Raw genomic sequence first — 115,343 nt, forward strand, 5'->3', positions numbered from 1 at the left:
TGCTTCGTCAAATTGTTACTGCAACAGGCGACGGAAGCATTGCTGCACAAGCTGCGCAACACTATATTGAAAAATTGAAAGACAAAACAATCTCAAACGCTTAATTTAACTTTATTTTAATCTGATTGTAAACGTCTTGAAATATACAAAGTGTATAGTAAAGAATATAAATTGACCCCCCTTTTTATATAGAAACATTTGACGGGCTGTTTCGCGATATTAATCGTGAAGCAGCCTCTTTTTATGAAAATTAATGTATAATATAGTTTATTAACACATGATAGATGTGGAGTGAAGATTTGTGCAAAGAATAGCAAACCTGCTCGTATGTAAAGATGATAAAGTACTACTATTAAAAAAACCAAGAAGAAATTGGTATGTGGCACCAGGCGGTAAGATGGAAATAGGAGAATCTATTCTAGTTTCTGCCGTAAGAGAATTTACAGAAGAAACTAATACTGTTCCTATACAGCCACACTTAAAAGGAATTTACACAATGGTTATCGAAGAAGAAGGTAAGCGTGTAGATGAATGGATGTTATTTACCTTCGTCGCTAGAGATATAGAAGGTATACCTTATGAAGTAACAACCGAGGGTATATTAGAATGGCATTCAGTCGAAAGCTTACACCATCTTCCTATGGCCGAAGGTGATCGAACAAATCTATTATTTGCTGCGCAAGAAAAAGGTATGCAATATGGAACTTTTGTATATACACCTAATTTTGCCTTAATAAAGGAAACAATTCAGCAGTCAACGGAGGGAGAATAAACAATGGATAGTCTTCAAAAGCACGAAACAGAAGTTGTCATTATTACAGGAATGTCAGGTGCTGGAAAGACTGTAGCTATCCAAAGTTTTGAAGACCTTGGCTATTATTGTATTGATAACTTACCACCAGAACTATTAAGTACGTTTATCAAACTTATGATAGAGTCCAACAAACAACCACGGAATATCGCAGTGGTAATGGATTTGCGTGGTGGAGATATGTTCAATTCATTAGCAGATTCTGTTAATGAATTAGAAGAGGCAACAAAGGTGACACCGAAATTACTATTTTTGGATGCCGGAGATGAAGTACTAGTTAGACGATACAAGGAAACACGTCGATCGCATCCACTCGCTAACTCCGGATTACCATTAGAAGGTATTAAAAAAGAACGACAATTACTTTCTGATTTAAAGGGAAGAGCACAATACATTTACAACACTTCTAAGATGAAACCACGGGAACTAAGAGAGAAAATACAAGAAGAGTTTTCCTCCAAAAGCAGTCAAGTGTTCACTGTGAACGTCATGTCTTTTGGATTCAAGCATGGTATTCCGATAGATGCTGACTTAGTGTTTGACGTACGCTTTTTACCTAATCCCTACTATATAGAAGAGCTACGCTTAAAATCTGGGCTTGACGAAGAGGTGTCTAGTTACGTATTAAAGTGGATCGATACTAAAACCTTAATCGAAAAGTTAACAGATCTGTTCCAATTCATGATTCCTCAATATAAAAGAGAAGGTAAAACCCAACTAGTTATTGCTTTTGGATGCACCGGAGGGCAACATCGCTCTGTTACACTAGCCGAATACTTTGGAAAGTCATTGAAAGCAGACGACAAAACCCTTGTAACGCACCGCGATGTTGTCATTAGAAAGGATTGAAGGAATGAGATCTACAAAACATCGTAAAAAATTGGTGATACTTGGTGGAGGTACGGGTCTGTCTACGTTACTTCGTGGCTTAAAGAAATTTCCACTGGATATTACAGCAATTGTAACGGTTGCCGATGACGGTGGTAGCTCTGGGCGACTACGTGATGAATATGATATACCGCCTCCAGGGGATGTTCGAAATGTGTTAGCAGCCCTTTCCGATGTGGAGCCTTTAGTAGAAGAAATGTTTCAGTATAGATTTTCTCAGTCCGAGGAGTTAAAAGGTCATTCACTAGGCAATTTAATGTTAGCTGCCCTAACCTCTATAACAGGGGATTTTGCGCATGCCATAACGGAAATGAGTCGAGTGCTAAATATTCGCGGAAAAGTTCTACCTGCAGCCAATCAAATAGTAACTTTACATGCATTGTTTGAAGATCAAACAACCGTTGCGGGAGAATCTAAAATCCCTAAGTATGGTAAAAAAATTGAAAAAGTATTTATTACTCCTACGGACGTGAAACCGCTGCCAGAAACGATTAATGTCATTCGTCAGGCAGATGTTATTGTTATTGGTCCAGGAAGTCTATATACTAGTATTTTGCCTAATCTATTAGTGCAAGATATTCAACAAGCAATTAGGGAATCTAACGCAAAGAAAGTGTATATATGTAATTTAATGACACAGGCAGGGGAGACAGGGAATTATTCTGCATATGATCATGTAAATGCCCTGATCGAACATGTCGGAGAGAATTTCTTAGATGCTGTGTTGATAAGTAAGGAAGAAATTCCCGAAAATGTTCAGTATATGTATAAACAAGAGCAAGCATCTCCTGTTAAAATAGATATTGACCAATTAAAAAAGTTGAATATAGATATAGTAAAAAAAGACATTTCAGTCGTTCATGGCGGTGCAGTCCGTCATGATGCAACCGAAGTGGCAAAATGGCTTGTAGAATACGCAGACGGTTTAAAAACTTAACCCGTCCAGGAGAAAGGGGGAAACGGAAATGTCGTTTGCTTCTGAAACAAAAAAAGAGATGACCCAGGAAGAATCAGAACCTTGCTGTGCACGGGCAGAGCTATCAGCGCTTATACGCATGAATGGATCTCTCTCTTTTAGCAACAAAATGTTAAGCTTAGATGTACAAACAGAAAATGCAGCTATTGCTAGAAGACTATATACGTTGATAAAATCGTTATATCCATATCAAGTAGAATTGCTCGTTCGAAAAAAAATGAGGTTGAAAAAGAATAATATTTATATTTGTCGTATTAGAGATGGGGCAAAAAGTCTGCTAGAAGATCTTCAAATTCTAAAAGACGGCTTTCAATTTGAATATTCTATCTCCAAAGATCTTGTCTCAAAAAATTGCTGTAAGCGTGCTTATCTTAGAGGTGCCTTTTTAGCAGGAGGATCAGTAAATAATCCGGAAACTTCTTCTTATCATTTAGAGATTTATTCTTCCTATAAAACACATAGTGATGCACTAGTAGATTTGATGAACGGATATGAACTAAATGCGAAAACAATTGAACGAAAAAAAGGGTTTGTCGCCTATTTAAAAGAAGCAGAAAAGATATCCGATTTTTTAAGTATTGCGGGTGCTCATAGAGCATTACTAAAATTTGAAGACGTTCGAATAATTCGAGATATGCGAAATAGTGTTAACCGACTAGTAAATTGCGAAACGGCCAATCTGAATAAAACAATTAGTGCAGCCATTCGCCAAGTGGACAATATACGTTTTATCGAAAATTCTATCGGATTAGATCGGTTACCTGAAAAACTTCGTGAAATAGCTAGGTTACGTGTAGAGTATCAAGATGTTACACTTAAAGAACTAGGTGAGATGGTTTCCTCAGGCGATGTGAGTAAATCAGGTGTTAATCACCGATTGCGAAAAATAGATGAAATAGCAAATGCGCTTCGTAATGGAGAGACAATTTAAGAAATGGGGAGTAGACTATGGCAGAACAGCAGGTGGAAGTAAAATTATCTTCAGGACTTCAAGCAAGGCAGGCTGCACTTTTTGTACAAGAAGCAAATCGTTATATTGCAGATGTCTATTTAGAAAAAGATACTAAAAAAGTGAATGCAAAAAGTATTATGGGAATTATGAGTTTAGCGATCAGCAAAGGAACAAAAGTAGGCTTAAGTGCAGACGGTTCCGATGCAGAGGAAGCAGTAGAAGCTTTAGCTAACTTCATCTCGAGTGAATCATAAAAACGAACGGCCTCATTAGTCATTTAGACGAAAGGGCTATTTTTTTTGAGGAAAATAAGGCATTATAAAACTCAAGAAGTTAGGAAAGTAGTTGCTCCATAACTATTTAACGGTATCTTAGTAAATAAGATAGGTGGTGACTGTATGAAAAAGAATTTCATCTTAGGATTCTTTTTATGCTTAATCGTTTTAGCAAGTATTCAATTATCCAAAAGTACCCTAATAGAAAATGCATTAACGGATGAGTTTTTTAGTAGTGATACTATTTTAAGGATAGAGGAAATAAATAAGACGAATTTTACAGAAACCAATACATCATTAGAAAAGCAGCAAGAAATGAAAGAATTACTAAAAGGGCAGAAACTATCAATACTGGAGAAATCGTTTGATCCGCTTAAGGCAGAATATAGGATAGTGTCAACATCAAATCCGAATGACCAAATTTATATATTTGTTGAGGAAAATGTAATTGTATTTCCTCACAAAAGTAGTAGAGGATATAGCATAAAAAATAATCATGAGCTGATAAGAGAAGTTGATTTTTTATTGAAGTGAGGAAATTTCCTTTGAAAAAATCCCAAAGGAATAAATTCCTTTGGGATTTTAGTGGATAGATTATGCTTTTTTCATTTCGCTACGATCGATAATATGATCGATTAAGCCATATTCTTTAGCACGTTCAGCAGTCATGAAATTATCACGATCTGTGTCTTTTGCAATGACTTCGATTGGTTGACCAGTACGTTCAGAAATAATTTTGTTCAACTTATCGCGTAAATGTAAAATGCGTTTTGCAGCAATTTCGATTTCAGTTGCTTGCCCTTGTGCTCCACCAAGTGGTTGGTGAATCATTACTTCTGCGTTAGGAAGCGCATAACGTTTCCCTTTTGTTCCAGCAGTAAGTAGGAATGCTCCCATAGAAGCAGCCATACCGATACAAATTGTTTGTACATCAGGTTTGATGAACTGCATTGTATCATAAATTGCCATACCAGCTGTAATACTTCCGCCTGGGCTATTGATGTAGATAGAGATATCTTTTTCTGGATCTTCTGCTTCTAGGAATAATAATTGTGCAACGATTGAGTTTGAAACGTTGTCATCAATAGCACTTCCAAGCATAATGATACGGTCTTTTAATAATCGAGAGTAGATGTCATATGCACGCTCTCCACGATTAGTTTGTTCAATAACAGTAGGAATTAAATTCATCCTGATTTCCTCCTTCAAAGGTGGGTTAAATTATTTAGTTACTGAGAAAAGTTCCCTCAGTTGTAACTTTATCATACACATAATGGTCAAGGAAGGTCAAATGTTAAGCTTTGAAATGTTTGCTTGAATTATATGCCTTCTATTTGTATAATAGATAAGTCGCTTGCCCTTGTAGTGTAATGGATAACACACAAGCCTCCGAAGCTTGTAATGTGAGTTCGATCCTCGCCGAGGGCATATTATTTCAACATAGTTATACATAAGATATTTCAATCCTCCGTTTATTTTCTATATAAACGGAGGGTTTTTATTAGTTTAAAAATACTTGGGTTTGTATTGTTTAGGGTGTTTTTTCGTCCTCTTTATTTCTTCTATCAAAGGAAACTGCATAAGCATCATGTCTAAAATGAAGAATCGGATCTTCGGAAAGGTCGATACCTTCTCCCACTATTGTAGGGTCAAACAATAGACTTTCAGTAGGTAGTACCTTTTTATTTATTGTTAAACGCCCTACTAATATCTTTTGTCTATCAGATGGCCATTTATCGGTAGGGTCATCGGTAGGATCTGTATCTTCCCCTATTCGAATATAGAGCTCAAATCCGACAGAGCCTTTTTCGACTCGCTTCTCTAAGTCCTCGTGTAAATAATTCTTCGATAAATGAATGTTGTCCAAGATAGAAGGGGATTTTTCATCTTTTAAAGGATGCCATTCGTATTTTATAGATTGTCTTTTACCTTCAGCATTAACTAAAAAGAATGCATGAATAGGGTAGTAGTTTAAAGCCGCATAGCTAATAGGAGGTTGCTTTAGCTGTTCCTTAAGAGTGAGCAATGTATTCTTATGCTCTGGAAAGGTTGTCAGAAGCTTAGCCACTCCTAAACCTAAATCTACGGAGTGAATACCCGTTTTATGAGAGCCTAAAATTTTCAGCATATCTATAAAGGTTTTAGGGTCTTTTGTGACGAACATTGGAACTGTGGTACACACTTGATGACTAATAGAACCATCTGGCTGATGGAAATGGATAGCCATTCCTTTAGCTGGAGATAAAAAATCTGCTGCAGAGGGGTCTGGTGGACTATTGGAAAAACGAACGGTAGCAGCTACTGGTTCTTGTTGAAGATGGGGTGCCGTCGTATATGGAATCGCATTTCCGTTTGGAATAAAAGTGGCTTCATAAAATTCGCCTTTTGCATGGGCACGTCGATAACCAGGAAATTTACCTTGAAGTTGTTCTAATGTATTAACGGCATTTTGCGGTAGTGAATTACTCAAACAATCACCTCGTTTTTTTGAATGAAAAGAAAGATTTCATTTATTAATCATTACCACTGAATAAATTACCTAAACAATGAAGTACTAAAAATATGTAAATATAGTATGAAATGGTTAGCTAAGCTGATTTATATCTAAAATATGTTTACTGGCGAAACGGAAAAGTCATCCAATCTAGTTACTTCTATATAAGGATAAGATGAAACTTATATATATTTGGTCCGTAAACGATAATAGGTTTTGTATTTTCGAATTAAAGGTACAATAATACTATAATTATTGAAGAGGTGAGCGAGTTGAAAAAATTATTAGTGCCCATTATTATAGTCGTTGTAATTATTGCGATAATCGCAGGGATATTTATGGGAAGTTATAACGGATTTGTAGACAAAGAAGAAAACGTAAATAATGCGTATGCGCAAGTTGAAAACCAACTGCAACGTAGAATGGATTTAATACCGAACTTAGTTAGTACCGTTAAAGGTTTTGCAGCACATGAGGAAGAAGTGCTTGGAAATATCGCAGATGCACGATCAAGATTGGCAGGAGCGGGTTCACCTGAGGAACAAGCAGAGGCAAATGATGAATTATCGGGAGCTTTGAGCCGATTATTAGTTGTTGTGGAGAATTATCCAGAACTAAAGGCTGATGCAAATTTTAGACAATTAATGGATGAACTTTCCGGTACAGAAAACAGACTTTCTGTAGCAAGACAAGATTATAATACAGTTGTTTCGGATTACAATAAAAAAGTAAAACGAATGCCTGGAAGTATCGTAGCGTCTATGTTTGGCTTCGATGAGAAAGAATACTTTAAATCAGCTGAGGGAGCGGAAGAAGCGCCCGTAGTCGATTTTGAAGGAGATGGAGAGTGATGAAGAAAAGTGCATATGCTATCACATTTGCACTTCTCCTTACATTCCTCTTCCCATTATTAACTTTTGCAGAATCTAATTATCCGAAGCCTTTACCAGGTGAATTATATGTGCAAGACTTCTATGACGTTCTAACAGAAGAGCAAGAACAAGAAATTGAAAGGCTTGGACAAAACCTAGAAAATGCTACTGGTTCGCAAATCGTTGTAATGACAGTAGAGTCTTTAGAAGGTCAGGATGTTGCGACATATGCTGTAGATGTAATGCGTGGCTATGGTATAGGGGATGAAGAGAAGGATAATGGTGTACTTTTTATCTTGGAGATGGATCCTGATAAAGTAGAAGGCCGTGATGTATACATTGGGGTCGGCTACGGTTTAGAGGGAGCTTTACCGGATGGTAAGATTGGTAGAATTTTAGATGATTACACCTTTCCTTACTTAGAGAGTGGGGATGTACCTGGTGCTATTCTTTCGACTTATCAGCTATTATATAATCAGGTAGCTACTGAATACGGTTGGGACGGGGAGTTAACAAGTCCCAAAGGTCCTTCTCCTCTTGTAGGCTCTACAGATGGCGGTGGATCCACGATTAGAACAATTATTGTAGGTGTGATTGTCATATATATAATTGTTAGTTTAATGTCTGGAGGCGGAGGTAGTTCCGGTTCTGGTAGAAGACGAGGTATTAGTGGTAGAAGCTTCGGAGGCTTCGGCGGAGGCGGTAGAAGTTCCGGTGGTGGCTTTGGAGGTTTTGGCGGCGGTAGCTCAGGTGGTGGAGGAGCAGGTCGTAAGTGGTAAATATTAAAGCAAATTTCTTAAATAAGATATAAACTAGAAAAAACCAACAAATTGTTGGTTTTTTTATTCGTTTTCAGCGAATTCCTCTAACATCCGCCTGACTTTTTCATACATCTCAACATGAGATTCTATAGTGATATCGCCAAGGTTTCCAAAGTCAGCACCTGTTGCGAACATTAGCACCCCATCATCGAATATGGTAATTGTATACAACGTATTTCCTTTATCTGCAGCATTTGTTAAGTAAATTTGATAATTATCGATTTGAGGAAGAACTACCGATCTCTCCGTACTTTCTTGTTCAGTTGCCGCTTTTATAGGAAGGTCATCAAAGTTTTCCATAATATTATTTATCTTACTCTTGTCCGAAGTACAACCCGATTCAAATTCTACTTTCTCACCTTGGACATTCTTACGAGTATTAAAGCAAAGCGTATCGAAGGAAATATCAATAAGAGGTGTTCTAACATTCTGATAATCTTCAACATATGCAGGGAAGTTTTCAATTTTCTCTTGAAGTTCGATGCCTCCACCATCCCTCACGCCATTATAACTCCCTATTTTTCCAGGCTCAGATGTAGAAAAGATAAATTCTTCTTTCAATGTATGGAAAACTTTCTGACCTTCGTTATTAGTTAGGGAGACTTCGATAATGGGACGATAGATATTTGGATGCTCTTTTTCCTGTACTACTTTGACATTTTCTAAATGCACTTCGATGCTATTCTCTATAAGACTATAGTTATATTTGAAAATCAAATTCGACGCAATTGCATTTTTTAACATGTTTTCAGTAAAATATTCACCATGAGTAGTTGAATAATAATCCATTAAATCTGTGTATTTCTTTGATTGTAGAAGTTGGTCGTACTCTTCTTGGTTCTTCGTTTCCGTTACACTTTGGAGGTCCCACCATTCGTCTTGTAAGCGAGCAAGCTCCATATCTGGTCCATTATATTCTCTCTCTAACACCGCTCGTATAATTTTTTCGTTATCGATAGCTTGAGATGATTGCTCTGTTTCGGAGGAGTTTATATAAGTGAAAATTAGAAAAGAAGCGATTGCGATTATAGCCAATGAAATAAAAGCGGGAATAATAGGGCGTTTTCTTTTTGTTTCCACTTTTGCTTTTAATGCTAGCCAGGTATTTCTTTTTGCTTCTTCTGACCGCTCTACATGTTTCATTTCTGCCAACAGCTTATCGAATTCTTTTGATGGATCCATTTGGGTGACCTCCTTCCTGATGAAACTCCTTTTTCAGTGCCTCAAGTGCTCGTGTCATTTTCATCTTTACTTTAGCTTCTGTCCAACCAAGTATATAAGCGGTCTCTTGAATGGAACACTCTTGTATTTTGCGTAAGAGTAAGACTTCTTGGTAGTCTTTTTTTAGGGTATACAGGGAGTTATACATTCTAGCAAGCTGTTCTTTTTTTTCATAACTACATTCGGGCGATAATTCCTTATTTTCTATATCATGTTCTTTCTCGAAGGAGAAAAATTGTACGACCCTTTTCCTTCGAAAATAGTCATATGTAACATTACGGGCAATCTTTAATAGCCAAGTAGAAGTGGAAGCTTCTTGGTTAAAGGTGCCAAGTCCTTTATATGCTTTATAAAATGTCTCTTGGGTGAGATCTTCCGCACATTCCTTGTGGCGAACAAGAAAGTATATAAAGCTATAAACCTTGTCGCTGTATTCTTTATATAGCTGTTCTATTTCCATCCTCTGACCTCCCTTATAGCTATAGACGAACGGTGAGTTTAAAAGTATCGCTATTATTTTTCCTTTAAACTGTTATGAGCGATTTTATTTATTAAAAAGATTATAATAAAATGAATGAAATGATTATTAAAAGGGATGATATAAATGATTGTACATTTTTACACAAGACCAGGCTGTCATTTATGTGATGATGCTAGGCTTATGTTGAAGCTAGTAAGAGAAGACGTAGCTTTTGACATAAAAGAAGTAAATATTGAAGAAGATGATACACTGCATGAAAAATATATGCTGATGATTCCTGTGATCGAGTTGGAAGGTAAAATAATTCAATATGGACAAGTAGATTACGCAACTATATTGGAAGCGTTGCTTAGATAATTTTCTAGGCAATCGCAACAACCAACTTCTGAATCGCAACATAGCGAGGCATAATCGCAACAACCAACTTCTAAATCGCAATATAGTAATCCGTAATCGCAACCGATGAACACCCAATCGCAATATAAAGTAGTAGTAGAAGTACTTGAAAGCAGCTATAAGTATGTTTTGGAAAAATTTCTGGATAAATTTGTGTAGAAATAGGTTTCAAATTCTTGCTATTGGGAATATAGTATTGTAAGCTTAATTTAGAAATTAAATTTTTTTAAGTGCATGGGACAAAAATAGTAACCGTGGGACAAAAACGTCACATGTGGTTGGGATGTGAAAAATGGATTCATTATTACAGGCTCAGTTAAAGTTAATGCCTGAGATGAGCATCTTGCTACAAAAAAGATATCAAATACTTCAAACGATTCAATTGTCTCCTGGTTATGGTCGTAGAGTGATCGGTGACATTCTAGGATTGTCTGAACGAGAAACTAGAAAAGAATTGGACTTTTTGCGCAATAAAGGATTCATAGAAATATCAAGAGATGGCGCTAGTATAACTTCTAGCGGAAATGATTTATTGATAGAGCTGAAAGAAGTTGTTCGAGAATGGTCAGGTAGATTACAACTCGAAAAATCGCTTGCAAGTTATTTAAATATAAAAGAAGTGATAATTGTTCCGGGAAATGTAGATACTAATACAAATACTGCTTTGCTTCAGTCTCAAGAAGCAGCTAAATATTTGGAAAGTATTCTATCGGATGAGTTCATCATTGCTGTTACTGGTGGTACAACGATTGCTTCCATTTCAAATTATGTTCATCAAACGGACAAGTGGAAGCGACTATTATTTATAGCCGCAAGAGGTGGAGTTGGTAAGGATGTTAGGCTCCAAGCCAATACAATTGCTTCCCTATTTGCAAATAAAATGAATGGTTCATACCGAACATTATATATGCCAGATAGCTTGAGTGAGGAAGCATACTCTACGATGAAAAAAGAGCCATTTATAAAAGAAATGGTGGATTTATATGAACGCACGAACATCATTATTCATGGTATTGGGGATGCACTTGAGATGGCCCGCCGAAGAAATTCAAGTTTAGAGGAAATACAACGCTTAGAAGAAATTGGCGCGGTGAGTGAGGCTTTTGGTTATTACTTTAATAGCCAAGGGGAAGCAGTACACAGAATTCGCACGATTGGCGTTCAACTTAAGCAATTAGAAAATATGGAGCATCTTCTAGCAGTAGCTGGAGGAACTAAAAAAGCAAATGCTCTACTTTCATATTTTAAACAAGCACCAGCTCAAACGGTTCTAGTAACCGATGAAGGTGCAGCACAAGAAATGATGAGAATAATGGAACAAAACAACTAGGAGGAATTTAAAATGACAGTAAAATTAGCGATTAATGGTTTTGGACGTATCGGACGTAAAGTATTCAGAGAAGCTTTGGAACAAAAAGACTTAGAAGTAGTAGCAATCAATGACTTAACGGATGCTGCAATGCTTGCTCATTTATTGAAATATGATTCTGTTCACGGTATTTTCAATGCAGACGTATCTTCTGAAGGAGATTACCTTGTAGTAAATGGCAAAAACATTCGCGTGTTCGCAGAAAAAGATCCTTCAGCACTACCTTGGAAAGAAGAACAAGTAGATATCGTAATTGAGTGTACTGGTATTTTCAGCACAACAGAAAAAGCTAGCAAGCATATTGAAGCTGGAGCTAAAAAAGTAATTTTATCACAACCAGCTAAAGATGATATGCCTACATTCGTTATGGGTGTAAATGCTGATCAATACAATCCAGCTACTGATCATGTTATTTCAAATGCATCTTGTACTACTAACTGTTTATCACCAATTGCTAAAGTATTACAAGATCAATTTGGTATCAAACGTGGAATGATGACAACAATACATTCTTATACAAACGATCAACGTATTTTAGACTTACCGCATAGCGATTACCGTCGTGCTCGTGCAGCAGCAGAATCAATGATTCCTACAACAACAGGAGCAGCAGCAGCAGTAGCTAAAGTACTTCCTGAGTTGAAAGGGAAATTAGATGGTATGGCAGTTCGTGTACCAACACCAAACGTTTCAATCGTAGACTTTGTTGCAGAATTAGATAAAAATGTTACAGCAGAAGAGTTAAATGCAGCACTTAAATCAGCTTCTGAAAGTGATTTAAAAGGAATTATGGATTATAACGAGCTTCCTTTAGTTTCAAGAGACTATAACGGAAATACAGCTTCCTCTACAGTAGATGGTCTTTCTACAATGGTACTTGGAGATAACTTAGTAAAAGTATTAGCTTGGTATGACAACGAATCAGGATATTCTGCACGTTGTATCGACCTTGCATTACTTATGGCTAAAAAAGGACTATAAGATTTTCGTTTTGACAAGGAAATACACATAATATGAATGTGATTTTACGTGGCGAATCGATAAAATAACCTCTATAATGAAAGAGGGTAAAGGAGCCAGGGATTACCCCTAGCTCCTTTTTTTAACATAATAGATGAATGAGGTGCTTTTATCGGCGCCTGTGCTTTTCATAACATAGAAGGAGGCTTATCTCATGAAGGTAAAACAAACAATGAGCGATGTAGCTTTACAAGGAAAACGTGTATTTTGTCGTGTAGACTTCAACGTACCAATGGAAGATGGAATTATCACGGATGATACTAGAATTCGTGCAGCATTACCAACGATCAATTATTTAATCGAACAGGGTGCGAAAGTAATTCTAGCAAGCCATATGGGACGACCTAAAGGTGAAGTGAAGGAAGATTTACGTTTAACCAAAGTTGGAGAACATTTAGCAAAACTTTTGGATAAGCCAGTGAACAAATTAGAAGAATCTATCGGCGAATCAGTAGAGAAAACAGTTTTAGAAATGAATGACGGAGATGTTGTTCTATTAGAAAATGTCCGTTTCCATGCAGGTGAAGAAAAGAACGATGCAGAGCTAGCTAAATCTTTTGCCAAGCTTGCAGAGATTTTTGTCAATGATGCTTTTGGTGCTGCTCATCGTGCACATGCTACAACGGAAGGTATTGCAAAACTACTACCAGCTGTGTCAGGTCTTTTAATGCAAAAAGAGTTAGATGTATTAGGCAAAGCTTTAGCAGAGCCTGAGCGTCCATTTACTGCCATCATTGGTGGGGCAAAAGTAAAAGATAAAATTGGCGTTATCGATCATTTATTGGACAAAGTAGATAATATCCTAATAGGTGGAGGCTTATCGTATACATTTACGAAAGCACAAGGCCATGAGATTGGAACTTCTTTACTGGAAGAAGATAAAATGGAGCTTGCGAGAGGCTTCCTAGAAAAAGCAAAAGAAAAAGGCGTTTCCTTCCATTTGCCGGTAGACGTAGTAGTTGCAGATGAATTCTCGAAAGATGCAAACACTAAAGTAGTGGACATTGATGCAATTCCTTCCGACTGGATGGGATTAGATATTGGACCAAAAACAAGAGAATTATATGCGGATGTTATTAAGAATAGTAAGCTCATTATTTGGAATGGACCGATGGGTGTATTCGAAATGGATGCATTTGCAGAAGGTACAAAAGCAGTAGCAAATGCAATGGCTGAAACAGCTGGTTATACAATCATCGGAGGCGGCGATTCAGCAGCAGCTGTAGAAAAATTTAATGTTGGCGAGAAGATGGACCATATTTCCACTGGTGGCGGAGCTTCCTTGGAGTTTATGGAAGGTAAGGATTTACCGGGAGTTTCTGCTTTAAACGATAAGTAATGGAGGAGATGTCATATGCGTAAACCAGTAATAGCAGGGAATTGGAAGATGTATAAAACACTTGCGGAGGCAAAGGAATTTGCACTTCAGTTAAAAGAACAACAAGTGGATGGCACAAAAGTTGATGCAGTAATCTGCGCTCCACCGCTATTTTTAGATCAGCTTGTTGAAGCGACAAAGGGTTCTTTCGTTTCTATCGGAGCACAAACAATGCACGAGGAAAAAGAGGGCGCTTATACTGGTGAAGTTAGTGGACATCAGCTACAAGACCTAGGAGTAGAATATGTAGTACTCGGTCACTCGGAACGTCGTCAATATTTCAATGAAACAGACGAATCGGTGAATAAAAAAGCGAAAGCTGCTTTTGAAAATAACCTGACACCAATCATTTGTGTAGGCGAAACTTTAGAGCAACGTGAGCAGAACGAAACAGAAACGATCGTATCTAACCAAGTAATGGCAGCAATTGAAGGGTTAACAGAGGAACAACTAATCCAGTCTATTATTGCATATGAACCTATTTGGGCGATTGGTACTGGGAAAACAGCTACTGCTGACGATGCAAATGATGTCTGCCAAGCAATTCGTGAAACGATACTAGATGGCTACGGTGAAGAAGTGGCAAATAGTGTTCGTATCCAGTACGGTGGTAGTGTGAAACCTGAAAATATTGTAGAGCTTTTATCTAAAGAGCATATTGATGGTGCACTTGTAGGAGGAGCAAGCTTACAAGTAGATTCTTTTGTAAAACTGTTGGAGGCCGGTGCAAATGTCTAAAAGTCCAGTAGCATTAATCATTCTAGATGGTTTTGGCTTGCGTCATGAAACCTTTGGAAATGCAGTCGCTCAAGCCAACAAACCAAATTTTGATCGATATTGGAAAGGTTTTCCAAACGCAACCTTAACGGCGTCTGGAGAAGCAGTTGGCTTACCAGAAGGCCAAATGGGTAACTCGGAAGTTGGTCATTTAAATATTGGTGCTGGGAGAGTTGTATACCAAAATCTAACTCGTATTCACAAATCAATTCGTGAAGAGGAATTTTTCTTGGAGCCTAAACTTTTAGCTGCCATAGACCATGTAAAGCAAACAGGTGGAAAATTACACTTAATGGGATTACTTTCGGATGGTGGCGTTCATAGTCACTATACGCATTTATTTGCATTATTGAAGCTAGCTAAAGAACAAGGATTAGAAGACGTTTTTGTCCATGGCTTTTTAGATGGACGCGATGTAGGTCCTCGTACAGCCATTGGTTATGTAACGGAAACAGAAGAGAAAATGAAGGAAATCGGCATAGGGAAGTTTGCCTCTATTAGTGGTAGATACTATGCGATGGATCGCGATCGTAGATGGGAAAGAGTTTTACTGGCATATAAAGCTATTGTTGACGGTTTAGGAAGAACAGCAGAATCAGCGACAGCTGGTATTTTAGCATCCTATGAAGAAGATATTGTGGATGAATTTGTTGTTCCTTTCGTTATCGAAGAAGATGCAAAGCCTGCTGTAACGATTGATACAAACGATGCCGTTATTTTCTTTAACTTCCGTCCTGACCGTGCTATTCAATTATCGATGGCTCTTAACACACCATCATTTGATAGTATTCCTTTAAGCGACAAGCATCCAACGAATTTAAAATTTGTTACATTTACTCATTATAGTGATGATGTTGTGGCAGATGTGGTTTTCGAGAAAGCAGATCTTTACAACACAGTAGGGGAAGTTCTTGCGAAGCATGGCAAAACCCAATTACGTATTGCAGAGACAGAGAAATACCCACATGTAACATTCTTCATGAGTGGTGGGAGAGAAGCAACTTTCCCAGGTGAAGAACGTATCCTGATTAACTCGCCAAAGGTTGCTACATATGATTTGCAGCCCGAGATGAGCGCCTATGAAGTTACAGATGCTCTATTGGATGCAATTGCACATGATAAATTTGATGCGATTATTTTAAACTTTGCTAACCCCGATATGGTTGGACATAGTGGAATGCTAGAGCCGACGATTAAAGCTATAGAAGCAGTAGACGATTGTTTAGGTAAAGTGGTCGATGCAATTTTAGCTAAAGGCGGTCATGCAATTATCACTGCCGACCATGGTAATTCAGATGAAGTAACAACGGTGGAAGGGCAACCGATGACAGCCCATACAACCAATCCGGTACCGGTGGTTGTTACAGAGAAGAATGCAACACTAAGAAGTGACGGAATTTTAGCCGATTTGGCTCCAACCATGTTACACTTATTAGGGATAGAAACACCGCCTGAAATGACAGGTAAAACACTAATCGAAACGGAGAATTAAAAATGCCAATTATTACACAAATTCAAGCACGTGAAGTATTAGATTCACGCGGAAACCCAACAGTAGAAGTAGAAGTATTTACAGAAAGCGGTGGATTTGGACGCGCAATCGTTCCGTCTGGTGCATCTACTGGTGAATATGAAGCAGTAGAACTTCGTGATGGTGACAAGTCAAGATACCAAGGCAAAGGTGTTTTAAAAGCAGTTGAAAATGTGAACAACATTATTGCAGCTGAACTAGAAGAAAACTTCTCCGTATTGGATCAAGTAGAAATTGACCATGCAATGATCGAATTAGACGGAACTGAAAATAAAGGGAACTTAGGCGCAAACGCTATCCTTGGCGTATCAATTGCTGTTGCACATGCAGCTGCAGATTATCTAGACATTCCACTTTATCAATACTTAGGTGGATTCAATGCGAAGCAACTACCAGTACCAATGATGAATATTGTAAATGGTGGAGAGCATGCGGATAATAACGTAGATATCCAAGAATTTATGGTAATGCCAGTAGGAGCAGAATCATTCCGCCACGCATTACGTATGGGTGCTGAAATTTTCCATAGCTTAAAATCAGTATTAAAAGAAGCAGGATTAAACACAGCAGTTGGAGACGAGGGTGGATTTGCACCTAACTTAAAATCTAACGAAGAAGCTCTTTCTACAATTATGACAGCAATTGAAAAAGCTGGATATAAACCAGGCGAAGAAGTACTTCTTGCAATGGACGTTGCAGCTTCTGAGTTATTTAACAAAGAAGATGGCAAATACCACTTATCTGGTGAAGGCGTTGTAAAAACTTCAGAAGAAATGGTTGCTTGGTATGAAGAGCTTTGCGAAAAATACCCAATCATCTCCATCGAAGACGGCTTAGATGAAAATGACTGGGCTGGTCACAAATTATTAACAGAACGTTTAGGTAAAAAAATACAATTAGTTGGCGATGATCTTTTCGTAACAAACACGAAAAAATTAGCGCAAGGTATTGAACAAGGTGTAGGTAACTCTATTCTTGTTAAAGTAAACCAAATCGGTACACTTACAGAAACATTTGATGCTATTGAAATGGCTAAACGTGCTGGATATACAGCAGTAATCTCTCACCGTTCTGGTGAATCAGAGGATGTTACAATTGCAGATATCGCAGTTGCAACAAACGCTGGCCAAATCAAAACTGGTGCACCATCTCGTTCAGACCGTGTAGCAAAATACAACCAATTACTTCGTATTGAAGATCAGTTATATGAAACTGCGCAATACTTAGGCAGAGAAACATTCTATAACTTAAAAAAATAATGAAAAAAAGCAGTTAGCGAAAGTTGCTAACTGCTTTTTTACTGCTAATATGCTACTGATTTTCGTTTCAGGTGGACGCTTTCTGTGGGGTGAGCGATGAGCTATCACCGTCGCTTACGCGTCGATGTGATATCTCATCTGTCTCACTCTTCCCACTAGAGTCGCCACCTTTCACTCCAATCAGTTAAGTGAGTAGTACTCCACGAGAAGATGGACCATCGCCTCTAGCTTAGATGATAAGAGTAGTCAAAGTTAATAGAGAGAGAGAATAACTGTCCACGGGGTTAGACTCGGTTTTTTTAAAATAGAAAGTAAAAATTCTACGTTCTATAAAAGCCAGGGATATCAAAACCTAAAGTTTCGCGAGGGCGTACTACGTTTAAATTGATAAATAAGAAACACCACTTATTCCTTATAAAAAGGAGGAAGTGGTGTTTTGTTGCTTATACAAATATCAACCAAAGGAGCATAGTGACAATAATTGTTGTAACACCTTGTAGTAAGGTAGCCATTGTTTGTGCCTTGTATGCATCTGTTACTTTCATTCCACTAAACTGTGTAACTACCCAGAAATAGCTGTCATTTACGTGGCTGACTGTCATTGCACCCGCTCCTATAGCCATAACCACTAATGCTAATGGCATCGCTCCTTCAATACCTAATGTAGGCAGCATTGGAGCTATGAGCGAAGATGTTATAACAAGTGCAGCTGTAGAAGACCCTTGCGCCGTTTTAAGTGCCGCTGCTATTAAAAACGGTACTAATAGGAATAATGCTCCTGTTGATAGAGCACCTAAATCCATCTTTTGTAAAATATCGGCAACACCAGAATTCTTGATGACTGTACCGAATGATCCACCAGCACCTGTGATTAGTAGAATGGGAGCTGCTTCTTTTAACGCATCACCAATCCATCCAGACAATGTTTTTTCACTAATTTCGGGTAACAATAAGAAGGCTGAAAATACGCCCAATATTAACGCGACAGTTGGTGCACCTAAGAATTGCAAGAAATGTGTAAAGCCTGATTCGCTACCTGTTAAAGCCGCCACTGAACCAATACCGATCAGCGCTATAGGTAAAACGATTGGAAGAAATGATTTGAATGTAGATGGCATTTTACCAAATGATTTGATAATTTCATCATAATCAAGTGCCTCTTCCTGATCCGCTTCTACATTAATTTTTGTTCCTACTTTTACCGCCCAAATATAACCTACTATAACTGCAGGGATTGCCACTAATAGACCAACTAAAATGATTGTTCCTAGATAGTCCGAAGCCCCGATATTACCAGCTGCCGCTATTGGGCCAGGAGTTGGTGGAACTAATGTATGTGTCGCATATAACCCAGTGGATAAAGCGACAGCCATTGAAGCAACTTTTACTTTGGAACGCTTAGCTAAAGACTTCATCAAACTCGATAGAATAATAAATCCAGAATCACAAAATACAGGAATTGACACGATATATCCGATAATTGACATGGCAAGTTGTGGACGCTTTTCCCCTAAAACTCGAAGTACAACCTCTGCCATACGATAAGCAGCCCCGGATTTTTCTAAAATAACGCCTATGATAGTACCAGCAACAATGACAATACCGATACTCGTCATCAGTCCACCGAAACCAGTATTTACATTTTCGACTACTGTTAGTAATGGCATCCCTGAAGCAATACCTACGAAAAAGGCACTAATCAGTAATGCTAAAAATGGGTGAAGCTTGAACACCGCCGTTAAGACTACAACTAAGATGACTCCAATTAATATGACCAAAAGTAACACATGACACACCCCTTTTTATTTTTGTAATAACTTAAACATAGTCTCTTTTGTTCGAATCCCTAAATAATGTTCCGCATTTTCAATAGACTCCTGTTGCGAAACAGAATCATTTGTAACACTCACTAATAAATCGAAGTGAGTAGATAATGGCAAGATACTATCCGGCGCTATAAACCCGGAGATTAAAACGACTGGGATATTCTTTGCTTTCGCCACACTCGCAATGCCAATTGGCGCTTTTCCAGAAAGGGTTTGAAGATCTGATTTCCCCTCGCCTGTAATAATAAAATCTGCGTGCTCAATTTGTTGATGAAAATTAACAGCTTCCAAGACAACTTCAATACCAGGTTTTAATGTGACTGGGAAGAATGCTAAAAATGCACCTCCAAGTCCGCCTGCTGCCCCTGCCCCTGGACGATCATGAAGGGCTATTCCTGTTAAACTCTCTATCTTATTTGCTAGATTTGCTAGATTTTTATCAATTGATTCAACTTGTTCAGGTGTAACGCCTTTTTGAGGTCCGAAAATAGCTGTAGCCCCATTTGGCCCTATGAAAGGATTATCTACATCGCATGCAATAACGAAGTGAGAATCTGCTATACGTAAGTCGAATTCAGTTGCATCAATTTCATGAAGGGACTGCAGTGATTCAGCACCCTGAGAAATTTCATCTCCAACTTCATTAAGAAATTTCATACCTAGAGCACGCAGCATTCCAGTGCCACCATCATTCGTAGCACTTCCTCCAATACCAATAACAAATTTTCGATATCCTTCGTCTAATGCATGTCGGATTAACTCACCTGTCCCAAAAGTAGATGCGATAAGCGGATTTCTTTCATGGTCTAATAGAAGAGTTAACCCTGAGGCTTTAGCCATCTCAATGACGCATGTTTCGCCGTCCCCAAGAATTCCATACTCTACTCGAATAGGACGACCTATTGGATCATTTACCTCCAGGAAAACTAGTTTTCCTTCTGTTGCAGAGATAAGTGGCTTTAAAGTTCCTTCCCCTCCATCTGCAACAGGTAGTAGTACAGTTTCAATTGTTGAATCGAATTCCTTTATACTTCTAACTATTACTTGCCCAGCCTCTGTTGCGGTTAGTGATCCTTTAAAAGAATCAGGACTGACAACGATTTTCACTATAATACCTCCAATTAATAAAGCGCTTACATAGAATTATAATGATAGTTTAAAAGAAATACGTTATACTTAATGTATAAATTTTACTGTATTATAACAGCACGTTTTTATACTTCGTGGAGGTTCTACTATGATTACAAAACAGCTTGCTGAACAAATTGTTGACCAAACAATGTTGCGACTTCAACGTAATATTAACGTTATGGAAACAAACGGCATGATCTTAGCTTCAGGTGACCTATTGCGTATCGAAAGTATTCATGAAGGAGCTTTAATAGTTGCTCAAACGAAAAAGCCTTTATGGATTACGGAACAGAACAAACATTTATATCCAAAGACAAAGCCGGGAATAAATTTACCTATATTCTATCAAAATGATTTGGTAGGGGTTATAGGCATTACAGGAGATCCTGAACAAATAGAAGAAATTGCAACACTTGTACAACTCACAACAGAAATGATGGTGCATCAAGCGCTAATTGTATCGGAACGAGAGTGGAAACGAAAAATGCAAGAGATGATTTTTCTGGAGCTAATGAATAACCACGGCATACAAAAGGTTATGTTCGAAAGGATGACAAAGTTAGGTTTTTCACTTAAACCTCCCTTTTACGCATGGGCAATTGAACTGAATCCAGAATCATCGGCCTATCAAACTATTGTCCAAGACCTGGAATATTTTTTTCAAAACGACTCAATTATCCTAGGACACTATCAGCTGCACGAACATTTTATCCTTATTTCCGAGATGGAAGAAAAAGAAATGAAAAAGAAATTAACGATGCTCAGTCCTAAGTTGAAAAAGTATAAAGCTCTTCGACTAGGTGTCGGACAAGTAGTAGAGACACTGGATAGTATTCACTACGCCTATGAAACTGCGAAGGTAGCTTTACAATACGGCAACCCGAAAAACGTTATTGCGTATTTTGAAGACGTAGAACTCTATTCTTTATTCAAAAAAAGAGAGTCATCTGAAGCGCAGCACTTTACGAATCGTATGTTAAAAGGATTAAATGATAAACTACTTTATACATTACAAGAGTATTTCAACTGCAACCAACAGCTTGCAATATGTGCGGAGACATTAGAGATTCATAGACATACCTTGACCTATCGTTTAAACAAGATATGCGAAATAACCGGTTATAATCCATCCGTTCTTCAGGATGCTATTACCTTGCAAATTGCATTATGGTTAAAAAAGGATTGAATATTTCACTTAGTAAAGTCGGGCAACAAGAAGGGCAGCCCTATGTAAGTCCTTTATATAACTTCTATCAATTGATCAATCTCTTTTTATGAGTTTCTTAACCTAGATTATATCCAAGCTTTAAGGGTGATGGAGGATGCTAGTAAATTCTATGCGAGTGCGAGTAAACAAATTTCAAACTAATATACAGAGGAGTCAGATTTTTTTAACTAAATATTTTTCCGATAGGTTGTCAATGTTCGTGTTTTTTGGTAAAATTAGATATGTTGTGAACGTTCTTATCAGGAGGTGGAATAAATGCACGCATTATTAATGACTTTACTAGTCATCGTTGCGATCGCATTGATCGTTGTTGTATTGTTACAATCAGGGAAAAGTGCTGGTCTCTCAGGAGCCATCTCTGGTGGAGCTGAACAACTTTTTGGAAAACAGAAAGCTCGCGGTATGGACTTAGTCTTACATAGAGTAACGATTGTACTTGCAGTTCTATTTTTCATATTGACTATTGCCGTAACTAAATTTTAATCCTAATCTATTGATAGGATGATTTTTTCTGGCGAGTGTATTATACACCTAAGCCTTTTTGATAATAAAACAGATGCGAACCGCCTGACCGACTTCTGATTGGTTAGGCGTTTTCTTTTAAGTAAAATTATTCATACATATATCAATTTAATTTTAAAGCAGGTATTAATAATCTCTGAACAGTGTTGATTTCCGCTTCAGGCGGACGCTTTCCGCGGGCACGGCTTCAATCTCCTCGGGTCTACAGGATGTAGATCACGAAGGCGTTGCCACAGGATGTGGCGTACTTAGCCTTTGTCCCTTGTGTACGTTCCTGCGGGGCTTTCAGCTCGCGCTATTCCCGCTGGAGTCGCCGCCTTACGCTTCAATCAACGAGATCCGCTTAATATTTGTGTTTTATTCTTAAAATACGTATTAGTTACATTACATATGAAATATAAGGCATTATTCGGGCATATTACATTAATTAATGAAATAATTAGTATTGGCGAATAATGTATATAGCTTAATATTGATGGAGGTTTTACATATGCGAATTTCAACTCCTAAGCCATTTTTCTTTGAAGCTGGAAAACGTGCAGTATTGCTACTTCATGGTTTTACAGGGAATTCCTCAGATGTTCGTATGCTTGGACGGTTTTTAGAAAAAAACGGGTATACATCCTTAGCTCCACACTACAAAGGGCATGGCGTTCCACCAGAAGAGTTACTGGAAACTGGACCACAGGATTGGTGGAAGGATGTCATGCAAGGATATGACCGACTAAAATCAGAAGGTTATGAAGAAATTGCTGTTGCTGGGTTATCCCTTGGAGGAGTATTCTCCCTGAAGTTAGGGTATACAGTACCTGTAAAAGGTATTGTTACGATGTGCTCCCCGATGACGATGAGAACAACTGATATTATGTTTGAAGGTGTATTAAAATACGCAAAAGAATATAAAAAGTATGAAGGAAAATCCGAACAGCAAATAGAAGAAGAAGTAGAGGCTATACGACAAACACCAATGGAGACATTGGCTGAGCTAAGAGAGTTTGTTTACAATGTCCGTGAGCATGTAGATCATGTGTATACTCCGTTACTCGTAACTCAAGGGAAAAAAGATAAGGTAATAGATATTACCTCTGCAGATCATATATATGAACAGGCAGAATCGTTTGAGAAAAAACTAAATTGGTATGAGAATTCAGGACATGTAATTACACTTGGCTCGGAAAAGGAACAATTACACGAAGATATATTAAACTTTTTAGAGTCGCTTGATTGGAATGTGTAAAACAGTCCAAAAGTGCACACGCTGAAAAAGGAGGGATGTTTGATGGAAAATATGAAAGAACAATTACTTGAACTTATGAACACAGAAGAATATAAACCATTAACAACAAAAGAGTTGGAAGAACATTTTAATCTGGTAGATGCAGATGATTTTAAAGAATTAGTAAAAACACTTGTCCAAATGGAGGAACAAGGTGCAGTCGTTCGCTCTAGATCGAATAGATATGGAATTCCTACACGTATGAATCTAATAGCTGGGAAATTCATTGGACATGCAAAAGGATTCGGTTTCGTTACTCCAGAAGAGAGCGGAAATGATGATATTTTCATACCACCTACAGAAGTAAATGGAGCAGTCAACGGAGACAAAGTACTTGTACGAGTTTCCAAAGATTCATCTGGAGATCGCCAAGAAGGTGCGATTATTAAAATAACCCAACGCGGCATGACGCAGGTTGTCGGAACCTTCCAGGACAATAAAGGCTTTGGCTTTGTTATTCCAGACGATAAAAAGGTCCCTATGGATGTGTTTATCGCTAAAGGCGATACATTAGGCGCTATTGAAGGGCATAAAGTAGTCGTAGAAATTACCGAATGGCCAAATGAAAGAAAGTCCGCTACCGGGATGGTAACACAAATTTTAGGGCATAAAAATGATCCAGGTGTCGATATACTTTCTATTATTTATAAGCATGGTATTACGATTGACTTCCCAGAAGAAGTGATTAACCAAGCAGAAGCTGTTCCAGACCAAATTGACGAAAAAGATTTAGAGAATCGCCGTGATCTTCGTGACGAAGTAATCGTTACAATTGACGGAGCAGATGCTAAAGACTTAGATGATGCGGTAACCGTAACGAAAAATTCGGATGGTACATATAAACTTGGCGTTCATATCGCTGACGTTAGTCATTATGTAACGGATGGATCACCATTAGACCGTGAAGCCTATGACCGTGGAACAAGTGTCTATTTAGCAGACCGCGTTATTCCAATGATTCCGCACCGTCTATCAAACGGAATTTGTTCGTTAAACCCTCAAGTAGATCGTTTAACATTATCTTGTGAAATGATTATCGACGGTTCAGGAATGGTAACTTCTCATGAAATTTTCCAAAGTGTTATTCGTACTACGGAAAGAATGACGTATGCAGATGTATACAAAATTCTTGAAGAAAAAGACGAAGCATTAATGGAACGCTATAAAGACTTAGTTCCTATGTTTGAACTAATGGGAGAGCTTGCGGAAGTTCTTCGTACGAAACGTGAAAGACGCGGAGCAATTGACTTCGATTTCCCAGAAGCAAAAATTCTTGTAGATGAAAATGGCTGGCCAACAGATATCGCTATAAGAGAACGTACTGTTGCAGAGCGTCTGATTGAAGAGTTTATGCTTGCTGCCAATGAAACAGTTGCCGAGCATTTTAAATGGATGGACGTACCGTTTATCTATCGTATTCATGAAGATCCAAAGCCTGAAAAACTAGAACGATTCTTTAATTTCTTAACGAATTTTGGGATTGTCGTTAAAGGTACTGGTAACGAAATTCATCCAAAAGCGTTACAGGAAATTATTGAAAACATTGAAGGAATGCCTGAAGAACCGGTTATTTCTACAATGCTTCTACGTTCATTACAACAAGCAAAATACTATTCTGAATGTCTAGGACATTTTGGTTTATCAACCGAGTTTTATACGCACTTCACATCACCAATTCGTCGTTATCCAGATCTAATCGTACATCGTTTGATACGCACATATTTGGTAAATGAAGATGTGTCCCAAGCTACCGTAAATCATTGGGGAGCTATCATGGACGATATTGCAGAGCATACGTCTAAACGAGAACGTCGCGCTGTAGATGCAGAGCGCGATACGGATGCACTTAAAAAAGCACAGTTTATGGCTGACAAGATTGGCGAAGAATTTGAAGGTATTGTTAGTTCTGTAACAAACTTTGGTCTGTTTATCGAACTTCCTAATACCATTGAAGGCCTAGTACATGTTACGAATATGACGGATGATTATTATCGTTTTGACGATCGTCAATTGGCGATGATTGGAGAACGTGGTGGTAAGCAGTTCCGCATTGGTGATGAGGTAACGGTTCGAGTATCTGCCGTAAAACCAGAAGAAGCTTCCATTGACTTCGAAATTGTAGGGATGAAAAAAGCATTCCAACGTACAAGAAGAGAAGCACCAAAAGTGATAAATGCCTCTAAAAGAGCAAGCAGTGGATCAGGCAGTCGAGAAAAATCGCAGCCAGGACCAGCAAAAGGACCAAAACAGAAACAGAAGTTTTACGAGTCTGTTGCGAAAAAATCACAACGTCGTAAACGTCCGAAGAAAAAATAAGAGAGCGATCACTAAGTCGCTCTCTCTCAGTTTTTGAGGGGTGAATGAAATGGCTAAAAAGAATGAAGACAGAATTCTTGCACAGAACAAAAAAGCAAATCATGATTATTATATTGAAGAAACGATTGAAGCTGGAATTGTCTTGCAAGGAACTGAGATTAAATCTATACGTAATGCTAAAGTACAGTTGAAGGACTCCTTCGTACGTATTAGGAATAACGAAGCATGGATTTCGAATATGCATATCAGTCCGTATGAGCAAGGGAACCGATTTAACCATGATCCATTGCGTGCAAGAAAGCTATTGCTACACAAGAAACAAATAAGTGAATTAATCGGTGATACAAAAAGAGATGGTTATTCTATCGTTCCTTTGAAGATGTATATGAAAAACGGCTTCGCCAAAGTATTAATAGGCGTTGGAAAAGGGAAAAAAGATTATGATAAACGCGATGTTTTGAAGAAAAAAGAAGCAAAACGCGATATGGATCGAGCATTTAAAGAGAGCAATAGATAAGAGGGTAACCATAACTGGTAGAATGTCTCTCTTGAATTTTGACTATATTTGATGTATAGTTAGGTATGTAACAAAGCTTACATTATTCCATAAACGGGGACGTTATGGATTCGACAGGGATAGTCTGAGCTTGAGTTGCGCGTCGGAGGCTCGGCTCCGTAAAAACGGAACTTATAACAACAGGCAAAACAAACAACAACTTAGCATTCGCAGCGTAAGCTCGGATCTGCTTTATCTACCCATCGCCCATGTGGCTAGGTAAAGCTCAACTTTAGTGGGATACGGTAGCCAGTGCAACTTGAGCTGTCTGCAAGAGATTTCCAAGTTAGCGTACACAACGCCCGCTTGTCGGCATAGTGCTACGCGAAACCTAAATAGGCAAGATACACGCGTAGAAGCTTAAGTGTTAGAGTTTCTGGACGCGGGTTCAAATCCCGCCGTCTCCATATACCGAAATCATATGATTTCATACAGTGTCAAAACCCTTGGTATTCAAGGGTTTTTTCTTTTTGACTATATCATTTAGTTTCAATGAGTATCAATCGAACGTAGTCAAAAACGTAGTCAAAAACACTACATGTTCAAATAGCTTGAGTACTTTAAAATTGCTTCATCTTTTGCTTTCTGTGTAACATGTGTGTAAATGTCCATAGTTGTTTTTACATCAGTGTGACCTAAACGAACTTGAACTTCTTTTAAACTTGCACCCGCTTCAAACAATAAGGAACAGTGTGTATGTCTTAATCCATGTGTTGTAATTGTAGCTAGATTATACTTTGTTTGAACATGTATAATCCATTTTCGAAGTTTAGTAGGCTGTAAGAATTCATTTTTTTCATTGCTGAATACGAGTTGTTTAGGTTTCATCGTGTTAATGCCTACCAGCAGATAATCTTGATTCTGCTTTTTCTTCCACTCTTTTAAAATAGCCATTGTCTTGTCATCCATCTTAATAGTTCGAGCAACACCTGTTTTCGTAGATTTAACATATAGTCGATTATCTTTACCTAGTGAAAGTGCCTTGTTAATACGTAGTTCGTTTGTTGTGAAGTTAAGATCGTTCCAGGTAAGTGCTAAAGCTTCGCCCCTCCGCATACCACTGAATGCAAGTAAGCGGAATAGAAAATAAGCTTTGTGGTTACTTTCACGTTCTAAACATGATAGGAACTCAATCAGTTGCTCACGCGTGTAGAAGTTCTCTGTTTCTTCTTCATCTGCTCTCATAACTTTCTTAGAAATGTTAGTGGGCAAATCTACATATGCAAAAGGATTTGTTTGTATATAGTCACGTTTAATTGCAAAGTTTAGCACTTTTGCAGCATAAGCTTTAACCATCCGGAACTTCTTTAACTTCGACGCCCATTCATCCACATGCCTTTGGCATACATCGACATGAATCTTTTCAATTTTATAAGCACCCATTGAAGGTAAAATATGGTTTTTAAAGATGCTTATTGTTTTTACGTAAGTGCTTTCTTCTACAGTATTCTCATATTGCTTTACCCACAGCTCGTAAATTTCTTGGTACGTTTCTGCACGTGTTTGTTGATACGTACCGTTGGCTACAGCTATCTTAATATGAGCTAATGCTAATTCAGCATCCTTACGCGTTTTAAAGCCCCGCTTCAAAGTACGCTTTTGTATACCAGTAAGCGGATCAACACCTAAATAAGCTGGGAACTCATATCGTGTCTCACCATTTTTCAGCTTGTAGCTTTTAATTGATGATAATTTTTTCTTTGCCATACTAATTCCTCCTATATGTTGTGGGGACAAAATATAAAAGGAGAGGAGATACCTCTAAAGTTATTATAATATTTACTTAAGATAAATACTCTAAAATTGTCTCAATATTTGAAAAATTCTCTCGCACAGAAAGAACGAATAGAAATCTTAGATGTACTCGAAACATTAATATCAGGTGTAGAATAATCCGCTCCCTTGATAAAACTATTGGTTTAAATCGAAAGAGATTCATGCCAGATAGTGAAGTCCATCCTCAATGTGCCTGTCCTAGCTTGAGTAATCTAATCTAGGGCATAATCATGAGGTTATGTCAAAAAGGAGATCGCCTTCAAAAGATGCAAAATGCGTGGAATGTTCACACTAGAAACATTTAGTAACATAATGGTAAGTCGAATGCCTAAATAGGGCACGTGCAGTTTAATAAGGGAGGCTGTCCCGATAGGGGTATTTTAGCTGATATTCAGAAAAAAATAAAACGCAAGAATGTTGTTAAATCAACATTCTTGCGTTTTTGGATTGACAGTTTTGATTCGAAATCGACTTCTGAGACAGTCCCATCATTATCTTTTTTCCTAAGTTTCAAAGAGTATTAATCGAACATAGTCACCTTACTCCATATTAATGTAGTTGGAGAACTTTAAAATTGCTTCTTTTTTAGCTTTTTTCGTAGCATGTGCATAAATGTTCATAGTCGTATTTACATCTGTATGACCTAAACGATCTTGTACTTCCGTCACATTTGCACTGGCTTCCAAAAGCAATGAACAATGTGTATGACGTAGACCATGCGTGGTAATCGTGGCTAACTTATACTTTTTTTGAATGTATATAAGCCATTTACGAAGCTTTGTTGGTTGTATGAACTCATTTTTTTCATTGCTAAAAACTAGTTGCTTAGGTTTATCGGTATTAATGCCTAACTTTAGATAATCTTGCTGCTGTTTTTTCTTCCACTCTTTTAAAACAGCCATTGTATTGTCATCCATCTCAATTGTGCGAGATAAACCTGTTTTAGGAGGTTTTATATAAAGTTTGTTATTCTTACCAATGGAAAGAGCCTTGTTGATGCGTATTTCATTCGTTGTGAAATCCAAGTCATTCCAGGTAAGAGCCAATGCTTCGCCTCTACGCATTCCAGTGAAAGCAAGTAAGAGGAAGAGAGCAAAAACTTTGAAATTATTTTCAAGTCTTAAACATGCTAGGAACTCTTTAAGCTGCTCACGTGTGTAGAAGTTCCTTACTTTATCTTCAACTACTTCTATATACTTCTTAGAAATGTTTGTAGGCAAATCTACATGTGTAAACGGATTTGTTTGTATATAGCCACGCTTAATTGCAAAGTCCAAGACCTTAGCAGCATAAGATTTTACGATGCGAAACTTTTTTAATTTGGACGCCCATTCATCCACATGTTTCTGACATATATCGACATGAATCTTATCAATTTTATAAGTACCCATTGCAGGTAAAATATGATTTTTAAAGATGCTAATTGTTTTTACATAAGTGCTTTCCTCTACTCTCTTCTCATACTGTTTTACCCATAATTCGTATATTTCTAGATATGTTTCTGCACGTTTTTGGTGGTACGAACCGTTTGCAACAGCTAACTTAATACGAGCTAATGCTAATTCCGCTTGCTTACGTGTTTTAAAGCCACGTTTCGTTGTACGCTTTTGTTTACCTGTTAGTTGATCAATACCTAAATAAGCTGGAAACTCATATCGTAATTCCCCGTTGCTTTTAAGGGTGTAGCTTTTGATAGGTGTTACTTTTTTCTTTGCCATAATAATTCCTCCTATTTTCATTGTGGGTATAGAATATAAAAGGAAAGGATCATTCGACTAGTATCATAATAATCGACACGCAATAAATCCTCTCCATTTCGTTTATTAAAAACTATAACTCTCTAAAAAGCTGTCAATTTCTTTACGCGATACCCTCTTAATGCCTTCTATCTCTGAAACTTTCAATCCCATCAATCGGAATTTTGAAAAAGTGTTATAAGATACGCCAGCATACTTGGCACCGTTGGCGAGTGTCATCCATTCGCTAATTGGAACAGAATGTTTCGGTGAATGAGATTCTTGGTTTCCAGAACTCATGATCAATTCTTCCATTTTGTTTATACTTTCGGTTAGCCTTTCATAGTCTTTGTTCATTAAAACTTGTCCTATTTGTCGGGTTAATTGTTCGTAAACCCATACGATTTCGTTTTGCCAATCTGTCTTGTCAATAGCAGGTGTGGAAAAAGTTGTCATTATTATCACTCTCTTTCGTAATGTTTTAACAATGCATCATAGTAGAATAAGGAATGCTTTAATCGGAAAAGTAAGTCGTATGATGTTGAACCGATCAATTTGTTCTTTCTGTTCGTAAATCCATATGATTCTTTTTGCTAATCTTTCATTCCTATAACATGTGTGGAAACGTTCATGGTTGTTGTCACTCTCTTTCAAAATGTTTTAACAATGCAGCATAGTAGAAGAATGATTACTTTAATCGGAAAAGCAAGTCGTATGATGTTGAACTGATCATTTTGTTTTTTTTGTTCGTAAACCCATATGATTTCTTTTTGTGAATCTATCATTTCTATAACATGTGTGGAAACGTTCATGGTTGTTGTCACTCTCTTTCAAATTGTTTTAACAATGCATCATAGTAGAAGAATGATTACTTCAATCGGAAATGCTAGTCGTATGATGTTGAACAGATCATTTTGTCCTTTCTGTTCGTAAACCCATACGATTTCTTTTTGCAAATCTGTCTTTCTAATAACATGTGTGTAAACACCTGACATTGTTATCACTCACTTTCATAATGCTTTAACAATGCATCATAGTTAAAGAGTTATTACTTTATTCGTAAAAGGTAGGTCGGATGCTGTCGAATAAATCATTATTTCCTTTATTGAAGGGAAGTATCTACAAATGTAAATTAAAGGTTCGGCTAATTTAGACCATAAATTAAATGTTTAAGAATAGAATGAAGGTATATAGAAAAATAGTGGTTTAGATACATAATCAGTAAGCAATTTTAAAGAGTTACAAATAGTAGGGTGATTCGCGTAACTTTATCAACAAAAACCTATATCAGACGTGGCTTAGCATAGGATTCTGATTGCCTTACGGTTAGAAGCTAATGGGCATTTATGTTCTCACTCATCACTCAATTTCAACCTCATCTATTTCTCAGAACCAATTACAATTGCTAATAGATTCACCCATTTCATCTATTCTCCTCTTAACATGACAAGGTCGGTTCTCTTCACAAGAATTCTAGAGAAATTTCATTCTCAAGTCTTAGACATGTAGAAAGGAATTAACTATGCCTGAGTGACATATAACGAAGCAAGCCATAAGATTTGGAGGAGAAATGGATGATTGATACATTTGAATTATCTTGGAAGCTGAGATATGAACAGCGAGAATATTTGGAGGAACACATGGGAATAAAATTAAAGGAGTTAGCGGTAGCAACACGAGTTAGAAACGATGGCATAACATACAAAGCATTCGATTCAAAATATGGAGCTTACGTCAAGATTACAATAAGTCTTCCTCGACTACTGTCCAAGGGAGTAGTTACGGACGAAGATTACACGAAGGTAGAGAGACAAATTATTAACGAACTAACCTTTTATTTTGGTGATCAAAACATGTTTCAAGAACACAGTTTAACTCGGTTAGACTATCGTATTGATTGCCGAAATATACCAAAAATCCTTCGAAGACTGTATATTAACATATTTGATAAAGCAAAGGATCGATATTATAGGATGGTGAAAATCGGTATAATAACTAAAGGAAGAGTGAAATCAAAATACGATACCGGAAGCGTGCATAAGTGTAAATCAATAGAAATTGCCCTTTACGACAAGGAGGCAGAGAGAGAAGAGAAAAAGGAAGAAATAAAACCGTGGGAAGAAGGAGTTATAAGGTTTGAAGTACGATTGAAGAGAGATCATCTCAAGAATAAGAAAAGAACAGGAGTTGACAATAAACTCATAGATTATTGGTCATCAAAGAGGTGCAAGGAATATGTAGAGAAATATTTGCTGAGTGTATACTACAGCGAGGATTACTATACCCTGGATGCAGCAAAAAAAATAATCTATGGGTCTGTAAAGACAAATGTGAAAAAAGAAAAGCTAGTAGCATTTATTAGTTTGCTTTCAAAAGGTAACTATAATTCTCTTTTGAAGAAACATAGTATTTCAACAGTTCGCTCTCGCCTAAAAGAACTTTCTGAGTTAGGGATAAACCCGGTTATCATACCCGAGAAATATGCGAGAGGATTTAGTTCACTTCCGAACATAATAGAGAAAGAGCTACAAGCAATGTAATATATAGAAAAGTTCACATTCCAAAAAATGTTTAGGATGTGAATTACATAGTTTATCAATCTATTGACAAACTTATTTTGTAACAATTAATATATAAATAAGTACCCAAATATTGGAGAGAGGAGGATTTAGTATGATGAGGCGTAGGCGAACACCTTATAAATTTTTAAGAAAAAAAACCGACACACCCATTTGCATAGGGATAGTGTTGGTTTTTTTGTTGCCTACAGTCAACATAAATTAAGGTATGTTGACAATAGATAATGACAAACAAAGTGTAATTCCATAGTTAGGAAAGATGCTGATGAAAGGAGTCCTTGATAAATGTCAATTGGTGTGAAAGTAATTGTTACACAGAATGATAATTCTGCTTTTGATACAGATGAGTATGTAGTTGATATCAACAGGAAGTTCGGAGGCCATGAGAAGGGAGATATTGTAATAATAGGATCACCTTTAAGTCATTCGCACGATGTTCCACTAGAACTTGAATTAGCTATAAGAATTGATGGAACTATAATATTTCGTGGTTGGAGATTTGTTGATCCCCAATTAGCCTCCAGATATTTCAGATATTTTAACTTTAAAGAACTTATTGGCATCCAGGATGGACCAGAAATTACTCCTACACCAGCACAATGTGAGACTGTAGCAGGATTGTTTAGTAAACGGATTAGATTTGAAGGTTTAAGATTATATCTCGGACGGAGAATTTGTAAAATCTGCCCATTTGATATTGATGTGGAAAGTAAAAAGGTTGGAAGACAATTATATTATTGAACTTTTGCTAAATTAGATGAAAAACAGAAGAAATGTGTTGGGATAACGGGCTACGAAAAAAATATAGCTAAGGAAAGTAGGGATATATATGAAAAAAACAGCAGCTAATGTAACAAGACCAAAAAGTTGGAGGACCCCCTTAAAAACAACCCAATTTAAGGGTGAAATGAAGATGGAAAGAGAAAATGCTAAATTATTGGAAATAACACTAGCTCGAAAAGAAAATAAATGATAATGTATTTCGATTTTAACATAATAAAGACCCTTTTATAGGGTCTCTATACCTTTTTTATATATAATGCCATCCATGGTTCCCATAAATCTTGCTTTGGGAGATCAGGTATTAAGTTTTGATGATAAGTACTCATGAGATAGTGAAGTATTTTACTAGCCTCCACTTCAAGTATTCTATCTTTATCGGATGAGAATATCGTATTCTTGTTTGGACAGTAATTATGAATTGCAGTATTAGACTCACTTGCATACGTCCAAATGAATTTGATTTTTGATATAGATGCATAATTTATCCACTTTAGGTTGCGGTAACCGTATTCTAAGTTAAGTTCGGAAACGCTACTAGTACCAGAAAAACGCAAGTGGTGAAATGGAGATAAATGTCGATTGGTTGCAATCTTTAATAAAAAATATATTTGAGCAATCATATAACCTATTTTATCCGCTATCCCTTCAATAAAACGCAATTTTTCATACTCTGTTGCTTTACTAGCAGGGTTTCCCTTACTGTTAGGGGCAAAAGTTATTAAACAGACAGCTGCAGCCCAAATATCAAACCGTGTAAGTTTGTGTTGAAGTTCTTTTAAAGATACTTCGTCTTCTGCATCAAAATGAATATTTTGTTGTAAGTAAGATGCAATATTTCTTTCTATCGATTTTTCAAGGTTTGTCTTTGTCATATACGAGTACTCCTTTAGTTTTGATATAGCATCGTATACAAAAGAAAAAATTATATTCATCTACTCAATCTTTATGAAGTCTTACCTACAGAAAAACTATGGTAAACGTGTCGAACGACAAAGAAAAATGGAATAGTTATCATAGATTTGAATATGATAAAGCAACAAACCTAAAGGAGATAGTTATATGAAACAGCAAGAATTTTTGAAGATGGAGGAAGAGGAAAGAGTAAGTTTTATTAACCAGTTGTTAGTAGATACAAATGCTTCCAAGCTGGCAGATATTTCAAAGGAAGTCGGAATGAGTCCTTCATCTTTTAGTAAAAAAATGTCCGAGGGAGCTTACATGTACTCAAGATCTATGAAGCAATACGTCCCAAAAGGTAAAAGTAACAATTCAGTATCTACAGAAGAAGTTATTAATTTCATCAAGGAGAACTTTCAAGATCTAAAAGGACTAATCGAGCGAGGGAAAAATATTGAGGAAGATGTATTAGTATTATCCCCAGAGGTAATTGTAAAAGGAGACAACATAGTTAAGAACATTCGAATTCCTAAGTATGTAAATGATCAATTCGCAAAACTTTGTGAAGACAAATTTTCTTATTTGAAACTTCAGGATATACAAGCCCAAGCCCTGTGGGATTTCGTCAAGCGTTTTAAATAGCAAAACAGAAACCCCTCTAATTAGGGGTTTTATTAATATATGTGCTTGGTAATCTCTTGCTTCTGTTTACTTCCTAACTAGATTAGAATAATAAATCTCCAACAGAATAGAATAACTGAATAATAAAACAGGAGGGGTTACATGAATCTAAATCAAATGGAGCGTTTCTTTGAAGCAAAAGGCAGTATGACGGCAATTGAGTTCGTTAGCATCGAATACTACTGTATTAGTGCAACTTTAGAACTGGCATTAGAGGCATTTCAGGACTTGAAGTATAAGTTTTACCAAGAAAATTATGCGGAAGAGACTGCTTATAATGAGTGGTGGCATAGAAATATCAATCAGATAGCTATCTGTTTAGCGTACAATATGGTGTTAAATCTAAAGGAGGAAAATGGCGACATCTTAAAGCATTTCTATGGAAGTAACAAGTCGAACGAAATTACTTGTGCAAAGTTTGGTTTATCAGCAGAAGAACTATTTGAAATACGCTATGCTTTTTGTAGCAATTTAGCTAGTAAACTTTGGTATGGGAATAAGTCCATTCCTGAATCTTGTGAAATAGGTTTTCCTTACTTTCACCCTGAGCCATGGTAATAGAATACTCCTCACCTGACTTCCCAGTTTATGTGGAGTCAGGTTTTTTTGATGCTATTCAATAGAACTGTTTCTAGTTAAAGGTTGTGTTCGGAAGTAAACCGTACCTTTCTATATAATAGGTTTTCATGTGGATATTAACATCAGAATTAAAGGCTAGATTGATATCGTGTGGAAATGTCAAAAATTAAAAGAAAAGATTTCCACCAATGACTCTTTAATGTTGTCTCCAAACCGGTCTCGCCTATGGTAATATTAAGGGGAAGAACTATATCTTAGAGCATCATATGGAGGAAAAACACATGGCACAACTAAGCCTACAAGAACTAGAATCTCATTTATGGAAATCTGCAGACATTTTACGTGGTTCTGTGGATTCTAGTGACTATAAAAGCTACATTTTTGGATTACTTTTCTTAAAAAGACTAAGTGACGTATTTGAGGAACATAGACATGAAATATTAAAAGAACACGGAGATGAAATTGGACAAATACTTGCGACTGATCAAGATCAATATCAATTCTTCGTACCAGAAGCTGCTCGTTGGGAAGCAATACGAAAACATGCTGAAAATATTGGTTCTGCAATCAATGTTGCTTTCGAATCATTAGAAAATGAAAATGTGACGCTAGAAGGAGTTCTTACCCCAATTGATTTCAACCGTAAAGAAGTATTAACAGACAGTGTTTTACAGCGATTGCTACAACACTTTGCTTTATTGGATTTAAGCAATGCAAACCTTTCAGAACCTGATATGTTAGGTCGAGCTTACGAGTACCTGATTAAGATGTTTGCAGACGATGCAGGTAAAAAAGGTGGAGAATTCTACACACCTACTAAAGTGGTTGAGCTAATTGTTAAATTAATCAAACCTCAAGAAGGAATGCGAGTATACGATCCAACTTGTGGGTCGGGGGGAATGTTAATTCAATCCGTCGATTATGTAAAATCACAAGGTGGAAAACCACAATCACTCTCTTTATTTGGGCAAGAGAAAAACTTAGGTACATGGTCCATTGCTAAAATGAACCTGCTTTTACACAATCTTCCTGACCATCGTATCGAAAAAGGAGATACGATACGTCAACCAAAACTAGTAGAAGACGGAGAAATCATGCTTTTTGACCGAGTAATTGCCAATCCACCATTTTCATTAAAGGAATGGGGCCGAGAGGAAGCAGAGCATGATCCATATGGTCGTTTTCAATTTGGTATTCCACCAAAAAACGCTGGAGACTACGCTTTTGTACAGCATATGATTGCATCCTTAAAAGCCGATGGAGTAGCAGGAGTTGTGATGCCTCATGGCATTCTATTCCGTGGTGGAGCAGAAGGTAAAATTCGTCAAGGATTATTAGAGAGTGATTTTATAGAAGCTGTTGTAGGACTACCTTCGAACCTTTTCTATGGTACAGGAATTCCAGCGTGTATTTTAGTATTCAATCGAAATAAAGAACTAAAACGCAAGGGCAATGTTCTATTCATCGCCGCAGAAACAGAGTTTCAAGAAGGTAAAAATCAAAACACCCTTCGTGATGAGGATGTAATAAAAATAGTTTCTGCTTTGAGTGCATATGTAGAAATTGAAAAATACGCAAGAGTAGTTTCAATAGAAGAAATACGGAACAATGATTACAACTTGAGTATTACGAGATATATTGATAAATCAGAGGAAGAAAAACAAGTAGATTTACAAGTAGTTATACAAGATATTTCAAACATAGAAAAAAAACACGAAAAAATCAAAATAAAGTTGAATGACTACCTACGTGAACTAGGATTAGGTGAGATATGATGGTGGAAGAGCGTGAAGGTTATAAAATAACTGAACTCGGTGAAATACCGGTTGAGTGGGAGATAAAAAGGTTAGAGGATGTTGTTTTGATATTAGATGGGAAGAGAAAACCCATTAAGAAAAATGATAGAAAACAAGGTGAAATCCCATATTATGGTGCAACAGGGATAATCGACTGGGTTAAGGATTATATTTTTAATGAGCCTCTCATTTTAGTTGGGGAAGATGGTGAAAATCTAAGATCACGAGTACTTCCAATGGCTTTTAAAGTTTCGGGAAAGACATGGGTGAATAATCATGCACATGTATTAAAACCTTCAGACGAAGCAAATATTGACTATCTTACATACCACTTAGAATCACTTAATTATGAAGACTACATTACTGGGAGTGCACAGCCAAAGTTAAATCAAGCACAACTAAGGAAAATAATAATCTTACTCCCTTCCATAGAAGAACAACAAAAAATAGCTAAGGTTCTTTCAACAGTCGATGAGCAAGTAGATAATACACAGCATCTAATTGAAAAAGCAAAAGAGCTGAAAAAGGGTTTAATGCAGCAATTGCTAACAAAAGGTATCGGCCATACAAAATATAAACAAACAGAGCTTGGAGAAATTCCAGCAGAATGGAAACTAGTTTCCTTAGAAAGTATTTCGGAGAAAATTACTTACGGCTTTACTAACCCTATGCCTACAACAGTAGAAGGACCATTTATGATAACTGCTAAGGATATTAAAAAAGGAAGAATTAATTATGATACAGCTCGCAAGACGGATCTTATAAAATTTAATTCAGAATTAACGGAAAAAAGTAAACCGAGGTTAAATGATATATTAATTACAAAAGACGGAACTCTCGGTAGAATGGCTATAGTAGATACTGAAGATATTTGTATCAATCAATCGGTAGCATCAATAAGCTTAAAAAATAATGAAGTTGATGTAAAATATTTATTTTATCTTTTATCATCACCTAAAATTCAAAGTAGAATTCTACTTGACGCTGGTGGATCAACAATAAAACATATTTATATTAGCAAACTAGCAAAAATGGAAATTTTCATAGCTAACTCAATTGAAGAACAACAAAAAATTGCTTTAATACTTTCAACAGTTGACGAACAAATTGAAAGCTATGTACAAGAAAAAGCTAAATATAAAGAGCTTAAGAAAGGTTTAATGAAACAATTATTTACAGGTCAATTACGAGTGAAGCTGTAAGCCTTCGCTCTCTATGTAGGAGGTGAGTTGAAATGAATCCTTTAGAATATTTAGAAGTGGAGCTGCCTTTTATTGAGCAGTTGAAAAGTTATGGATATATGCATATGGAAGGACCTCGGTTGGAACAGGATCGTTCTTCGAGAGCAAGTATAGTGTTGGAGAAGCGTTTTGCGGATATAATCCGTAAGTTCAATCCTTGGATGGATGAACACAATGTAGAGAAAGTCGTAAAGCAATTTGTTTCTCCTCAAGTAGAGGGTGTTTGGCACGCAAATAAACTGATCTTTGATTGGTTATTTGGACAAGGTATTTCTGTTTTGCAAGATGTTGGTACTGGGAAGAAAAATCAGACAGTGAAATTGTTTGATTTTGACCAAGTGGAAGAAAATGAGTTCCTTGTCGTTAATCAGTTGAGTATAGAAAATGCTGCTGGTACGATACGTCCTGATATTCTTTTGTACATAAATGGGCTCCCTCTTGTATTGATTGAATGTAAAAGCCCAAAGCTACAAGTGGATAAACAGTTACCCGAAGGTGTTCGTCAATTTGAACGCTATATGGACACAAATGGAAAGCTCTTTTGGTATAACCAAATACTAATTGTCACGAGCCGAGATCGGGCTCGAGTTGGAACTGTATTCGGTAAAGCACAGCATTACGGACTATGGAAAGATCCATATCCATTAACTTTGGAGGATGTTGGAACTACTCGCTCGCAAGATGTATTAGTCGCAGGGATGCTTCGCAAAGAAGCGATATTAGATTTAATGAGAAACTTCATTGTTTTTGATGGAAAAGTGAAAAAGTTAGCCCGTTACCAACAATATCGTGCGGTAAACAAAGCAATTGAACGTATTATAAATGAAAGTAAACCTGTACTTCGTGGTGGGGTTGTTTGGCATACACAAGGCTCTGGAAAGTCATTAACAATGGTCTATTTAGCTATGAAATTACGCCGCCAAACTAAATTAGAAAATCCCATGATTGTCATCGTAACAGACCGTCAAGATTTAGATGAACAAATAACAACTACCTTCTCACAGTCAGGTTTTCCAAACCCAACCCAAGCTAGTTCGGTTGCGGACTTAAAACAGCAATTGGCAAAAGGTTCTGGAAGCACTGTCATGACGCTCATCCAAAAGTTCCAAGGAGACGATGAGAAAGCTTTTCCTATCATTTCAGTGTCAGAGAATATTATTGTGATGACAGATGAATCACATCGTTCGCAGTATAAAGGTCTTGCTCTGAATATGAGGAAAGCTATGCCGAATGCGACGTTTATCGGATTTACAGGTACGCCAATTGATAAGGAAAAGCGATCCACTACAGGGAAGTTTGGTTCATATATTGATAAATATACAATTGAACAAGCGGTAGAAGACGGTGCTACTGTGGCAATCTATTATGAGTCACGTTTACCGAATCTTCATGTCAAAGGTGATTCCTTGGATGAATTATTTGCACGTTCCTTCCACGAGTACGATGAAGATGCGAGAGAAAAAATCAAACAAAAATATGTTAATGATCAGTTGCTATTGACTGCACCAGAACGAATGCGAGAGATTGCGTTAGATATTGTACGTCATTTTGAAAGTAAAATATTAATTAATGGATATAAAGCTCAAGTGGTTGCAGTATCTCGTTATGCAGCAGTTCAATATAAGAAGTTAATTGATGAGTATGCAGCAGGACAGTTTGAAACAGCCGTTATCTTCTCTGCTGGCCAAAATGATTCAGAAGAAATGCGTGTGCATCATGTTTCGAAAGAAGAAGAAAAGCTTCTTATTGCACGCTTTAAAAAGCCCTTAGCTGAAGATAAACTTGCCATGCTCATTGTTTGTGATAAATTGCTGACTGGCTTCGATGCTCCTATTGAACAAGCGATGTACTTAGACAAACCCTTAAGAGAGCATAATTTATTGCAAGCAATTGCTAGAACGAACCGTAAGTATGACGCAAATAAGTCATATGGATTGATTGTTGATTATTTTGGTGTCTCACGCTTTCTAGATCAAGCACTAGAGATTTTTAGTGCAAATGATATTCAAGGTGCACTAAAATCAGTTGATGATGAGCTACCTAGATTAGAACAACGCCACCGCACGGCAATGCGTTATTTCGATGGGTTAAAGGCGACTCAGTTAGAAGAAAGTATATTAAGACTTATCGATGAAGATATTCGTGCAGACTTTGATGTATCCTATAAACGATTTGCGGAGAGTATGGATAAAGTATTACCTAGCCCTAAGGCAGAGAAGTTTGTTGGAGACTTGAAACGTCTTGGTGCAATTAGACAATTGGCTAAATCACGTTTTTCTATTGATGATGGAATGGACATATCCGATTGCGGCGAAAAAGTTAGACAATTAGTTCACAATTATCTCCATTCTGAAGGCATTGATGCAAGAGATCCTGTTTCGATTTTAGATGTTTCCTTTAAAGAAGAAATAGAGAAAAATACAAAGCCTGAAACAAAAGCTGCACAGATGGAACATGCGATTAATAAAGAGATTTCTGTGCGAATTGATGAAGATAAAGTATTTTACACCTCATTAAAACAAAAAGTAGAAGAATTGTTAGAACGTTATAAAGAACGTCAAATGACTATTTTTGAACTGTTAGAAAAGCTGGAAGAAATGCGTGAAGAACTAGTAGGAAAAGTGAATGGGCAAACTAAAAGCGGTTTATCCTACATGCAAGAACCCTATTATAACAAGTTACAAGAAGTATACGAGGATCGTGCTGAGTATGAATTAAAAGAAGTAGCAGTAAAGGTGCAACAATTTATCGAAGAAACGGTTACTCCAATCAGTGACTGGGCATCCAAAACAGACTTCAAACGAAAACTAACCGCTGACTTAAAGATTAAGTTGCTAAAAGAAAAGATGTCTATGGGAGATGCCTCTATGCTTACAGGCTATTTCGTAGCACTTGCAGAAAATCAATACGGGAAGAAATAACCCCGAAACTAATAACGGCAAGTATCATCAATTAACTGATGTTACATGCCGTTTTGTTATATGTAAAGTGTTCTTCCATTTATTCTTAGCCATTCTTTCTTTTCTTCATAATTGGCCATTAGCATACTCAGAGTCTCCCAAAATTCATTTGAATGGTTCAGATGCTTTAAATGCACGAGCTCATGTGCTAATACATAATCGATTACTGATACAGGTGCTAGTAATAGTCGCCAGTTTATTAATACTTGCCCACCAGGCGTACAACTACCCCATCTTTGTTGTTGCTCCTTTATTTTCACTTCCACTGGTTGTTTGTTTAACTTAATGGTAAAACGCTCAATACGTGATTTTATAAAGTCTTCACCCTTTTCTCTAATCCATTGCTCATACAATGGAAATAAAGTATCTCTGTAGCTTTCTAAAGGCGTTCCGCAGGGTACTTGTCCAATAAATATTCCATGATGGAATCTAATAGAAGGAGTCAGTGTAGCTTCCACTATCTCTATTTTCAATCTATATTGTCTGCCTAAGTATGGTAACTTTTCTCCAGACAAAAATGAACGTTTGTAAATACCTTCATCCATTTCGCTAAAATGTTTTATTTGAGTACGAATCCATGGAGCTTTTTGGTACACCGTCGAATCTATTTTTTCTTGTGGTGTATTAGTTGGTGCTGTCACACTTACCCCGTTAGAATCTACCGCTATTGCAATTGTTTTCCTACGGTTACTATGCTTTAAATTATAAGGGATTCTATTCATACCGAATTGAATATAATTCATTCATAACCCCTCCTTAATCTCTTCTATACCAAGGATTAGTTTATATTCTATCATGAAGCCATTTTTATATAGGATACCTTAGTCTATCAATAGTTTGGAATAGGGCGGTTTAAGTAGGGGGCTATCCATAACTAATAATCAGGTAAAATTCCATCGTTAAATTATTTTAACTTCCCCTGGTACGCCTTTATTCTCTTTAAAGCTTCACTATTTTCTTTTTCCATATGTGTTTAGCCTTTGAAATGAGCTATTTAATATGATTCAATCCGTTAATTGCACTTATATGATTCCGTACTAAACCTACATTTTCTATGTACTTTCTGAGTTGGTAACTGTATGTATTTTAACATTTATTAACGCTTTTATCGACCACTTAAGGTTAAATAGTTCACGTGAGTAAAATATCCGAACTATTAGTACAGACGTTAATGGGGAACTTTTAGACACCGACTTGAAGAATAATTGTATGGGTTGGGTTATCACAGTACTCATATAAAGAAATAATATACTAAATTGCATAATACTGTTCAACAGGAATTAAAAAAGGACGATTTCCACAAAAATGGTGAACGTCCTTATTCAACTATAGAGTGCTTTACTTCAAGGAGAGCTAATGCCACTTTTTTTATATTAATTTATTTTTGGATATATATGTTAAAATGAAATAGAATATATTTCTCACTTTACGTGTATTTATAACTTTAAGGAGGTTGACAGATGAATCTTAGCTTTTTAAAACAAGATATAGTTAAAATTTGCAAAGAGTTGAACGAATTAGGAGAAGTAAGTTTTAAACATTCAATTCAATATGATGGTGTTTATATCCCTAAAGTATTTTTTAATAATGCAACTTATCAAAGTACCCTTGAAAAACTTATGAAAAATGAAGAACTTAGTAAACTATTATCTAATGCTATGATTGTAGGAACTTTTAATAAGCTAATAAAAAACCAGCTAAGTAACAGCAGCATACCTTTAACTGAAATTGTAAAAGAATTTGACAAGCTGGTAGAGAATATTATAATTTATAAAGTTTATGTACCTTTAAAGGGAATAGAGTTGTTTTCTGATAATGTAAACATTTCAGAAAAAGTGAAAATTATAAAACTTGATAGCCAAAATATTAACGAATACCTCCCCTATGTTGGTCAGGATGATGATATTAATTTATTATTACCTACAGCTTTAGAGGTGGAAATTTCTACAGCGGATTTTGAAAAAGCTATGGAACAATCTATTGATATTGGTAAGTACGTTGTTAATTTTTTAAGATTGGTAGATTACAATGGTTGGGATGAAGAAAACCTTTCTGTTAGGCTACCAGGATATGGATCAATTAAAGAGGGGCTGCGTGTTTTTACGGTAGATAGTGAAAAAAGAAATGGAACTCTATCTATGCAAACTAAAAATGACGATACTGAATTTCTTGAACTAGATGAAACGACTTTAGAGGATATGGGTAGACTTGGAAGTAATATGTTTGGAAAACTTATTGACAAATACTTAGAATTTCAATTATTGGACTTAGAGCAATCCATATTACGTTCTATTATTTGGTTTGGTGAATCTAAGGTTGAAGTAGATAATGTCGCTAGATTTATTAAATTAATGCTTTCAATTGAGTGCCTATTTAATACAAATAATTCTGATCCAATAACAGCTACCTTAAGAGATCGTATGGCATTTACATTGGCGAATACAAAGGAAGAAAGAATGGTTATTGCCAAAAAAATGAATGATTTGTACAATTTACGTTCAAAAATTGTACACCACGGTAATTCAAGGATAAAGTTATTAGATTTATTAAATTTAGAAAACTTAGCTGCTGATGCAATTGTTCAATTTCTAACGAATGAAAAATTATTAGAAATAAAAACCAAAAAAGAATTACAACAATACTTCGAGGAATTAAAATATACTTAATTCCATAGGTAACTTGAGTGTTATTAGGATGTAATGATTTTTTACTAACGGGTGCTTATTGAAATTGAGAGCTGATAATACAGCTCTTTTTCTTTCATCTAAAGCTACAGGTTAGGTAGGTAATCAAATAAAGAGTGGATAAGCCAAAAAAGTCTATATGACTCTTATGCATTATAGAAATGGAGATGATTTTATGTATTATCAAGATTCACTAGAATATAAATCTGAAAGAATCTATCATCATAAGACTAAAGAATATTTTAATGAAGTATTGAGTTCCTACCATAACGGAAACTATCGCTCAGCAGTAGTAATGCTATATTCTGTAGTAATTTGTGATCTTATTTATAAACTCCAAGAATTATCGGATCGCTATTCTGATACAACCGCTGTATCAATATTAACAAAAATTAAAGAGGAAAAAGAACAAGGTCCGACTAATCCTAAATGGGAAAAAACTCTGATTGATGAAGTTATAACAAGAACAAATTTACTGGAACCTCAAGATAAACTTAATTTAGCATATCTTAGAGATAATCGTCACCTTTCTGCACATCCTGTTCTAGACGAGTTAGATATGTTGGTAAAACCAAATAAGGAGACAGTTCGTGCAAATATAGCTAATATGTTAGACGGGCTGCTTTGCAAGTCACCTTTACTTTCCAATAAAATCATAAGTACTTTTCTAGCAGATTTGGTCTCAATTGACGGTCAATTAGTAAAGCAAATTGATTTGGAGAGATATTTAATCAGCAAGTATTTACATAAAATTAACAAGCCTACCGAACAGAAGCTTTTTAGAGATCTCTGGAAATTTGCCTTCAAATTAGATGATGCTCAAACTAATGAACACAGAACTATTATTTATAAAGCCTTGTTAGTTTTGTTCAATAAAGAACGAACATTCTTTGTGTCATTAATCCAGAGTGAAAAAAATTATTATAGCGATATTAATTTAGATAACCCTCAAATTCTCGATATAATGCTCAATTTTTGGTCACAATACCCAGCTACATATATACATATGGATGAAACGGTTAAAGTGATCATAGATAATAAAGTAAGAGAAAACTTTATATTATTTGCCAAAAGTGTTTTCTTATCAGACTCCTTACTAGAACATTTAGGCAAAATAAAAACTAGACTAGTAAGTGCAAGTTTTACAATACGTTTGAGAGATCCTGAAACAGAACTATTGTTTAATCTCTCCGAAGAACAAGGAGTAACAAAGGAATTTTTAGATCTCCTTATAATAAGTTTTAAAGAGAGTTCTAGTTTTATCGATGGAGATCTTAACTTCCGAGATTATATAATTCCTTATGGAAAAATATTTACTAAGGAACAATTTAAAGAAATTCTCACAGCAATTAATGAAAACAACCAACTTTATAGTAGACGGGATGCTAGAAAAGATAATCCCTTTTTAAAAGAAATGATTGATATGCATCCATTTAAAGATGAAATTGATTACTCTGAATACCCAAACTTTAGATTATAAGAAAAATAGGTGAGTAATAAATGGATGATCTAACCTACTCACTTATTGATTTAGAACTACCAGACGAGTTAAATAAATTAAGCAAATTAATCTGGTATAGTCATTCTGTTTTAAGGAAACTAACAGAAATGGAACCTATACACTTTGAAGAAATCACATAAGAAAGGAAGATTCAGTTAGTTGTGCAAGAAGAAACTTTATTATCCGTTAGCTGTAGAATTTATCTGTAATAAATAAAAGATATTGTTAGAGGGGTTCTTATGAGTAGTATTAGAGATCAAGTTATTATTGAAAGAATTAAAAGAATAAAAGAAGGAACAGATATTTACGGAGGTCCTACTCCATTTCAAGATTTACGAATAGTAGATAAGTATAAAGATGTACTAGATAGGAATGGTCTTTTAGAAGAGTTTAAAGGATTATTTGATGAAATAGAAAGTCATGGAAGTATGAAATCAACATTTGATAAGGAATATAGAGCCTCTAGAGGCAATGGTAATTATAAAGGTTTAACACCACCTAGAGCTACTATACTTTCAAGTGAATCTAAGGCTTCAAGACCACCTAGAGCGACTATACTTTCAAGTGAATCTAAGGCTTCAAGACCACCTAGAGCGACTATACTTTCAAGTGAATCTAAGGCTTCAAGACCACCTAGAGCGACTATACTTTCAAGTGAATCTAAGGCTTCAAGACCACCTAGAGCGACTATACTTTCAAGTGAATCTAAGGCTTCAAGACCACCTAGAGCGACTATACTTTCAAGTGAATCTAAGGCTTCAAGACCACCTAGTACTACTATACTTTCAAGTGAATCTAAAGCTATAAGTCCACCTAGAGTCACTATACTTTCTGCTGATCCAAGTGTAAGAAATACATTTACTAATTATACAACATATGTAAATTCTCACATAAGAAGAAATAAAAATGGCACCATATCTATAGTAAGGGGACATACAAGAAGAACTTAATCTCAAATTAAAGAGTAGCAACCATTTATTATTCTTTTGCAATTTCAAGACTATACTATACTCTTATTTATTCCACAGTTACGACATTCACTAAGAATAACCTTGGGGAACTCATTTGACGGTTCCTTCATTGCCTATAAGTTATTTATGTTAAGTTTGTGAAGAATTGTACTTAAACTAATAGATGTTTTAGTTCAATAAGAACAGAATAAAAGTATTGAATTGTTGTTTGGAAGTGAACAGGAGTGTAATGATTAAGTAAAAAAACATATAAGCTTATTTCGAAACCAATTGAAGAAATGAAAGGGGAGTGCTTGATGAATAAGAAAAAAAGTGATGAACAGATGAATACAATTATGGCAGCTAAAAAAGCTACAAGGAAAGAAAAAATTCAATCGAGTATTAAGAAAGCAGTGCACGCTAACGGGAAAGCTTTAGAGAAACTTAGTAAGAATTAATTAATAAAACCAACAGAAACAGAAATAGGGTATCTCTCACAATTTGAATAACTTTTATGACATTGTTCTAATGTCTGTGTCCTTATAGAGGAATTTGTTTCATTCTACGTTTTCTTTGTTCTGAAAGGGTGTTCCGCTCAATTTAAGCTATTAATATGTATGCAGTCTAAACGTATAAATAGAGCTCAAATTTCGCAATAAATGAGCTCTTGTATATTTGTTAATTAATTATTTTTGCCTCTTAAATTACTATGGTGAACCGTACTAAAGGGATTTTATTATCTCTTTTTATCGCTAATAATGTAAAGTAAAAAATAAAAAAGAACTTTGCCCCCACAACGTAATTTTTATCGAACGTAGTCAAACACGTAGTCAAACAATTTTAATAATAGCTTTAACCCCTTGTAAACACTGCTATTACAGCACTTTTAGGTGATGGTGGTTCGACTCCCGCCGTCTCCATTTTTAGAAATCATTGGATTACAATAGATGTCAAAACCCTTGATATGATAGGGTTTTGACATTTTTAATCCATTAATTCAAAAAGGTGTAGTCTTCTCATAAGGAGAAGACTACACCTTTTTAGTTAACTCTATAAACAAAAAAACATTTGCCTAGCCTTCCATATAACAAGAAAAAGGCAGGCATTTACCAAAACCTAATTGTAATACAGGTTTTCAGTCGGATATACCGGATCATTGGTAATGTCGATTCCAAGCTTTTTAAAGGTCTGTTCATTTTCTCTATTCATTATAACCGTAGAATGAGCTTGTGTGTCTTTTAAATTTGGCATCTGCTTATAAGCCAACTCAGAAGTAGGGTTGGTGACCGCACTGATTGCCAGTGCAATCAGCACTTCATTGGCGCTTAGTGTCGGGACTCGACTGTTCAAATCATCGGTTTTTAACCGTTGAATCGTCTGCAAAATCATCGGTGACAACAAATCAATTTCATCGGCAATATTGGCCAATTTCTTCAACCCATTCAGAATCGCGGCTGCCGAAGCATCCATCAAAGTTGTCGTTCGACCGGTAATCATCGCGCCATTTGGTAGTTCTATCGCAATTATGGCTTGCAGATTCGTGCTGTCAATTCTCTCTTGGATTGCTTTCGCATAATTACGGGCCGGCAATACAGGTACCCGATCCTCTTTCTTTAAGTCAGTCTCTTCCAAAATCACTTGCATATGGCGTACACTATCTTCATCGGCAAGCCCTTTTTTATAGTCGTTCTCTACGCTGAAACTTCGCCGAATGATTTCCTGCCTGGCAGCTTCCTGCACGACCATATCGTCGGTGATACCCGATTTCAGACGATTAACACCCATATCGGTTGGTGAGCGGTAAACAGACTCTTTACCAGTAATCCTTTCAATAATCCGTTTGATGACAGGAAACGTCTCCATATCACGATTGTAATTGATCGCTACTGTCCCGTATGCTTCATAGTGATAATTGTCAATCATATTCACGTCTTTCAAATCGACGGTAGCCGCTTCATAAGCGATGTTTACCGGGTGCTTTAACGGCAAGTTCCAAACGGGAAAAGTTTCAAACTTGGCATAGCCGACTTTATTTCCCAGTTTATTCTCGTGGTACATTTGGTTAAGGCATGTTGCAAGCTTACCGCTGGCCGGCCCAGGTGCCGTTACTACCACGATTGGCTTTGTCGTTTTAATATAGGGATTCATCGCAAATCCCTCCTCGCCAATGACCGCGTCCACATTTGTGGGATAACCTTTGATTTCACTGTGGGTGTAGACGCTAATTCCGCTTCTCTCAAGCTTGCTCATAAATACTTTGGCAGTTGGCTGTCCTTGATAACGAGTGAGCAACACACTGTTGACAGAAATGCCATATGCCCGATATTCATCGATTAAGCGCAAGACATCTTGGTCATAAGTGATACCGTAATCTTCACGGACTTTGTTCCGCTCGATGTCTCCAGCGTACACACAGATGATGATTTCCGCATTTTCTTTCAGTGTATTCAATAATTTGATCTTCGCATCTTCATCAAATCCAGGCAAGACACGCTTGGCATGTTTGTCACCAATCAATTTTCCGCCAAATTCCAAGTAAAGTTTATCATACTGTTGCACCCGTTCTAGGATGTAGGCAGATTGTTCTTGCAAATATTTCTCCGAATCAAATCCGACTTTTTTCATTTAATTTCCGCCCGCCTTCTATACTCTAAGCATTCTCATAAACGATAGATTATAACACATTAAGAGAGAATACTAACTAAATTACATCTTTTATCATTATAAAGCTTTTAAAAAAATAGACAAAGGAAAACTGGTCAAACCGTTTTAGTGATTGGTTATTCTAATAGGTACATTGACCTTAATATGAATGTATCCAACCAAAATAACGGAATTTGGGCATGAGGAGTTGCCCTGCTTAACCTTTTTATAGTTCAGCATTCCGAAACTCAAAAAGTTAATCAATTCTTTAACCCTCCTAAATGGATTAGCCTTTGTGAATTGGTTACCATCTAAAGAATGAAGAAACATAGTTAGAAAGTAGAAAAAGTATTGCCAGTAATAAGATTGGACACCGATAAGTTATGGAATGGAAGTAGTTTTTAAACAAATGCCAAATGTAGCTTGTTGGTAATAGACCACGTACTTTACAAAAGCTATAAATATATATTTAAGCAATTTGTTCAATACAATGGGTTGGTATTTATAGAAGAAATCAATTCAGATAGTATTTTTAATTACTTGGAAAATCTCGATGTTTCACTGCAAACAAAAAAATCCGTACTAGGAAAGCTTTTATAACAATTGGATATAAGGAAATTTGGAAGAGCATACATATCAAAATTGAGAAGGAAGTAAAATCATCCGCTAAACAATGTGATAATCAAGAGGTGTTTCATTTGATAGAAAAATCTACCCAATAGTAATAGGAAGAGAATTTGATTATGAGATGAATCGCGTGTATGTATATTTGGAGCATCTATCAATTGATTCATCTGATGAATACGATTTAAAAGCTTATGTAGATAGTTACTTAAGTCATGATTGGGGTTGTTCTTATTATGGCTTTGAGAAATAGTAAAGATTATTCTACTTCCAGCACTCTCATAAGTTTGGGGTGTTTTTATTTTAGCCAAATTTCACACCATAGGAGCTGTTGTAACCGTCAAGTGAAAACACATACAGTTTTGCTCGTTTGAAATGAACTTCATGTATCCTTTAAGTTAAAACATTTTGTTGCACTAACTAGCTCTGTGATCTGTTACGCATCACCTCAAAAAAATAAGCCATGCTTACACGTAGGTAAGCATGGCTTATTTAATGGTTAGATACTTATGCCAAGTGAAACCAGTAAGTAGTTTAGTGATACGATTGCAACAGAGATGTGTAACAACACGGTTAACCAATTCTTATGTGTCCCTTGAAAGTCTTGCACTAGCATAGCTACTGACCATATGAAAATAAATAGGTAAGCAAGCTGTAATAGTATAGCTGGTAACATTAAAAAACCTCCCTTTCCATATTATATGAAATAAACAAGAGAAGGATGCCAGTGGAAAACGAGTGAAGAGGCTGTTGAAAAGAACTTAGAGAAGATGAAGGAAGAATTAGGGGATAAATACTATACATCAAAAATTAACTAAAAATGATGAGAAGTATCCTGTGGAGAAGTCATTCGGGACTCTAGGGGTTCTTCTTCAATGTAGTGGCTTTACCTAGTTTCACTGAGCATCAATCAAACGTAAATGTTGTAATTTCCACGTTAGTTCTAAATAGGGAACAATTGACTTTGTATATACATATTTTATACAATTATAACTCGACTGAAATTTTAGAAAGTTTAGGGGGGAGTATCATAATGAGCACTATATATGAAGAGGAATTAAAGAGTTTGCAAGAAGTTTTATCTACACTGGATGACCGAATACACAAGCTAGAAAGTATTCCAGTTTATCATGGAGATAACTATACCGAACAAGTTCTTGAAAGTATGAGGGAGTTAAATCGGCAAAACTTACGAATTGGTGTACAGGAGCCATACTTTGGTCGGTTAGATTTTAGGGAGGATGGCCATTTAGAGCCAAATCCATTATACATTGGGAAAGTTGGTGTTTCGGATGAGGCAGCCAAGAAACCAATAGTTATTGATTGGCGTGCACCAGTTGCGAGTATGTTTTATTCCTTCAATGGTGGGGAAGAACTGGCTTTTTATCAATCTCCTGATGGATTGGTAGAAGGAGAAGTCTATTTAAAAAGAAACATAGCCATTCGTAAAAGAGAACTAGAGCGTGTGGTGGATACGTATATAAAAGGTAGTGAAGATGTATCCCTGACAGACGAATTTCTCTTATACCGATTAGGTGAAAACAAAGATAATAAATTAAAAGATATCGTTTCAACGATACAATCTGAGCAAAATGAAATTATCCGAGCTGAGAAAAATATACCGTTATTGATCCAAGGGGTTGCAGGGAGCGGAAAAACAACTGTCGCTTTACATCGCCTTGCTTTTTTAATCTATGAATATCGTGAACAGCTACAAGCAGATAGAATGATCATTTTCGCACCAAACAGTTTGTTTTTAGACTATATTTCTGGTGTACTTCCTGAACTAGGAGTAGGTAATATTAAACAAACTACTTTTCCAGAGTGGGCGTTACGTCTCTTAGATAATGCGGTGAAATTAAAACAACCAGAAGAAAAGTTGAAAGAAGCTTTTTCAATTAATCGTGACAATAATAAAGTGATGCTCGATAAATTGAAGGGGTCAATCAAGTTTAAGTCATTTATTGAAACAAGTCTCATTCAATTTGAAGAAAATCTAGTACCAACAACGAATCTCGAACTTTGGGATCAAGCTGAGATAACAGTAGAGGAAATTAAGAAGTGGTTATTGGTTGAATATAAGCATTATCCATTAACAAAGCGCAGGGAACGATTAGTTGCACGAATCAAGCGTTGGATAGAGATAGAACTTAAAAAGGTCGAAGGAACCAATGAGAAAAAGCTACTGAAAAAAGAGGCTAATATAAGATTAAATGCATATATGAAGTTTTGGCCGAAAATAAGCGCTTTATCGTTTTATACATCCTTGATGAAACGAAAAGAAATAGTAGAACTATTGCCAGAAGGGCTTGTACGAGAAACAGAAAAGAATTGCCAAAAGAAAGAAGTAAATGTAGAAGATTTAGCACCACTCCTCTATATTCATCACCAATTAATAGGAATAGAGGGCAAACAAAAATTTCATCATGTTGTCATCGATGAAGCACAAGACTTTTCACCATTTCAAATTTATCTTTTAAAAGAGATTACACTGGGAAATTCTTTTACCATTTTGGGCGATTTGTCTCAGGCAATTTATAATTATCAAGGTATTGAGGACTGGAATGACTTTAAAGAATTGTTTCAAGAAACGGGTTATTATGAACTGACGAGAAGCTATCGTTCGACAAAGGAAATTATCGAATTTGCAAATGAGGTCATAAAGCATGCTGAAGTTCCAGTAGGTCTTGCAACACCAGTTTTTCGTAGTGGTGAGAAAGTGAAAGTGATTGCTACGGATGATCAAATTCACGAAATCGTGAAGGTATTACAAGATTTAGGAAAAGGAAATCTCAAGACGATTGCGATAATAGGTAGAACAGACGCTGAATGCCGTTCGATACATGAAAAGTTACTAACTGCAGGGATTAATGCGAACGTCATTGAAGCAAATCAAAGTAAATACGCTGGTGGTATTTCAGTAGTTCCTGTGTATTTAGCTAAAGGATTGGAATTTGATGCAGTGCTACTTATCGATGTGGATGCAAGTCACTATAAAGATTCAAAGTATGATGCCAAATTATTATATGTAGGCTGCACGAGGTCTCTCCACGATTTGCGTATTTTCTATTCTGGTGAAGCATCACCATTAATTCAAGGAATTCCAGAAGAATTTTATGAAAGTAAATAATAGATGTTGGAAGAGGATTACTCTATGAGATGTTAGAGGACCTCTTTTTTGCGTTATTTTAGCGTGAGTAGTTGGTCTTCTTGGAGAAACTGTAACTTTTTAAAACCATGTCCACCTGTTACAAATTTTTGATCTAAGAATGATTTAATCTGATCCATTGTCACGTCATCAATATTTTCTGTAAATACTTTTGCAGTATCAAACATACCTTTAATTATTTTCATCATTTCAAACTTCCTCCTTTTTAACACCTATGTAACCATTCGAGTAAGGAGCAATAATCCCTTTTTCTTTAACGTAAATTTTATCAATCTTTGTCTCACATTTTTATGGCAACGAAAAACCTTCTAATTCAAAGGATGAATTAGAAGGTTTTTCTATCAAATCATAGTTACTATTAAATAAGAACGGTATTTCCAACAAGAATAACTATTCAGACTGTTTAATAGTTTGCTTAAATAGTCGGAATAATAATCCTTAAATGCTGTTCATTTAAAGAAACACTATTTCATCTTACTTTTTGTTTTCTCATCCATTGGGTTGCGACCCACTTTTCACCTGTTATAACTGGCGCACCACCATGTAAAGTTAAATCGTTTATATTTTGGTCATTATAAAAATACTCGAAGTAAACGGCCATCCCTTTTTTGGGTGTTACTGAAAAATTTAGTTTAGGGAAGTAAGTTTCTCCACCTTCTTCTACATCATTTAAGTACATAACAAGTGTACTGATTCTATTATTGTTTGCTGCTTTACTAGTGGATGAAAAGAAATCATTATGAGCTCTATACTCTTGACCGGGTGTATATTGGAGTATTTGAAGGCCTTCTCCGTGTTCTATAGGTATGTTCATGATAGAGGAGACTCTTTTTTCAACTCTCGCAACAATTTCATTTTCACTTTCTTCGAAAAACATACTACTACTTGTTCTCAGTTCATTTACTTCTCGTGACGCTCCAATTTTGGAACGGTTCAATTTGTCCTTAGACAACCTGATTAGTTCCTCGCACTCTTCATTACTTAACACATTACCCAATAGCACTATTAGTGGTTCCTCTAATCGAGTGACTATGTCAATCTCTCTATCTGTCATTATTTTGTTGCCAACGTGATCGAATATAGTTTGCTCTTTGTTGTCCGTTATCAAGTGCAAATCTCCTCTTAGACTATTAAATTTTCAAAGCTAGTAAGTTATTATGTGAGAATATAATGCTAACGGTTAACTTTTCCTTTAAATATTTGAATTAAAAGGAATTAACTTATGCTCCTTTCTGGAATTAATTTCAATATATTTTATCATACTATTTTTATATATCGCAAATATGAGAATAATCTAACGAGTGATTTTTTAAATATTGAGGGAAACGTGAAAATCAGGCGAAGTGGATGGAAGAGAAGGCTTTAGTGAATAAATCTAATAGGTATGAATGATATAATTTAATAATAATATTCAGGTTTCTTATGATGCGTTTGGATACTGATTTACTGGGACAGTTGTAGTCCCTAGGCGATGTGTAGTAATTAGAAAACCAATGATGTGCTAAATAAATTAACAAAAGTAGAGTATATAAGGGGGGATACCCATGAAATGCGGTGCAAAGTGTTTTATAGTGGAGGCCGAAATAAATGGCAAAATGCAAACTATACCGGTGACAGCAAGAACTTCTATTCAAGCTAGAAAAACTGTATCTCTAGAGTATGGCAATGAATTAAAGATAATTGCAGTGAAGGCTGATACCGATTCACTGTAATTTACATAAAGAATTTTTCGAATAAAAAGCACCTGTTTCCTGATCTATTTGCAGGGAAATGGTGCTTAAATTGTATTAAAGTCTAACTAACGATTCTCTATCCTATTATCATATTCTAACAGTAATAGTGAACACCCATTAGGTCTGCCTTAACGTAAGATAAATTATATGTGAGGAGGAAATATAAATTGGAGACTGGCAAATTAATCATTTGGGAACCACTGAAGGAAAATCCATTTGATCGTTTTAAAGTACAAATGAACTTAGTCTCTTTGCAATATGACGGGGAAGACTTTGTGTTAATCTTTACAGCGTTCAATAGTGAAGAGAAATTCAAATTCATCTACAAGCAATATGATTTTAGTTTTTATGCCATTCGTCATTTCCGTATTCTTAAGGAATGGACTCGAGGTGATATTGAATTCCTTATTGGTAAATTACGAGAAGAAAGGGATTCCGCGGGATTGCAAAAGTTCCCATACGATCCCACCTTTTACAAAATAGAAAATTCGAGTTTCAAATCTTGGTATAAGAATATTGACCTTTCTTTACCAACATCGGAAGATTCCCAGCTGGAACATCACTTGTACATAGCCTCCGATTATTTTATTGATGTACTAAGTGAAAATCAACCTATAATATGCATTGACCATACGAATCGTTGACCATTAAAAATCCTTTCGAAGATGGTACACTAAATCCAATACTTACATTCGGAGGTAACGGACATGAGCGAAAGATCAGAAGATAGAATGGTAAAGGAAATAATTTTAGATAATAGGTTAATAAAAGTAAATCATTATGAACAAGAAAAAATAAATGGTTTACACCAAATTTCAATAGTGTTTGACGTAACAAGTGAAGATTATCATGATATTGCGACTTTACTGTATAAGGGTACTTTTGAAGTTACTGTTCCAGACGCAGTATTATTTTTCCGGGCAACTATTATTAATTACTCAACTTCCATTACTAACTTATATGAGCAAGGGCAAGTGGGAGAATATAAATTGACTTTGCTGGAGACGGAGATATAAGAAGGGGGCTTAAAGATGAAGTTAAGTATTTTGGATCAATCGCCGATTTCTTCCAATCAAACAGCTCAAGAGGCTTTAAAGGATTCGTTGAAGTTAGCACAAGTTGGAGAGGCGTTAGGGTATTCTCGCTATTGGGTTACGGAACATCATGATTTACCTGGCTTAGCAAGTTCGGTTCCAGAAGTGATTTTAAGTTATATTGGAGCAAATACTAGTACAATTCGAATCGGCTCGGGAGCTGTGTTATTGCCTCATTATAAACCGTTCAAAGTGGCAGAAATTTATAATACACTTGCTACATTATTTCCTAATCGTATCGATGTAGGTATAGGGCGTGCACCGGGAGGATCAGCTGAAGCAACCAATGCTTTATCGGATAATTATTTGCAAAATGTTTATAAGATGCCTAGTTTAGTGAAGGATTTACTGCATTTCCTAGATGATGATTTTCCTGCTGACCACGAGTACTCGAAAATTTCTGCGTCTCCCATTCCGTTAGTAGCACCAGTTCCATGGCTTCTAGGGACTAGTAAAAAAAGTGCTTTGCTCGCTGCAGAAAATGGGATGGCCTATACATTTGGGCAATTTATGAGTGACAATGATGGACCGTCCATTATTCAGGAATATCTAGAAGCTTTTACTCCTCGGAAACAAGGACAAACAGCGCAAGTGATGATAACTGTTTCTGTTATTTGTGCAGAAACAACGGAAAAAGCGAATGAGTTATTGTTAAGTTCGCTTATATGGGAATTGCAGAAAGCTAAAGGGGAAGGACACAAAGGAATTCCATCTATTGAAGAGGCACAGCAATATAAATGGGATAACCGAGAAAAAGTTACGCTTGATAATATGAAAAAGAATATAATCATCGGTAATCCACAGGAAGTAAAAGAGAAATTAATCGACTTGCAAGCTTCCTATAAAGCAGATGAAATTATGCTAAGTACCATTATATATTCTGCTGAAGCGAGAAGAAACTCCTATAGACTAATAGGAAATGAATTACTTATTAATGATTAAACATGGGACAGCCCACACCCTAGGTCAAGTTAAACACATGAAGAGGAATTACTAAATAATGATGAAAATGCCCGTGAAGTATATAAACTTCACGGGCATTTTTTCGTTAGTTGAGTTAGTGTATTGCTGTAAATTAAATAATAGTGTATGATACCCAGTATAAGATAGTGTACGACACATAGTATACAGTAGTGAGGTGAAACATGGAAAAATTGTTAAGTTCATTAATAACTGAGTTACGTAGAGGAACATTGACACTTGCTGTATTGAGCCAGCTAAGAACACCTCAATATGGATACTCTTTGGTGCAATTACTAGAAAAGTCGAGTGTTTCTATTGAGCAAAGCACTTTATATCCTTTGCTACGGCGCTTAGAAAAACAGGAATTAGTCGAGAGCAGCTGGGATACAACGGAAAGTAGACCGAGAAAGTATTATGTATTAAGCGAATATGGAATTGAAATTTTGGAGCAGTTAAAAGCCGAATGGGAAAAATCTACGAAGGAACTTCAAAACTTATTAAAAGGAGATGTTGAAAATGAACCTGATTGATATATATATACAGGAAGTGACACGCAGGCTTCCTGAAAAAAGTCGTGATGATATTGCACTTGAATTAAGGTCAACTATTGAAGATATGCTCCCAGAAAATTACGCAGAGAAAGAAGTAAAAGAGGTTCTAGGAAATCTAGGAAACCCAGCATCACTTGCTAGTGAATACTCAGATAGACCGATGTATTTAATAGGGCCCAGATACTTTGATACGTACATGACTCTTTTGAAAATCGTGATACCAATCGTGGCGATACTCGCATTTTTAGTCATTGTTGTGGAAAATGTCATTTCTTATAGTGGGGAAGAAGACATTGTTAACGGAATTATTAACGTAATCATTTTGATCCTAGGTCATGGTATTTGGGGTATGTTCAGTGCAGCAATGGAGACATTCTTTTGGATTACGCTCGTTTTTGCCATTTTGGAACGCAAGGATACTTCAAAAAGCAAATCACCACTCACACAGGGTTGGACAGAATGGACACCTGATGATTTAAAAAGCATATCGCTTATTTCGAAAGAGAAGAAAATTTCCACTGGAGATATATTTGGTCACCTGTTGTGGATTGCTATTTTTATTTCAGTTTACTTTAATGCTGGTCACTTACTAGGTGTTTATGAAAAAGTACAAGGCAAAATAGAGTTAATCACCCCTACATTTAATCAGGAAGTATTACATTCGTATTGGCTAATTGTAATAGTTGCGTTAATAATAGAAATTGCTTTTGTATTTTATAAACTCATCCTTCGTCAATGGACATCTAAATTGGCAATTATGAATACGGTAAGAAATATAGTTTCTACCATAGTATTTATCATCGTTATTAGTAATGATCAACTTATAAATGAAGAATTCTATATGTATTTAGAGGATTTGTGGCAGTTATCATTTGAGCTTAAAAACTTATTTATCATCATTTTAATTGTATTTTGGTCATTTTTAAGCATTCTAGATATCGTACAAGGATTTAGAAAAGCAAATACGAAATAACAGGAATGTGGTTATTTGTAGTAACGCTCACATAAGTAGGAACATTCACGTAGGGACACTAGCTACAGGTATCCATCTATAAGGATGCTTTTTTTCTTTGTCCTACATGGATTACTGCTTACTTTTTTGTGAAGAACAAGGAAAATTAAAAAAAGGTGTGCGTTATTACAGTTAAAAATAGCATCTAAGACCCCGCGTTTCAAACCTTCAATTATTATATTTGGAGGTTTTTTTGCTGGAACGTTATTTAAGGGGAAATACATTTCATAAAGATAATATTGGTAAAGGTTAAAAAGCAACTGTAGATATTTATTATTAAAAATTATCTAAAAATATATATTGACAGGAGGTTAAAATAACATTAAATTTAAATGAGAATGATAATCAGTCTTATTTCATTGCATATAATTATATTTACGTATTAATAGAAATTATACTTTTTAATAAGAGTTGAAAATTTTATAGAAGAGGAAGGGTTACATATGCAAAACAAAAAATCTTTATTACTAATGCTTGCAATGGCTTTTTTTGCAGTTTTAGTATTAGTAGGATGTTCAGATGATTCAACAACTGAAGAAGTAGATAAAAAGGATACAGATACTTCAACTGAAACAGCAGCAGAAACAGAAACACAATATCCAGTTACGATTAAACATGCTTTAGGAGAGGCAGTACTTGAAAGCAAACCTGAGCGTATTGTAACTATACAATGGGCAAACCATGATATCGCTTTAGCGCTTGGTGTTGTGCCAGTTGGTTTTTCAGCAGCAAACTTTGGCGTTCAAGATGATAGTGGTTTACTACCATGGACAAAAGAAAAATTAGATGAACTTGGAGCAACAGATCCAAACGTATTTCAAGATACAGATGGGTTAGATTTTGAAGCGATTTCAGATGCAAATCCAGACGTTATCCTTGCTGCATACTCAGGTATTACAGAAGAAGAATATGAAACATTAACACAAATTGCACCAGTTGTAGCATATCCAACATCAGCATGGACTACTACATGGCGCGAGCAGGTTGAATTGAATGCGGCAGGTATGGGGATGAAAGAAGAAGGCGAACAACTGATTAAAGATACGGAAAATTTAATCGCTGAAAAATTAAGCGCTTATCCACAAATCGAAGGTAAAAAAGTTGTTTGGGTAAATTTCTCTGCGCAGGATTTATCGCAATTACACATTTATACACCAGTGGATTCACGTGTAGCATTTTTAGAAGAATTAGGGCTAACGGCTCCTGAAAGTATTTCATCATTAATCACAGATCCAAAAAGTTATTCATTAAACTTAAGTACGGAAAATGTAGAAGCGTTGTTTGATGCAGATATTATCGTAGGATATGGTGATGAGGAATTATACAATACTATCAAAGCAGATCCTTTACTTGGTAAAATTCCGGCTGTTGAAAGAGGTTCTGTAGCATTTATCACAAGTGATACACCATTAGTAGCGGCAGGAACTCCAAACCCACTTTCAATTGCGTATACGATTGACGAGTATTTAGAACTAATCGGAGGAGCTATAGACAAGATCAATGAATAGCACCACTGATTCCAAAAAGAAGCAATTAGATTTACATTTGCCAAAGCATTTTACGCTCATTTTGGTGATTGCAATCATCTTGTTGATTGTTAGCATCGTCTCCTCGCTTATGTTAGGGGCAAGGGTTGTAAGTTATCAAGAGCTGATGGACGGCTTATTTTATACAAACCAAGATTCTTATGGAGCCAACGTAGTGCGCAAACGAATTTCCCGCACGGTCTTTAGTTTGTGCTGTGGTGTTGCTTTAGGAATTGCAGGAGTGTTAATGCAAGCCGTAACACGTAATCCATTAGCAGACCCTAGTATTTTAGGGGTAAACACAGGTGCCACGTTATTTGTTGTAATAGGTATTACACTTTTTAACATTACAACTGCAGGGGAATATATTTGGTTAGCTTTAATCGGAGCGAGCATTACTGCAGTTTTCGTGTTTGGAATTGGTTCCATGGGGCGTGGTGGTGCTACGCCTATTAAGTTACTCCTAGCAGGAGCTGCAACTAGTGCAGCTCTTTCTTCGCTTGTCACCGCAATTATTATTCCAAGCGCTTATGCTCAGGATCAGTTTAGATTTTGGCAAGTGGGAAGCGTTGGATCAGGAAATTGGGATTCTATCAAGATTTTCCTCCCGTTTCTTATCGTTGGGCTTTTAATAGCGTTTATTTCCGCACCTGCTTTAAATGCATTAGCCTTAGGGGATGATGTTGCGACTAGTCTAGGAGTACGCCCTGGTATATTACGTGCTTTTGCCATCATTGCCGGGGTTGTTTTGTGTGGAGCTGCTACTGCTTTAGCAGGTCCAATTGGATTTATCGGTCTGTTGGCAACACACGCTATGCGTTTTGTTATTGGACCAGATTTACGCTTTTTAATACCGATGTCGGCATTAGCAGGAGCCATCATTTTGACGTTTTCAGATGTTGTTGGTCGACTGATTGCTAGTCCAGGAGAGCTTGAAGTTGGTATTCTAACTGCGTTTATTGGTGCACCTATACTTATCATATTAGCTAAGAAATCGAAAGTGCGGTCATTATGAAAAATCAATCTGTTGAAGTTAATTTTATTATGCAAGGGATGCGTCAGAGAAGACGGCGATGGCTTTTTGTTACGACGCTCCTCGTCATTTTAGCTGTAGTACTTAGTTCTGCTATGTTGCTGCTCGGCAATACAATTTATCCAGTACATATTGTTGTGCGGACCCTATTGGGCGAAGAGATTTCTGGAGCCAATTTTGCGGTGAATACAATTCGACTTCCACGAATGCTCGCAGGGGTATTTGCAGGATTTGCTTTTGGTGTTGGAGGCTATGTCTTCCAAACGATGCTGCGAAATCCATTAGCAAATCCAAATATTTTGGGGATTACATCGGGCTCAAGTGTAGCAGCAGTATTTTGTATAACTGTATTGCATACGAGCAACTCGACTATATCTATTGCAGCCGTCATTGGTGGTTTAGCAACGGTAATTGTTATGTATTTATTAGCTCGCGGGGGAACATTTTCCATCGGTCGCATAATCATTATCGGTATTGCGATTCAAGCTATGTTAGATGCTGTCATTTCTTTTTTACTCCTGAAGAGTGCTCAACAAGATATAGCTGGAGCAATCAGATGGCTTGGAGGCAGTTTGAATGGCTCCAAGATGAGTGAGTTGCCTCCATTAATAATCGTTGTATTACTTTTCACGCCAATAATTATTATATTTGGGAAGCAATTAGGCATTTTAGAGCTTGGTGAGCAAATGGCTTCTTCCCTAGGTGTTTCAACCGATAGACTACGGATTATTCTAATAGTCAGTTCTGTCTTTATGATTGCAATTGCTACAGCAACAACGGGACCAATTGCTTTTGTATCATTTTTAGCAGGGCCAATCGCAAATCGACTAGTTGGTGTTAGCTCATCTAATATTCTTCCAGCAGGGTTAGTAGGGGTCAATCTTGTTCTAATTGCCGATCTTATTGGACAATTTGCATTTGAATATAGATTTCCTGTAGGTGTTATCACAGGATTACTAGGGGCACCATACTTAATATATTTACTAATCCGTATGAACCGAAAAGGAGAATTGTAATGGGGAACACACACAGTTTTCGAGCCGATAAATTGTTTTCCGGCTATGACAATAAAACAATTATTCAAGGAATTGACCTTGAAATACCTAAAAATAAAATAAGTGTAATTATTGGCGCCAATGGTTGTGGAAAATCTACACTTCTTAAAACGATAGCTAAGCTCATAAAGCCATCAGAAGGTGATGTAACGCTTGACGGAAAAGCGATAAACAAATACCCACCTAAGCAATTAGCACGGATATTAGGTGTTCTTCCGCAATCACCTGTAGTACCGGAAGGAATTACAGTTGCTGATTTAGTTGGAAGAGGAAGGTTTCCACATCAATCCTTGTTTAGTGGATGGTCTAAGAAGGACTATGAGGCAGTTGAGGAAGCAATGGATTTTATGAACATTACGGAGTTTGCTAATCTTGATATTGACGAGCTATCTGGTGGTCAAAGGCAGCGAGTATGGATAGCCATGGCTCTTGCACAGCAAACGGATATTTTACTATTAGATGAACCAACAACATTTCTAGATATCACCTATCAAGTAGAAATTTTAGATTTACTAACGAGCCTTAATGAAAAGTATGGGACTACCATCGTTATGGTGCTACATGATATCAACTTATCTGCTCGTTATGCAGATTATATTTTTGCGCTCCATAAAGGTGAGCTTGTCGCAGAAGGAAAACCTTCGGACATCATAACAAGTGACTTAGTAAAATCTATTTTTGACTTGAATTGTGTTGTGATCCAAGATCCAATTTCCGATACACCTTTAGTTATACCTAAAGGCCGCTACCATGTGAAAAGTTAAATTTTACGAGTGAACAGTCCTTATGACGATGTTTTGTTCATCCTCATTTTCGAAATGATGTAATTTAAATATAAGGTAGAAGACCAGAAGAACTAACTTCTGGTCTTTTTTGTTTTCTTAATGATTAATCAATTTTAAAGGTTATCTACTAAATGAATTGACGAGGTCAATATTCATCCTATACAATAGTAAATGAAAGTGATTCTCATTATCATTTAATTTCTACTTTAAGATAATACAGAGAACCGTATTGTATGAACAAGGTCTTTCAGCGCAAACCAATAACGAGGGAGGAACATCTTATGAATGAAAATTTTATAATACTAGAAATGTTTCAGCATGAAGTAAGCTGTTGCTGTCCAGGACAAAAGCATAAACATATGATTGAGTTCCATCCAAGTGATGTATGGACGATAATAGATGAGCAAAAGTACGATGATTCTCTTGGGTGGCATTTTTTGGTGACTGTTAATGGAGAGTTTCAATTTCTTATTCAAGTGGATGATATTGAAGAGCTGAGTAACGAAGGCAGAATTAGCTCCCTTATGGATTTAGAGTTAAAAATGATGCATTTGAATTTTAAAGTGAATGAATCACTCGATCAACATGATGAGGAGGCATTTACTTTGTTTGCAAATGAACTAAGCAATGTGCAGAAGATCATGGAAAATGGATATTCCTCTTTAGGTATAGAAGCTTAACCAATCCTCCCGTGAAGGAAAATATTTTATTCATTGTTACATATTATTACCGGAACATGAAAGAGAATGTATTGTTAATGTAAATTAGCATATCCAATATTTGCTAATAATAATTACCTCCGTTATGGCAATCATAATTTTTGGAGGTGAAGAACAATGGCAAACAACAATAACAATAACGTTCCGAATGCAGCTCAAACAAATGCAGAAGAAGTTAGAAAGCAAAATGCTCAAGCAAATCAAAAAGCGCAACAAAATGGACAAGGTGCTTCACAAAACAAGTTTGAATTTGGATCAGAATTTGGGGTATCCTCAGAACGTCAAACAAATGCCCAAGAAGTGAGACAACAAAATGCTCAAGCAAATCAAAAAGCAGGACAAGCTGGATCTCAAAACATGTCTAGCGAATTTGGATCGGAATTTGGCGTATCAAAAGAGCGTCAAACAAATGTGCAAGAAGTGAAACAACAAAATGCTCAAGCTAACAGTAAAGCACAACAAAACGCCAATAATTTTAAGAAATAATATATAACTAAAATTATGATGGGAGCTTAAACACTCCCGTCATTTTTATTGGTTTAAAATACCTGGTTTACAAAAAAAACTCAAAAAGTTGTAACAAAAAATAACAATGCAAGATTCTAAAAATTTGTGCTAAAATAAAATATCAGTCTACTTAAAGTTAAAATAAGTACATATTATTTTAATGGGGAAATTGAATTTTGTATTTCTTTCTAAAGGGAGAAAACTATGGGGGATAGTATGATGAAGAATTTATTAGCTAAATGGAATCAAATGAGTTTAGTAAAAAGGATTGTTATCGGTATTATTGTCGGTGTTATCTTAGCTTTAGCCGTTCCAACTGGCGCAAGCTGGATTTCTATTTTGGGATCTTTATTTGTCGGAGCATTAAAAGCAGTTGCGCCGATATTAGTATTATTTATAGTAATGCACGCAATTGCTGTACATAAGAGTGGTAAAAAGACGAATATGAAATCAATTCTTGGCCTTTATGCTATTGGTACATTACTTGCCGGAGCAGTGGCTGTAGTAGCAAGTTTTCTATTCCCAGTTACACTAACGCTTACAACAGGAGTAGAAGAACTAACTCCCCCTGAAGGTATTGCTGAAGTTATTGAGACCTTACTATTTAATCTAGTTGCTAATCCAATTGATGCAGTAGTAAATGCTAACTATTTAGGGATATTAATGTGGGCGATTGTTCTTGGCTTTGCACTAAAAAATGCAAATCAACATACAAAAGATATGTTAGGTAATTTTTCGGATGCTATCACTAAAATAGTACAATGGGTGATCAATTTAGCACCACTTGGTATTATGGGGCTTGTATTTGATGCAATTGTAACAAGTGGTCTTTCGGCTTTAGCTGATTATGGTAGATTACTATTAATATTAGTTGGGTGTATGGTGTTTATCGCACTTGTAGTGAATCCAATAATTGTGTATATCTATACGAGAAAAAATCCTTATCCAATTGTTCTAATGGTTTTAAGAGAAAGTGGTATTACGGCGTTCTTTACACGTAGTTCCGCAGCAAATATACCAGTAAATATGAAACTATGTGAAAAACTTGGATTAGATGAGGATACTTATGCAGTATCAATTCCTCTAGGTGCTACTATTAACATGGCTGGCGCAGCAGTGACTATTGCTGTTCTAACTCTAGCAACTGTAAATACATTAGGTGTTGAAGTAGATTTTGTGACTGCTCTTATGCTTGTTGTCGTTGCCGCTGTCTCTGCAGCAGGTGCATCAGGTGTTGCAGGGGGATCATTGCTACTTATCCCATTAGCATGTAATTTATTTGGTATTCCTAATGACATTGCTATGCAAGTAGTTGGGGTTGGGTTTATCATTGGTGTTATACAAGATTCTTGCGAAACTGCTTTGAATTCTTCATCTGATGTATTGTTCACGGCTACAGCTCAGCATGCGAAAGAGCGTAGAGAAGGTAAAACTAAAGTAGTTAGTGTGAATTCTTAAAACGATATAATAAAATTTTAAAAGCCACGATTACCGAGAATAATTCGGTAATCGTGGCTTTTAAATATTTATACATTTATTTTACTTCTTTAAATCCTTGACTTTCTAATATTTCAAGAGACTTTTTCATACTCACGCCTTTATCTTTAGGATCTTCGGTAAACTCCATCCCCGGTAAGCTCTTTATGTCATCGTATTCTGCAACCTCATAATCTATAGTTAACGTTTCAATAGCTTTAGTATCCTCATATTCTAGGTTATGTGTTATTCCATCAATGTCTTGAAATTGTTCCACAAGGGGAGCAAAAAGCTCTTGTGCTTCTTCTTTGGAAGGAATACCCGCTAAGTCATATTGGATAATGTTTTCAGTTGATTGTTTGGTAACTTTATCTCCTTTAGTTGTGTATACCATCGTGGTAATAACACCATTTTGTTCTAATTCAAATGTTCTAGTAGACTCACTTCCACATGCTGTTAAAAATAGAGCTAAAACCATAATAATTATAAATCCAGTTAATTTTTTCATTGTTACACTCCTCGTGTATGTATAATTTAGTATAAAATTTTAAATACCATTATTAACCATAATATGATGCCAAAAAGAAAGCAGAACTGATTTTTTAAAATAGCATTTCTAGAAAAATGAAGATGATATAAATTAATAATGTTTTATTTCCCTGCAGTTAACATCCCCTTTTTTCTTAGTTTCTCTTAAATTGGTTTTAATGCCCTTCTATTCACCTAAACTTTTTTTAGTTTATAAGAAAAAATACCCTATAAATAGGTATGTTAAACTTTTTTTGCTGTATTTTTGTAAAAAATAAAAAAATCTTGAAATTATTATTCTACGCCTTTTTCCGAGACGACATAAATAATTTTTTCAGAGGTGAATTCTAATGATTGCGTATATAGTGTTACAAAATAGTGAACGCTTACATAAAATATACTTTTACTTTCTCCACTTGCAAACATTGTATTTGGACATCAGGAATAATGAAGGTATACTTAATAAGTAAGTGAGAAGGTTGTCAGACGTTCAACCTTATAAGAATACATCTTTGTGGAGGCATACAATGAATTATATAATCTCAATCGTGGGCTTAATTGTTGTTCTGGGACTTGCTTGGATTGCAAGTAGCAATCGTAAAGAAATTAAAGTCAGACCAATTATCCAGATGCTTATTTTGCAATTAATTTTGTCCTTTTTATTACTGAATACTAAGTTTGGGTTAATTATTATTGAGGGGATTGCAGCCGTATTTACAAAATTGCTAGATTTTGCGAATGAAGGAATCAGCTTTGTATTTGGTGGCATTGCGAATGAAGGACAAGCTCCTTTCTTCTTAAATGTTTTACTTCCAATCGTCTTCATATCAGCGCTAATTGGTATTCTACAGTATATTAAAGTTCTTCCTTTCATTATGAAGTGGTTGGGCTGGGGAATAAGTAAAGTAAACGGACTGGGTAAATTAGAGTCATACAATGGGGTAGCATCTGCTATTGTTGGTCAATCGGAAGTATTTATCACGGTGAAAAAGCAGCTTGGACAATTATCGTCTCAACGTCTGTATACACTATGTGCATCAGCGATGTCTACCGTATCGATGTCTATTGTTGGGGCTTATATGACAATGGTGGAACCGAGATATGTCGTGACGGCTATCGTGGTTAATCTATTTGGTGGATTCATCATTGCTTCTATTATTAATCCATACAATGTTACTGAAGAAGAAGATATACTCGTTGTTCAAGAAGAAAAACAGAGCTTCTTTGAAATGTTGGGCGAATATATTATGGATGGATTTAAGGTTGCAATCGTAGTAGCAGCGATGTTAATCGGATTCGTTGCACTTATGGCAGGAGTAAATACCTTATTTGATATGGTATTAGGAATCTCATTCCAAGAAATTATTGGGTATATCTTTGCTCCATTTGCAATTTTAATGGGTATTCCTGTATCAGAGTCAGTAACAGCTGGTGGTATTATGGCAACCAAACTAGTTACGAATGAATTTGTAGCAATGCTTTCATTAAATGATTTAGCATCAAATCTAAGTGAGCGATCAATCGGAATTATTTCCGTGTTCCTTGTTTCGTTTGCAAACTTCTCTTCCATTGGGATTATCTCTGGGGCTGTAAAAGGTCTTCATGAAAAACAAGGGAATGTTGTAGCACGAATGGGCTTGAAACTGTTATACGGAGCAACATTAGTAAGTGTATTAACAGCGATTATTGTAAGTTTTATCTTATAAATAAAAATTTCATACCAGATTTAAGAAATTAGTCTTATAAAGAATGAGCAAAAAATCTCCTAATCAATTGTGATTAGGAGATTTTTTGTATTAATTATTAGTCAACTTGACTAATATACTTGTCAATTTGACGTGTTTTTGTTACGCTATTATGAAGAAAGGGGATTCCTTATGAAAACTCGAATGAGGGAACTAAGGGCACGTGATGGGTTGAACCAAACACAACTTGCAAAGCTTACTAAAGTTTCCAGACAAACAATTAGTTTAATAGAACGAGAAGAACTAATACCATCTTTATTAATTGCTGCTCGAATTGCACGTGTGTTCAATGAACCGGTGGAAAGTATATTTCTAATCGAGGAGGATGAATTATAATGAAAACAGTGATACAAGTACTGCTTTGTGCAGTAATAGGGTTTGTTGTCGCTATACTTATGCTCAATAATTTCACTATAGATATTATGGAGTATGCCGAAGTTATAGTGATAACTTTAATCGGTATCATTATTATATTGTTAGGTGTTAGCTTAAAATTATATTGGGAAGTAAAAAAACTGTATAACACGGATGCTAAATGGGATGAAGAAGATGAAGTAGATTTATTGATCTATAAAAAATTTGCAGATTACTCATTTCTAGTGCAGTCTAGTATTGTACTTTCCGTGTTGGTCTTGTGTACAACAGTAATTACATTACAGAGTATAGTTTTAACAATCATTGCCATCGCTACTATGATTGTAAGTTATTTGTTCACAATATTCATGACCAACTTAATCCAATTAGTATACCCAGAACGAAATATCCCCAATTTATCTGATTCCAAGTATGCAGAAAAACTGTTAAAAATTTCGGATGAAGGTGAAAAACATGTCATGTTAATTGGGTTTTATAAATCCTATAATTTACTGAATGTTGGTCTACTCATTGGTATTGTGCTTTCTACTTTCTATTCCATTTCGACAGATCAATCTCAATTATTCTCTATTATTGTAATGGGTTTAGTATTAGTCATTGTAAATGGGAAGTATTGTTTTTCCATTCGAAATAAATGATTTTAATGTTTAATTCCCTTTAGGAAAAAAGTTTATAATTCCTTCAAAAGAAATACATTAATCTAGGCAATAAAAAAAGCACTACCTCCAAGGAGATAATGCTTTTTTTCTAAAGAATTCTTTGTTCCTAAAGAACTCCTGCGGGTTTGGCACCCATTAATGTCGACTAAAATAATAATCGATAGTATCGATGTCAAACTTATTTCTTACTAGAAGATTAGTATAGCACATAAGTATATTAAAAACAACATTTTATTGAAATATTGTACAAGGAGCCTATAAGTGATGGTATAATAACTCATTGAGGTAGATTTAGGATTCATGAATCTTGTTGAACAGAAGGTTGACGATGCTTCTTCTTATACTTAAATAATATCGCAATCGGAGGTGTCAATATGAATAAAAAATGGACGATAGATGAAATAAGAAATTATGTTAGTAAAAATTCAGAAAGTACATTACTTTCAAAAGAATACGTAGGTTACTCACAAAAACTACTATTCAAATGTTCATGTGGAACGAACTTTGAAAAAACATTTACAAAGTTTAAAGCGAGTAATCAAAAAAAATGCTCTAATTGTCAAGAAGCTAGACCTTCGCGATAAGGTAATGAGGATTTTATAATTAACAGATAAACAGATCATAGCTGGTTGCTATGATCTGTTTATTTTCGTTATAATAACTTTATTCTACAGAGGTGTCCTCATTGGAAATCTGTTTAACGCGTTGTTTTCTAGACTTTCTAAAATATAATAATTCATATATACATGGTATTACTATTAATGTAAGCAGGGTAGCCATAGCCAACCCACCAATAACAACAATAGCAAGACTTTGTGATACTAGGCTTCCTGTTTCAGCTTTTTTCAGCAATAGAGGAAGCATTGCACAAATGGTTGCAATAGCTGTCATGAAGATCGGTCTCATTCTCGTAGCGGCTGCCTCTACAAGCGCATCTCGTATAATCATTTTCTGCTCGTTTTGTTTCACGCGATCTAACAGTACGATCGCATTGGTTACAACGATACCTATAAGCATTAATGCACCAAGAAGGGCAGTAATATCTAAGGAAATACGACTGATAAGAATTCCTAAAATAGCGCCTATTGCAGCTAAAGGTAGTGAGCAAAGAATGGCAATAGGAGCTTTGATAGACTTGAAAGTAATGACCATTATTAGGAACACAATCCCAATGGAAACAAGCATGATTAGGAATAAATCTGTAAAATCTTCCGCTTGTTGACTACTTGAACCACCTATTAATACCTCAACATTTTCAGGGATATCCATACCAGTATTGTCTTGGTCCCCGAATATTGCTAAGTTAACTGCTGTTGCAATTTCGGAAAGCTTGGAAGGATCAACAGATGCCGTTACTCGAAGGTATGCATCCCCGTCTTTATGAATCTGGTTGGTAGAGCGTTCCTCACTTTGTAAAGTTGCAACGGAAGAGACTGGGGCTATTCCTTCATGGGTCATGACAGGAATATCTTTTAGCTCATCGGGTGTTACGGTATCCAGAAGAGGTTCCAGAATTACAGATTTTTGCTTGTCATTTATACTAACTGTTCCTATCGGTGTTTTGTTTAATAGTACTGCTAACTGGGATGCAATTTGTTCTGTATTGCCTTTAGAAGGATCAACTATTAGGGAGTGAACAGTTTTCTTTTCATCTTGGTTAGTCGTAACTTCCTCTACACCCTCTAATCTTTCTACCTTCTCTATAATTTCGGTTGCTACCTTCTCTAATTCAAGTATACTTTCTCCGATAATATCAATTGTTATATTTGGACTAGCTCCACCCATCATAAATGAAGCAGTGCTTACTTCAAACTTTGCATCTGAATATTGTTTTTTTTGAATTTCCATTTCTTTCACTAGAAAGTCGGTGTTCTTTTTATCCTCTAGAAAGATGCTGAAAGTTGCTTCTGTGGAAGAACCGACCCACCCATAATGAGCTGCTTCAGGAGGAGAACCAATTTGAGTAAATATGTGTTGAACCTCTTCCTTTGCAAGAATAGAGGATTCTAGTTCAAAGGTTTTTTCCTTCACTATTTCCATTGGTGTATCAATTGGGTAAGCCAGTGTGACAATTACATAGTCAGCGGAAGAACTATCCACAGCCCCTTTAGGAATGGCGAAGTAAGCTCCAATAGACCCAACGAAGAGAAGGAGAGAAACCGAAAACACGATCCATTTATGGTTTAAAGACCAAGTAACCAATTTAGGGAAACGAACTGCGGGCTTATGCTCAGGAATCTTAGCGTTCTTCAATAATCCCGCACTCATCAGAGGGACAACTGTCAATGCAACGATTAAAGAGGCGAGTAATGAATAGGTTACGGTTAAAGCAAATGGTAAAAGGAATTCTTGAAGTCCACCATTTAACAAACTCATTGGCAGGAAAACCGCTACTGTTGTTAATGTGGAAGCAGTTATTGCGACTCCTACTTGCTTAGTTGCATCAATAATCATTTGTATAGAGAATTTTTCTGATTGCATTTTACGGAAAATATTTTCAATGACTACAATACTATCATCTACAAGTCGACCCACTGCAACAGCGACGCCACCTAGAGTTAAGATGTTTAATGTTACACCGGACCATGATAGTAAGAATAATGTAAAGCAAAGAGACAATGGAATCGATACGATTGTAATAAATGTAGAGCGTATATTTCGTAAAAAGAGCATGATTATAATCGTTGCAAAAAGTGCACCAAGAAGTACCTCTTTTATCATCGTGTGAACAGAATTCTCCACCAAGTCGGAGGAAGAAATATAAATAACAGATTCCTGTTGCTCAAACTTTTCATTTATTTCTTTTGTTACTTTTTCAATCTCATTGCTAATCGTAACCGCGTTGGATTGACTATCTTTTGTAATACTAATATCTAAGCTATCCATCCCATTAAATCGACTAACGAAGTTTGAATCATTCGTTTCCTCAATAGTAGAGATATCTCCCAAAGCTATTTCAGGTGTAATCGGAAGAGCTTTTAATTCATCTAGACTTGTAAGATCTCCGATTACTTTAATATTGCTTGTTTTACCGTCTATTATTTTTTCACCGATTGTGACAGAAATATTTTGACCTTGAAGAATCCCTACTATGGACTGAAGTGGAATTTGATTTTCGGATAGTTTCTCATCATCAATGACAACAGAAATGACGGAATTGGTTATCCCATATACATCTACGTTAGAGACCCCTTTTATCTCTTGATACATGGACTGTAGTTTGTTTCGTGCAAACTCCTTATTTTCTTCAGTTAAACCCTCTTCAAAGGTAACGGCAATATTAACAATTGGAATCATCGAAGTGTTAAGCTGTGAAATAATAGGCTTAGATATATAGGGAGGCAAGGATATACCATTTAAAGCATCTTGAACATCTAACTTTGCCTGCTTCATATCATATCCTGCCTCGAAAAACAGATCTACTTTCGAAAATCCATCGCCTGTTGTTGAAAAGACTGTCGTTTTGCCATTCAATCCTGTAACTGATCTCTCAATTGGGAGGGTCACCTCAGACTCCATCGTTTTAGAATCAATCCCTTGGCTCATGGAAATAATAGTTACTTGAGGATTATCCGCTGTTGGTAGAAATTCCATAGGCAGTCTAAAATAACTTACAACCCCTATAACTAGTATTAATACAGTTAGTACTGCCACTGCCGCTTTGTTCCCGAAAGCCCATTTTGTAAATAATGACATAGTAAAGTTTCCTCCTAGGTTAATTGCCTGTGAATCAAAATAGAAAAATGCTAAGATCTAAGGCTTTAAGACAATTTATACTGATTTACCAGGTGCGCTCCTTCCTAAGACTGGTTTGGTTACCAGTTAATTGTATAAAAGAGGGTAGGATTCTGCATTGAACTTTGGATAGAAATTAGTCTAGGGCTTGAGGTGTAGTAAAACCTAAGTAAGTTACTTTAAAGAAAGGATAAAAAGAAGGTATGTTTGAAAACTTCCATACATAGAATAAATAATATGGAAACCGGTTTATAAGAATTTTCAAAAAACTAATTGATTTTATTTTAAATTAGATTATAATGGAAATTGAAAGCGCTTTTATATATAGAAATTTGGTTTATTTCCTATTTTTTTAACCTTTATGGAAACCAGTTTCTATAAATAAGATGATTGTAATGACACCGAAGATGTGGAGCTTGATGGGACTAAATATAAGATGGGAGGGCGGTTTGGAGTAAGGGGTTTTATTGTATGAATACTAGTAAACTATTAAAATTCAGGGGGAAATCATAATGAAACTAAAAAAACTACTAATCGCTTCATTATCCATATTGTTTGTGTTATTCGTTGCAGCATGTTCCGATTCATCAACTGATGATTCAGGTAAAAAAGCAGATGGCAAGGAACAAGTTACACTTAACTTTTGGATGTTCGGTGCTACTGGTTATGAAGAACTTGTAAAAGAATATGAAAAACAAAATGAAAATATCAAAATTAAAATAAAAACATCAGAAACTGCTGATCATCATAATAACTTATTTACAGCTCTATCTGCTGGTAGTGGGGCACCAGATATAGCAGCACTTGAGCTTGACCAATTGGATCGTTTCCGTGATGCGCAAGATCGTTTTGTGAATTTATACGATATGGGTGCGAAGGATATTAAAGGAGAGTATTTGGACTGGAAATGGGAAATTGCTGAAAATGATAATGGAGAGTTCTTAATGGGTCTTCCAACGGATATTGGTCCAAAAGGCCTTTACTACAGATTAGATATATTTGAAGAAGCAGGATTACCTACAGATCCAGAAGAAGTTTCTGCTTTAATCGCAACTCCAAAAGATTTTAAGGATGCTGCTATAAAAATTAAAGAAAAAACTGGTAAACCAATGGTTGCTAGTATGGAAATGATGTACCGTGCGCAACTAGATGCGCTAGAGGAAAGTTATTTTGACGCAGAAGGAAATTTAATGATAGATGAAAGCGGCAACGGCGTTAAAGAAGCATATGACTTAGCGATCGATATGAATGAGCTTGGTTTAGTCGGAAATTATGCAATGTGGTCCGCTGAATGGGCAAATGGTGTGAATAATGGCGACTTTGCTGTTGAATTAGGAGCTGCTTGGTTCAAAGGATGGATGGAATCAAATGCGCCTGATGCTGCTGGAAAATTTAGTATTGCTACATTACCGACGGAGTACAGTGGAAACTGGGGTGGTTCTTACATTTCAATTCCTAAAGAAACAAAGCATGCAGAAGAAGCATATGAATTTGTAAAATGGCTAGTTTCACCTGAAAATCAATTGAAATCATTCAAGAACAATGGTCTTTTCCCTTCTGCTCCTGCTGTATATGATATGGCTGAATTTAAAGAAGCAAGTGATGAGTATTTTGGTGGACAGTCCACACAAACAGTATTTGCTCAATCTGCACAAAAGATTGGAAAAGTATATAAAGGTAAGGATTATACAAGCGTTCACGATGAAATCCTTGCTGCTTTAGTTAACTCACAGGCTGGTGCTGATCCGGAGAAAGAATGGACAGAAGCTATCAAACGTATTACAACTAAACTAGATCGCTAAGTTCAGAAAAGTGTATAACATATTCGGCGGGTATAACCGCCGGATATACTCTGTATGTAGGTAGGGGGACGAGTGTATGGTTTCTTTAGATGAAAAACAGCAAAAAAAACGAAGGAAAGGTTTTTCATCCCAAGATATGAAAGAGATGCTTTCAGGGTATTTATATATATCCCCATTCTTTATCATATTTGCGATTATTGGTCTATATCCGGCAATATTTAGTTTAATCCTCGCTTTTCAGAAATGGAACGGTATGGGGGAAATGGAGTTTGTCGGGTTAAATAACTTTCAAGTAATACTAAGTGACCCGCTATTTTGGAAATCTGTATATAATACCGTCATCCTTGGACTGATGGGCACTGCTCCTCAGCTCGTAATTGGATTGATACTAGCATTTTTATTGAACCTATCTTATTTACGATTTAAAGCCTTTTTCAGGGTCACAATATTCATGCCATATATCACTTCTATGGTAGCGGTTGCTTTAGTATTTAGTGTGTTTTTTAGTAATAATGAAACAGCGTTAGTGAATTATATTATTGGATTATTTGGTTTTGATCCAGTGAGCTGGAAGACCTCTGAATGGGGTGCGAAAATTGCAATTTCTACGATGGTATTTTGGCGCTGGCTTGGATACAACACCATTATTTACTTAGCAGGGATGCAAAGTATTCCGAACGAGTTGTATGAAGCATCTAAAATAGACGGCGCTAGCATCTTCCAACAACTTCGATATATTACGATTCCGTTATTAAAACCATTTATAATATTGACTGTCTTCTTTTCGACAGTTGGAGCGATGCAATTGTTTACGGAGCCAACAGTGTTTTTAGGTAACACCGCATTTTCAAGGGATGAAGCAATGACAGTTGTTATGTATTTATATCGAGATGCCTTTAAGTTATCTTCCTTCGGGACAGCATCTGCTGCTGCTATTGTTCTGTTGTTATTCATCGTAGTTGCATCTGCAATTAATATGTTACTGACAAAAAGGCTTGGAAGGGATAGGAGGGAAACATAGATGAAAGGTGATGTTGGTACTAAAAAGTGGGGCATTGGGCGTATAGGAATGTACTTGTTTTTAACGGTAATATCGCTCTTTTCGTTATTCCCTTTTTACTGGATGTTTGTTATGTCAACGAGACATAGCTCTGCATATAATTCGATACCTCCAGCGATGGTTCCAGGTGATCAGTTAAAGGAAAATTTCCAAAAAGTATTAGATATGATTCCATTTTTCCAGTCGATGTTCAATACATTAATCGTTTGTCTTACGGTAACGATTGTCGTGTTACTTATAAGTTCACTAGCTGGTTTTGCATTTTCTAAGCTGAAATTTCCGGGGAAAAATATTCTATTCTTCGCTATATTGTTCACTATCATCATTCCGCCGCAACTTGGATTAATACCACAGTATTTGTTAGTGGCCAAAGCAGGATTATTGGATAATTTATTTGCAGCGATGGTATTATTTTTCCTAAATCCATTAGGAATATTTCTAATGAGACAATATGTCAGCGAATCGGTACCAGATGAATTGATCGAAGCAGCAAGATTAGATGGTTGTTCGATTTTCAGAATATACCGTAGTATTGTATTACCTATCATTTTACCTGCTTTTGCAACACTAGGAATTATTGTGTTCACCTCGGTTTGGGGAGAGTTCTTATGGCAGTTTACGGTGCTTCGAGACCCTGAATCCTATACAATTCAAGTTGCTTTAGCATCATTAAACACTCAATTTAAAGTAGATTTCGGTATGTTGTTATCTGGTGTATTTTGGGCTACAATACCACTTTTAATAGTGTTCTTGTTATTCAATAAACTATTTATATCTAGTATTGCCGAGGGATCGGTTAAATAATTGCGGTCAGCACATGGAATATGAGGGATGTAAAATGACGACTTTAACTATACGTGATATTGCTCAGATGTCGGGCGTCTCTAGGGGCACCGTCTCTAAAGTGATTAACAACTACGATGGTGTAAGTGAACTAACAAAGCGTAAAGTATTAGAGGTTATTGATAAAACTGGCTATCAACCTACTTTTTCTGCACGATCACTTGCAACGAAAAAATCTAGCCTAATCGGACTGATCTATGCAGGGAAGATAAATGTAGAGTTTAACCATCCTTTTTTCAATGAGGTAATTTCATCTTTTCAAAAAACACTTGGTGCGATGGGCTATGATATTATCATTTTTTCCAATGAAATGTTCGATAAGGACAGTGTAGATTATCTTGCAAGGTCGCGGCATTATCGTTTAGATGGCTGTTTGATAATTGCGGGGGAAGAAGTAGAGGAAGCCGTTTCAGAGTTAGATAAAAGTGATATACCTTGTCTAGGGATAGACCTTGAGTTGACTGGGGAAAATTCTAGTTACGTCATGACAGATAACTTTAAAGTATCACAGCTTGCAGTGGAATACTTATATTTGAACTCTATTAGAGATGTTGGTTATATTGCAGGGAAGGACAGCTCTGATATATCGAATCAGCGATTAGAAGGATTTTTACAGACAATGAGTCAATTTGGGATGACAGCGCAACCACAATGGATTAAACACGGAAACTTTTTTGAATCTAGTGGATACGAAGCAATGGAAATAATACTTCAAGGTGAATCTTTGCCAAAAGCAATTATTGCCGCATCCGATATGATGGCTCTAGGTGCAATGAGAGCGATTAAAGATTATGGACTTCGAATTCCTTAGGATATTCAAGTGCTAGGTTGTGATGATGTAGAGGCTTGTCGTTATATGGAGCCTGCTCTTACTACTATTAAGCAGGATAAACAGAAAATTGGTAGATTGGCAGCGATAAAGTTAAACGATTTGATAAATGGAGTAACAGGTTTAAGGCCGTCACTCGTAGATCCAGAACTAGTAATCAGGAATTCTTCGGGTACCGTAGAAGAGGTAACGAAAAAACGATAAATGAAGGGTGGGCAATAAATGGCAATTATACAGTTTCCAAAAGACTTTAAATGGGGAGCGGCAACGGCTTCTTATCAAATTGAAGGTGCAACAAACGAAGATGGTAGAGGGGTATCGATATGGGATACCTTTTCTAAAACTCCGGGGAAGGTACATAATGGAGACACCGGAGACGTAGCGTGCGATAGCTACCACCGGTATGAAGAGGACGTAAAGCTAATACATGATTTGGGAGCAGATGTGTATCGCTTTTCTGTTGCTTGGCCAAGGATTTTCCCTAATGGTACGGGAGAAGTTAACCAAAAAGGAGTCGACTATTATCATAAATTAGTAGACTCGTTGTTAGAAAAAGGCATTGAACCAATGTGTACTTTGTATCATTGGGATCTACCACAAGCCTTACAGGACAAGGGTGGTTGGGATAACCGCGAAACAATCGAAGCTTTCGTTCAATATGCCGATTTCATGTTTAAGGAATTTGATGGCAAGATAAAAAAATGGATTACGGTTAACGAACCGTGGTGTTCCTCGTTCCTGTCGAACTATATTGGAGAGCATGCACCAGGGAATCAGAACCTCCAACTAGCGACGGATATAGCGCATCATTTATTGGTTGCTCATGGGCGTGCGGTAAAACAATTTAGAGACAGCAATATAGAAGGTGAAATTGGTTATGCTCCAAATGTTACTTGGTTTGAACCATATAGCACGAAACAACAAGATATTGAAGCGTGCAATCGAGGTAACGCTTGGAATTTAGAGTGGTTTTTTGATCCTGTATTTAAAGGGAGCTATCCTTCCTTCATGGTGGATTGGTTTAAAGAAAAAGGAGCTACTCCTACCATTTTAGATGGCGATCTCGAAATTATTTCACAACCAATCGATTTTCTAGGGATAAATTATTACACGGGTAATGTAGGGCGTTATAAAGAGAATGAAGGGTTATTTGATTTAGAAAATATAGATATGGGATATGACAAAACAGATATAGACTGGTTTATCTATCCGGAGGGTTTTTATAAAGTTCTGGTCAAAATTAAAGACCTTTACGGCAATGTTCCGATATATATTACCGAAAATGGCGCATGTTACAATGAGGAGCCTGAAAACGGGGAAGTCGCCGATCATAAACGAATTGACTACTTAAAGACTCATTTAACGGCATTGAAGCGAAGTATGGATTCTGGTGTAAATGTAAAAGGATTCTTATATTGGTCGCTAATGGATAACTTTGAATGGGCTTTAGGGTATAGTATGCGCTTTGGCATTGTGCATGTGAATTATGAAACTTTAGAAAGAACCAAAAAAGATAGTTACCACTGGTTCGGTGAAACGATTCAGAACGGTGAATTTACATTATAATCCTAATAGAGAGGTGAGCGCTAAGCTACTTAGTGTTCGCTTCTTTTTTGATGCTGATCTTTTAATAGGTGTTGCATTTTCATATTCAGTATTTGATCAACTGGATGAATTGTTTCAATTACTTAATCAATATGTGATAATATTACGTTTAAAGGATTTTAGAAAGTTTTATAGAATGTTATCGGAACAGTATTATTAGGAGGATTTGCATTATGGAGTTTATTACTACTTTGTTCAATTCGCATTATGACCTATACATTCGTTTGGGTGTAGCCACTTTTATAGGCTTCTTTATAGGCTTAGAGAGAGCGATAAAAAATAAACCAGCAGGAATCCGGACGCATATTCTAGTTTGCCTAGGATCCACTCTAGCAATGGCGTTGTCTTCTCTAAACCAAGGAGCATATATGGATCCGATGCGTTTAGCCGCACAAGTAATTAGTGGTATTGGGTTTCTTGGAGCAGGTGTCATATGGGTAGATAAGGATAATGTAAAGCGGGGTCTAACTACTGCGGCTAACCTTTGGATTACTGCTTGTGTAGGATTAACTATTGGTTATGGTGCATATGATTTAGCGATCATAACAGTTATTTTAATGTTCATCGCAATGAATCTTCCAAAGTTGGCGGTGAAACTAGGTATACTCCCTTCTAGAGGGAAAGAAGAAGAAGATAGTGACGGCGAATGAATGGAACAAAAAATAGGTATATGATAGGTAAACTGTCATCACTGTTAAAAACAGTGATGACAGTTTTTTTATTTGAATAGAAATATTTGAGAAGAAAAGCAGGAATTTCTAAGGTTTTAAAGTGGTGATAAATAGAAAATAAAATATATTCAGAAAATTGTGTTGACATCTAATCAAAAACGAATAAAATGAATATTATAAGTTATGTTAGCTTTTCTTACATCATAAGATAGTTAAGCTAACATTAGAAAAGGAGAGATGAAAATGGAAGATGTAATGTATTTGATGAACAGCGTATGGACCATGATTGCTGCAATTTTAGTTATTTTTATGATTGGTGGATTCATATTATTGGAAGCCGGTTCGACAAGAATGAAAAATGCTGGCCACGTTGCTGGTAAAACAATATTTACATTTGGTTTAGCATCAATGGTGTTCTGGGCAGTAGGTTACGGATTTATCTTTGGAGGCGATGCGAACTTCTTCGTAGGTATGACAGACTTTTTCTATAGTGGAGAAATTATAGAAGGAGCTGGTCTTGCCACAACAGTATTCTTTGTTTTCCAGTTAGCATTTGCTGGTATCGCGGTAACGATTGCATTAGGTGGATTTGCAGAACGTGCAAAATTATCCGCATATGTAATTTTCACCATTCTTTTTGGAATAATCGTTTATCCTGTAATTGCTCACTGGGTATGGGGTGGAGGATGGTTGGCTGAACATGGTAAACAGGATTTTGCCGGCTCCACTGTAGTTCATTTAACTGGTGCGATGGCTGCCCTTGCAGCAACAATGATTCTAAAACCGAGAATTGGGAAGTTCAATAAAGACGGTTCGGCAAACAATCTTGCAGGACATAACCAAGTTTATACAGCACTAGGAGTACTAATACTTTGGGTTGGTTGGTTTGGATTTAATGCTGGAAGTACTATTTCTGTAGATGCTGCATTCTTTGGATATGTTGCATTAAATACAACACTGGCTGCTGGAGCAGGCGCGGTTGCTGCCACATTAATATCATGGGTAGTACTAGGTAAATCAGATATTCCTACCATTTTAAACGGTGCTTTAGCAGGATTGGTCGCTATTACAGCGTCTTGTGCATTCGTAGATGTTTGGGCGTCTGTAGTCATTGGTTTAATCGCAGGAGTATTAGTATTCTATAGCGCTAGATTTTTTGAGAAGCGAAAAGTGGATGATCCAATTTACGCATTATCTGTTCATGGGGCTGCTGGGGTATGGGGCACATTATCTACTGGTTTCTTTGCAACACCAGAGCTTGCCTCTGTTGGTAAACCTGGATTATTTTACGGCGGTGGTTTCGATCAATTAGGAGTTCAGCTTATGGGTGTGGTGTCTTGTGGGTTATTTGCATTCGTAGTTTCCTATGCTATTCTCTTTATAATGAAAAAAGTCATGGGTGGTATTCGTGTAACAGAAGAAGAGGAACTAATGGGCCTAGATATGAGCGAACATGGCAACTATGGTTATCCAGAACAAATGATTTTAGAAGAATCTAAATCACTAAATTAAATTGAAAAAGCCTCTATTATTTAGGGGCTTTTATATAAAAGGGCGTGAACTTGTGGAAACGTATGAATCTATTCGAGAATGGAAGGAACTAAATATTACAAACTTCCTAGATGACATCGTTTCTCTCAATGATTTTCATGATCAGGTGATGCTCAAAGTATTGGAAGTAGCATCTAAGAAAATGGAAATTGGTTCAGCTCCATGTGATTTTTCTTGGTTTATAACTGGTAGTGGAGGACGGTTAGAGCAAGGGTTAATCAGTGATCAGGATCATGGGGTTATTTATGAAAAGTCTAATGCTGTAAATGATCTGTATTTTCAGGTGTTTGGAGCAGAAATTTCGAAAGGTCTCTATGAAGTAGGTTATCCATATTGTGAAGGTAAAGTGATGAGCTCCAATCCTATGTGGTGCAAGTCATTTGATAATTGGCGTGCACAACTCCAAGAATGGGTGAAAGATGAAAGTTGGGAAACTATTCGATACCTTCAAATTTTTTATGATGCTAGGGTACTGCATGGCGAGGGAGAATTCATGCATCAATTAAAGTCATTCATTTATGAATACCAACTACAACATCCTATTTTACTAAGTCGATTTTCTGCTAACGTAGAACATGTTAAAAATGTAATTGGTCCAGTTGGCCAGCTATTAGTGGAAAGGCATGGATTATATCACGGATGTGTAAACTTAAAATACTCGGGATTCTTACCATATGTAAATGCCATTCGACTTTTATCAATAAAAGAAGGGGTAATGGAAACTTCCACTTTAGCTCGCATGAATAACCTAATTAAGATGCAAAAATATAGGAGCTTACTAAAATATAGTGATAGGAATTTTGTGGATTTATTAACCTATCGTCTGACCTTATCTCAAGTAGATAGCTATTCTGATACACACTATTTACACATTGAAGAACTGAACAAGAACGAACAGAAAGATATTAAACGGATTATTAAAGGTGGTATTAAATTACATCGCGAAGTAATTGTGATGATGAAAAAGGGTGGCCACAATGGCATTTGAACCATTCATGCAAATACTAAGAGGTATTCAAGGGAAACGGTCAAATGTCGGTATAGGGGATGTTCAGAACGCGCAACAAATGGCCTTTCTAAGAAATCTGCAAAAAGAAAAGAAGAAAGAAGATACCCTAAAAGTTCCGTTAGATGAGCTAGATGTGGTCGTGTTCGACATTGAAACGACAGGCTTTAAACCCGAACAAGGCGATGAGATTATCTCCATTGGTGCCATAAAAATGTGTGGTTCTTTCATTCAAGAAGATGCTGTTTTTTACTCGCTTATAAACACTGGTAAAGAAATCTCTCCGGAGGTAGTTAATTTAACAGGGCTTACAAACGAAAAATTAAAGGAAGCCAGACATGTTGGGGATGTACTAATTGAATTCCTGAAGTTTGCAAAAGACTGTACACTTGTAGCACATCATTCGAATCACGAAAGAAACTTTCTGCAATACACCAGTAATAGAGTATTCCACACCCCCTTTAAGCAAAGAATAGTGGATACGTCTTTTCTTTATAAAATTGCAGAACCCCATATTCAATTAAGTTCTTTAGAAGATTTGTGTAAACATAATGCCATTCCAGTAATAGGAAGGCACCATGCATTAGAAGATGCAAAAATGACCGCCAAGCTTTGGAGCCTCTATCTGGAAAAAGTTAAAATGCTAGGCTGCGACACATTACAAGATGTATACGATCATTTTGCAAGAATATAAATGCACGACAGGAGAAATAGCCTGTCGTGCTTTTTTTGTGGGGATAAGATCCTTTTCGAACTAAGCTACGATTTTTCCAAATGAACTGCGCAAAATCCCAACTAAATTTAATAATCCTTCGCTGTCGATACTTTTTCATAAAATAAAAGTTTCCGAAATAAATTTCGGAACCATTCTTGGTCTATATAGTCAGATAAACAATATGTTCTACCTTATTTATTGAAAATACGGTTAGAATAACTTGTACCAGAAGATGAAAGTTAGTTCTTTTTTAATAGGTATATTGAATATACTTTGCTAAGTACTTTCTAAAATATTGTTAAAAGGAGACCAGGCCCTGGAAAGTTTGGAGCATACATTTTCTGAGCAGGATACGCCGTTTTTTTATCGACGATTTGGTAAACGGATATTTGATGTGTTAGCTAGTTCAATGCTACTCGTTTTATTATTTCCAGCTATTATATGTTTGACTATTATTCTATTTATCTTCACAGGTAGTCCTGTTTTTTACAAGCAAACTAGGGCAGGATTACATAATCGATCCTTTATAATTTGGAAATTTCGAACAATGCATACGGAGGATATTGAGTCCAGTTTTCATCAATATGAATGGAAGGATGAAGTGCCACAAAACTTTTCTTTTACAACACCACCAACCTTAATAATTACAAAGCCGGGGAAGTTTTATAGGAAATATAGTTTAGATGAAATTCCACAGCTTTGGAATGTCTTAAAAGGGGATATGAGTTTAATAGGTCCAAGGCCAGAAATCATTGAAATTACTAATCATTATTCTCCTACCCAAAAGAAACGCTTATTGGTAAAACCAGGTATCACAGGTTATGCGCAGGTGAATGGTCGATCCGCAATCACTCATGGGGAAAAGGTAAAACATGATTTATATTATGTCAAGCATTGCTCTCTGTTACTTGACCTGAAGATTTTAATACGAACGATTTTTATAGTAGTTACAGGAAAAGGAGCTTGGTGAAAAAATCTAGGGAGGGATAGGGGGTGCTAGTTGATATTCATAATCACATTTTACCAGGGTTAGATGATGGACCTAGGACTATGGAAGAAGCTGTATTACTTGCAGAAAATGCTGTTGCTAATGGCATTACGCATGTTATCGCAACCCCTCATCATTTAGATAGAAAATATCGTAATTCTACCTTAGAGGTTAAAGCGGCAGTAGCAGGTTTATATAGAGAGCTGATACAAAGAAATATAAAATTGAAAATTCTACCAGGGCAAGAGATTCATTTATCAACAAATGTACTGATGGAACTTGAAAAAGATCTTCTCACGCTCGCAAATAGTGGTAGGTATTTATTGATTGAATTTCCAAATGCTTATATACCAGCTGATACTCTAGATGTTATCTACAAAATACAGCTAAGAGGATGCATCCCGATCATTGTACACCCAGAAAGAAATAGAGTTCTTCGAAAAAACAAACAGTTACTTTACGAATACATATGTAAAGGAGCTCTTGTTCAAATTACAGCGTCTAGTGTACTCGGTCATAATGGTAGAAGTTTAAGAAAGTATACGAAAGAGCTTATCAAACATAATTTAGTGCACTTTATTTCATCGGATGCTCACCATTATTTAAAAAGACCGTTCTTATTAAAAGAGGCATTGGAATATGTCAAAAGAGAGTTCTCCGAAAGTCATGCTAGTTATTATTGTGAAAATGCAAAACATATCTTATATGGTACGGAGATTCAACCTCTACCACCTATTAGTTTTAAAAAATATTATTATATATAACTTCGAATTGGATGTAATTTAAATGGACAGGTATAAGGAGGGATCATTATAGCGCAAGAAGCAATTAACTTACAAGAAGTATTCAAAATTATAAAGAAACGTTTTGCACTTATTATTACAATATTAGTTTTATCTATGACGATTGCTGGTACTTTTAGTTACTATTACCTCACCCCAATATTTCAAGCATCTACTCAAATTCTCATAAATCAGAAGGAATTCGATCAAAATCAATTTAGTAGTCAGGATATTAATACAAATCTTCAATTAATCAACACTTATAATGTCATTATTAAAAGCCCAGTTATTCTTTCCAAAGTTATAGATAACTTGAATCTAAAAACAACGCCAGAGTTACTTAATCAACAAATAATTGTGTCTAGTGAACAAAATTCACAGATTGTAAACGTTAGAGTAGAAGATACTGATTTACAAGACGCCGTCGATATTGCAAATATGACAGCTAAAGTTTTTCAAGAAGAAATTATAGCTTTAATGAATGTCGATAACGTTAGTATTCTATCACCTGCAGTATTCACTAAGGATACGCTACCTATAAAGCCAAATCTAATGCTTAATGTAGGGATAGCCGCAGTCATAGGCTTAATGATTGGAATTGGAATAACCTTTCTAATGGAGTATTTAGATACTTCAATAAAAAACGAGCAGGATATTGGAGAGTTACTAGGTCTACCAATATTAGGTCTTATCAGTCCTATTTCAAATAAATACCTAAAGAAAACAAAAGAACCTAAGTCACTCCATAGAAAGAGGGCAAAAAACCTTGTTTAAGAGAAGGAAGAAAGTTAAACCGATAGCTCGAAAACTTGTGACAAGCTCAAATCCCCAATCAATTATTTCTGAACAATTTCGTACAGTTCGAACAAACATCAAATTTTCCATGCCAAACAGAGAAATTAAAACTCTTCTATTTACTTCTTCATCTATAGGAGAAGGAAAGTCCACAATAGCAGCGAATGTTGCCATTGTATTTGCGCAAGAAGGAAAAAAAGTACTCCTCATCGATGCGGACTTGAGAAAGCCGACGATGCATTATACATTTCTTAAAACAATTACTCCAGGACTAACTAATTTACTAACAGGTCATTGGAATCTAAACCAAGTAGTAAAAGAAACGGGAGTAAATGGATTAGATCTCATTACAAGTGGACCAATACCCTCCAACCCAGCAGAACTTTTAGGACTGCCTTCCATGGATATGTTAATCACAGAAGTAAAAGAGAAATACGATATCATCATATTTGATGCTCCACCAATATTGTCCGTTTCAGATGCACAAGTCCTCACAGACAAATGTGATGGTACTATTCTAGTTATTAGCTCAGGTTCTACAGAAAAAGGTAATGCTATTAAAGCAAAAGAAGTACTCCAGGCTTCCAAAGCAAACATATTAGGAACTATTCTTAACAATTATAAAATTGGAAAAGATCATTATTATTATCAGTATTATGGGTAAGTGAATGTAAAAAGTACAACATTACTAGAAAGAATAAATTAACTTAACAATGCAAATTGTTACTGTGTTATGTATTTCTAGATATGAAAAATTCATGAAGGGGGCTATTAATATAGAAATATTATTTAAGGATCCTATATATATCACTAGGCCACTTCTTCCAAATCTTCAAGATGTTTATAGCAAACTCAGTGAAGTATGGGAAAGCAAGTGGCTTACTAACAATGGTCCTCAGCAGATTAACTTGGAAAAAGCATTAAAAGAATATTTGCATGTAGAAAATTTATCTTTATTTAACAATGGCACTTCCGCATTACTCTTAGGTTTAAAAGCATTAGACCTAACTGGAGAAGTGATTACTACTCCATTTACATTTCCTGCAACAGTTCAAGCACTCGATTGGAATAATTTAACTCCAATATTTTCTGACATAGACTCCACAACACTTACTCTAGATGCAGCAAAGATTGAATCCCTCATTACTGAAAAAACTACTGCAATCCTTGGTGTTCACACATTTGGAAATCCATGTGATGTTGAACAGATTCAACTAATTGCAAACAAATATAACTTAAAAGTAATTTACGATGGTGCCCATTCATTTGGGACTAGTTTAAATAATAAACCTATTGGCTATTACGGCGATATGACGATGTTCAGCTTTCATGCCACGAAGCTTTTTAATACAGTCGAAGGTGGAGCACTGACCTTTAGTGACGCTAGTTTAGTTGAAAAACTTAGCCTTCTAAAGAATTTTGGGATAGCTAATCCAGAGGAAGTTGTGTTATCTGGTCTAAATGCAAAGTTAAACGAAATTCAGGCGGTAGTGGGACTTGAAGTATTAAAGCTTGTGGAAACCGAACGGAAAAAAAGACATGTAATAAAAAGAGCCTATGAATACTACTTAAAAGATGTACCAGGTATTAACGTGTTGACAAAATTAGAAGGTGATGACAGCAGTTACCAGTATTTTGTGATTCAAATAGAAGAAGAATTGTATGGTAAATCAAGAGATTGGTTACACGAGACACTAAAAGAGTACAACGTATATACACGGAAATATTTCTATCCTTTATGCAGCGACTTTGAATGGTATGAACACCTGGAATCTGCTCAAAAAGTGAATCTTCCGATTGCACAAAAAGCGGTTAAACAAGTACTTGCTTTGCCATATTACGGTGAACTACAAATAGAGTCCGTGGAGAAGATTTGTAAAGTGATCCGTGATTCCATATGAAAGGAATTATTTTAGCCGGTGGAACCGGTACTCGTTTATATCCACTAACAAAAGCTATCTCTAAACAAATGCTACCAGTTTACGATAAACCAATGGTTTATTATCCTCTTTCCGTTTTAATGCTTGCAGGAATAAGGGATGTACTAATTATTTCTACTCCTAGAGATATAGAAGGATTTCAAGAATTATTAGGTGACGGCACTAAAATAGGAATGGATTTGTCCTATGCAGTTCAAGATAATCCCACTGGTTTAGCGGAGGCCTTTATTATTGGGGAAGAGTTTATAGGTGATTCCCCGGTAGCACTAGTACTTGGAGATAATATTTTTTATGGTTCTAATTTTGGATACACGGTACAGGAGTCAGCCTCTGCTTTATCAGAAGGGGCACTGATATTTGGATGTTATGTAAAAGATCCAAGAGCATATGGAGTTGTGGAAGTAGATGGACAAGGAAAACCTATTTCAATAGAAGAAAAACCGATTGAACCTAAATCTTTTTATGCAATACCAGGATTATACTTTTTTGATAATAAAGTAATAAAAATTGCGAAAAAGGTAATTCCTTCTTCTCGTGGAGAAATAGAAATCACTTCTATTATAAATGAATATCTTCAATTAGGAGAATTGAAAGTGAGAATAATGGGACGCGGTTTAGCATGGTTGGACACAGGAACCCATGAGTCTCTACTAGAAGCATCAAATTTTGTAGAAGCTATTCAAAATCGACAAGGATTATATGTATCTTGTATTGAGGAAATAGCTTATCGAAGAAATTATATATCGAAGGAACAATTACTCCAACTTGCAGAACCGTTAATGAAGACGAATTATGGCAAGTATTTGGTTGATGTTGCAAATTCAAATAGAGCTTAGAGGAGATTAAGATGAATATTTTAGTTACAGGTGGGGCTGGATTTATTGGCTCCAATTTCATTAAACATATGATATCAAGATACGAATACACCATTGTTAATCTAGATTCATTAACATACGCTGGAAATCTTCTGAACTTAAAGGATATTGAAGATAGAGAATCATATCACTTTGTAAAAGGGGATATTTGTGATCATGAATTATTAACTAAACTCTTTCGACAGTTTGATATTCAGGTTGTTGTCCATTTTGCTGCTGAATCACATGTGGATAAGAGTATTGATAATCCTGAATTATTTATAAAAACCAATGTGTTAGGAACTCAAGCTTTGTTAAACGCGGCAAAACAATATTGGAAGATAAATAAAACCGACAAATATTGTAATGAATATAAGGAGAACGTTAAATTCATTCATATTTCGACTGATGAAGTATATGGTGCATTAGGAAAGGAAGGCTACTTTACCGAAGAGACTAATCTTTCACCAAATAGCCCCTATTCCGCATCAAAAGCATCCGCAGATATGATGGTACGTGCTTATTATGAAACGTATAAGCTACCAGTTGTTACTACAAGATGTTCGAATAATTATGGACCATACCAAAATTCCGAGAAGCTAATTCCATTAATTATTTCTCGTGCTTTAAATGACCTTTCTTTACCCTTATACGGCGATGGTAAGCAGGTGAGAGACTGGTTGCACGTAGAAGATCACTGCAATGCAATCAACACTGTTCTCCATAATGGAAGGCTTGGCGAAGTATATAACATAGGTGGAAATAATGAAAAAGAAAACATAGAAACGGTAAAACTGATACTAAATTTTTTAAACAAGAGTGAGGATTTAATCCAACTTGTAACGGATCGTCTAGGGCACGATAGGAGATATGCAATCGATAATTCTAAAATCAGTAAAGAGTTAGGGTGGACTCCTTCAATTAACTTTGATGAAGGTATTGAAAAAACAATTCATTGGTATATAGAAAATAGGGAAATGGGATTTAATTATTAGTAATTGTTTATATCATTTAACTTTATTATTGTTCCTTTTTGGAATGAAGATTTATCCAGGTTTAAGTCTTTCATAAGAGGAAATAATGCATCAAAATTCATTCGAAAACGGAGGGGAAATTTGAAAGTATTAGTCACTGGAGCAGCAGGATTCATCGGATCTTACGTCGTGCAAGCTTTACTGGAAAAGGAAATCTCGGTAGTTGCAGTAGATAATTTATCAACTGGAAAGCTAACTAATCTAACAGAAAATGTTCCTTTTTATAAAATAGATATTACCGATAAGGCTTTAGAAAATGTTTTTCAAACAGAATCTCCAGATTATGTAATTCATTTGGCTGCACAATCATCAGTTATTGAATCAATGATCAACCCTGTAGAAGATTGTCAATCGAACATATTGGGCACTTTGAATATTTTACGCTTTGCAAAACAATATGGAGTGAAAAAATGCGTGGTAGCTTCTACAGCAGCGGTTTATGGAAATCCCACTATCTTTCCAGTTGGGGAAGATAGTAAATTGTCACCACTCTCTTTTTATGCACTTTCTAAACTATCTGCAGAAAACTATATCCTTCTTTATGAAAAATTATTTAATCTTAGTAGTACTATATTGCGATTTTCAAATGTTTATGGTCCTAAGCAACCAAATGGGGTTATTACAAGTCTCATAGAGTGTTTAGTAGAAGGAGAAACTCCTATTATTTATGATGGCAATCAAACAAGGGATTTCATATACGTAAAAGATATTGCACAGGCATGTATTCAATCTATGCTATCAAAGCAAACTGGAATTTTTAATATTAGCTCTAATAGAGAATTATCTATTAAACAATTATATAAAGAGATAACTGACGCAATGGGTGTTCATACAGAGCCTGTCTATGAGATCTTAAGAGATGGAGAAATTGAAAGAAGTGTACTTTCGAATGTCAAAGCTATAGCTTCCTTAGGATGGACTCCAACTTATCACTTAGAAGAAGGCTTAAAAGAAACAATTAATCACTATGTAAATCTTAGTATATCAATAAATTATTAATCATATGTTTTTATAGGAAGAAATAAAAATGATAATTAATAGAAGATGGTGAGTGATTAATGGATAAACCTGTGAAGAATGGACAGAAGTTAGTAATTGTAGGAGCTGGGGAGTTTGCTGAAATAGCATACGAATACTTTACTTACGATTCTCCCTATGAAATTGCAGCTTTTACTGTTGAGAAAGATTATATAAAAACTGACCAACTTTATGAATTACCAGTCGTTCCCTTTGATGAGGTACATCGAGTTTATCCAATAAATGAATATAAAGCATTTGTTGCAGTTCCTTTTACAAATTTAAATAGATTAAGAACGAGGTTCTATCATGAAACGAAGAATAAAGGATATGAATTAGTAAGTTATATTAGTTCCAAAGCCTTTGTTTGGAGAAATGTAACAATTGGTGAAAATTGTTTTATCTTCGAAAATAATGTTTTGCAGCATCATGTTAATGTAGGGAATAACGTGATTTTATGGAGTGGAAATCATGTTGGTCACCGGTCAGTTATTAAGGATAATTGCTTTATTTCATCTCATGTAGTTATTGCAGGAAACTGTGAAATTGGCGAGAATTGTTTTATTGGAGTAAATAGTACTTTTAATGATGAGATAAAGGTTGGTAAGGATTGTTTTATATCCTCGGGAGCATTAGTCATTAAGAATGCGCCAGAAGGGAAAATATATAAAGGCAGCCCCGCGAAAGCATCATCAGTGGATGTATATAGATATTTCAATATAGAAAGTGAACTTGTCTTATGATTTAATAAGCGCTATTCAATTAGTCAAAGTACAAAAGGTAATATTTCGTTCATTAAGAGCGAAGTATTACCTTTTTCTATGTTGTTTTATACTCTGCTTGTTATGTTTACTAATACCTTTTTTTACAATATTAATTTGCCAATTCTAATGGATATTCTCAAATTCCTAAAAGCTATTAATAATACAGAAGGCCCAAGCATAATATAAAAGAGACATGCTAAGGAAAGTAAGTCTTTTGTTAAGGTACAAAAATGAGGTGATTAATATAAAAAAAGATATAGGAATCTTATCCCAATACTTTTATCCGGAACATGTATCTACTGCAACTTTAATTACAGAACTTGCGATTGGTTTAAAAAAAAGAGGCTTAGATGTTACTGTAGTTTGCGGATATCCTCAAGAATTTGTATCTGATAATTATAATGAAATACCCCAAAATGAGATTTTGGAAGGAGTAACGATTAAAAGGGTTAAATACACCACATTTAATAATAAGTCAAAGATTGGCCGTATATTTAACTTTTTTTCCCTTTTTATATCTATGTTAACTAAGTTTTTTTACTTAAGAAAATTTAAGAGGATCATTGTTTACTCCAACCCACCTATTTTGCCTTTAATCACTTATTTATTAAAAAAATTTTACGGGACAGAATTTATATTTGTTGCTTTCGATGTTTATCCAGATAACGCGTTAAAGATTAATAGTATTAAAGAGAACGGATTAATACACAAGCTGATGAATTTTATTAATAGACGTGTATATTCAAATGCTTCTACTATTGTTCTTTTAGGTAATGAAATGAAAGATTATGTATTGAATCATAAGATAGCTATAAGTTCGAAAAATTTACAAGTCATTCCTAATTGGTTTTCAAATGAAAAAATTCTCCAGAGTCCATTAGTAGTTAATGATGAATTCAAGAAAATTCAAGAAAATAATAAGTTCGTAGTCTTATATTCTGGCAATATGGGGCCAGTTCAGGATATGGAAACCATTTTACAGGGAATCTTAAGTTTCAAAAATCACAAAGACATATTTTTTATTTTCTCTGGACACGGAAGTAAGGTTGAATATGTTAATAGTTTTTTAAAAAATAACAAAATAAACAATGCTAGAGTTTTTGGATTTCTTCATGGACAAGACTATGCCGATGCTTTATCTATAAGCAATGTCTGTTTGGTAAGTTTAGAAAAAGGTATTGAAGGCCTCGGCGTACCAAGTAAAACATATGGATATTTAGCAGCTGGAAAACCAGTAATTTCTATTATGGATCCTAATACGGATATTTCAAAAGACTTGGATGAGTTTAAATGCGGCGTGAATATTGTACAAGGTGATTTAGATGGTTTTGAGAATGCTATAAATAAATACTATTTAAATTTGGCATTAATGGAAGGGGAGTCTAGTAATGCTAGAAAATTATATGAAACAAAATACATTAGAGACCTTAATATCGATAAATATTATAAGTTAATCAAACTCTAAGGAAAGGATGTGACCTGGTATGTTTCGTGATAAAACATTGCTTATTACAGGTGGAACAGGTTCATTTGGAAACGCAGTAATGGAGCGCTTACTGAATACAAACATAAAAGAAATACGAATCTTTTCCCGGGATGAGAAAAAACAAGATGATATGCGTAAAAAATATAATAATGACAAGCTAAAGTTCTATATAGGGGATGTAAGAGATTTAGCTAGTGTTAAGTACGCAATGGATGATGTAGACTATGTCTTTCATGCAGCTGCTCTTAAACAGGTTCCTTCCTGTGAGTTTTTCCCGATGGAGGCTGTTAAAACGAATGTATTGGGTACAGAAAATGTACTAAATGCATCCATTGAATCTGGAGTGAAAAAAGTCATTTGTCTGTCTACAGATAAAGCGGCGTATCCGATTAATGCAATGGGAATTTCTAAAGCCATGATGGAGAAAGTGGTTGTTGCAAAATCTAAAACTGTATCCCCTGATAAAACAGTCATTTGTGGAACAAGATACGGAAATGTAATGGGGTCTCGCGGATCCGTAATTCCACTTTTTGTTGAGCAATTGAAAGAAGGAAAAGCTCTAACTGTGACAGATCCAAATATGACTAGGTTTTTAATGAGTCTTGAAGAAGCTGTAGAGTTAGTAATATTCGCTTTTCAATATGCACAGGCTGGGGATATCATGGTCCAAAAGTCTCCAGCTACTACAATCGCTGACTTGGCGCAAGCTGTGAAAGAACTCTTTCATGCGGATACCGATCTGAAGATTATTGGAACAAGGCATGGTGAAAAGTTATTTGAAACCTTATTAACAAGAGAAGAACATGCGGTTGCTGAAGACTTAAATGAGTTTTATAGAATACCAGCCGACAATAGAGATTTAAATTATGATAAATATTTTGCAACTGGAGATAAAAAGCTTACATCGGAAGAAGAATATAATTCTCATAATACGTTTCGACTATCAATCGAACAAATAAAAGATAAATTACATCAACTACCATATATACAAAGTGAATTGAAAGGATGGAACAACTGAAAATATTAATAACGGGAGCTTCCGGCTTTGTTGGCAAAAACTTAGTAGCAGAATTGAAAAATAGAGGGTATGAAGATCTACTTCTATTTACGAGAGATAATTCTTTAGAGGATTTAAAGGATTATACAAAAGAATGTGAATTTATTTTTCACTTGGCTGGTGTTAACAGACCGGAAAAAGAAGAAGAATATTTGGAAGGTAACTTTGGTTTTACAGCAAAGTTATTAGAATTTCTTCAGTTGAATAAGAATACGTCACCTATCCTACTAACCTCGTCGATTCAAGCCGAAACATCGAATGCATACGGAGAAAGTAAAAAGGCCAGTGAAGATATCCTGTTTAATTACTCGGAAGAAACGGGAGCAAAAGTGTATGTATATCGGCTGCCTAATCTATTCGGAAAATGGAGTAAGCCTAACTATAATACAGTAGTTGCTACTTATTGCTTTAACGTTGCTAGAAATCTAAATATTAAAGTGAATGATCCTGAAGCAGAACTGGCTCTTTGTTATATAGATGATGTTTTAGAAGAATTTATAGCTGCATTAGAAGATTCACCGACAAAAGTATCTAACTATTGTACGGTACAAGTGACTTATTCCATTTCGCTTGGTGAATTATCAAAACGAATCGAAAGTTTCAAAGAGAACAGAGTGAAGTTGAGTATACCTAATATGGAGAATGACTTAACGAAAAAGCTTTATAGTACTTATTTAAGCTTTTTACCTAAAGATCAATTCTTATCTGACCTAAAGATGAATGTGGATAATCGAGGATCCTTCACTGAATTTATTCGAACATCTGATAGAGGGCAAGTTTCCGTAAATGTTTCTAAACCTGGAATTACAAAAGGTAATCACTGGCATCATACTAAAAATGAAAAGTTTCTAGTGGTAAGCGGGTCAGGCCTCATCAGATTTAGGGAAGTTCATTCAGAAGAAATTATTGAGTACAAGGTAAGTGGAGAAAAACTTCAAGTAGTTGATATCCCTGTAGGGTATACGCATTCTATCGTAAACATTGGCACAAATGATATGGTTGCCGTCATGTGGGTAAATGAGTGTTTTAATCCTGAAAAGCCAGATACTCACTACTTGGAGGTATAACGATGAAAAAGTTAAAAGTCATGACAGTAGTTGGAACTAGGCCAGAGATTATAAGGTTATCAGCAGTAATCAATAAATTAGAAGAATCCCCTGCATTCGAACATACGCTTGTACATACGGGCCAGAATTATGATTATGAACTAAATGAAGTGTTTTTTGAAGATTTTAATCTAAAGGCACCACATTATTTCCTTCATGCAGCTACAGGAGCAGCTTTAGAAACTATAGGAAATATATTAATAAAAATTGATCCAATTCTGGAAGAAGTAAAACCGGATGCCTTATTAGTTTTAGGCGATACAAATAGTTGTTTATGTGCTATTGCCGCCAAAAGAAGGCATATTCCTATTTTTCATATGGAGGCAGGGAATAGAAGCTTTGACCAAAGAGTACCGGAAGAAACGAATAGAAGGATTGTCGATCATATTGCGGACATTAACTTAACTTATAGTGATATTGCTAGAGAGTATTTGTTAAGAGAGGGGTTACCAGCTGACCGTATTATTAAGACAGGAAGTCCGATGTTTGAAGTACTCAATTCAAGAAAAGCTGATATTGATAAATCTGATGCACTGGAGCGATTAAACCTTGAAGAAGGAAAGTATTTTGTAGTGTCTGCACACAGAGAAGAGAATATTAATTCGGAAAAAAATTTCTTAGATTTAGTTGAAAGCTTAAATGCAATTGCAGAAAAATATAATTTACCTGTGATTATAAGTACACACCCAAGAACTCAAAATATGATAAATAGTAAAGAGATAGAGTTTAGTCCATTAGTGAAAACAATTAAACCTTTAGGGTTTAATGATTATATAAAACTTCAAATTAAAGCTAAAGCAGTATTAAGTGATAGTGGAACGATAAGTGAGGAGTCTTCAATCCTTGGGTTTAGAGCCCTCAATATAAGACAAGCACATGAAAGACCAGAGGCGATGGAAGAAGCGTCGGTTATGATGGTGGGTTTAAAGAAAGAAAGAATATTGCAGGGATTAGAGATATTGGGTACACAAGGCAAAGAAACAATAGAGTCAGTGGGGGATTACAGCACATCTAATGTGTCTTATAAAGTTGTAAGGATAATATTATCATATACGGATTATGTGAATCGTATTGTATGGGGAAAATAAATGAGATTAGCATTAATATGTCCTTCAAATATGCTGTATATGCCATACGTTAAATCTTATGAAACTATACTAAATTCAAATAATGTTGATTATGACATAATTAGTTGGGATAGATTTCATATTGAAGATCCAGTTAATCCTTTAAATTATAGAGATATCAAAATAGGTCACCAGAGAAGTTATTTAGATTATTTAAGGTATAAAAAATTCATAATAAATAAATTGAACTCAAAAAAATACGATAAAATTATTGTGTTTGGAATTCAAATTTCTTATTTTTTAAAAAAGTATTTACTTAAATATTATAAAAATAAATATATTTTAGATATTAGAGATTACAATAAAATAATCAATTTTTTTAATATAAAAAATATTATTGAAAACTCTAATTATACTGTTTTATCTTCTCCAGGATATTTTGATTGGTTGCCAATAGGTAATAAATATCTAATTAATCACAATACATTTATAAAAAATTTGAACGAATTAAAGAAAAACTATAATAATTTTGGAAGCAATAATATAAATATAGCTTGTATTGGAGCGCTAAGAGATTATCAAATTAATATCGATTTAATAAAAAAACTTAAGAATAATGAGAAAGTAAGCTTAAGTTTCCATGGAGAAGGAGATATTAACAAGGATATTGTGAAGTTTATTGAAAAAAAGGCTGTAAATAATGTAGTGGTAACAGGAAGATACAATCAAGAAGAAGAAGCGAGTCTTTATATTAATAGTAATTTAATAAATACAATTATTCCCAATAATCATATTAATAGTAAAACTTTGTTGCCAAATAGATTATATAATGCTGTTTTATTTGGAAGATTGCTGTTAACTCAAGAAGGGACATATTTAGCAGAGCAAATAAAAGAATACAATTTAGGAATAGTAATAAGTAAGTCTTTGAATGAAATATTTGAAGAAATAGATACTTATTTAAAGGAATATGATGACCTCAAATATGAAGAAGGAAGAACTTTATTTTTTGAGAATGTAATAAAAGATAATAATCATTTTATTGAAAAGTTAAAAGAATTTATAAAGTGATTAAAAATATTACCAGTGCATCAAGTTGGGGAGGGTAAAATGAATATCTTATATGTATCATCTTTATGTTCTGATAAGAAGTTTAATGAAATATTTGAAAAAAGTATAATAAAACCACAACAACAAGCACAAAAGTTTCACAGTCTCCTCAGCAAAGGCTTAATTACTAATGTGGATCACATTTATGTAATGTCGAGACCACCCATCAATAAGTCTACTAAATTAAAAATAAAATCAAAAGAAGCTGAAAAGAAAATTGTATACCATTATCTTAAAGTCTCTAAGAATCCTTTAATAAGACATTTTAGTTTCTTCTTTAATGGATTTATAAATACTCTTAAATGGATTATTAAAAATAAAGAAAAAGAAAAAGTTATTTTCTGTGATGTATTGAATTTATCAATCTCAATTCCAGCACTTCTAGCAGCAAAGTTAGTTGGTATTAAAATTATTGCTATTGTAACAGATCTCCCAAACTACATAATTTATTCTAATCTAAAAAAAACATTTTTGAGTAGAATAACAAATAAATTATTTGAGGAGATATATAATCATTTTATAAGTAAATATGACTCCTATATTTTGCTTACAGAACAAATGAATCCGGTTGTAAACCCATATAATAAACCTTATGTGATTATTGAGGGAATTGTAAATATTGGTATGGAAAACATACAAAATACATTAAACAATAAATATAAAGAAAAAATAATAATGTATACTGGTGCCCTTCATGAAAAATATGGCGTTAAAAAACTCATAGAGGCTTTTATCGATATTAAAAGAATAGATTCTAGATTATGGATATACGGAGCAGGAGATATGGAAGATGAGGTACGGAAATATGAAAGAAAAGATACAAGAATTAAATATTTTGGAGTTGTCCCAAATGAAGAAATTGTTAAAGAACAACTTAAAGCAACATTATTAGTGAATCCACGATCATACAAAGAAGAGTATACAAAATACTCTTTCCCATCAAAGAACATGGAGTATATGGCATCAGGAACTCCTGTTTTGGCTGCTCCTCTAAAAGGAATGCCTAAAGAATATTTTGATTATGTATTTCTAATTAATGATGATACTAAAGATGGATTAACACAGTGCCTTGACTCCCTGCTTGGAAAAAGTAGTTTAGAACTGCATGAGAAAGGACAGCGGGCAAAAGAATTTGTTTTGGCAGAAAAGAATAATATTGTACAAGCAAATAAGGCTGTGAATTTAGTTAATGAAGTAATCTGAAATTAAGCAATCGATGAGCTTTACCACGATCCATATGAAACTTCTTAGCACTAAAAAAAAGAAACTCCACTGTTTTGAAGGCCAGTGTTGATCCACAGTTGGGGCTTTTTGATTCTCCGAGCTCGCAAAAATTTCTCGAAATATAAAGATCCCCTTTATCTATGGTCACTAAAAGTGGTATTAATATAAAAACTGAAGAAGAAGATACAGAAGAATTCTATTAAATTTCTGTAAGAATCCCTAAAAAGAAATCAGACAATTTCTATAAAAGTTCGTTTAAAAAGAGCCTTACAGGAAGTACAAAGTTTATAGTACAAAGTTTATATGATTTAGTTTTTAGATTTTTAAACATTATACAGATACAAACTATAAGAATTACTAAATAATTAATCAAAGGTTGATTTTATAATAAATATGAACAAAATTATAACTAATAAAGACATTGGTTCATTATTGTATAGAGTTAATCAAATAGCCTGTATTTTGATGTGTATGTGGATTGCTATTCCTTATTTTCGAATAAGGGTAGGAGTTATTTTTTTATTATTTACGTTTATCATCTGGTTAATTACGACTGACCTAAAATGGCTTATAAGACAGTGGACGCTAGATTTAGTATTCCTTTTGATTTTCTTTACTACTCTCATACCATACATTATTGTTGGTAGTTTAGCTTATGGAATAGTGAATTTATCGATTTTCTTTGTAGGACTATTTATAAATCACTATTATATGTACTATAAAGAGGATTATAGAATGTTAGGGAAAATAGCATTTTTTTCTCTATTATTTTTCACAGTAGGATCATTGCAAACATATTTTGGATTGTTAGAGTATCCAATGGCATCAAGGGAACTCGCAGGTGCTGTGGCTAATCATCCAGAAGTCGGTAGAATTTACGATAACTTAGGTATTGGTGGATTCGGTCATATATATAGTGCCAGTTTTCTACTTGTTATTTCGCTTTATCTAAACTTCAAAAAAAATAATTTACTTCCAATTAAATTGAAGGTTTTTAGTATTATTACTGTAGTTACAATGTTTCTTATGATACTTGAAGCTTCCTATGCTACTTCATTAATTATAGTTTTTTTTGGCTTTTTCATGGTTTTAATTATAAGAAATAAATCTATTTTAATTTTGTTAATAACAATTGGATTTATGTTCTTTTTGTTATTTTCTTCAATACTTATTAGCCCATTTTTTTTAAAACTAGCTGAGATATTTAGTGGAAATGCTATTTTGTACGTAAAGTTTATAGAATTGTCGAATATATTTAAAAATGGCGCTATAGTTGGTCAGACCGGAGATAGAATAGAACTTTATTTAATGTCATTTCAAACATTCTTAGAAAATCCTTTATTTGGTATATATGGTCCGTTTGGAAATACTGCAAATGCAGCAATAGGAGGTCATTCCGGATGGTTTGATCTACTTGCCTATTATGGCGTTTTTACAGCAGTTCCATTGTTTTTAATTTTATATTTCAACTATAGAAAACATATGAAGTTTTATAGAAAATCTAATTTTTATAGCTATATTATAGTAATCTATTTGTTGTTTATTCTATTTGGAATAGTAAATCCAATTCTTACTGTTTTTGAAATAGGTTTTGTCATTTTTTGTGTAGTACCTATTATACCGTTTATGCCATTTGCGTTTAAAAATCAAGGTATTCACCCAAAATTGTACCAAAAAGTGAGGACTAAGTAATGAAAGTTTTATGGCTTACTAACATCTCGCTTCCTGAAGCGTGTCAATTAATGAATGAAACGCCACCTCCATTTGGTGGTTGGTTAATTAATGCATCGATAGGTTTATCATCCAAAGAGAATATAAAACTTTCGATCGCTTTTCCTCGTTCGAGTTCAAAAGATATAACTCAACTTCACGGGAAAAAAATTAATTACTTTACTTTTCCATTTGTGGATATGAAGGATAAGGAATCAATTCGAAATAATAATCATTTAAAAAAAATTTTAAAAACGTTGAAACCTGATCTTGTTCATATTTTTGGAACAGAATTTCCCCATTCATTGGCAATGGTAAACGCATGTAATGAATATGGAATAAAAACAGTTATCACCATTCAAGGTCTAGTATCAATAATTTCCAAACATTATACCGCGGGCTTACCTGTATGGGTTCAGAAAAGATTTACGTTTAGAGACTTTGTCAAGCAGAATAATATACTTCAGCAAAAAAAGGGGTTTGAAAAAAGCGGCTTAATCGAGATTGAAGCTATACAAAAAGCAGCTCACATTATTGGACGAACTACATGGGATAGGGTCTGCACTTCGCAAATAAATTCTAGTGCGAGCTATTATTTCTGTAATGAAACATTAAGGGAAGAGTTTTATAAGCATGAGTGGTCCTTAGAAAGCTGTGAAAAGTACACTATATTTTTGAGTCAAGCTTCCTATCCAATTAAGGGACTACATTATATGCTTGAGGCTTTGCCTTTGATTTTGGAGAAGTATCCAGAAGCAAAGGTGTATATTGCAGGTCCAGATATAATAGCATCTAGTAATATAAAAGAAAGATTGAAAAAATCTTCATATACTAAATATATTGCTGAATTGATTAAAAAAAATAATCTGAAAAAACATGTTTTTTTCACAGGACTACTTGATGAAGAACGAATGTGTGATAGATTTCTAAAATCTAATGTTTTTGTTTCACCATCATCTATTGAAAATGAATCCAATTCATTAAGTGAAGCTAAACTATTAGGTGTACCCTGTGTTACTTCTTTCGTGGGGGGCGTTATAGATAGAATTAATAATAAAAGTGATGGATTTTTATATCAAACAGACGCCCCATACATGCTAGCTCATTATGTTTGTGAAATATTTGGAAATGAGAAGTTAGCTTTGGATTTTTCAAAAAACGCAAGAAAACATGCCTTACAAACTCATGATAAGGAAATAAATCTAAATTCACTTTTAAATATATATACCAACATATATAGCAACTAAAGAGTGGAATTGTATCATAGGGAGGTACTTATTTGCAAAGCAAAGAAATTACTGTAAGTGTAGGTTTAATTGTTTACAATCACGAAAAATATCTACGTCAAGCTATAGAGAGCATTCTAATGCAGGAAGTAAACTTTAAGTATGAAATAATAGTTGGTGATGATAAATCAACTGACAATTCAAGAAAGATTATACTTGAGTATAAAGAAAAATATCCAGATAAATTTGTATTAAAGTTTAAAGAACAAAATGTGGGTGGAACAAAGAACTTTTATGATGTATTTATGGAGAGTAAAGGAAAGTATATTGCAACACTTGAAGGCGACGATTATTGGATTGATAATAAAAAGTTACAAAAGACGGTAAATTTTTTAGAAGATAATAGTACTTATTTGGGGGTAAGTCATGTAATAGAAGCACGTGATTTTGAAGGGAATTATATGTCTAGACACCCTAATTCATCTAAAATTGTAGGGAAAGAAGCCACTATAAATTTATTTTTAGAGGGTTATTATTTTTCTGCGGTAGCTACAGTGTTTAGAAATATTTTTTTAGATCGAACTCAAGATTATGCAATATATTACAAAGCACATAAATTTGTTGGAGACCTGACATTATGTTTGTTATTACTAGATAAAGGAAAAATAAAAGTTTTAGATGAAGTAATGTCTGTATACAGATTTAGAAGAGTTGATGGGGAAAGTAACTATAATTCAATAAGAAATGCTATTGAACAATACAATGATCATATAGATATATTAAATGCATTGGATCATCACTTCGAAAATAAATATGATTTTACTAGAGAATATTTGATGAGATCCTCTAATATATTCACATATTGTATTAAACAAAATAAGTTAATAGATTTCTATACAGTATTTAAAAAAGTACCATACAAATCTAAAGTAATTTTTTGTGGATATTTCCCACTCCAAACTCTCAAATTTTTATTTCGTAAGCTAATAACAAAATAAACAAATACAAATACCCCTTTAAGGGAGATTTAATGAAAAAAAATAGATCATTAAAAAAGAACTTTTTATATAATTTTTCCTTGAATATTATAAACGTATTGTTTCCAATAATAACAATGCCTTATGTGCTAAGAGTATTAGGGGCAGATAGTATGGGAAAGTATAATTTTTCAGTTTCTTTTTCACAGTGGTTTTTAATTTTCGCAACTTTTGGCACAGTAACTTATGGTATAAGAGAAATTGCAAAAGTTAGGGACAACGAAAAAGACTTAGATAAAACATTTACAGAAATATTTCTAATCAACTTTATTGCAACTACAATTTCAATATTTGTTTATATAACTATTATATTTATTAGTCCTAAAACTAATATGGAAATTGAGTTATTTCTTATTGCAGGCATATTAATTTTTTTAAATTTATTTTGTATTGACTGGTTTTATATGGGGATAGAAGAATTTAAAATGATTACATTAAGAAGTATACTTATTAAACTAATTTGTTTGTTAGGTATTTTTATATTTATCAATGAAAAAAATGATTATAATGTATACGCACTAATCACTGTTTTGGCATTCGGTTTTGCAAATATTATTAATCTTATATATAGTTTCAAGTTTGTAAAATTCACATTTAAAGAAATTAATTTGAAAAAGCATATGAAATTTATATTCGTGTTTTTTTATTCTTCTGTAATTGTTAGTGTTTATACCCTATTTGATCAAGTATTTTTAGGGTTTTATGCAACTAATACTGATGTAGCTTTTTACTCTTTAACTAAACAAATTTATTATATAGCTTTAAGTATTACCCTGTCAATTTCTGTAGTACTTTTACCAAAACTAACGAACTTAGCTAATTATGATATTTTAGCTTATAAAAAGATGTTAATAAAATCAATTGATTATATCTATCTATTTTCAATTCCAGCAGTCATTGGTTTAATTATTTTATCAAAAGATATAGTTTGGGTTATTGGTGGAGAGGAATTTGAAGGAGCTTTTATTTCTTTAATCATAGTTGCTATTTTAGTATTTACAGTGTCACTAGGTACATGGCAATACGATCAATTATTTTTACCTTTAGGTCATGAAAAAATTGGGTTGAAGAATCAATTGTTTATGGCGTTAATGAGCCTATTGTTAAATATTTTGTTAGTCCCGAAGTATGGATATATTGGTGCAAGTATTAGTCTTGTTATTACTGAAATAAGTGGAACAATATTCGGTATTTATTATGCAAAACGTAAAATAACTGAAGTCAAATTTAAATATATTACTAAATCATTTTCGAAATATATAGTAGCTTCCATAATAATGGGGCTAGTAATACAGTGGTTTAAATTCCTAGGATTCGCTAGTCTTTATAATATTGCTTTTGGTATTATCTTTGGCTCATGTATATATCTTAGTCTATTATTTTTTTTAAAAGAAAGTATATGTAGAGAGTTTTATCACTACTTTCAGAATAAAGTCAATTTTTTATAGAATAGTTTAGTTAAAGTGGAAGAAACTAGGGATTGTTTTTACATTATTTCACCGAGGGCATTAAATCTTGAATTAAACTATTTCAATAATCCTAAGGAATGAATAATAGAATAAAAGGAAGTGAGTTTTGAAACTAGCCATTATGCAGCCATACTTTTTCCCCTATATAGGTTACTGGCAATTAATAAATGCTGTTGATAAATTCGTAATATATGATGATGTAAGCTATATCAAACGCGGATGGATAAATAGAAACAATATATTAGTGAATGGCTATCCTAAGTTAATGAATGTCCGATTGAAGAAAGTCAGTCAAAATAAGTTAATAAATGAAATAGAAGTTTCCCAGGATCTCAATTATAATAATGATTTGCTTAAAACAATTAAAGAGTCATATAGTAAAGCTCCATTTTTTGAAAGTGTTTTTCCGATTGTAGAGCTTGTGATAAACCAACATGAAAAAAACCTAGCAAAATACCTGGCGTTTTCAATTAAAGAGGTGTGTAAATATTTATGTATTGATACAGAAATAATAATATCCTCTGAAATAAGTAAATATAACGAACTAAAAGGGCAAGATAGAATTTTAAATATTTGTAAATTACTTTCTACTGATCAGTACATTAATGCAATTGGTGGACGTTCTTTATACTCAAATCAGGATTTTGATCTAAGTGGTATTGAGTTGAAGTTCTTGAAAACCCTAGATATCAGATATCCTCAATTAATTCATAATGAATTTGTACCCAATTTATCCATATTGGATGTCATGATGTTCAATGGTCCGGTTCAAACAAATTTGATGTTAAGTGATTATCAGCTTGTTTAAGTAGAGTATCGCGAGTTTTTATGATTAATATGTTAAAAGTATTTTTGTAAACCAAATTTAACATGAACGGAGGATTAGTTGGAGCTTGTTCTCATAAAATCGTATAAACAATTGAGTCTATATGAGAAAGATTGGTTATCAATTTTAGAAGCAAATGAAAATAGAAACCCTTATTTAGAGTATGAATTTCTATATAAATTATGGTTGAACTTAGGACAAAAGGAAGGTATAGAAATCTATGCTGTAAAAGAGCATAATCGTATTATTGCATTTTTTCCATTCCATTCTAAAGAAACCTGGTTTGGTTATATACTTTGTTTTGTTGCACAGAATGAATTTAATACTATGGATATTATTGCAAAAGAAAGAGATAGAGACCGTGTGATTATGTTTGTTTTTGATGAACTAATTAACATGAAAAAGAGTGTCGTATTCTCGTTAAATGGACTATTTCAAAATGGTAATACGCTGCGTAATTTATCTAAATATTTACAAGCTAGAAGTATGAAAGAATACTTGTTTGTAGATAATAACATCCAATTAAAATCAAAGAGTATTTCCCGAGACTTTTCCCCATACACCACGAAAACTATATTCTCAACTAATACTTTTAGAGCTAAATCGTATCGGAACTTCTTATGGACTAAAGAAATGATTATTTCGAAGGTTAAAAGAAATTCTACTTAGCTAAAAAATGTTTTTGAATTGGTTTAAGGAATTAAAACGAAAAAAAATAGAGGATCATGCATGAACCATGATCCTCTATCAGCTTATATAATTATCTCACACCATATCTCCGCTCAAGATGAAATAGATCGGCATCTTCGTTTCTATTTCCTATTATTAAGTCACTTAAAATATAAGAGCCTAGCATGCTATAGACAGTACCATTTCCACCATATCCAAGTAGATAATAGTGATTGGACTTCGTTGGGTGTTCCCCTATAAATGGAATATTATCAATAGATTCTCCAAAGCTTGCTGCATATGCGTATTCTATTTGAATATCATAGTCGGGGAAGAGCTCTCTTGCTTGTTGTAACAAATTTTCAGCCCGTTGTTGAATGACTTCCTCGGAGTCAGGTGCTTCTGGTTTATCCTCATCTAATCCCCCAACTATTAATCTTCCATCAACTGTTGAGCGAATATATAAATATGGTCGCTGTGTTTCCCAAATTAACGCTTGCTCATACCAATCATTCATTTTCGAGATTGGGTTACTAACGAAAGCAAAAGAGCGGTTAATATCTGCCCCAATTCTTTTGCCAACTGGGGGAGTTTCATAGCCAGTTGTATAGATGATTTGTTTAGCTTTAAAGGAGTTATTAGATGTTTGGATATCTAAATAATCGTTGTCCTCAAATACATCCTTTACCTCCGTATAAGGGAATAAATGTCCACCCAGTTCCTCAATTCTTGTAAGAACTCCATGAACAAACTTAAGTGGGTTAATCTCTGCATCCCCATGAGTAACTAAGGCGCCATGTTTGGTAAAAGGCATTTTTTCCGCCATTTCATTTCTTCCCCAGTAGTCACAAGGGAACCCGTATTTTGTTAATGTGTCATATTCAGCTTTTATCTTTTCTACATCGTTTTCATCGCTCGCATAGCATATACTTGGTCTGCGTATGAAGTCTACTTCGTTTGGAAGTTTTTTCGCAACACGTTCAAGATCATCCATTGCCTCATAACAAAGTTGGTAAAAACGAACAGCATCTTTTTCTCCGATTTGTCCAATTAGTTCGTGTAGCATAATATCATTGGAGTACTGTAAAAGACCGGTATTTGCACTAGAACTGCCTGTAGCCATTTCACGTTTATCTAGTATCGCTATTTTGAGCCCACTTTCAGCTAAAGCAAGTGCTGTAAGAGCACCTGACATTCCAGAACCAACTATGACTACATCGTATATATCGAGTTTTTCATAAGTAGTTTTTGGTGTAAATGGTGTTGTAGTAGTAGGCCAATAAAGAGATCCATTATGTATTTTCATCTTTCATACTCCATTCTATTAGTTTCCTAGTATATACCCAATGTTTAATAGAATGAACCTCCCCATGTTATAATAAGTAAACTTCAAAAAAAGGGTGTTTGAAATGACTCAGGAAAAACCACATGTATTAGTAATAGATGGAATGGCATTATTATTTAGATCGTTTTTTGCCACAGCAATGTCTGGTAATTATTTCAAAAATGATAAAGGAATTCCGACAAATGCGGTGCAAGGTTTTGCTCGGCATGTATTAGCAGCACAAAATTTGATGCAGCCTACTCATATGGCTGTTTGTTGGGACAAAGGGATGCTTACCTTTAGGAATGAGTTATACGACGGTTATAAAGCAAACCGTCCAAAGCCAGCTGAAGAGCTTATTCCACAGTTTGATATGGCTCAGGAGTTGTCTGAGCATTTAGGATGGATGAACTTTGGAATAGTTGGAATGGAAGCAGATGATACCATTGCTTCCATTACACATAAATGGAAGGATGACGCAAGGTTTACGATAGTGAGTGGAGATAAGGACCTGCTTCAATTACTGGAGCCATCTACAGAAATTGCGTTCACGAAAAAAGGTTTTTCTATTTATGATATGTATAATGAATCTCGCTTCTATGAAGAATACGGCATTTCTCCATTGCTTTTCCCTGATGTGAAGGCATTTATGGGAGATTCTAGTGATGGCTATGCGGGCGTAAAGGGAATTGGTCCGAAAACAGCTTTACAACTTGTTCAAACCTATGGAACAGTTGATAAAGTCTTAGAGGCTTTACCGCTTTTGAAAGCTGGTCAACGAACTAAAATTGAAACGGATTTGGAAATGCTAAAGCTTTCTAAAGAGTTAGCTACCATTCGAAGAGATGTCCCGATTGGAGCGGAGCTGGAACATTTAGTATTAAAAGAAATCCCTTCAGCGAAACACGATTTCTTATATGAGCATGGTTATACTATTTTGGCGAGACAGCTTCAAAAATAGTTATTTTCCTATTGGAGTAATTTGGACAAATGTCAAAATCGGTGCATTATCTGAATAGCGAACTCTTCTAATTTGACTTGGACGATTTCTACCTCCATTGTCGTGGATTATTAATACTACTTCACTATCAACTATTTCATAGCCAATAAGTGGAACCCAGTGATAGGAAAACGTAAATTTTTTATTCCACTTTAGTGAAAAGTACTTATCGAATTTTAAGGCAACTGCTCTGCCACTTTTTAGTTCGACCAGAGCATCTCGTAACGTACATTTGTCTACTATCCAATTCTGCCCGAGCAACTTACGCATATTTCGTATAAATCGATAGGTAAATAGCCCAATACGTGTACCTCCCAATTTTTCATACAAATCATTTGGCTGATGGTAACTAGTATTTGGGAACAAATAATTTAATAACACGTAAGCAGTGACTGGACCACACGCAGAAGCGCGGTAGTTAGCTTGAATTGTAGTATCATATTGGGAGTAACCTTGAACCGGTAATTGTATCTTCATGTTCGACCTCCTAATAGAGTTTTCCTTTTTCATGGGAAAACTCTTTTTTTATATCTGAAGCAAATAAATTATTATTCTCTAAATTGTTCGTCTATTCTATAATACAATTTAACACAATCGATAATACTGGAGGAAATAGAATGATTAGGTTACTGCAAAGCAAGGATTTGAAAAAGGCAGCCGATATAGCTTCATTAGCTTATCCTGGAATGCTAATTCAAACGGATGAAAAGAAAAAAGAATTAATAGAGCGTTTGGAAACAGAGCAAAGGGAACCTAATGGAATTCAATTCTTTGGTTGTTTTGATGAACAAGATGAACTTCTTGGGATTTTTCGTGTGAATGATTTCGAGTGCAATATAAATGGAAAGTTTCAACGTATATTTGGTATTGGTATGGTCGCAGTGCATTTATTACATAAAAAAGAAAAAGTAGCTTATCAACTTCTATCTTATTTTCATAACTATGCTAGACAGGAAAAGGTCGCTCTTGTATCACTTTATCCTTTTAATCCAAGTTTTTATCGGAAAATGGGTTACGGTTATGGCCCACTACGATATGAATTTAAATTTAAACCGGGAGAAATGTTAGCTGATGGCAATAAAGGCCGAGTGAAATTTTTAACAGCTTCGGATGAAGAGGCGATTGTAACTCTCTACAATGAATACGCACAAAACAACCATGGTATGTTGAAAAGAACTTGGAAGGAAAGAGAGTATATTAAAGCGAGAAAAACATATTATGTTGGTGTAGAGGAGGAAAATCGTTTAGTCGGGGCTCTAAGTTTCACGTTGGAACCAGTAAAAGATAGTCATTTTCTACATCATCATATGATTATTCATGAATGGATCTGGAGTAACCCAAATGCCTATAAGCAACTCGCTTCATGGATAAGTTCACAACAGGATCAAGTAGATCGAGTTGTTTTCCGCACGAATGATCAATCATTTGTATATAGTCTTTCTAATCCATCGAACGATTCGAATCATGTAATTCCAAGTGTATATCATGAGGTGGCTACTACAGGTTCTGGTATTATGTATCGAATTACAAGTATAGAGTCATTTGTTAATGGCACTAATTTTCATGGTCTAGGAAAACCTCAAGATAAGACAAAAGTTTTATTGGCAATTGAGGATACATTTATTACAGAGCAACATGGATTATATGAATTATCTTATAGTAGTGGGCGGTGGGCGATTCAGAAAGTTGAAGATAATATACAAGCGAATATTACTATTGGAATCCATGATTTAAGTTCGTGGTGGATGGGCTGTGTAACGGTAGAATCTCTATATAATATTGGAGAAGCAGCGATCCATCAGATAGATCCTAAAAAACTAGATGAATGGTTTAAACCAAAAAATGGGCCAATTTGTTTTACGGCTTTTTAAATTACTAGAGCGAAAGTAAAACAAAAGGAGAATCGCTATACAATAAGCAATTCTCCTGATCATTATTTTTTAATGTTAATGGTATTATCGGATTCACCTAAAAGTTTTTTCAATGCTTCACGGAAACTTTTATACGTCTCAATATCAACTTGGATACTAGCATGCACAATTTCACGGATAAAACGAGGATTGAAACCAACATAAATAGGACGAATACCCATTAAACGAAGTGAGCTATTCAAACTGGAAATAGCCAGTGCAAGTTCGTTATAGTCAAAGGCCTCCACATCTTCTACATTAACACCAGTAAAATCAAATACAGCTTGTTCAATTTCTTTGTGTTCTCCAATATATTGAAGCGTTTTAGTTTGAATATTTTCAAAGCGTTCTCTAAACATATAGCCAGCGATAGGGATTAAAATCGTCTTGGGAACGATTGATGGAATAATAGGTGTAGAGATTGTTTTGATAATTTTCTCGTAGTAAGTGATTTTTTCTTTAAGTTCCATTATTTCTTGTTCATGAGACATATAAGTAAGCACCTCTATTATTTTCTGTTCTTTCGTCTAAAAGAAAAGGCTGCTTCTAATAGAAACAGCCTTTCTATCCATATACTTCTTGGTAGCTATGATTCTGTTGCCGTGCTCTTGCAGAAAGCTCGTCGAGTATAAAGGTTAGATGTATTTTACTATAGATACTATCTTACTTACTTTGTGCATCTAAAAATTCTGTAACCTGCTCAGGGGATTTTGCATTTGCGCTATGAAGATGTGCTTTTTTCTCGCCATTTTGGTAAATAAGAAGGCTTGGAATTCCCATTACTTCATATTTTTCAGCTACGTCCGGAAGTTCATCACGATTTACTTCGTACCAAGTGTATTGGTTGTATTTTTCAACGATCGGATCGATGAACATTTCCATACGACGGCAATCAGGACACCAGCCAGCTTCAAATTTTACTAATACCTCTTTATCACCAGAAATGATCTCATTGAATTGTTCAGTAGTTGTAATTTTTTGCATGTTTATTTACCTCCTATGACTTTGTTTACAGTGTACACTGTTTCTTATGTCGGAGAAAGAAAAAAGAATTATTTATTCATTTTATTATTGCGAAAATTTAAATTTTGGTCTAAACTAATAGACATAGAGATTGCTTCTATTTTTTTTGTGAATAAAATGAATGAGCGTTCATTCAAGATGAAGGGGAGGCTTTGCATATGACATATCAAATTAAAAAGGCCGCTGTATTAGGTTCAGGAGTTATGGGGTCAGGAATTGCTGCTCACTTAGCGAATATCGGTATTCCTACATTACTATTAGATATCGTACCAAAAGAGGTAAGCAAAGATGAGGAAGCAAAGGGACTAACTATAGAGCATCCAACAGTAAGAAATAAATTCGCCGGGACAGCTATTCAAAAGTTGTTGAAGCAAAAACCTGCACCACTAAGTGCTAAGAAAAACTTACAGTTAATAACGGCAGGCAACTTAGAGGACGATCTTGAAAAACTAAAAGACGTCGACTGGATTATTGAAGTAGTAGTTGAAAACCTAGAAATTAAAAAGAGTTTATATGAAAGAATAGATGCAATTCGTAAGCCAGGCACAATCATTAGTTCAAATACATCAGGCATTAGTATTAATGCTATGGTGGAGGGTTGTTCGGAAGATTTTGGAAAGCATTTCTTAGGAACACATTTCTTTAATCCTCCTCGTTATTTGAAACTTTTAGAAGTTATTCCAGCTAATACAACAGCTCCTGAAGTTGTAGATTTCATGAAGCAGTTTGGTGAAGATGTATTAGGAAAAGGCGTAGTACTAGCAAAGGATACACCGAACTTCATTGCCAACCGCATTGGTACTTATGGCTTGCTTGTAACACTTCGTGAAATGCAAGCTAGAGGATATTCAGTTGGAGAGGTAGATTCGGTGACAGGACCACTAATTGGTCGTCCTAAGTCTGCGACATTCCGTACATTAGACGTAGTTGGTTTAGATACATTTGCACATGTTGCGAAAAACGTATTTGACCAAACAACTGGTGAGGAACAAAAAGTATTTGAAGTACCTGCATTTATGCAAAAAATGTTGGATAACAAATGGCTTGGTGCTAAAACGGGGCAAGGGTTCTTCTTAAAAGAAGGAAAAGAAATTAAAGAACTAAATCCTGAAACGCTTGAATATGAAACAATGAAGAAATTGAAAACGCCTTCAATGGAAATGGCTAAGCAACAAAAAGGTCTTGCTGCAAAAGTGAGAACATTAACTTATGCAAAAGATAGAACTGGAGAATTACTTTGGAGCATTTTAAGTCCTACACTAATTTATTCGGGTAAATTACACGGAGAAATTGCGGATAATATCGTTGCAATTGACCAAGGCATGAAGTGGGGCTTCGGTTGGCAGCAAGGTCCATTTGAAATATGGGATGCCATCGGAGTAAAGGAATCCGTTGAAAAAATGTCTGCTGAAGGACTTGAAATTCCAGTATTCGCTCAGTCTTTACTTGATAAAGGATTCGAATCCTTCTATAAAGAAGAAGATGGAGATCAATACTATTTTAACGGAACTGATTATTCATTAGTTGCCGTAAGTGATAAAGTAATTGACCTAAAAAGATATAAGAAAAAACATGGCGTGATTAAATCTAATTCGGGTGCTAGTTTAATAGATTTAGGAGATGGAGTTGCTTTACTTGAGTTCCATTCTAAATCGAACTCGATTGGTCTAGATATCCTTCAAATGATTAGCTTTGCGGTGGAGGAAGTTGAGAAGAACTTCAAAGGTCTTGTTATAGGTAACCAAGGGAAAAACTTCAGTGTTGGAGCAAATCTTGGAATGATTTTAATGGAAGCACAGGATGATAATATCTTCGAATTGGATTTTGTTGTTCGTCAATTCCAAAATGCAATGATGAAGATTAAATACTCGGCTAAACCAGTTGTAGTTGCTCCATTTGGAATGACTTTAGGTGGGGGAGCAGAAACATGCTTACCGGCTGCTCATATCCAAGCATCTTCTGAGACTTATATGGGCTTAGTAGAAGCTGGAGTTGGCCTTATCCCTGGTGGTGGAGGTAACAAAGAGCTTTATATTAAGCACTTAAAAGGACTTCCAAACGGTGTCGAGATAGATTATCTATCGGTGGCAAGCAAAGTATTTGAAACGATTGCAATGGCAAAAGTTTCTACATCAGCTGAAGAAGCTCGTGAAAACAACTTCTTGAATTTTGCAGATGGAATTAGTGTTAACCCAGACCACTTAATTTATGATGCGAAGCAAGCAGTACTATCTCTTGCAGAAGCAGGATATAAAGCACCAATTCGTGAAAAAGTTCCTGTATCAGGATCTCCAGGATTTGCGGCACTTGTTTTAGGTGCTGAAGGAATGTTCCTTTCAGGATTTATCAGTGAGCATGATCTTAAAATTGCGAAAAAGCTTGCATATGTTGTTGCAGGTGGAGAAGTTCCATATGGTACGTTTGTAGATGAGCAATATTTACTTAACTTAGAGCGAGAAGCTTTCTTAAGTTTAGTTGCAGATCCAAAATCTCAAGCAAGAATGCAACACATGCTAGTGAAGGGTAAACCACTACGCAACTAGAGTTGTATAAAGGTAAAGGAGGAGAGCTCATGCGTGAAGCAGTATTAGTAGCTGGGGCAAGAACACCAGTAGGTAAAGCGAAAAAAGGTTCTTTAGCGACGGTTCGTCCAGATGATTTTGGAGCGCTAGTAGTTAAAGAAACATTACTAAGAGCGGGTGGATACGATGGCCCGATAGATGATTTTATATTAGGTTGTGCAATGCCAGAAGCAGAGCAAGGGATGAACGTTGCTCGTAATATCGGAGCATTAGCAGGACTGCCGGATACAACTCCAGCAATTACAGTGAATCGTTTCTGTTCATCTGGTTTACAGTCCATTGCATATGGAGCAGAGCGTATTATGTTAGGTCACGCGGAGGCGATTATCGCTGGTGGCGTAGAGTCTATGAGTATGGTTCCAATGATGGGTAATACCATTCGCCCGAACGCACATCTAGCACAAACAGCTCCGCAATACTATATGGGAATGGGGCACACAGCAGAACAAGTGGCCACGAAATATGGTATTAGTCGTGAGGACCAAGATGCATTTGCAGTAAGATCACATGAACTAGCAGCAGCTGCAATTGCTGCAGGAAAGTTCAATGATGATATTGTACCTGTTGAAGTTATCAAGCATTTTGTAGACGAAAACAATAAAGCACAACAGAAAAAATTCATGTTCGAAATGGACGAAGGCGTACGTGTTGGAACTTCACTGGAAACACTTGCAAAATTACGTCCTGCATTCAATGTTCGTGGATCCGTAACGGCAGGAAATGCTTCACAAACTTCTGATGGAGCAGGCGCTGTTCTAATCATGGACCGTGAAGTTGCTGAAGCACAAGGATTAAAACCGCTTGCAAAATTCCGTTCTTTTGCAGTTGGTGGAGTACCTCCTGAAGTAATGGGGATTGGACCGATTGTAGCAGTACCAAAAGCATTAAAACTTGCTGGTTTATCCATTGAGGACATCGATCTTTGGGAGATCAACGAAGCATTTGCTTCTCAATCAATTCAAGTTGTTCGTCATTTAGGTTTAGATATGGATAAGGTGAATGTAAATGGTGGAGCAATTGCACTTGGTCATCCACTTGGAGCGACGGGAACAATCTTAACATTGAAAATGATGAGTGAGTTAAGACGTCAAGGGAAGCAATTCGGCGTTGTTACAATGTGTATCGGTGGCGGTATGGGAGCTGCTGGAGTTTTCGAATTACTATAAGAATCTTTTAAACAAATAGGAGGAATATATATGAACGAATTAAAAGAGGCAATCAAAGGCGGAGCGTTTTTAGTAGAAGATTTGGACGCTAGTCGTATATTTACACCAGAGGATTTTAACGACGAGCAAAAGATGATTGCGAAAACGACAGAGGAGTATGTTAAAAACTCAGTACTTCCAGTGGTAGAAAACTTGGAGCATCATGAATTTGAACACTCTGTTCGTTTATTAAAAGAAGCGGGTGACCTAGGTCTACTTGCAGCTGATATTCCAGAAGAATATGGTGGAATTGGCTTAGACAAAATTTCTTCTGCACTAATTTCAGAAAAAATGTCTGTAGCCGGTGGATATTCTATTACTCACGGAGCACATGTTGGAATTGGTACACTGCCAATCGTTCTATTTGGTAATGAAGAACAAAAACAAAAATACCTTCCGTCATCTGCATCAGGTGAGAAGATATTTGCTTATGCACTTACAGAACCAGGTTCAGGATCTGATGCACTAGGCGCAAAAACTACGGCGAAGTTAAATGCTGAAGGTACACATTATGTATTAAATGGGGAAAAACAATGGATTACTAATGCTGGATTTGCAGATGTATTCGTTGTTTACGCTAAAGTGGATGGAGACAAATTCTCTGCATTTATCGTAGAAAAAACATTCCCAGGCGTGTCTGTAGGAGCAGAAGAGAAGAAAATGGGTATTAAATCATCTTCAACTCGTACATTAATCTTACAAGATGCTCAAGTTCCTGTTGATAATCTTTTAGGTGAAATCGGACGCGGTCACGTTATCGCTTTCAACATATTAAATATTGGTCGTTATAAATTAGGGGTAGGTACAATCGGTGGATCTAAACGTGCGTTAGAATTAGCAATCGCTTATACAAACCAACGTCAACAATTTAAAACACCAATCTCTTCCTTTAATTTAACGAAGAACAAACTAGCTACAATGGCTTCAAAATTATATGCAACAGAAAGCTTAATCTATCGTACTGTAGGATACTTTGAAGAGCGTATGAGTCAGTTAAGCCCAGAAGAGCAAAAAGACGGAAAAGCAATCGCTGCTTCTATCGCTGAATATGCAATTGAATGTTCTATTAACAAAGTAGTAGGATCTGAGGTTCTAGATTATATTGTTGACGAAGCTGTTCAATTACATGGTGGATATGGCTTCATGCAAGAGTATGAAGTAGAGCGCCTATACCGTGACTCTCGTATTAACCGCATCTTCGAAGGAACAAACGAAATCAACCGCTTAATCGTTCCAGGAACATTCCTGAAAAAAGCAATGAAGGGTGAATTGCCACTTCTTCAAAAAGCTGCGGGCTTACAAGAAGAGCTATTAATGATGATGCCTGAAGAGGTTGGAACAGAAGCACTTGCACAAGAAAAAGTATTAGTAGCTAATGCGAAGAAAATTGGTATTTTAGTAGCTGGGCTTGCTGCTCAACGTTTTGGTACAAAACTAGAGGCAGAGCAAGAAGTACTAGTGAACATTGCGAATATCGCTAATAACCTATTTGCTATGGAATCCGCAGTCCTTCGTACAGAAAAAGCTATCGGTCGTGATGGAGAAGAAAAAGCAGCACAAAAACTTCTTTATACACAAATCTTTA

The 115,343-nt window shown here is 35.4% G+C and carries 110 protein-coding genes, 1 tRNA gene, 1 other RNA gene and 1 pseudogene (2 of these 113 cut by a window edge); 90 read left to right on the forward strand and 23 right to left on the reverse strand.

Annotated features, from left to right (window positions below; translation table 11 throughout):
- The 7 genes from trxB to BM260_RS12380 all read left to right on the forward strand — a co-directional run.
- Positions 1 to 104: the end of a thioredoxin-disulfide reductase gene (gene trxB, locus BM260_RS12350; protein WP_093537660.1), read on the forward strand. Its footprint begins 847 nt before the window's first position; 104 of the gene's 951 nt are visible here — the last part of the coding sequence; its start codon lies beyond the left edge, outside the window; its stop codon occupies positions 102 to 104.
- 197 nt (positions 105 to 301) lie between these two features.
- Positions 302 to 772 carry an NUDIX hydrolase gene (locus tag BM260_RS12355; protein ID WP_093537661.1) on the forward strand — a complete coding sequence of 157 codons (471 nt, stop codon included), beginning with the start codon at positions 302 to 304 and terminating at the stop codon, positions 770 to 772.
- A gap of 3 nt (positions 773 to 775) precedes the next feature.
- Positions 776 to 1,660 (forward strand): RNase adapter RapZ, encoded by an 885-nt coding sequence (gene rapZ, locus BM260_RS12360; RefSeq protein ID WP_093537662.1) that lies wholly within the window; start codon positions 776 to 778, stop codon positions 1,658 to 1,660.
- A 4-nt stretch (positions 1,661 to 1,664) separates the two neighbouring features.
- Positions 1,665 to 2,636: a gluconeogenesis factor YvcK family protein gene (locus BM260_RS12365; RefSeq protein WP_093537663.1), complete on the forward strand. Its 972-nt coding sequence runs from the start codon at positions 1,665 to 1,667 to the stop codon at positions 2,634 to 2,636.
- Between the two features lie 28 nt (positions 2,637 to 2,664).
- Positions 2,665 to 3,606, forward strand: coding sequence for a DNA-binding protein WhiA (whiA, locus tag BM260_RS12370; RefSeq protein ID WP_093537664.1), 942 nt, complete (start codon positions 2,665 to 2,667; stop codon positions 3,604 to 3,606).
- A gap of 17 nt (positions 3,607 to 3,623) precedes the next feature.
- Complete coding sequence (locus BM260_RS12375) at positions 3,624 to 3,881, forward strand: HPr family phosphocarrier protein (RefSeq protein WP_093537665.1); 258 nt, start codon at positions 3,624 to 3,626, stop codon at positions 3,879 to 3,881.
- A gap of 144 nt (positions 3,882 to 4,025) precedes the next feature.
- Positions 4,026 to 4,436, forward strand: coding sequence for a hypothetical protein (locus BM260_RS12380; RefSeq protein ID WP_093537666.1), 411 nt, complete (start codon positions 4,026 to 4,028; stop codon positions 4,434 to 4,436).
- A 60-nt stretch (positions 4,437 to 4,496) separates the two neighbouring features.
- On the opposite strand, the gene clpP is transcribed toward BM260_RS12380, so the two are convergent.
- Positions 4,497 to 5,093, reverse strand: coding sequence for an ATP-dependent Clp endopeptidase proteolytic subunit ClpP (gene clpP / locus BM260_RS12385; protein ID WP_093537667.1), 597 nt, complete (start codon positions 5,091 to 5,093; stop codon positions 4,497 to 4,499).
- A 165-nt stretch (positions 5,094 to 5,258) separates the two neighbouring features.
- On the opposite strand from clpP, the gene BM260_RS12390 reads away from it, so the two are divergent.
- Positions 5,259 to 5,330 (forward strand) — tRNA-Arg (locus tag BM260_RS12390).
- A 103-nt stretch (positions 5,331 to 5,433) separates the two neighbouring features.
- On the opposite strand, the gene BM260_RS12395 is transcribed toward BM260_RS12390, so the two are convergent.
- Positions 5,434 to 6,372, reverse strand: a complete 939-nt coding sequence (locus BM260_RS12395; RefSeq protein ID WP_093537668.1) for a catalase — start codon at positions 6,370 to 6,372, stop codon at positions 5,434 to 5,436.
- Between the two features lie 296 nt (positions 6,373 to 6,668).
- On the opposite strand from BM260_RS12395, the gene BM260_RS12400 reads away from it, so the two are divergent.
- Complete coding sequence (locus tag BM260_RS12400; RefSeq protein WP_093537669.1) at positions 6,669 to 7,247, forward strand: LemA family protein; 579 nt, start codon at positions 6,669 to 6,671, stop codon at positions 7,245 to 7,247.
- On the forward strand, positions 7,247 to 8,047 hold the full coding sequence (locus BM260_RS12405) for a TPM domain-containing protein (protein WP_093537670.1): 801 nt from the start codon (positions 7,247 to 7,249) through the stop codon (positions 8,045 to 8,047). Before BM260_RS12400 ends, BM260_RS12405 begins: the two co-directional genes overlap by 1 nt.
- A 63-nt stretch (positions 8,048 to 8,110) precedes the next feature.
- Here the strand turns inward: BM260_RS12405 and BM260_RS12410 are convergent, their stop codons facing one another.
- On the reverse strand, positions 8,111 to 9,271 hold the full coding sequence (locus BM260_RS12410; protein ID WP_093537671.1) for a hypothetical protein: 1,161 nt from the start codon (positions 9,269 to 9,271) through the stop codon (positions 8,111 to 8,113).
- Entirely contained in the window at positions 9,246 to 9,770 is a 525-nt protein-coding gene (locus BM260_RS12415; protein WP_093537672.1) for an RNA polymerase sigma factor, read from the reverse strand. Before BM260_RS12415 ends, BM260_RS12410 begins: the two co-directional genes overlap by 26 nt.
- A 144-nt stretch (positions 9,771 to 9,914) precedes the next feature.
- On the opposite strand from BM260_RS12415, the gene BM260_RS12420 reads away from it, so the two are divergent.
- The 7 genes from BM260_RS12420 to eno all read left to right on the forward strand — a co-directional run bounded on the left by BM260_RS12420 (position 9,915) and on the right by eno (position 17,521).
- On the forward strand, positions 9,915 to 10,148 hold the full coding sequence (locus tag BM260_RS12420) for a glutaredoxin family protein (RefSeq protein WP_093537673.1): 234 nt from the start codon (positions 9,915 to 9,917) through the stop codon (positions 10,146 to 10,148).
- A 331-nt stretch (positions 10,149 to 10,479) separates the two neighbouring features.
- A complete protein-coding gene (locus BM260_RS12425; protein WP_093537674.1) occupies positions 10,480 to 11,517 on the forward strand; it encodes a sugar-binding transcriptional regulator in 1,038 nt (345 codons plus the stop codon).
- A 12-nt stretch (positions 11,518 to 11,529) separates the two neighbouring features.
- Positions 11,530 to 12,537 carry a type I glyceraldehyde-3-phosphate dehydrogenase gene (gene gap / locus BM260_RS12430; protein WP_093537675.1) on the forward strand — a complete coding sequence of 336 codons (1,008 nt, stop codon included), beginning with the start codon at positions 11,530 to 11,532 and terminating at the stop codon, positions 12,535 to 12,537.
- 211 nt (positions 12,538 to 12,748) lie between these two features.
- A complete protein-coding gene (locus tag BM260_RS12435; RefSeq protein ID WP_407691714.1) occupies positions 12,749 to 13,915 on the forward strand; it encodes a phosphoglycerate kinase in 1,167 nt (388 codons plus the stop codon).
- A gap of 15 nt (positions 13,916 to 13,930) precedes the next feature.
- The gene (gene tpiA / locus BM260_RS12440; RefSeq protein ID WP_093537677.1) at positions 13,931 to 14,692 is read left to right on the forward strand and encodes a triose-phosphate isomerase; all 762 of its coding nucleotides are present in this window, start codon (positions 13,931 to 13,933) and stop codon (positions 14,690 to 14,692) included.
- Positions 14,685 to 16,223, forward strand: coding sequence for a 2,3-bisphosphoglycerate-independent phosphoglycerate mutase (gene gpmI / locus BM260_RS12445; protein WP_093537678.1), 1,539 nt, complete (start codon positions 14,685 to 14,687; stop codon positions 16,221 to 16,223). Before tpiA ends, gpmI begins: the two co-directional genes overlap by 8 nt.
- A gap of 2 nt (positions 16,224 to 16,225) precedes the next feature.
- Complete coding sequence (gene eno / locus BM260_RS12450) at positions 16,226 to 17,521, forward strand: phosphopyruvate hydratase (RefSeq protein WP_093537679.1); 1,296 nt, start codon at positions 16,226 to 16,228, stop codon at positions 17,519 to 17,521.
- Positions 17,522 to 17,964: 443 nt separating this feature from the next.
- Here eno and BM260_RS12455 read toward each other — a convergent pair whose 3' ends face one another.
- Together BM260_RS12455 and BM260_RS12460 are read right to left on the reverse strand one after the other, a co-directional pair.
- Positions 17,965 to 19,308, reverse strand: a complete 1,344-nt coding sequence (locus tag BM260_RS12455) for a GntP family permease (RefSeq protein WP_093537680.1) — start codon at positions 19,306 to 19,308, stop codon at positions 17,965 to 17,967.
- A gap of 15 nt (positions 19,309 to 19,323) precedes the next feature.
- The gene (locus BM260_RS12460) at positions 19,324 to 20,454 is read right to left on the reverse strand and encodes a glycerate kinase (protein ID WP_093537681.1); all 1,131 of its coding nucleotides are present in this window, start codon (positions 20,452 to 20,454) and stop codon (positions 19,324 to 19,326) included.
- A gap of 130 nt (positions 20,455 to 20,584) precedes the next feature.
- On the opposite strand from BM260_RS12460, the gene BM260_RS12465 reads away from it, so the two are divergent.
- From BM260_RS12465 to ssrA, 6 genes are all read left to right on the forward strand, one after another.
- The gene (locus tag BM260_RS12465) at positions 20,585 to 21,664 is read left to right on the forward strand and encodes a CdaR family transcriptional regulator (protein WP_093537682.1); all 1,080 of its coding nucleotides are present in this window, start codon (positions 20,585 to 20,587) and stop codon (positions 21,662 to 21,664) included.
- A 297-nt stretch (positions 21,665 to 21,961) separates the two neighbouring features.
- The gene (gene secG, locus BM260_RS12470) at positions 21,962 to 22,189 is read left to right on the forward strand and encodes a preprotein translocase subunit SecG (RefSeq protein ID WP_090566811.1); all 228 of its coding nucleotides are present in this window, start codon (positions 21,962 to 21,964) and stop codon (positions 22,187 to 22,189) included.
- 529 nt (positions 22,190 to 22,718) lie between these two features.
- A complete protein-coding gene (locus BM260_RS12475; protein ID WP_093537683.1) occupies positions 22,719 to 23,465 on the forward strand; it encodes an alpha/beta hydrolase in 747 nt (248 codons plus the stop codon).
- A gap of 42 nt (positions 23,466 to 23,507) precedes the next feature.
- Positions 23,508 to 25,820: a ribonuclease R gene (gene rnr / locus BM260_RS12480; protein WP_093537684.1), complete on the forward strand. Its 2,313-nt coding sequence runs from the start codon at positions 23,508 to 23,510 to the stop codon at positions 25,818 to 25,820.
- Between the two features lie 49 nt (positions 25,821 to 25,869).
- Complete coding sequence (gene smpB, locus BM260_RS12485) at positions 25,870 to 26,337, forward strand: SsrA-binding protein SmpB (protein ID WP_093537685.1); 468 nt, start codon at positions 25,870 to 25,872, stop codon at positions 26,335 to 26,337.
- A gap of 95 nt (positions 26,338 to 26,432) precedes the next feature.
- Positions 26,433 to 26,786, forward strand: a transfer-messenger RNA (tmRNA) gene (gene ssrA / locus BM260_RS12490).
- A 124-nt stretch (positions 26,787 to 26,910) separates the two neighbouring features.
- Here ssrA and BM260_RS12495 read toward each other — a convergent pair.
- The 5 genes from BM260_RS12495 to BM260_RS18460 form a co-directional block, all read right to left on the reverse strand.
- On the reverse strand, positions 26,911 to 28,083 hold the full coding sequence (locus tag BM260_RS12495; RefSeq protein WP_093537686.1) for a site-specific integrase: 1,173 nt from the start codon (positions 28,081 to 28,083) through the stop codon (positions 26,911 to 26,913).
- A gap of 608 nt (positions 28,084 to 28,691) precedes the next feature.
- A complete protein-coding gene (locus tag BM260_RS12500; RefSeq protein WP_093537687.1) occupies positions 28,692 to 29,870 on the reverse strand; it encodes a site-specific integrase in 1,179 nt (392 codons plus the stop codon).
- 105 nt (positions 29,871 to 29,975) lie between these two features.
- Positions 29,976 to 30,344 (reverse strand): hypothetical protein, encoded by a 369-nt coding sequence (locus BM260_RS12505; protein ID WP_245762725.1) that lies wholly within the window; start codon positions 30,342 to 30,344, stop codon positions 29,976 to 29,978.
- Positions 30,345 to 30,538: 194 nt separating this feature from the next.
- A complete protein-coding gene (locus BM260_RS18455) occupies positions 30,539 to 30,712 on the reverse strand; it encodes a hypothetical protein (protein WP_175496286.1) in 174 nt (57 codons plus the stop codon).
- Positions 30,713 to 30,739: 27 nt separating this feature from the next.
- Positions 30,740 to 30,883 (reverse strand): hypothetical protein, encoded by a 144-nt coding sequence (locus BM260_RS18460; RefSeq protein WP_175496287.1) that lies wholly within the window; start codon positions 30,881 to 30,883, stop codon positions 30,740 to 30,742.
- Positions 30,884 to 31,462: 579 nt separating this feature from the next.
- Here BM260_RS18460 and BM260_RS12510 point away from each other — a divergent pair.
- The 3 genes from BM260_RS12510 (at position 31,463) to BM260_RS18465 (ending at position 33,440) form a co-directional block, all read left to right on the forward strand.
- Entirely contained in the window at positions 31,463 to 32,428 is a 966-nt protein-coding gene (locus tag BM260_RS12510) for a hypothetical protein (protein WP_093537688.1), read from the forward strand.
- A gap of 324 nt (positions 32,429 to 32,752) precedes the next feature.
- Entirely contained in the window at positions 32,753 to 33,208 is a 456-nt protein-coding gene (locus BM260_RS12515; RefSeq protein WP_093537689.1) for a hypothetical protein, read from the forward strand.
- 88 nt (positions 33,209 to 33,296) lie between these two features.
- A complete protein-coding gene (locus tag BM260_RS18465) occupies positions 33,297 to 33,440 on the forward strand; it encodes a hypothetical protein (RefSeq protein ID WP_175496288.1) in 144 nt (47 codons plus the stop codon).
- 46 nt (positions 33,441 to 33,486) lie between these two features.
- Here BM260_RS18465 and BM260_RS12520 read toward each other — a convergent pair whose 3' ends face one another.
- Positions 33,487 to 34,122: a hypothetical protein gene (locus BM260_RS12520; protein ID WP_093537690.1), complete on the reverse strand. Its 636-nt coding sequence runs from the start codon at positions 34,120 to 34,122 to the stop codon at positions 33,487 to 33,489.
- Positions 34,123 to 34,309: 187 nt separating this feature from the next.
- Here BM260_RS12520 and BM260_RS12525 point away from each other — a divergent pair, with 187 nt between their 5' ends.
- The 5 genes from BM260_RS12525 to BM260_RS12545 all read left to right on the forward strand — a co-directional run bounded on the left by BM260_RS12525 (position 34,310) and on the right by BM260_RS12545 (position 41,365).
- Positions 34,310 to 34,789, forward strand: a complete 480-nt coding sequence (locus BM260_RS12525) for a hypothetical protein (protein ID WP_093537691.1) — start codon at positions 34,310 to 34,312, stop codon at positions 34,787 to 34,789.
- Between the two features lie 141 nt (positions 34,790 to 34,930).
- Positions 34,931 to 35,386, forward strand: coding sequence for a hypothetical protein (locus tag BM260_RS12530; protein ID WP_093537692.1), 456 nt, complete (start codon positions 34,931 to 34,933; stop codon positions 35,384 to 35,386).
- A 302-nt stretch (positions 35,387 to 35,688) separates the two neighbouring features.
- A complete protein-coding gene (locus BM260_RS12535) occupies positions 35,689 to 37,182 on the forward strand; it encodes a type I restriction-modification system subunit M (protein ID WP_093537693.1) in 1,494 nt (497 codons plus the stop codon).
- A gap of 2 nt (positions 37,183 to 37,184) precedes the next feature.
- Positions 37,185 to 38,405 (forward strand): restriction endonuclease subunit S, encoded by a 1,221-nt coding sequence (locus BM260_RS12540; protein ID WP_175496289.1) that lies wholly within the window; start codon positions 37,185 to 37,187, stop codon positions 38,403 to 38,405.
- Between the two features lie 32 nt (positions 38,406 to 38,437).
- Positions 38,438 to 41,365: a type I restriction endonuclease subunit R gene (locus BM260_RS12545; protein WP_093537695.1), complete on the forward strand. Its 2,928-nt coding sequence runs from the start codon at positions 38,438 to 38,440 to the stop codon at positions 41,363 to 41,365.
- Between the two features lie 56 nt (positions 41,366 to 41,421).
- Here the strand turns inward: BM260_RS12545 and BM260_RS12550 are convergent, their stop codons facing one another.
- Positions 41,422 to 42,147, reverse strand: a complete 726-nt coding sequence (locus BM260_RS12550; RefSeq protein WP_093537696.1) for a M48 family metallopeptidase — start codon at positions 42,145 to 42,147, stop codon at positions 41,422 to 41,424.
- A gap of 717 nt (positions 42,148 to 42,864) precedes the next feature.
- Between BM260_RS12550 and BM260_RS12555 the strand changes: the two genes are divergently transcribed.
- The 5 genes from BM260_RS12555 to BM260_RS18475 all read left to right on the forward strand — a co-directional run bounded on the left by BM260_RS12555 (position 42,865) and on the right by BM260_RS18475 (position 46,997).
- Positions 42,865 to 44,070 carry a HEPN domain-containing protein gene (locus tag BM260_RS12555; protein WP_093537697.1) on the forward strand — a complete coding sequence of 402 codons (1,206 nt, stop codon included), beginning with the start codon at positions 42,865 to 42,867 and terminating at the stop codon, positions 44,068 to 44,070.
- 193 nt (positions 44,071 to 44,263) lie between these two features.
- Positions 44,264 to 45,568, forward strand: a complete 1,305-nt coding sequence (locus tag BM260_RS12560; RefSeq protein WP_093537698.1) for a hypothetical protein — start codon at positions 44,264 to 44,266, stop codon at positions 45,566 to 45,568.
- Between the two features lie 20 nt (positions 45,569 to 45,588).
- Entirely contained in the window at positions 45,589 to 45,729 is a 141-nt protein-coding gene (locus BM260_RS18470; RefSeq protein ID WP_175496290.1) for a hypothetical protein, read from the forward strand.
- Between the two features lie 99 nt (positions 45,730 to 45,828).
- Positions 45,829 to 46,539 carry a hypothetical protein gene (locus tag BM260_RS18215; protein WP_139219923.1) on the forward strand — a complete coding sequence of 237 codons (711 nt, stop codon included), beginning with the start codon at positions 45,829 to 45,831 and terminating at the stop codon, positions 46,537 to 46,539.
- Between the two features lie 317 nt (positions 46,540 to 46,856).
- Entirely contained in the window at positions 46,857 to 46,997 is a 141-nt protein-coding gene (locus BM260_RS18475; RefSeq protein WP_175496291.1) for a hypothetical protein, read from the forward strand.
- Positions 46,998 to 47,655: 658 nt separating this feature from the next.
- Here BM260_RS18475 and BM260_RS12570 read toward each other — a convergent pair.
- Entirely contained in the window at positions 47,656 to 49,164 is a 1,509-nt protein-coding gene (locus tag BM260_RS12570) for a DUF1846 domain-containing protein (RefSeq protein ID WP_093537700.1), read from the reverse strand.
- A gap of 766 nt (positions 49,165 to 49,930) precedes the next feature.
- Here BM260_RS12570 and BM260_RS18800 point away from each other — a divergent pair.
- Entirely contained in the window at positions 49,931 to 50,059 is a 129-nt protein-coding gene (locus BM260_RS18800; protein ID WP_281249754.1) for a hypothetical protein, read from the forward strand.
- A 246-nt stretch (positions 50,060 to 50,305) separates the two neighbouring features.
- Here the strand turns inward: BM260_RS18800 and BM260_RS18480 are convergent, their stop codons facing one another.
- Positions 50,306 to 50,482 (reverse strand): hypothetical protein, encoded by a 177-nt coding sequence (locus BM260_RS18480; protein ID WP_175496292.1) that lies wholly within the window; start codon positions 50,480 to 50,482, stop codon positions 50,306 to 50,308.
- A gap of 357 nt (positions 50,483 to 50,839) precedes the next feature.
- On the opposite strand from BM260_RS18480, the gene BM260_RS12575 reads away from it, so the two are divergent.
- Complete coding sequence (locus BM260_RS12575) at positions 50,840 to 52,936, forward strand: HelD family protein (RefSeq protein WP_093537701.1); 2,097 nt, start codon at positions 50,840 to 50,842, stop codon at positions 52,934 to 52,936.
- A 53-nt stretch (positions 52,937 to 52,989) separates the two neighbouring features.
- Here BM260_RS12575 and BM260_RS18485 read toward each other — a convergent pair whose 3' ends face one another.
- Positions 52,990 to 53,163, reverse strand: coding sequence for a hypothetical protein (locus BM260_RS18485; protein ID WP_175496293.1), 174 nt, complete (start codon positions 53,161 to 53,163; stop codon positions 52,990 to 52,992).
- Between the two features lie 281 nt (positions 53,164 to 53,444).
- On the reverse strand, positions 53,445 to 54,029 hold the full coding sequence (locus BM260_RS12580; protein WP_093537820.1) for a 2OG-Fe(II) oxygenase: 585 nt from the start codon (positions 54,027 to 54,029) through the stop codon (positions 53,445 to 53,447).
- Between the two features lie 490 nt (positions 54,030 to 54,519).
- Here BM260_RS12580 and BM260_RS18490 point away from each other — a divergent pair, with 490 nt between their 5' ends.
- The 13 genes from BM260_RS18490 to sstT all read left to right on the forward strand — a co-directional run bounded on the left by BM260_RS18490 (position 54,520) and on the right by sstT (position 65,411).
- Complete coding sequence (locus BM260_RS18490) at positions 54,520 to 54,687, forward strand: hypothetical protein (protein WP_175496294.1); 168 nt, start codon at positions 54,520 to 54,522, stop codon at positions 54,685 to 54,687.
- 188 nt (positions 54,688 to 54,875) lie between these two features.
- Positions 54,876 to 55,352, forward strand: coding sequence for a hypothetical protein (locus BM260_RS12585; RefSeq protein WP_093537702.1), 477 nt, complete (start codon positions 54,876 to 54,878; stop codon positions 55,350 to 55,352).
- Between the two features lie 87 nt (positions 55,353 to 55,439).
- Positions 55,440 to 55,724, forward strand: a complete 285-nt coding sequence (locus BM260_RS12590) for a DUF3219 family protein (protein ID WP_093537821.1) — start codon at positions 55,440 to 55,442, stop codon at positions 55,722 to 55,724.
- 15 nt (positions 55,725 to 55,739) lie between these two features.
- The gene (locus tag BM260_RS12595; RefSeq protein ID WP_093537703.1) at positions 55,740 to 56,744 is read left to right on the forward strand and encodes an LLM class flavin-dependent oxidoreductase; all 1,005 of its coding nucleotides are present in this window, start codon (positions 55,740 to 55,742) and stop codon (positions 56,742 to 56,744) included.
- A 203-nt stretch (positions 56,745 to 56,947) separates the two neighbouring features.
- Complete coding sequence (locus BM260_RS12600) at positions 56,948 to 57,295, forward strand: PadR family transcriptional regulator (protein ID WP_093537704.1); 348 nt, start codon at positions 56,948 to 56,950, stop codon at positions 57,293 to 57,295.
- Positions 57,282 to 58,289: an HAAS signaling domain-containing protein gene (locus BM260_RS12605; protein WP_093537705.1), complete on the forward strand. Its 1,008-nt coding sequence runs from the start codon at positions 57,282 to 57,284 to the stop codon at positions 58,287 to 58,289. The genes BM260_RS12600 and BM260_RS12605 overlap by 14 nt, the downstream gene beginning before the upstream one ends.
- Positions 58,290 to 58,771: 482 nt before the next feature.
- Positions 58,772 to 59,836, forward strand: coding sequence for an iron-siderophore ABC transporter substrate-binding protein (locus BM260_RS12610; RefSeq protein ID WP_093537706.1), 1,065 nt, complete (start codon positions 58,772 to 58,774; stop codon positions 59,834 to 59,836).
- Complete coding sequence (locus tag BM260_RS12615) at positions 59,829 to 60,869, forward strand: FecCD family ABC transporter permease (RefSeq protein ID WP_093537707.1); 1,041 nt, start codon at positions 59,829 to 59,831, stop codon at positions 60,867 to 60,869. The genes BM260_RS12610 and BM260_RS12615 overlap by 8 nt, the downstream gene beginning before the upstream one ends.
- Entirely contained in the window at positions 60,866 to 61,903 is a 1,038-nt protein-coding gene (locus BM260_RS12620; RefSeq protein WP_093537708.1) for a FecCD family ABC transporter permease, read from the forward strand. The genes BM260_RS12615 and BM260_RS12620 overlap by 4 nt, the downstream gene beginning before the upstream one ends.
- Positions 61,903 to 62,706 (forward strand): ABC transporter ATP-binding protein, encoded by an 804-nt coding sequence (locus BM260_RS12625; RefSeq protein ID WP_093537709.1) that lies wholly within the window; start codon positions 61,903 to 61,905, stop codon positions 62,704 to 62,706. The genes BM260_RS12620 and BM260_RS12625 overlap by 1 nt, the downstream gene beginning before the upstream one ends.
- Before the next feature lie 302 nt (positions 62,707 to 63,008).
- A complete protein-coding gene (locus BM260_RS12630; protein ID WP_093537710.1) occupies positions 63,009 to 63,407 on the forward strand; it encodes a hypothetical protein in 399 nt (132 codons plus the stop codon).
- Between the two features lie 156 nt (positions 63,408 to 63,563).
- Positions 63,564 to 63,932 (forward strand): gamma-type small acid-soluble spore protein, encoded by a 369-nt coding sequence (locus BM260_RS12635; RefSeq protein WP_093537711.1) that lies wholly within the window; start codon positions 63,564 to 63,566, stop codon positions 63,930 to 63,932.
- 240 nt (positions 63,933 to 64,172) lie between these two features.
- On the forward strand, positions 64,173 to 65,411 hold the full coding sequence (sstT, locus tag BM260_RS12640) for a serine/threonine transporter SstT (RefSeq protein ID WP_093537822.1): 1,239 nt from the start codon (positions 64,173 to 64,175) through the stop codon (positions 65,409 to 65,411).
- Positions 65,412 to 65,487: 76 nt separating this feature from the next.
- Here the strand turns inward: sstT and BM260_RS12645 are convergent, their stop codons facing one another.
- Positions 65,488 to 65,937 carry a YehR family lipoprotein gene (locus BM260_RS12645; protein WP_093537712.1) on the reverse strand — a complete coding sequence of 150 codons (450 nt, stop codon included), beginning with the start codon at positions 65,935 to 65,937 and terminating at the stop codon, positions 65,488 to 65,490.
- 547 nt (positions 65,938 to 66,484) lie between these two features.
- Between BM260_RS12645 and BM260_RS12650 the strand changes: the two genes are divergently transcribed.
- The 4 genes from BM260_RS12650 to BM260_RS12665 all read left to right on the forward strand — a co-directional run bounded on the left by BM260_RS12650 (position 66,485) and on the right by BM260_RS12665 (position 69,320).
- Positions 66,485 to 67,663: a NupC/NupG family nucleoside CNT transporter gene (locus BM260_RS12650; protein ID WP_093537713.1), complete on the forward strand. Its 1,179-nt coding sequence runs from the start codon at positions 66,485 to 66,487 to the stop codon at positions 67,661 to 67,663.
- A 171-nt stretch (positions 67,664 to 67,834) separates the two neighbouring features.
- The gene (locus BM260_RS12655; RefSeq protein WP_093537714.1) at positions 67,835 to 68,038 is read left to right on the forward strand and encodes a helix-turn-helix transcriptional regulator; all 204 of its coding nucleotides are present in this window, start codon (positions 67,835 to 67,837) and stop codon (positions 68,036 to 68,038) included.
- Positions 68,038 to 68,715: a DUF3169 family protein gene (locus tag BM260_RS12660; protein WP_093537715.1), complete on the forward strand. Its 678-nt coding sequence runs from the start codon at positions 68,038 to 68,040 to the stop codon at positions 68,713 to 68,715. Before BM260_RS12655 ends, BM260_RS12660 begins: the two co-directional genes overlap by 1 nt.
- Before the next feature lie 395 nt (positions 68,716 to 69,110).
- On the forward strand, positions 69,111 to 69,320 hold the full coding sequence (locus BM260_RS12665; protein WP_093537716.1) for a hypothetical protein: 210 nt from the start codon (positions 69,111 to 69,113) through the stop codon (positions 69,318 to 69,320).
- Between the two features lie 79 nt (positions 69,321 to 69,399).
- Here BM260_RS12665 and BM260_RS12670 read toward each other — a convergent pair whose 3' ends face one another.
- Positions 69,400 to 72,432, reverse strand: coding sequence for an efflux RND transporter permease subunit (locus BM260_RS12670; protein WP_093537717.1), 3,033 nt, complete (start codon positions 72,430 to 72,432; stop codon positions 69,400 to 69,402).
- 551 nt (positions 72,433 to 72,983) lie between these two features.
- On the opposite strand from BM260_RS12670, the gene BM260_RS12675 reads away from it, so the two are divergent.
- The 30 genes and pseudogenes from BM260_RS12675 to BM260_RS12825 all read left to right on the forward strand — a co-directional run bounded on the left by BM260_RS12675 (position 72,984) and on the right by BM260_RS12825 (position 104,714).
- Entirely contained in the window at positions 72,984 to 74,273 is a 1,290-nt protein-coding gene (locus BM260_RS12675) for an ABC transporter substrate-binding protein (protein WP_093537718.1), read from the forward strand.
- A 76-nt stretch (positions 74,274 to 74,349) separates the two neighbouring features.
- Positions 74,350 to 75,294, forward strand: a complete 945-nt coding sequence (locus tag BM260_RS12680) for a carbohydrate ABC transporter permease (RefSeq protein WP_093537719.1) — start codon at positions 74,350 to 74,352, stop codon at positions 75,292 to 75,294.
- Positions 75,295 to 76,137 carry a carbohydrate ABC transporter permease gene (locus tag BM260_RS12685; protein WP_093537720.1) on the forward strand — a complete coding sequence of 281 codons (843 nt, stop codon included), beginning with the start codon at positions 75,295 to 75,297 and terminating at the stop codon, positions 76,135 to 76,137.
- Positions 76,138 to 76,204: 67 nt separating this feature from the next.
- Positions 76,205 to 77,209 (forward strand): annotated as a pseudogene (locus BM260_RS12690) (LacI family DNA-binding transcriptional regulator).
- Positions 77,210 to 77,227: 18 nt separating this feature from the next.
- Positions 77,228 to 78,571: a GH1 family beta-glucosidase gene (locus BM260_RS12695; protein ID WP_093537721.1), complete on the forward strand. Its 1,344-nt coding sequence runs from the start codon at positions 77,228 to 77,230 to the stop codon at positions 78,569 to 78,571.
- 212 nt (positions 78,572 to 78,783) lie between these two features.
- Complete coding sequence (locus BM260_RS12705) at positions 78,784 to 79,260, forward strand: MgtC/SapB family protein (RefSeq protein ID WP_093537723.1); 477 nt, start codon at positions 78,784 to 78,786, stop codon at positions 79,258 to 79,260.
- Positions 79,261 to 79,524: 264 nt separating this feature from the next.
- A complete protein-coding gene (locus BM260_RS12710; protein ID WP_093537724.1) occupies positions 79,525 to 80,793 on the forward strand; it encodes an ammonium transporter in 1,269 nt (422 codons plus the stop codon).
- A 52-nt stretch (positions 80,794 to 80,845) separates the two neighbouring features.
- Positions 80,846 to 81,820 (forward strand): DUF294 nucleotidyltransferase-like domain-containing protein, encoded by a 975-nt coding sequence (locus BM260_RS12715; RefSeq protein ID WP_093537725.1) that lies wholly within the window; start codon positions 80,846 to 80,848, stop codon positions 81,818 to 81,820.
- Complete coding sequence (locus BM260_RS12720; RefSeq protein WP_093537726.1) at positions 81,810 to 82,532, forward strand: exonuclease domain-containing protein; 723 nt, start codon at positions 81,810 to 81,812, stop codon at positions 82,530 to 82,532. The genes BM260_RS12715 and BM260_RS12720 overlap by 11 nt, the downstream gene beginning before the upstream one ends.
- 346 nt (positions 82,533 to 82,878) lie before the next feature.
- Entirely contained in the window at positions 82,879 to 83,523 is a 645-nt protein-coding gene (locus tag BM260_RS12725; RefSeq protein ID WP_245762726.1) for a sugar transferase, read from the forward strand.
- Between the two features lie 23 nt (positions 83,524 to 83,546).
- Positions 83,547 to 84,305, forward strand: coding sequence for a tyrosine-protein phosphatase (locus BM260_RS12730; protein ID WP_093537727.1), 759 nt, complete (start codon positions 83,547 to 83,549; stop codon positions 84,303 to 84,305).
- Positions 84,306 to 84,368: 63 nt separating this feature from the next.
- On the forward strand, positions 84,369 to 85,097 hold the full coding sequence (locus BM260_RS12735; RefSeq protein WP_322788091.1) for a YveK family protein: 729 nt from the start codon (positions 84,369 to 84,371) through the stop codon (positions 85,095 to 85,097).
- Positions 85,098 to 85,134: 37 nt separating this feature from the next.
- Positions 85,135 to 85,782 (forward strand): CpsD/CapB family tyrosine-protein kinase, encoded by a 648-nt coding sequence (locus tag BM260_RS12740; RefSeq protein WP_281249755.1) that lies wholly within the window; start codon positions 85,135 to 85,137, stop codon positions 85,780 to 85,782.
- Between the two features lie 49 nt (positions 85,783 to 85,831).
- Positions 85,832 to 87,019 carry a DegT/DnrJ/EryC1/StrS family aminotransferase gene (locus tag BM260_RS12745; RefSeq protein WP_245762727.1) on the forward strand — a complete coding sequence of 396 codons (1,188 nt, stop codon included), beginning with the start codon at positions 85,832 to 85,834 and terminating at the stop codon, positions 87,017 to 87,019.
- The gene (gene rfbA / locus BM260_RS12750) at positions 87,016 to 87,894 is read left to right on the forward strand and encodes a glucose-1-phosphate thymidylyltransferase RfbA (RefSeq protein WP_093537729.1); all 879 of its coding nucleotides are present in this window, start codon (positions 87,016 to 87,018) and stop codon (positions 87,892 to 87,894) included. The genes BM260_RS12745 and rfbA overlap by 4 nt, the downstream gene beginning before the upstream one ends.
- Positions 87,895 to 87,905: 11 nt before the next feature.
- On the forward strand, positions 87,906 to 88,907 hold the full coding sequence (rfbB, locus tag BM260_RS12755) for a dTDP-glucose 4,6-dehydratase (protein WP_093537730.1): 1,002 nt from the start codon (positions 87,906 to 87,908) through the stop codon (positions 88,905 to 88,907).
- A 120-nt stretch (positions 88,908 to 89,027) separates the two neighbouring features.
- On the forward strand, positions 89,028 to 89,945 hold the full coding sequence (locus BM260_RS12760) for an NAD-dependent epimerase/dehydratase family protein (protein ID WP_093537731.1): 918 nt from the start codon (positions 89,028 to 89,030) through the stop codon (positions 89,943 to 89,945).
- A 59-nt stretch (positions 89,946 to 90,004) separates the two neighbouring features.
- Positions 90,005 to 90,706, forward strand: coding sequence for an acetyltransferase (locus BM260_RS12765; protein WP_093537732.1), 702 nt, complete (start codon positions 90,005 to 90,007; stop codon positions 90,704 to 90,706).
- A gap of 214 nt (positions 90,707 to 90,920) precedes the next feature.
- Positions 90,921 to 92,192, forward strand: a complete 1,272-nt coding sequence (locus BM260_RS12770) for a glycosyltransferase family 4 protein (RefSeq protein WP_245762728.1) — start codon at positions 90,921 to 90,923, stop codon at positions 92,190 to 92,192.
- A 19-nt stretch (positions 92,193 to 92,211) separates the two neighbouring features.
- Positions 92,212 to 93,231, forward strand: a complete 1,020-nt coding sequence (locus BM260_RS12775; protein WP_093537733.1) for a polysaccharide biosynthesis protein — start codon at positions 92,212 to 92,214, stop codon at positions 93,229 to 93,231.
- Positions 93,228 to 94,337 (forward strand): polysaccharide biosynthesis C-terminal domain-containing protein, encoded by a 1,110-nt coding sequence (locus tag BM260_RS12780; protein WP_093537827.1) that lies wholly within the window; start codon positions 93,228 to 93,230, stop codon positions 94,335 to 94,337. The genes BM260_RS12775 and BM260_RS12780 overlap by 4 nt, the downstream gene beginning before the upstream one ends.
- Positions 94,338 to 94,339: 2 nt before the next feature.
- Positions 94,340 to 95,464, forward strand: coding sequence for a non-hydrolyzing UDP-N-acetylglucosamine 2-epimerase (wecB, locus tag BM260_RS12785; protein WP_093537734.1), 1,125 nt, complete (start codon positions 94,340 to 94,342; stop codon positions 95,462 to 95,464).
- On the forward strand, positions 95,465 to 96,514 hold the full coding sequence (locus tag BM260_RS12790; protein WP_093537735.1) for a glycosyltransferase family protein: 1,050 nt from the start codon (positions 95,465 to 95,467) through the stop codon (positions 96,512 to 96,514).
- A gap of 39 nt (positions 96,515 to 96,553) precedes the next feature.
- Complete coding sequence (locus tag BM260_RS12795) at positions 96,554 to 97,756, forward strand: glycosyltransferase (protein ID WP_093537736.1); 1,203 nt, start codon at positions 96,554 to 96,556, stop codon at positions 97,754 to 97,756.
- 414 nt (positions 97,757 to 98,170) lie between these two features.
- On the forward strand, positions 98,171 to 99,469 hold the full coding sequence (locus BM260_RS12800) for an oligosaccharide repeat unit polymerase (protein ID WP_139219925.1): 1,299 nt from the start codon (positions 98,171 to 98,173) through the stop codon (positions 99,467 to 99,469).
- On the forward strand, positions 99,469 to 100,734 hold the full coding sequence (locus BM260_RS12805; protein ID WP_093537738.1) for a glycosyltransferase family 4 protein: 1,266 nt from the start codon (positions 99,469 to 99,471) through the stop codon (positions 100,732 to 100,734). Before BM260_RS12800 ends, BM260_RS12805 begins: the two co-directional genes overlap by 1 nt.
- 32 nt (positions 100,735 to 100,766) lie before the next feature.
- Positions 100,767 to 101,711, forward strand: a complete 945-nt coding sequence (locus tag BM260_RS12810) for a glycosyltransferase family 2 protein (RefSeq protein WP_093537739.1) — start codon at positions 100,767 to 100,769, stop codon at positions 101,709 to 101,711.
- 32 nt (positions 101,712 to 101,743) lie between these two features.
- Positions 101,744 to 103,198, forward strand: coding sequence for a flippase (locus BM260_RS12815; protein ID WP_093537740.1), 1,455 nt, complete (start codon positions 101,744 to 101,746; stop codon positions 103,196 to 103,198).
- Between the two features lie 127 nt (positions 103,199 to 103,325).
- Positions 103,326 to 104,027, forward strand: coding sequence for a WbqC family protein (locus BM260_RS12820; protein ID WP_093537741.1), 702 nt, complete (start codon positions 103,326 to 103,328; stop codon positions 104,025 to 104,027).
- 111 nt (positions 104,028 to 104,138) lie between these two features.
- Positions 104,139 to 104,714: a GNAT family N-acetyltransferase gene (locus tag BM260_RS12825; protein ID WP_175496296.1), complete on the forward strand. Its 576-nt coding sequence runs from the start codon at positions 104,139 to 104,141 to the stop codon at positions 104,712 to 104,714.
- Positions 104,715 to 104,805: 91 nt separating this feature from the next.
- On the opposite strand, the gene BM260_RS12830 is transcribed toward BM260_RS12825, so the two are convergent.
- On the reverse strand, positions 104,806 to 106,020 hold the full coding sequence (locus tag BM260_RS12830) for an NAD(P)/FAD-dependent oxidoreductase (protein ID WP_093537743.1): 1,215 nt from the start codon (positions 106,018 to 106,020) through the stop codon (positions 104,806 to 104,808).
- Between the two features lie 103 nt (positions 106,021 to 106,123).
- Between BM260_RS12830 and BM260_RS12835 the strand changes: the two genes are divergently transcribed.
- Positions 106,124 to 106,999, forward strand: coding sequence for a 5'-3' exonuclease (locus BM260_RS12835; RefSeq protein WP_093537744.1), 876 nt, complete (start codon positions 106,124 to 106,126; stop codon positions 106,997 to 106,999).
- On the opposite strand, the gene BM260_RS12840 is transcribed toward BM260_RS12835, so the two are convergent.
- On the reverse strand, positions 107,000 to 107,515 hold the full coding sequence (locus BM260_RS12840; RefSeq protein WP_093537745.1) for a C39 family peptidase: 516 nt from the start codon (positions 107,513 to 107,515) through the stop codon (positions 107,000 to 107,002).
- A 140-nt stretch (positions 107,516 to 107,655) separates the two neighbouring features.
- On the opposite strand from BM260_RS12840, the gene BM260_RS12845 reads away from it, so the two are divergent.
- A complete protein-coding gene (locus tag BM260_RS12845) occupies positions 107,656 to 108,909 on the forward strand; it encodes a GNAT family N-acetyltransferase (protein ID WP_093537746.1) in 1,254 nt (417 codons plus the stop codon).
- Between the two features lie 62 nt (positions 108,910 to 108,971).
- Here BM260_RS12845 and BM260_RS12850 read toward each other — a convergent pair whose 3' ends face one another.
- The gene (locus BM260_RS12850; protein WP_093537747.1) at positions 108,972 to 109,439 is read right to left on the reverse strand and encodes an STAS domain-containing protein; all 468 of its coding nucleotides are present in this window, start codon (positions 109,437 to 109,439) and stop codon (positions 108,972 to 108,974) included.
- A 172-nt stretch (positions 109,440 to 109,611) separates the two neighbouring features.
- Complete coding sequence (locus tag BM260_RS12855) at positions 109,612 to 109,932, reverse strand: thioredoxin family protein (protein ID WP_093537748.1); 321 nt, start codon at positions 109,930 to 109,932, stop codon at positions 109,612 to 109,614.
- Between the two features lie 197 nt (positions 109,933 to 110,129).
- Here BM260_RS12855 and BM260_RS12860 point away from each other — a divergent pair, with 197 nt between their 5' ends.
- The 3 genes in view from BM260_RS12860 to BM260_RS12870 are tightly spaced (at most 30 nt apart) and all read left to right on the forward strand, a layout consistent with a single transcriptional unit that may run on beyond the window.
- On the forward strand, positions 110,130 to 112,514 hold the full coding sequence (locus BM260_RS12860; protein ID WP_093537749.1) for a 3-hydroxyacyl-CoA dehydrogenase/enoyl-CoA hydratase family protein: 2,385 nt from the start codon (positions 110,130 to 110,132) through the stop codon (positions 112,512 to 112,514).
- Positions 112,515 to 112,543: 29 nt separating this feature from the next.
- Complete coding sequence (locus BM260_RS12865) at positions 112,544 to 113,719, forward strand: acetyl-CoA C-acetyltransferase (protein ID WP_093537750.1); 1,176 nt, start codon at positions 112,544 to 112,546, stop codon at positions 113,717 to 113,719.
- 30 nt (positions 113,720 to 113,749) lie between these two features.
- Positions 113,750 to 115,343 carry the 5' portion of an acyl-CoA dehydrogenase family protein gene (locus BM260_RS12870; RefSeq protein WP_093537751.1) on the forward strand. It continues 188 nt past the right edge of the window, so only the first 1,594 of its 1,782 coding nucleotides appear in the window; it begins with the start codon at positions 113,750 to 113,752; its stop codon lies off the right edge, out of view.

Origin of the sequence: Psychrobacillus psychrotolerans (assembly GCF_900115805.1) — a bacterium.
Lineage (GTDB): Bacteria > Bacillota > Bacilli > Bacillales_A > Planococcaceae > Psychrobacillus > Psychrobacillus psychrotolerans.

What these genes read in the sequence shown, in the direction of transcription:
- BM260_RS12675 (WP_093537718.1), top strand. Translation starts at nt 72,984, where the DNA reads ATGAAACTAAAAAAACTACTAATCGCTTCATTATCCATATTGTTTGTG.
- BM260_RS12845 (WP_093537746.1), top strand. Translation starts at nt 107,656, where the DNA reads ATGATTAGGTTACTGCAAAGCAAGGATTTGAAAAAGGCAGCCGATATA.
- BM260_RS12435 (WP_407691714.1), top strand. Translation starts at nt 12,749, where the DNA reads ATGAGCGATGTAGCTTTACAAGGAAAACGTGTATTTTGTCGTGTAGAC.
- BM260_RS12615 (WP_093537707.1), top strand. Translation starts at nt 59,829, where the DNA reads ATGAATAGCACCACTGATTCCAAAAAGAAGCAATTAGATTTACATTTG.
- BM260_RS12505 (WP_245762725.1), bottom strand. Translation starts at nt 30,344, where the DNA reads ATGACAACTTTTTCCACACCTGCTATTGACAAGACAGATTGGCAAAAC.
- BM260_RS12465 (WP_093537682.1), top strand. Translation starts at nt 20,585, where the DNA reads ATGATTACAAAACAGCTTGCTGAACAAATTGTTGACCAAACAATGTTG.
- BM260_RS12535 (WP_093537693.1), top strand. Translation starts at nt 35,689, where the DNA reads ATGGCACAACTAAGCCTACAAGAACTAGAATCTCATTTATGGAAATCT.
- BM260_RS12830 (WP_093537743.1), bottom strand. Translation starts at nt 106,020, where the DNA reads ATGAAAATACATAATGGATCTCTTTATTGGCCTACTACTACAACACCA.
- whiA (WP_093537664.1), top strand. Translation starts at nt 2,665, where the DNA reads ATGTCGTTTGCTTCTGAAACAAAAAAAGAGATGACCCAGGAAGAATCA.
- BM260_RS18215 (WP_139219923.1), top strand. Translation starts at nt 45,829, where the DNA reads ATGAGTAGTATTAGAGATCAAGTTATTATTGAAAGAATTAAAAGAATA.
- BM260_RS12790 (WP_093537735.1), top strand. Translation starts at nt 95,465, where the DNA reads ATGAGATTAGCATTAATATGTCCTTCAAATATGCTGTATATGCCATAC.
- BM260_RS12520 (WP_093537690.1), bottom strand. Translation starts at nt 34,122, where the DNA reads ATGACAAAGACAAACCTTGAAAAATCGATAGAAAGAAATATTGCATCT.
- BM260_RS12590 (WP_093537821.1), top strand. Translation starts at nt 55,440, where the DNA reads ATGGTAAAGGAAATAATTTTAGATAATAGGTTAATAAAAGTAAATCAT.
- BM260_RS12650 (WP_093537713.1), top strand. Translation starts at nt 66,485, where the DNA reads ATGAATTATATAATCTCAATCGTGGGCTTAATTGTTGTTCTGGGACTT.
- BM260_RS12815 (WP_093537740.1), top strand. Translation starts at nt 101,744, where the DNA reads ATGAAAAAAAATAGATCATTAAAAAAGAACTTTTTATATAATTTTTCC.
- BM260_RS12655 (WP_093537714.1), top strand. Translation starts at nt 67,835, where the DNA reads ATGAAAACTCGAATGAGGGAACTAAGGGCACGTGATGGGTTGAACCAA.
- BM260_RS12720 (WP_093537726.1), top strand. Translation starts at nt 81,810, where the DNA reads ATGGCATTTGAACCATTCATGCAAATACTAAGAGGTATTCAAGGGAAA.
- BM260_RS12500 (WP_093537687.1), bottom strand. Translation starts at nt 29,870, where the DNA reads ATGGCAAAGAAAAAAGTAACACCTATCAAAAGCTACACCCTTAAAAGC.
- BM260_RS12550 (WP_093537696.1), bottom strand. Translation starts at nt 42,147, where the DNA reads ATGAATTATATTCAATTCGGTATGAATAGAATCCCTTATAATTTAAAG.
- BM260_RS12515 (WP_093537689.1), top strand. Translation starts at nt 32,753, where the DNA reads ATGTCAATTGGTGTGAAAGTAATTGTTACACAGAATGATAATTCTGCT.
- rapZ (WP_093537662.1), top strand. Translation starts at nt 776, where the DNA reads ATGGATAGTCTTCAAAAGCACGAAACAGAAGTTGTCATTATTACAGGA.
- gpmI (WP_093537678.1), top strand. Translation starts at nt 14,685, where the DNA reads ATGTCTAAAAGTCCAGTAGCATTAATCATTCTAGATGGTTTTGGCTTG.
- BM260_RS12575 (WP_093537701.1), top strand. Translation starts at nt 50,840, where the DNA reads ATGAGCACTATATATGAAGAGGAATTAAAGAGTTTGCAAGAAGTTTTA.
- BM260_RS12600 (WP_093537704.1), top strand. Translation starts at nt 56,948, where the DNA reads ATGGAAAAATTGTTAAGTTCATTAATAACTGAGTTACGTAGAGGAACA.
- BM260_RS18460 (WP_175496287.1), bottom strand. Translation starts at nt 30,883, where the DNA reads ATGTCAGGTGTTTACACACATGTTATTAGAAAGACAGATTTGCAAAAA.
- BM260_RS12625 (WP_093537709.1), top strand. Translation starts at nt 61,903, where the DNA reads ATGGGGAACACACACAGTTTTCGAGCCGATAAATTGTTTTCCGGCTAT.
- BM260_RS12595 (WP_093537703.1), top strand. Translation starts at nt 55,740, where the DNA reads ATGAAGTTAAGTATTTTGGATCAATCGCCGATTTCTTCCAATCAAACA.
- BM260_RS12800 (WP_139219925.1), top strand. Translation starts at nt 98,171, where the DNA reads ATGAACAAAATTATAACTAATAAAGACATTGGTTCATTATTGTATAGA.
- BM260_RS12860 (WP_093537749.1), top strand. Translation starts at nt 110,130, where the DNA reads ATGACATATCAAATTAAAAAGGCCGCTGTATTAGGTTCAGGAGTTATG.
- smpB (WP_093537685.1), top strand. Translation starts at nt 25,870, where the DNA reads ATGGCTAAAAAGAATGAAGACAGAATTCTTGCACAGAACAAAAAAGCA.
- rfbA (WP_093537729.1), top strand. Translation starts at nt 87,016, where the DNA reads ATGAAAGGAATTATTTTAGCCGGTGGAACCGGTACTCGTTTATATCCA.
- BM260_RS18480 (WP_175496292.1), bottom strand. Translation starts at nt 50,482, where the DNA reads ATGTTACCAGCTATACTATTACAGCTTGCTTACCTATTTATTTTCATA.
- BM260_RS12840 (WP_093537745.1), bottom strand. Translation starts at nt 107,515, where the DNA reads ATGAAGATACAATTACCGGTTCAAGGTTACTCCCAATATGATACTACA.
- BM260_RS12680 (WP_093537719.1), top strand. Translation starts at nt 74,350, where the DNA reads ATGGTTTCTTTAGATGAAAAACAGCAAAAAAAACGAAGGAAAGGTTTT.
- BM260_RS12645 (WP_093537712.1), bottom strand. Translation starts at nt 65,937, where the DNA reads ATGAAAAAATTAACTGGATTTATAATTATTATGGTTTTAGCTCTATTT.
- BM260_RS12555 (WP_093537697.1), top strand. Translation starts at nt 42,865, where the DNA reads ATGAATCTTAGCTTTTTAAAACAAGATATAGTTAAAATTTGCAAAGAG.
- BM260_RS12415 (WP_093537672.1), bottom strand. Translation starts at nt 9,770, where the DNA reads ATGGAAATAGAACAGCTATATAAAGAATACAGCGACAAGGTTTATAGC.
- BM260_RS18800 (WP_281249754.1), top strand. Translation starts at nt 49,931, where the DNA reads ATGAATCGCGTGTATGTATATTTGGAGCATCTATCAATTGATTCATCT.
- BM260_RS12805 (WP_093537738.1), top strand. Translation starts at nt 99,469, where the DNA reads ATGAAAGTTTTATGGCTTACTAACATCTCGCTTCCTGAAGCGTGTCAA.
- BM260_RS12665 (WP_093537716.1), top strand. Translation starts at nt 69,111, where the DNA reads ATGAATAAAAAATGGACGATAGATGAAATAAGAAATTATGTTAGTAAA.
- BM260_RS12765 (WP_093537732.1), top strand. Translation starts at nt 90,005, where the DNA reads ATGGATAAACCTGTGAAGAATGGACAGAAGTTAGTAATTGTAGGAGCT.
- BM260_RS12420 (WP_093537673.1), top strand. Translation starts at nt 9,915, where the DNA reads ATGATTGTACATTTTTACACAAGACCAGGCTGTCATTTATGTGATGAT.
- BM260_RS18470 (WP_175496290.1), top strand. Translation starts at nt 45,589, where the DNA reads ATGGATGATCTAACCTACTCACTTATTGATTTAGAACTACCAGACGAG.
- BM260_RS12375 (WP_093537665.1), top strand. Translation starts at nt 3,624, where the DNA reads ATGGCAGAACAGCAGGTGGAAGTAAAATTATCTTCAGGACTTCAAGCA.
- BM260_RS12475 (WP_093537683.1), top strand. Translation starts at nt 22,719, where the DNA reads ATGCGAATTTCAACTCCTAAGCCATTTTTCTTTGAAGCTGGAAAACGT.
- BM260_RS12695 (WP_093537721.1), top strand. Translation starts at nt 77,228, where the DNA reads ATGGCAATTATACAGTTTCCAAAAGACTTTAAATGGGGAGCGGCAACG.
- BM260_RS12775 (WP_093537733.1), top strand. Translation starts at nt 92,212, where the DNA reads ATGTTTCGTGATAAAACATTGCTTATTACAGGTGGAACAGGTTCATTT.
- BM260_RS12605 (WP_093537705.1), top strand. Translation starts at nt 57,282, where the DNA reads ATGAACCTGATTGATATATATATACAGGAAGTGACACGCAGGCTTCCT.
- BM260_RS12855 (WP_093537748.1), bottom strand. Translation starts at nt 109,932, where the DNA reads ATGCAAAAAATTACAACTACTGAACAATTCAATGAGATCATTTCTGGT.
- BM260_RS12610 (WP_093537706.1), top strand. Translation starts at nt 58,772, where the DNA reads ATGCAAAACAAAAAATCTTTATTACTAATGCTTGCAATGGCTTTTTTT.
- BM260_RS12670 (WP_093537717.1), bottom strand. Translation starts at nt 72,432, where the DNA reads ATGTCATTATTTACAAAATGGGCTTTCGGGAACAAAGCGGCAGTGGCA.
- BM260_RS12380 (WP_093537666.1), top strand. Translation starts at nt 4,026, where the DNA reads ATGAAAAAGAATTTCATCTTAGGATTCTTTTTATGCTTAATCGTTTTA.
- BM260_RS12510 (WP_093537688.1), top strand. Translation starts at nt 31,463, where the DNA reads ATGATTGATACATTTGAATTATCTTGGAAGCTGAGATATGAACAGCGA.
- wecB (WP_093537734.1), top strand. Translation starts at nt 94,340, where the DNA reads ATGAAAAAGTTAAAAGTCATGACAGTAGTTGGAACTAGGCCAGAGATT.
- BM260_RS12710 (WP_093537724.1), top strand. Translation starts at nt 79,525, where the DNA reads ATGGAAGATGTAATGTATTTGATGAACAGCGTATGGACCATGATTGCT.
- BM260_RS12770 (WP_245762728.1), top strand. Translation starts at nt 90,921, where the DNA reads ATGCTAAGGAAAGTAAGTCTTTTGTTAAGGTACAAAAATGAGGTGATT.
- BM260_RS12425 (WP_093537674.1), top strand. Translation starts at nt 10,480, where the DNA reads ATGGATTCATTATTACAGGCTCAGTTAAAGTTAATGCCTGAGATGAGC.
- BM260_RS12365 (WP_093537663.1), top strand. Translation starts at nt 1,665, where the DNA reads ATGAGATCTACAAAACATCGTAAAAAATTGGTGATACTTGGTGGAGGT.
- BM260_RS12835 (WP_093537744.1), top strand. Translation starts at nt 106,124, where the DNA reads ATGACTCAGGAAAAACCACATGTATTAGTAATAGATGGAATGGCATTA.
- BM260_RS12410 (WP_093537671.1), bottom strand. Translation starts at nt 9,271, where the DNA reads ATGGATCCATCAAAAGAATTCGATAAGCTGTTGGCAGAAATGAAACAT.
- rnr (WP_093537684.1), top strand. Translation starts at nt 23,508, where the DNA reads ATGGAAAATATGAAAGAACAATTACTTGAACTTATGAACACAGAAGAA.
- BM260_RS12405 (WP_093537670.1), top strand. Translation starts at nt 7,247, where the DNA reads ATGAAGAAAAGTGCATATGCTATCACATTTGCACTTCTCCTTACATTC.
- secG (WP_090566811.1), top strand. Translation starts at nt 21,962, where the DNA reads ATGCACGCATTATTAATGACTTTACTAGTCATCGTTGCGATCGCATTG.
- BM260_RS18465 (WP_175496288.1), top strand. Translation starts at nt 33,297, where the DNA reads ATGAAAAAAACAGCAGCTAATGTAACAAGACCAAAAAGTTGGAGGACC.
- BM260_RS12795 (WP_093537736.1), top strand. Translation starts at nt 96,554, where the DNA reads ATGAATATCTTATATGTATCATCTTTATGTTCTGATAAGAAGTTTAAT.
- rfbB (WP_093537730.1), top strand. Translation starts at nt 87,906, where the DNA reads ATGAATATTTTAGTTACAGGTGGGGCTGGATTTATTGGCTCCAATTTC.
- BM260_RS12525 (WP_093537691.1), top strand. Translation starts at nt 34,310, where the DNA reads ATGAAACAGCAAGAATTTTTGAAGATGGAGGAAGAGGAAAGAGTAAGT.
- BM260_RS12570 (WP_093537700.1), bottom strand. Translation starts at nt 49,164, where the DNA reads ATGAAAAAAGTCGGATTTGATTCGGAGAAATATTTGCAAGAACAATCT.
- BM260_RS12685 (WP_093537720.1), top strand. Translation starts at nt 75,295, where the DNA reads ATGAAAGGTGATGTTGGTACTAAAAAGTGGGGCATTGGGCGTATAGGA.
- BM260_RS12745 (WP_245762727.1), top strand. Translation starts at nt 85,832, where the DNA reads ATGCAAATTGTTACTGTGTTATGTATTTCTAGATATGAAAAATTCATG.
- BM260_RS12850 (WP_093537747.1), bottom strand. Translation starts at nt 109,439, where the DNA reads ATGTCTCATGAACAAGAAATAATGGAACTTAAAGAAAAAATCACTTAC.
- BM260_RS12635 (WP_093537711.1), top strand. Translation starts at nt 63,564, where the DNA reads ATGGCAAACAACAATAACAATAACGTTCCGAATGCAGCTCAAACAAAT.
- BM260_RS12530 (WP_093537692.1), top strand. Translation starts at nt 34,931, where the DNA reads ATGAATCTAAATCAAATGGAGCGTTTCTTTGAAGCAAAAGGCAGTATG.
- BM260_RS18490 (WP_175496294.1), top strand. Translation starts at nt 54,520, where the DNA reads ATGAAATGCGGTGCAAAGTGTTTTATAGTGGAGGCCGAAATAAATGGC.
- tpiA (WP_093537677.1), top strand. Translation starts at nt 13,931, where the DNA reads ATGCGTAAACCAGTAATAGCAGGGAATTGGAAGATGTATAAAACACTT.
- sstT (WP_093537822.1), top strand. Translation starts at nt 64,173, where the DNA reads ATGAAGAATTTATTAGCTAAATGGAATCAAATGAGTTTAGTAAAAAGG.
- BM260_RS12705 (WP_093537723.1), top strand. Translation starts at nt 78,784, where the DNA reads ATGGAGTTTATTACTACTTTGTTCAATTCGCATTATGACCTATACATT.
- BM260_RS12620 (WP_093537708.1), top strand. Translation starts at nt 60,866, where the DNA reads ATGAAAAATCAATCTGTTGAAGTTAATTTTATTATGCAAGGGATGCGT.
- BM260_RS12630 (WP_093537710.1), top strand. Translation starts at nt 63,009, where the DNA reads ATGAATGAAAATTTTATAATACTAGAAATGTTTCAGCATGAAGTAAGC.
- BM260_RS12545 (WP_093537695.1), top strand. Translation starts at nt 38,438, where the DNA reads ATGAATCCTTTAGAATATTTAGAAGTGGAGCTGCCTTTTATTGAGCAG.
- BM260_RS12580 (WP_093537820.1), bottom strand. Translation starts at nt 54,029, where the DNA reads ATGACAGATAGAGAGATTGACATAGTCACTCGATTAGAGGAACCACTA.
- BM260_RS12560 (WP_093537698.1), top strand. Translation starts at nt 44,264, where the DNA reads ATGTATTATCAAGATTCACTAGAATATAAATCTGAAAGAATCTATCAT.
- BM260_RS18485 (WP_175496293.1), bottom strand. Translation starts at nt 53,163, where the DNA reads ATGATGAAAATAATTAAAGGTATGTTTGATACTGCAAAAGTATTTACA.
- eno (WP_093537679.1), top strand. Translation starts at nt 16,226, where the DNA reads ATGCCAATTATTACACAAATTCAAGCACGTGAAGTATTAGATTCACGC.
- BM260_RS12660 (WP_093537715.1), top strand. Translation starts at nt 68,038, where the DNA reads ATGAAAACAGTGATACAAGTACTGCTTTGTGCAGTAATAGGGTTTGTT.
- clpP (WP_093537667.1), bottom strand. Translation starts at nt 5,093, where the DNA reads ATGAATTTAATTCCTACTGTTATTGAACAAACTAATCGTGGAGAGCGT.
- gap (WP_093537675.1), top strand. Translation starts at nt 11,530, where the DNA reads ATGACAGTAAAATTAGCGATTAATGGTTTTGGACGTATCGGACGTAAA.
- BM260_RS12865 (WP_093537750.1), top strand. Translation starts at nt 112,544, where the DNA reads ATGCGTGAAGCAGTATTAGTAGCTGGGGCAAGAACACCAGTAGGTAAA.
- BM260_RS12495 (WP_093537686.1), bottom strand. Translation starts at nt 28,083, where the DNA reads ATGGCAAAGAAAAAATTATCATCAATTAAAAGCTACAAGCTGAAAAAT.
- BM260_RS18475 (WP_175496291.1), top strand. Translation starts at nt 46,857, where the DNA reads ATGAATAAGAAAAAAAGTGATGAACAGATGAATACAATTATGGCAGCT.